The organism is Mesorhizobium temperatum (genome assembly GCF_002284575.1).
In the GTDB taxonomy this organism is placed as follows: Bacteria; Pseudomonadota; Alphaproteobacteria; order Rhizobiales; family Rhizobiaceae; genus Mesorhizobium; species Mesorhizobium temperatum.
This window is the reverse complement of the sequence record NZ_NPKJ01000053.1, coordinates 1-115343: the sequence shown is the minus strand read 5'-3', so window position 1 is coordinate 115343 and position 115343 is coordinate 1. Positions and strand designations below refer to the sequence as shown.

Sequence of the window (115343 nt, the reverse complement as noted above, 5' to 3'; positions counted from 1 at the left end):
GTGAAACGCCCGCCCCAGCCCTGGACATTCGACCGGATGTCACCGCCCGGGCAAACCCCACCCCGGACAGGCATTGGTCGCGGCACCGCGCAAAAAGGTTCAGCGACGGCGAAAAAAATCGCAGCCAAACTTTTTAGGAAGAATACCGGGCGGCGAATTCCGAAATGCGCTGCACCACGGCCTTGGGCGCCGTTATGCCTCGCGCCGCGGCCTTCTCCGCCGCTTCGGCCCGGGCACGGCCGGGCACATGCACGCCGTAGCGACGGCGCAACCGTTCGAGCTGGTCTTTCATGCGCTTCTCGAAATCCGGATCGAGCAGCTTGGGCTCGACGGCCAGCACGAAGAGGCCGGTTCCGGGACTGTCCGGTCCGCCACTGAACCATGGCGCATCGAGCGACCAGTTGGCGCCAGACAGGCCCGCCGCCAGCACTTCGACCATCAGCGCGATATTGGCGCCGCGTTGGCCGCCGAAGGCAAGCATTGCGCCTTTCATGGCGGCGGCGGGATCGGTGGTCGGGTTGCCGCTCGCGTCCAGTGCCCAGCCTTCTGGAATTTTCTTGCCGTCCTCGGCCGCCTTGCGGATGTTGACGAAGGCAGTGGCGCTCGACGACTGGTCGATCACCAGCGGCGCTCCATCGGCGGCGGGCGCGGCGAAGGACATTGGGTTGGTACAGTAGACCGGCTTGACCGAGCCCGAGCCGGCAAGCACGGCCGGTCCATTGGTCGCGGCGAAGGACACCAGTCCCTGCGCGGCCAGCCGCCCGGTGAAATAGCCGAGCGCGCCGCATGTATAGGCGTTCTTCTGCGAAAAGATGGCAACGCCGAACAGGCGCGCCGCCTTGGCGAGATCGTCGATCGTGCGGTCGAAACCGGTATGCGCCAGACCGCCGCGCGCGTCGGACAGATAGATCGCCAAAGCCGGCCTGGTGATGACCGGTTCGGCGTTGCCGTCGATGCGGCCGGCCTCCAGCGCTTCGAGATAGTCGATGAAATGCGACAGTCCGACCGTCGACAGACCTTCCGCCTCGGCCGCTACGATGGAGGCTGCGAGCGACCGCGCCGCTTCCTCATTGGCGCCGGCGCCGAGCGCCGCCATCCGGCACAGCCCTGTCGCCTGGTCGAGACTGAGTTGCATCTTAGCCGTTCCTGAGTGAGTAGTGAGTAGTCTGTAGTGAGAGTAAGTAGTGAGTAGTCCGTAGTGAATGGGGAGGCAGTGAGCTGCTTACTACTTACTACTCGCCACTCACTACCCGATCTTGTTCGGGATCCGCGCCTCGATCTTGCCAAGGGCGAAGACCAGGATGCCGGTGATCGCCATATAGATCAACGCCAGGAGCAGCAAGGGTTCATAGGTGAGGAAAGTGCTCTGCCTCACCTTGGAAGAGACGGCGAATATGTCGATCACGCTGATGGTCGCCACCAGCGGCGTCGATTTCAGCTGCAGCACGGTTTCGCCGGTCAGCGTCGGCAGCGCCCGGTAGAAGGCTTGCGGCAGCCAGATCCGCCGGAGGATCTTCCAGCGGCTCATGCCGAACGCACGCGCCGCTTCCAACTGCCCTTTCGGCACCCCGGCAAAGGCACCCCGCATCACTTCCCCCTCGTAGCCGGCGAAGGACAGGGTCAGCGCCAGGACGCCGTAGGGCCAGGCTTGCCTGAGATACGGCCACATCCAGGACTCGCGAATCCATGGATACTGCGGAAACAGCGAGCCGAGCCCATAGTAGAGCAGCCAGAGCTGCAGCAGCAGCGGCGTTCCCCTGATGACGGTGCAGAAGGCCTTTGCAGGCGCCGCGAGCCAGAAAGGGCCGGCAGCCTGCGCCAGCCCGAGCGGCACGGCGAGCAGGAAGCCCAGTGTGCAGGTGACGGCGAGGATCCAGAGCGTGCGCCAGATGCCAACAAGCGCCATCTCGTAATATTGCGGCAGCCAGTCCCAGCGCATGAAGAAGGCGGCCGCGAGAACCAGCGCCAGCGCGATCAGGATCAGCACGATGCGGTGCGGCTGCAGCCACAGCGACGCTCGGGCAACATTGATGATGATCGCTTCGCCAGCCATCAACGCGCCTCCTTGAGGGAGGGCATGCCGCGCCGAGCCCGGAGTTCGATGCGGCCGATGATCAGATTGGAGACCAGCGTCAACAGAAGATAGATCACGCCTGCGGCGAGGAAGAATGTAAGATAGGCTTTGGTTACGCCCGCCGCTTGCCGCGTGGCCAATGTCAGCTCGAAGAAGCCGACGACCGCCAGCAGGGCGGTGTCCTTGGTGGCGATCAGCCAGAGATTGGCAAGGCCGGGTATGGCGAAGGGCAGCATCGCCGGCAGCGTGATGCGTCGCAGCAGCAGGCCGGGAGACATGCCATAGGCGCGCGCGGCTTCGATCTGGCCCTGCGGAATGGCAAGGATCGCGCCGCGCATCACCTCGGTCGAGTAGGCGCCCTGGACGAAGCCGAGCACGGCAATGCCGGCCACCAGCCCGCTGATGTCGATGCGCTGATATCCCATTGCCGTCAGCAGCTGGTTGATCAAATCGGTGCCGGCATAATAAAGCAGCAAGATCAGCACCAGCTCCGGCACGGCGCGGACGATCGTTGTATAAACTGCCAGCAGATCGCGCACCACGGGCCCGCCATAGAGCTTGCCATACGCACCGCAAATCCCGATCACGAGGCCGAGACCGAAAGCACCGGCAGCGATCTCGACCGAGTGGAGCAGTCCGACCAGAAGCGTTCCGCCCCAGCCAGGCGGCGTCGGCGAAAGCAGTTCGATGATGCGGGCCACAGAGGCCGGAAGAAATGCGTCGATCAGCGTCGCCCCCGAATTGCTGGCGCCAATACCGCCGGCGATGCCGTCAGCGGAAAGCTCGCATGGGTAGAGTTCGACGAAGCCACACGGCGCGCTGTCTGCGCCGCGTGGTTATTCGCTCAGGGATGCACGCCGTCAGTTCGACTGTGTGTCGTCGCCATAGATGTCGAAATCGAAGTATTTTTTCGAAATCTCGTCATATTTGCCGTTGGCACGGATCGCCTTGATGCCGGCGTTGATCTTCTCCTTCAGCTCGGTGTCTTCCTTGCGGACGCCGGCGCCGACGCCAGGCCCGAGGATTGCCAGATCCGGCGCGACCGTGCCCTTCATATCGCAGCATTGCTTGCCCTGATCCGATTTCAGGAAGGCGTCGAGCGCGATGGAATCGGCCTGCACCGCATCGAGACGGCCGGCGGCAAGATCCTGATTGGCTTCGTCCTGGGTCTGGTATTCCTTGATCTCCGCTGCTTCGGTGAAGTGCTTCTTGACGTAGTCGGCATGCACGGTCGAGACTTGCACGCCGATGATCTTGCCCTTGAGATCTTCCGGGGTGGCGCCGAACTTCTGGTCCTTCGGCCCGATAATGGCGGTCGGGGTGTTGTAATATTTGTCGGAGAAGTCGATCGTCTTCTTGCGCTCGTCGGTGATCGACATGGAGCTGGCGATCACATCGATCTTCTTGGTCGTCAGCGCCGGGATGATGCCGTCCCAGGCAACCGGGGTGATAACGCAATCGAGCTTCTGCTCGGCGCAGACCGCGTCGATGAATTCGATCTCCCAGCCGACCCATTTGCCGGAAGCATCCGGCGAGGTGAACGGCGGATAGGGTTCGGCAGCGACACCGATCTTGACCGGCTCGGCCTTGGCGATGCCCATCGCAGCGACACCGAGCAATAGCGCTGCGGCCAATGTCTTAAGGACGGTGTTCATTTCAATAACTCCCAGTTTGTTGTTGTTCCCGTTTTTCCATCCGCCTCGGCTTAACCGATGTTGCGGATGAATTGCTTCAGCCTTTCGGATTTGGGCGCGCCGAAGATCTGCTCCGGCGGCCCTTCTTCCTCGACCAGTCCGTTGTAGAGGTAGACGACATGCGTCGCGACTTCGCGGGCGAACTTCATCTCGTGGGTCACCAGCACCATGGTGCGGCCCTCGCGCGCCAGATCGCCGATCACCTTCAGCACTTCGCCGATCAGTTCCGGGTCGAGCGCCGAGGTCGGCTCGTCGAACAGCATGACGCGCGGATTGATGGCCAGCGCCCGGGCGATAGCCGCGCGCTGCTGCTGGCCGCCCGACAGATAGGCCGGATAGACATCGCGCTTTTCGGCCAGGCCGACGCGGGCGAGCAGCTTTTCGGCCTCCGCGATGGCCACGTCGCGCTTGACGCCCAGAACATGCACCGGAACCTCGATGACGTTCTCGATCAGCGTCATGTGGCTCCACAAATTGAAATTCTGGAAGACCATGCCGAGCTTGGAACGGATGCGCTCGATCTGCTTGCGGTCGGCGGGAACGGTGTGGCCGTGACTGTCGGCCTTCATCCGGATCTCCTCGCCATTGACGCGGACGATTCCGCTGGTCGGGTTCTCCAGGCAATTGATGCAGCGCAGCAGCGTCGACTTGCCCGAGCCGCTGCCGCCGATGATGGCGATGACCTCACCGTCGCGCGCCGACAGCGAAACGCCTTTCAGCACATGCAGTTCGCCGAATCTTTTATGCAGGTTCTCGACATGGATGGCTTCGGCGGCGTCGTTCTGCGCCGTATACTTCAGGGCGGGAGCCGTGCCTTGGGCTATCACCTTTGGGGTGCCTCACGAAGCGGCTGGACCCGTCGCTGCTGGAATTTATTACCCATTACCATCACTGGACAGACTTCTCATTCTCAAGATGGACCGTTCCGCTTGCCTCCGTCAACCATGCTTTTTGGACCATTGATCACGGCATGCTGAGTGGCTATTGGCTGGATGGGATATTTCAGGAGCACTTGGTGGGTAAAGCATACGGGTCGCAGTCCATGGCAGGGACCCTGCAGCGCGTGCTGATGCGGTCCGCCGCAAGCGCCATGCCCCGCGCCAGAGCATCGGAATGGCACTATGGCCCCGGCTTCGATCCGCAAAAAGCCGCTGCCCAGTATGAGGCGCTGACGACGCTGGTTTTGGCATCCGGCGCCGAGATCGAATGGCTGACCGACGTCGATGACGGGCTTGCCGATTCCGTCTTCACGCACGATCCTTCGTTGATGACCGACCACGGCGCCATCATCCTTGCCATGGGCAAGGCGCTGCGCCGGGCCGAGCCCGGCCTGCACGAGGCGGCCTACAGGCGCATGGGCGTGCCTATCCTCGGCCGCATCGAGCATCCCGGACAGGTCGAGGGCGGCGATTGCGTCTGGGTGGGTTCACGGACGCTGGCCGTCGGCCGCGGCGTGCGCACCAACCAGGACGGCATCCAGCAACTCGCCAACCTGCTCACCCCCAAGGGTATCCAGGTCTATGGCTACGACCTGCCGCTCTGGCATGGCGAGGAGGCCTGCCTGCATCTGATGTCGGTGATCAGTCCGCTCGCCGACGATCTGGCGCTGGTCTATGCACCGCTTTTACCGGCTGCCTTCTACCAGATGCTGCGGGCGCGAGGCATTCGCCTGGTCGAGGGCGACGCCGGGGAGTTCTTCGCCTCCAACGGTCTCAGCCTCAATGTGCTGCCGACCGCGCCGCGCGAGGTGATCGCCGTTGCCGGCTTCCCGAAGACGGCGGCGGCCATGGCGACCGCCGGCTGCAGGGTTTCGACCTTCGAGGCGGACGCGCTGTGCATCGCCTGCGAGGGCGGCCCGACTTGCCTCACACGTCCGGTGCTCAGACAATGACGACAGTCGGCGAAGCGCTCATCACTTTGCTCGAAGCCCATGATGTCGACACGGTCTTCGGCATTCCCGGTGTGCATACGGTCGAACTCTATCGCGGGTTGGCGCGGTCGAAGATCCGCCACGTCACCCCGCGTCATGAGCAGGGCGCCGGCTTCATGGCCGACGGGTATGCGCGCGCCAGCGGCAGGCCGGGCGTCGCCTTCGTCATCACCGGACCGGGGCTGACCAACACCATCACCGCCATGGGCCAGGCCCGTGCCGATTCGGTTCCGATGCTGGTGATCTCGGGCGTCAACGCCACGCCGACGCTGGGCAAGGGCCTTGGCCACCTGCACGAACTGCCCGACCAGCGCGGCATGATGGAGAAGGTCGCGCTGTTCTCGCACCGTGTCAGCGACGCCGACGAACTGCCGGGCGTTCTTGCCCGCGCCTTCGCCCTGTTTTCGTCATCGCGTCCCGGTCCGGTCCATATCGAGATCCCGACCGACGTCATGGTCAAGCCGGCCGACAGCATCGCGGCTTTGCTGACGAATGTCGCGCCGCCCGAACCGGATGCGGCGGCGATAGCAGAGGCGGCAAGGCTTTGCGCGGCTGCCCGCCGCCCGCTGATCCTTGCCGGCGGCGGCGCCAAGAGAGCCGAAGCGCCGTTGCAGCGCCTTGCGCAAAGGCTGGGAGCGCCGGTTGTCCAGACGGCCAATGCCCGCGGCCTGCTGCATCGCCATCCGCTTGCCGTGCCGGCGAGCCCCAGTCTGAAGGCGGTGCGTGCACTGATGGCCGACGCAGATCTGGTAATTGCCGCCGGCACCGAATTCGGCCCGACCGACTATGATGGGTATGGCGACGGCGGCTTTGTCCTGCCGGCCAGTCTGATCCGCATCGACATCGGCGCCGACCAGCTTGCCCGCCGGCCGGCCCGGATTTCGATCCACGCCGATTGCGGCGTAGCACTCGAGGCGCTGCTTGCCGAAATCGGCAAGGGCCAGCCGCCATCGGACGACGGTCCGGCTCGCGCCGCTGCAACAAGGCAAGCGGCCTTCGCCGAAATCAGCCCGAGCCTCCAGGCGCAAACACGCGCCGTCGAGGCGATCCGCGATGCGTTGCCGGGCTCGATCATCGTCGGCGATTCGACCCAGCCGGTCTATGCCGCCAACCTCTATTACGATCACGACCGACCGGGCGGCTGGTTCAACGCCGCCACCGGCTTCGGCGCGCTGGGCTATGGTCCGCCGGCGGCGATCGGTGCGGCCCTTGCCGTGCCTGATGCGCCGGTCGTTTGTCTCACCGGCGACGGTGGTTTCCAGTTCACCCTGCCCGAACTGGGCGCCGCGCTCGACGCTGCGGCGCCGGTGATCTTCGTCGTCTGGAACAATCGCGGCTATCGCGAAATCGAAACCTCGATGCTCGATGTCGGCGTCGAGCCGGTCGGCGTCTCGCCGGCGCCGCCTGATTTCTGCAAGCTGGCCGAAGCCTATGGCATTGCCGCCGAGCGGCTCGCCGGCATCGGTCATCTGGCAGACGCACTCCAGCGCGCGCGGGCGACCGGACTGCCGTATGTCATCGAAATCACTGTCGATTGAGTGCTGTGGCAGCGTCTGCCTGGGGATGCGATCCTCGTCGGATAGCCGCCGGCTCGAGGCGCGCAAACGACGCCGCGTCATCGAGATTTCGGTTGAGTGATCCCGCGAAAGGCGCGACCTTCGGCAGCGGCGAGCAGCGGCATATGAGTGACTGGAGCGGTCGAAGATGACGGATACACTGGACGGCAGGCATGTTGTGGTGACCGGCGGCACCGGGGCGCTCGGTGGCGCGGTTGTCGGCAAACTGCTGGAGCAGGGCGCGGTCTGCCATGTGCCCAATGCCCATGCCGCCGCGCCCGCGCATTTTCCCTTCCCGGCACATGAGCGCGTCATGCTGGCGCACAATGTCGATCTCGCCGACCCCGCCAAGGTCGATGCGTTCTACGCCAGTGTTACGGATTTGTGGGCATCCATCCATCTGGCCGGCGGCTTCACCGCCGCGCCGGTCGAGAAGATCGAGCCCGCGTCCTTTACCGAAATGATGGACACCAACGCCCGCACCACCTTCCTGTGCTGCCGCGCGGCGATCCGCTCGATGCTGGAATCTTCCGTGTCGGGCCGCATCGTCAATGTCACGGCGCGCGCCGGGCTCGACCTGCGGCGCGGTTCCGGCATGGTCGCCTATGCCGCCAGCAAGGCGGCGGTCGCGGCAATGACGGTGGCGATGGCGGAAGAACTCAAGGGCAAAGGCATTCTGGTCAACGCGGTCGCGCCTTCGACCCTCGACACGCCGGCCACCCGGGCTGACATGCCGGCCGCCGATTTCGGCAAATGGGTTAGCCTCGAAGCGGCCGCGGAGGCCATTGCTTACCTCGCTTCGCCGGCCAATCTGGCGATGAGCGGCACGCTGGTGCCGCTTTACGGCAGGGCCTGATTTATCTCTTTGTTTTAGAGCGCGGATTTCCCAAAATCGGTTTGCCACGTTTGGGTTACGATGCTCTGACCATGGTCAAAACAAAAACCCCGCCGGATCGCTCCGGCGGGGTTTTTTTAACAGGCCGCGCGAGGCGCGGCGTTAGTGGACCTAGCTGCCCTGCTTCTTCAGCGCGGCACCCAGGATGTCGCCCAGCGAAGCGCCGGAGTCGGTCGAGCCGTACTGGGCAACCGCTTCCTTCTCCTCGGCGATTTCCAGCGCCTTGATCGAGACCTGCAGCTTGCGGGTCTTCTTGTCGAAGGCGATGACGCGGGCGTCGACCTTCTGGCCGACCGTGAAGCGCTCGGGGCGCTGCTCGTCGCGGTCACGGCTGAGATCGGAGCGCTTGATGAAGGTCTCGATGCCGCTCTCGACCAGCCGCACTTCCAGACCGCCATCCTTGACGCCGGTGACCTCGCAGGTGACGACCGCGTTCTTGCGCAGTTCGCCTGAAGTCGCCGCCTCGCCGGCCGTGTCCTTGGCCAGCTGCTTGATGCCGAGCGAGATGCGCTCCTTGTCGATGTCGACGTCGAGCACCTGCGCCTTGACCATGTCGCCGCGATTGTACTCCTCGATCACCTGCTCGCCCGGACGGGTCCAGTCGAGGTCGGAAAGATGGACCATGCCGTCGACATCGCCTTCGAGGCCGATGAACAGGCCGAACTCGGTCTTGTTCTTGACCTCGCCCTCGACCTGGCTGCCGACCGGATGGCTGCTGGCGAAAGCCTGCCACGGGTTCTCAAGCGTCTGCTTGAGGCCGAGCGAAATGCGGCGCTTGGCCGGATCGACCTCGAGCACCACCACGTCGACTTCCTGCGTCGTCGACAGGATCTTGCCGGGATGCACGTTCTTCTTCGTCCACGACATTTCCGAAACGTGGATGAGGCCCTCGATGCCCGGCTCCAGCTCGACGAACGCGCCGTAGTCGGTGATGTTGGTGACGGTGCCCTTGATCTTCTTGCCGATCGGGAATTTCGTTCCGATCTCGGACCACGGATCGCTCTCGAGCTGCTTCATGCCGAGCGAGATGCGGTGGGTTTCCTGGTTGATGCGGATGATCTGCACCTTGACCGTCTGGCCGATGTTGAGAATTTCGGTCGGATGGTTGACGCGGCGCCATGCCATGTCGGTGACATGCAGCAGGCCGTCGATGCCGCCGAGGTCGACGAACGCACCATAGTCGGTGATGTTCTTGACGACGCCTTCGACCACCTGGCCTTCTTCGAGGTTCTGCACGATTTCCGAACGCTGTTCGGCGCGGCTTTCCTCGAGCACGGTGCGGCGCGACACCACGATGTTGCCGCGGCGGCGATCCATCTTGAGGATCTCGAAAGGCTGCGGATTGTGCATCAGCGGCGAGACGTCGCGTATCGGGCGGATGTCGACCTGGCTGCGCGGCAGGAAGGCCACGGCGCCGTCGAGATCGACGGTGAAGCCGCCCTTGACCTGGTTGAAGATGACGCCTTCGACGCGCTCGCCCTTGGTGAACTTCTCTTCGAGACGGACCCAGCTCTCTTCGCGGCGGGCCTTTTCACGGGAAAGCATCGCTTCGCCAAGCGCGTTCTCGATGCGCTCGACATAGACTTCGACCGTGTCGCCGACCTTGAGCGTCGACTCCTTGCCCTTGACGCCGAATTCCTTCAGCGGCACGCGGCCTTCGACCTTGAGGCCGACATCGATGATGGCCATGTCCTTTTCGATCGCGGTGATCGTGCCCTTGACGACTTGGCCTTCGCCGGAATGACCGGCGGAAAAAGATTCTTCGAGCAGGCTCGCGAAATCATCGCGAGTGGGATTTGCAACTGACATAGTTTCTCCTGGATGCCCCGCATCTCAAGCGGGGCGGGCGCCGTGGGTTAGCGTTGCGTTGGCCTGCCGGCGTTCCGGGCTTCAAAAAAGCCCTTGGCCGCCTAAGCGGCAATTCCGGCGCATGAAAAATGCTGGCAGGCTGGTTCGTGCCCGATATGGGTATCTTTTCGCCGCCGGCAATCGGCAACGGAGGAAAAACCCGGCTCAGGCTTTGTTTCTCTTGGCCAGAACGTCGTCGATGATCGCCTTGGCCGCAAGAAACGCGGCTTCTATAGCCATTTCCGACGTGTCGAGCAAGTGCGCATCGGCGGCAGGCTTCAGCGGCGAGTCGGCGCGACCCATGTCGCGCTCGTCGCGGCGCAGGATATCGGCCAGGATCTCGTTGAAATTGGCGGTGCCGCCGATGCTCTCGATCTCGGCCAGCCGCCGCTCTGCCCGCACTTCGGCGCTGGCCGTCACATAGAGCTTGATGTCGGCGTCGGGACAGACGACGGTGCCGATATCGCGGCCGTCAAGCACCGCGCCGGGCGGCGCCTTGGCGAATTCGCGCTGCTTTTCGACCAATATGCGTCGCACCGACGGGATGACAGCCACTTTCGAAGCCGCCTCGCCGACCGCATGCGCCGACAGCACCGACCGGTCGAGCTTGGCCAGGTCGACCTGCCGCGCCGCGGTTTCGGCGGCCGAGACATTGTCGAGCGGCAGGCCGATCCGAAGCAGCGCATGGGCCACCGCGCGATAGGTGAGGCCGGTGTCGAGCAGGTTCAGCCGGTAGTGGTCGGCCAGCCGCCGTGCAAGGGTACCTTTGCCGGCGCCTGCCGGCCCGTCGATGGCGATGGTGAAGGTCGAAGTCATTCGCCGCCCACCGTAACCGAAAATTGCAATGATCCAGACAGGCGTGGCGATCCTTCGCGCCCCCCTCTGTCCTGCCGGACATCTCCCCCACTTGGGGGGAGATCGGCCGTCATCGCGGCTTTCGCCAATTGTCTAAGTTGCAGGGTTGAGCGGAGCGGCCAAGCCGCCAATCTCCCCCCTTGTGGGGGAGATGTCCGGCAGGACAGAGGGGGGCGCTGTCCCGCCGACGTTCCAATTTGGTCCCACGCTCTAAGGCTATTGATTGCCATCAACTGTTACTCAATCTCCGCCCCCAGCCCCTTCATAAGCCCCATGAACTCCGGAAAGCTGGTCGCAATCATCGCCTGGTCGTCGATGGTCACTGGCTTTTCCGTTGCCAGTCCCATCACCAGAAAGCTCATGGCAATGCGGTGGTCGAGATGAGTCTGGACGATGGTGCTCTGTCCATTAGGGTGTTGACCGAGCCCCTTGCCGCCCGGTTTCCCACGCACCGCCAGCGAGGCCTCGCCTTCGGTGCAGTCGACGCCGTTGACCTTCAGCCCGTTCGCGACTGCCGACAGCCGGTCGGATTCCTTCACCCGCAACTCTTCCAGCCCCTGCATCAGCGTCTCGCCCTCGGCGAAGCTGGCCGCGACAGCAAGCACCGGATACTCGTCGATCATCGTCGGCGCCCGTTCGGGCGGCACGGTGACGCCCTTCAACTCGGAATAGCGTACGCGCAGATCGGCGACATCCTCGCCGCCTTCATTGCGCGGGTCGACTATGTCGATCCGGGCGCCCATTTCCTGCAGCGTCAAAAGCAGACCGGTGCGGGTCGGGTTCATCAGCACGTTTTCAATTGTAATGTCCGAGCCCGGCACGATGAGTGCGGCCACCAGCGGGAAGCCGGCTGAGGATGGGTCGCCCGGCACAGCGATCGTCTGGCCGGTGAGCTTGCCCTGGCCCTCGATGAAGATGTGGCGCACGCCGCGCTCGTCGGTCTCGACCGACAGATTGGCACCGAATCCCTTCAGCATCTTTTCGGTGTGGTCGCGCGTCATCACCGGCTCGATGACGGTGGTGACGCCGGGCGTGTTCAGCCCGGCGAGCAGCACCGCCGACTTCACCTGCGCAGAGGCCATCGGCACGCGGTAGGTGATGGGTGCTGCGTGCTTGGGCCCGTGCAGTGTGATCGGCATGCGGTCGCCGGGCGTCGCCTTCAGCACCTGCACGCCCATCTGGCGCAGCGGCTCGAGCACGCGGCCCATCGGCCGGCCGGACAGCGAAGCGTCGCCGATGAAGGTCGTCTCCATGTCGTAGGTGCCGACCAGGCCCATGGTGAGGCGCGAACCGGTGCCGGCATTGCCGAAATCGAGCGGGCCTTCCGGCTGCAGCAGCGCGCCGTTGCCGGTGCCGCGGATCACCCACTCGGCGCCGCGCTTCTCTATATTTGCGCCCATCGCCTTCATCGCGGCGCCCGTGCGCATCACGTCCTCGCCTTCCAGCAGGCCGGTGATGCGGGTTTCGCCGGAGGCGAGGCCGCCGAACATGAACGAGCGGTGCGAGATCGACTTGTCGCCGGGTACCCGCGCCGCGCCGGAAAGCGCTGGCGATTTGCGGGCGGTGGCCGGTTTCGGGACGGCAGTATGCGACATGGCTTTTCCCTGGCTGAAAACGCCGGTGGCCGGCCTTTTTCTTTTGGTTTGGGCGGTCTCGTATCACGGCGGACGGAAATGGTCATCCCCTTGCAAGAGGTCGCTCAACGCGGCGATTTATGAGGCTGGCTTTAGGCTTTGACAGCGCCGCAAACTGTGGTTATGGGGACCAAACTTTCATCGACGAGGCTTGCTGTGGCAAAACCCGAACTTGGCACCAAACGCATCGACCCCGAAACGGGTCAAAAATTCTACGACCTGAACAAGGATCCGATCGTCTCGCCCTATACTGGCAAGAGCTATCCACGTTCCTATTTCGAGGAAGGCAAGATCGCCGCCCTTGAGGAGGAAGAGGAAGTTGCCGAGAAGGAAGTGGACGCCGAGGAGGGAGAGGGCGTCGAGGTCGTCTCGCTCGAAGAGGCGGACGAGGATGCGAAACCCGACGATCTTCCCGATCTCGGCGATGACGAGGACGATGTGGACCTCGGCGATGACGACGACGATACTTTCCTCGCCGACGAAGAGGAAGAAGACGACGACGTCGCCGACATGATCGGCGTCGGCGACGACGACGACGAAGTCTGATCCGGCCTCTGGCGCAAGCGCCTGCCGACTTTCGCGGCGTCTTAATAAAAAGCGGCTCTTGAAGGCTTGATATTGACGGAAGGCGGGGTTAGAAGCCGCTGCACTAACGGCGCGGTCTCAACCCGCGCCGGATCTCTTCGCCGGCAACGGCGCCGGTAGACTGCCGGAAGTGGGGCCATAGCTCAGTTGGGAGAGCGCTTGAATGGCATTCAAGAGGTCGTCGGTTCGATTCCGATTGGCTCCACCAGTTTTCCCCTAGGAAATCAGTCTCTTTAGACCTGCCTATCACTGGCAGGCCCGACAAAACCGGGCGGGTCCCCTGAAATAATTTCGCTGTATTCGGCGAGTCTGAAGCGAAAACCCCGGCAACCACCGGGGTTTTCAGCACACTAGCTGCTAATAATACCAATCCCAGACCCAAACACGCCTGCGACGGCACCGGACGCGCCGATAGCCATTTCGCCAGTAACGACGGCAGATCCTTCTCCAAGCGCGCCGCCTGCGCCGCCGCCTGCGGTGCCAGCGCCAATGGCGGACCGGCTCCGCTTGAGTATCTTCATCCTCGAAGGCTTCCGTATCCGGCGCGTCGAGTTCATCGAGAATGCCGCTTCTGGCGCCCGGTACGCCGGCGACCGCGTTGATTGGCCGAACTGCGCTCGCAAGGACTGCTGCCCCAGCAATGCCAAACATTCCTGTCAAAAATGATCGCCGATCCATGGAAACCTCCAATCTTCTAGCCAGCGAGACAAGGTTCGCAAACTGAAAAATAGCGCAGGCGATACAAAAGCAAAGTAGACCCTATAAATGGTATTTAAAGAAGCTTAGCGGGTCAGCTCTGCGAACATGTGGCAGTCCCCGAAGCGATAACTGCGTCAATTCTCACCATGCCGCATTGCACAATCGCGCGGCGTGCGCAAAATGCGGCATGATCCGGAAATCCCTCACCGTCCTGGTGATCGACGAAAACCACATCCGCGCCTCCATCATTGAGGCGGGATTGCGGGAGGCCGGGCATGAGCAGGTCACGGTCGTTCACGATGTCGCCGGAATAGCGCGGCGGATCGCCGAGATCGAACCGGACGTAATCGTCATCGACCTCGAAAACCCCAACCGCGACATGCTTGAAAATATGTTCCAGCTTTCGCGCGTCGTGAAGCGGCCGATCGCCATGTTCGTCGATCGGTCGGATCAGGCTTCGATCGAAGCTGCGGTGGAAGCAGGGGTCTCCGCCTATGTCGTCGACGGGCTGCGCCAGGAGCGCGTCAAGCCGATTCTCGACATGGCGATCAGCCGCTTCAACGCATTCTCGCGAATGGCGCGCGAACTGGAAGAAGCCCGCAGTGAATTGGAGGACCGCAAGGTCATCGACCGTGCCAAGGGCATCCTGATGAGGTCGCGCGGCCTGTCGGAGGACGCCGCCTATACGCTTTTGCGCAAGACCGCCATGAACCAGAACCGCAAGATCAGCGAGATCGCGCAGAGCCTGGTGACGGCGGCAGGCCTTCTGGATCCCGGAGAGAGTTGAGCATGGCGGCCGAACACCAGATCAATGCCGGTTTCATACCGCTCTTCGACAGTGCCGTTCTTGTCGCAGCGAGGGAGATCGGCTTTGCCGCGCGCGAAGGCGTCGACCTGACGCTCAGTCGCGAAACGTCCTGGGCCAACATACGCGATCGTATTGCGATCGGGCATTTCGACCTGGCGCATATGCTGGGACCGATGCCGATCGCCTGTAATCTGGGGCTCACCCCGCTCGCCTCCGACACGATCGTGCCGTTCTCGCTGGGACTGGGCGGCAACTGCGTAACGGTTTCGAACACGCTCTGGACGGGCATGGCCGCGCACGGCGCCTTGCCCGACCTCGATCCGGCGCGAGCCGGCAAGGCCCTGGGAGTGCTGATCCGTGAACGGGCAAATGCCGGTCGCGAGCCGATGCGCTTTGCGGTCGTGCATCCGCACTCGGGGCATAATTACGAACTGCGCTACTGGCTCGCGGCCTGCGGCATCGATCCGTCGCGCGAAATAGAAATCGTCATCGTGCCGCCGCCCTTCATGGCCGACGCACTCGCCGCCGGCAGGATCGACGGCTACTGCGTCGGCGAACCCTGGAACAGCGCCTCGGTCGTCGCCGGCACCGGCCATATCGCCACGGTGAAGGCCGCTATCTGGAAGACCAGCCCCGAGAAAGTCGTCGGCGTGCGCAAGGCCTGGGCCGAAAAACACCCGGAGGCCCTTTCGGCCCTGCTGCGTGCGCTGCATCATTCTGCGCGCTGGTGCCAGGATCCAGCAAACCGCGGTGAACTGGCCGCCCTGATGGCGCAGCCTTCCTTCCTCGGCGTTTCGCCGGCGCTGCTGATGCCGATCCTGACCGGACATCTTGCGCTGGGCGGGGTCGCGGAATTGAGCGTCGAGGACTTCTTTCTTCCTTTCGGCAAGGCGGCGAATTTTCCGTGGAAGAGCCATGCGCTGTGGTTCTACACGCAGATGGTCCGTTGGGGGCAGGTCAAGCACAGCGCTGCCCACATGGCGCTCGCGCGCGACACCTACCGACCCGACCTCTATCGCGCAGCGCTGAAGCCGCTCGGCGTCGCTCTGCCGGGAGCCAATGCCAAGGTCGAGGGGGCCCTGACCGCTGCCACGCCGGTCGGCTCGGCGGGCGCCAGCCTCGTCCTTGGTCCGGATGGTTTCTTCGACGGCCGCATCTTCGATCCGGACAGGATCGACGACTATCTCGCCATCCGCGACTGGGCGATGCCGACGGGTTGAGCATTCCTTGCGCACTATCGTGCACTGCACAATTTTTGTGCCGCTGCACAATGAACGTGACTGTCGCATGAGCATCGACAATCCGGCGCTCCAGCCGTTACGCCCGCTCTCTCGATTGTTTTCATTGCTGAATCTACCGTTTCTTCAAACTGGCACGGTTCCTGCATAGTAATCCATAGGCCTTTAGGGCCATTGAATACGGCGTCCAATGGCGGGCGCCACAGGCAAAGCTGCCGCTCAGGTCAACACGCGATCCGGATCAACGGATGCGGCGGCCTGGCCGGCGGCTTTTTTGTTTTGGTCGAACACGCAATCGACGGCGCAGATCCCAAGCCGCGCCCAACGGAGATGACGATGACGAAACGCATCAAAACCCAATCCGCCCTCACGGGCGTAACGCGCCGCGATTTCCTGATGATGAGCGCGGCCACCGCGGCAACGCTGGCGGCGGCACGCGCGCTGCTGCCGTCCGGTGCCTATGCGGCGCCGGCAGCGCCTGAAGTCACCGGCGCCAAGCTCGGCTTCATCGCGCTGACCGATGCAGCGCCGCTGATGATCGCCAAGGAGAAGGGCCTGTTCGAAAAATTCGGCATGCCCGATGTCGAGGTGCTCAAGCAGGCCTCCTGGGGCGCGACACGCGACAATCTGATGCTCGGCGGCGAAGCCAACGGCATCGACGGCGCCCATATTCTGACGCCGATGCCTTACCTGATGCACACCGGCAAGGTGACGCAGAACAACCAGCCGATGCCGATGGCGCTCGTGGCGCGCCTCAACTACGACTGCCAGGCAATTTCCGTCGCGCAGGAATATGCCGGTACCGGCGTCGGCCTCGATGCTTCCAAGCTGAAGGACGCCTTCGCGGCCAAGAAGGCCGAAGGCAAGGAGGTGAAGGCCGCCATGACCTTCCCGGGCGGCACCCATGATCTCTGGTTGCGCTACTGGCTGGCTGCCGGCGGCATCGATCCCGACAAGGATGTCTCGACCATCGTCGTGCCGCCGCCGCAGATGGTCGCCAACATGAAGGTCGGCAATATGGACGTGTTCTGCGTCGGCGAGCCGTGGAACGAGCAACTCGTCCGCCAGGGCGTCGGCTTCACCGCCGCCACCACAGGCGAACTCTGGAAAGGCCATCCGGAAAAGGCGCTCGGCCTGCGCGCCGCCTTCATCGACAAATACCCGAACGCCACCAAGGCGATCCTGATGGCCGTCATGGAAGCCCAGCAATGGTGCGAAGCCTTGGAAAACAAGGACGAGATGGCCGCCATCATTGGTAAGCGGCAATGGATGAACGTGCCGACCGCTGACATCATCGGCCGCCTCAAGGGCGACATCAACTACGGCAATGGCCGCGTTGCCACCGGTACCGATCTCTACATGAAGTTCTGGAAGGGCGGCGTGTCCTACCCTTTCAAGAGCCACGACAGCTGGTTCCTCGCCGAGAACATCCGCTGGGGCAAATTCGCACCGACCACCGAAATCAAGGCGCTGGTCGATCAGGTCAACCGCGAAGATCTGTGGCGCGAGGCGGCGAAGGATCTTGGCGTCGCTGCGGCCGATATCCCGGCGTCTTCATCGCGCGGCGTCGAGACCTTCTTCGACGGCAAGATTTTCGATCCGGCCAACCCGTCCGCCTATCTCGACAGCCTTGAGATCAAGGCGTCGGCCTGACGTCGACGACAAGCGCCGCCGCTTGTCACTGCAAGTACTACTCAAGGAGCTTTTTGCGAACATGTCTGTCCAAGCCATCGAGGACACCAAGGTGAAGGCGTTCCCCGTGCCCGCCAAGCCCGCAGAGGTCATAGCTTTCACCGCCAAGGTGAGGCGCCGCTTCGACCCCGCCGCGATCGCCGGCAAGCTGGCGAGCACGCTGGTGCCGCCCACCATCGTCATCGTCGTCATGCTCGTCGTCTGGCAGATCGCCTGCTCTTCGCCCAATGCCAGCTTGCCGCCACCTAGCCAGGTGTGGAACGAGGCCTACGATCTGATCGCGCATCCGTTCTTCGACTATGGTCCGCAGGATATTGGACTGGCCTGGCGGGTGCTGATCTCGCTGCAGCGCGTCGCCATCGGCTTTGGCCTGGCTGCAATCGTCGGCGTCGCGCTCGGCGCGCTGGTCGGCCAGTCGATCTGGGCGATGCGCGGGCTCGACCCTGTGTTCCAGATCCTGCGCACCGTGCCGCCGCTCGCCTGGCTGCCGCTGTCGCTGGCCGCTTTCCGCGATTCCAGCCCATCGGCGATCTTCGTCATCTTCATCACCTCGATCTGGCCGGTGATCATCAACACCGCTGTCGGCGTTCGCAACATTCCAGAGGACTACCGCAACGTCTCCCGCATCCTCAGGCTGAACCAGCTCGAGTTCTTCGTGAAGATCATGGTACCGGCCGCGGCACCTTACATCTTCACCGGCCTGCGTATCGGCATCGGCCTGTCCTGGCTTGCCATCGTCGCCGCCGAAATGCTGACCGGTGGCGTCGGAATCGGCTTCTTCATTTGGGATGCCTGGAACTCGTCGCGGCTGCCCGACATCATCGTTGCGCTCGCCTATATCGGCGTCACCGGCTTTTGCCTCGATCGCCTGGTCGCGGCGATCGGCGCCTTCGTCACCCGCGGCACAACGGCAAAGTGAGGAGGGGGCGATGACGGCCTATCTGAAACTCGATCATATCGACAAATCCTTCGCCCGCGGCGGCCAGGTCAGCGAGGTGCTGAAGGACATCCGGCTGACCATCGACAAGGGCGAGTTCGTCTCGATCATCGGCCATTCCGGCTGCGGCAAGTCAACCCTGCTCAACCTGATCGCCGGGCTGACGAGAGTGTCCGCCGGCGCCGTTTTGCTCGAAGACAAGGAGGTCGACAGCCCCGGTCCTGAACGCGCCGTGGTGTTCCAGAACCACAGCCTTTTGCCATGGCTCACCGTCTTCGAAAACATCAACCTGGCGGTGTCGAAAGTCTTCGGCCGTACCAGGAGCCGGGCCGAGCGGCATGACTGGATCATGCGCAATCTCGATCTTGTGCAGATGGCGCATGCCAGGGACAAGCGTCCGGCCGAGATTTCGGGCGGCATGAAGCAGCGCGTCGGCATCGCCCGGGCGTTGGCCATGGAGCCCAAGATCCTGCTGCTCGACGAGCCGTTCGGCGCGCTCGACGCGCTGACGCGCGCCCATCTGCAGGATGCGGTGATGGATATCCATTCGAGGCTTGGCTCGACGACGATCATGATCACCCACGACGTCGATGAGGCGGTGCTGTTGTCCGACCGCATTGTGATGATGACCAACGGCCCGGCGGCAACCATCGGCGAGGTGCTTCCCGTGCCGTTGGCCCGGCCGCGCCGGCGCATCGAGCTTTCCTCCGACCGGACCTTCCTGCGCTGCCGCGAGGCGGTGCTGAAGTTCCTCTACGAACGCCACCGCTTCGTCGAAGCCGCGGAGTAAGGCCATGACCGAAAAACGCGTCATCTTCGACAATTGGCAATCTGCATCGGCAATGGGCAATCTACCGCATTGCACAAATATTATGCTGCTGTGCAAGGCATTCTGACTAATCTTTGATCCGCTGCCGGGCTTGGTCAAAAATCGCGCGGCTGCGGTTCACATTGATTTCATTCGATAATCTAGAGCGCTGTCGAATTGGCACGCTTCCTGCTTTTCAGAATGTAGGTCCGCAAGGGCCAAGTGACACGGCGTCCAATGGCGGGCGCCACAGGCAAAGCTGCCGCTCAGGTCAATACGCGATCCCGGATGGACGGACGCGCGAAGACCTGGCCGGCGGCTTTTTTGTTTTTACGCGATCGACGGCGCTGGTCCCAAGCGGCGCCCAACCGGAGACGACGATGACGAAACGGATCGGAACTGGCGCGTCCCTCGCGGACTTCACGCGCCGCGATTTTCTGGCCAGCAAGGACCTGACCGTGGCGAGCCCGGTCTCGTTGCACGCACCGATGCCGCGCCGCTGATCATTCACCCCCAAACATCCGCGGTGCCTCCCACGCTGCAAACCGGAGCCAGACATTGACCGCAAATCTCCCAGCCGAGCCCAGCCAGGACAGTGCTCCCCGGCAGGCGCTTGTGATGTCCACCATCGCCTTCACCGTCTGCTTCGCGGTGTGGACGATCTTTTCAATCATCGGCGTGCGCATAAAGCAGGACCTTGGGCTGAACGAGACGGAGTTCGGCCTGCTGGTCGGCACGCCGATCCTCACCGGTTCGCTCGTGCGCATGGTGCTCGGTGTCTGGACCGACCGTTTTGGCGGACGGCTGGTATACACCGCGACCATGCTTGCGGCGGCGGTCGCGACCTTCCTGCTCGCTTTTGCGCACACCTACGGACAGATGCTGGTCGCCGCGCTAGGCGTTGGGTTCGCCGGCGGTTCCTTCGCCGTCGGTGTCGCCTATGTCTCGCGCTTCTTCCCGGCCGGCAAGCAGGGCACGGCGCTTGGCATTTTCGGTGTCGGCAATGTCGGCGCCGCGGTCACCAAGTTCCTGGCACCGTTCGTGCTTCTCTCCTGGGGCTGGCAGTCGGTCGCGCTGATCTGGGCGGCAGCACTCGTCGTCATGGCCGCCGTCTTCTGGTTCACGACCGGCGACGATCCGGTCATCCGCGAGCGCCGCGCCGGCAAGGCAGCGCCCGCGAGAAGCTTCTTGCAGGAATTCGCGCCGCTCAAGAACCTGCAGGTCTGGCGCTTCGCCTTCTATTATTTCTTCGCCTTCGGTGCATTCGTGGCGCTGTCGCTGTGGCTGCCCCGCTACCTGGTCGGCGTCTACGGCTTCGGGCTTGCGACCGCCGGCATGATCGGCGCGGCCTATTCAATTCCGGCAAGTATTTTCCGCGCCTATGGCGGCGTGCTTTCCGACCGGATCGGCGCCCGCACCGTGCTCTACTGGACCTTCGCTGTCAGTGCCGTCGCCACTCTCGTTCTGTCTCTCCCCTCGGCAGACTACATCGTGCGCGGCATCAGCGGGCCGATCGCCTTCCATTTCGAGATCGGCCCGCTCGCCTTCATAGCCGTTGCCTGCGTGCTCGGCTTCTTCATGAGCCTTGGCAAGGCCGCCGTCTACAAGCACATCCCGGCTTACTACCCGCAGAGTGTCGGCGCGGTCGGCGGCGTTGTCGGCATGATTGGCGGGCTCGGCGGCTTTATCCTGCCAATCGCCTTCGGCGCACTCAACGACCTCACCGGCGTCTGGTCGAGCTGCTTCATGCTGCTCTTCGGCATCGTCGCCACCTGCTTTGCCTGGATGCATTTTTCCATCCGGCGGATGGAGCGCACGGCGTCTGCCGAAGCTTCAGGCCTTTCCTACGCGGCTGAGTGAGACCGGAGTGGATCAGGACATGACCGAGAAACTCGTCATCATCGGCAACGGCATGGCCCCCGGGCGCATGCTGGAGCATCTCCTGGAAAAGGCGCCTGGGCGCTACCAGGTCACCATCTTCAACGCCGAGCCGCGCGTGAACTACGACCGCATCATGCTGTCGCCGGTTCTGTCGGGCGAAAAGGCCTATGAGGAGATCATCATCCATGGCGACGGCTGGTACATCAAGCACGGCATCACCCTCTACAAGGGCCACAAGATCGTCGCCATCGACCGGACGGCAAAGACCGTCACCTCTGATCATGGCGTAACCGAGCCCTACGACAAGCTGGTCATCGCCACCGGCTCGGTGCCGTTCATCATCCCGGTGCCCGGCCACAACCTGCCGGGCGTGCTCACCTATCGCGATCTGGACGACGTCCGGGCCATGATGCTTGCCGCCCAGTCGCGGGCCAAGGCTGTGGTCATTGGCGGCGGCCTGCTCGGGCTGGAGGCAGCGGCCGGCCTCAACGCGCAAGGCATGGACGTCACCGTGCTGCATGTCATGCCGACGTTGATGGAGCGCCAGCTCGATCCCGCCGCCGGCTATCTCCTGCAGCGCGCGGTTGAAGAACGCGGCATCAAGGTCATCACCAAGGCCAACACCCAGGCGATCACGGGCAACGGCAAGGTCGAGCAGGTGGAACTTGCCGACGGAACCATCATTCCGGCGACGCTGGTGGTCATGGCGGTGGGCATCCGGCCGAACGCCGCAATCGCCAAGGAGGCCGGCATTGCCGTCAATCGCGGCATCGTCGTCGATGCCGGCATGCGTAGCAACGATCCCGACATCTATGCGCTCGGTGAGTGCGCCGAGGTCAGTGGCCAGGTCTATGGCCTGGTCGCGCCGCTCTATGAGATGGCGCGCGTCACTGCCAGCCAACTGGCCGGCGACGAGGCTGCTGCCTTCGTCCATTCGGACACGCCGACCAAGCTCAAGGTCACCGGCATCGAGCTGTTCTCGCTCGGCGATTTCGCCGATGGCGACGACCGCCAGGAAATCGTGCTGCGCGATGCTTCGGCCGGTGTCTACAAGCGGCTTGTGCTGAAGGACGACCGCATCATTGGCACCGTACTCTATGGCGAGACGGCCGACGGCGCCTGGTTCAACGACCTTAAAAAGAAGCAGACCGACATATCGGAGATGCGCGACACGCTTATCTTCGGCCAGTCATACCAGGGGGGTGCCCCCCTGGACCCTATGGCGGCCGTTGCAGCCTTGCCGGATGATGCGGAAATCTGCGGCTGTAACGGCGTTTGCAAGGGAAAGATCACTGGCGCGATTACGGGGAAGGGCCTGACGTCGCTGGACGATGTGCGCGCCCACACCAAGGCGTCCGCCTCCTGTGGCTCCTGCACCGGGCTGGTCGAGAAGCTGATGGTGCTGACCCTCGGCGACACGTACAACCCCGCCGCCGTGCAGCCGATGTGCTCCTGCACCACCCTCGGCCATGACGAGGTGCGTCGGCTGATCAAGGCCAAGGGCCTGAAGACCATTCCCGCCGTCATGCAGGAGCTGGAATGGAAGACCTCCTGCGGCTGCGCCAAATGCCGGCCGGCGCTGAACTATTATCTCGTCTGCGACTGGCCGGACGAGTATGCCGACGACTACCAGTCGCGCTTCATCAACGAGCGCGTCCACGCCAACATCCAGAAGGACGGCACCTATTCGGTGGTGCCGCGCATGTGGGGTGGCGTCACCAATGCCGCCGAACTGCGCGCCATTGCCGACGTCGTCGACAAGTTCGAGATCCCGATGGTCAAGGTCACCGGCGGGCAGCGCATCGACATGCTGGGGATCCGCAAGGAAGACCTGCCGGCGGTGTGGGCCGATCTTGGTCAGGCCGGCTTCGTCTCCGGCCATGCCTATGCCAAGGGGCTGCGCACGGTGAAGACCTGCGTTGGGTCGGACTGGTGCCGCTTCGGTACACAGGATTCGACGGGATTCGGCGTCCGCATCGAGAAATTCATGTGGGGGTCGTGGACGCCCGCCAAGGTCAAGATGGCGGTATCGGGCTGCCCAAGAAACTGTGCGGAAGCAACCTGCAAGGATGTCGGCGTGATCTGCGTCGATTCTGGCTACGAGATCCATTTCGCCGGGGCCGCCGGCCTCGACATCAAGGGCACCGAGGTGCTCGGCTTGGTCAAGACAGAAGACGAGGCGCTGGAGCATATCGTGGCGCTGACGCAGATGTATCGCGAACAGGGCCGCTATCTCGAGCGCATCTATAAATGGGCCAAGCGCATCGGCATCGCCGAAATCAAGCGCCAGATCATGGACGATGGCGAGAAGCGCAAGGCCTATTTCGACCGCTTCGTCTTTTCGCAGAAATTCGCGCAGGTCGATCCGTGGTCGGAACGCGTTTCCGGCAAGGACAAGCACGAATTCCGGCCGATGGCTTCGGTCGGCTTCGCGCAGGCGGCGGAGTAATCATGATGAACTGGGTATCAATCGGCTCGATATCAGACATTCCGCGCCGCGGCGCGCGCTGCGTCGCCACGCCCCAAGGCAAGATCGCCGTCTTCCGCACGGCGGAGGACCAGGTTTTCGCCATCGAAGACCATTGCCCGCATAAGGGCGGACCGCTCAGCCAGGGGATCGTCCATGGCGCGGCCGTAACCTGTCCCCTGCACAACTGGGTGATCTCGCTGGAGACCGGCAAGGCGCTCGGCGCCGACGAAGGTTCGGTGCGCACCATTCCGGTGCGGATCGAGGGCGAGCGTCTGTTCATTGCGCTGGAAGCGCTGGCCAGTCGCGCGGCCTGAGCATGAAGATCGACGAAGCGCGCGAGGTGAGGACCACCTGCCCCTATTGCGGGGTGGGCTGCGGCGTGCTGGCGAAGGTCGCCGCGAACGGGGAGGTAACCGTTCGCGGCGACCCTGACCATCCGGCGAATTTCGGCCGGCTCTGTTCCAAGGGCTCGGCGCTGGCCGAGACGATCGACCTCGACGGCAGGTTGCTCTATCCGGAGATCCACGGTCACCGCACCGACTGGGACGAAGCGCTCGACCTCGTCGCCTCGACCTTCTCGAGAACCATCGCCGAGCACGGCCCCGACGCGGTGGCCTTCTACGTCTCCGGCCAGTTGCTGTCCGAGGACTATTACGTCGCCAACAAGTTGATGAAAGGCTTCATCGGCTCGGCCAACATCGACACCAATTCGCGCCTGTGCATGGCCTCATCGGTTGCCGGACACCGCCGTGCCTTCGGCTCCGACACGGTGCCGGGCGGCTACGAGGATCTGGAGCTTGCCGACCTGATCGTGCTGGTCGGCTCCAATCTCGCCTGGTGCCATCCGGTGCTTTACCAGCGCATTGCAGGTGCCCGGGAAAAGCGGCCGGAGATGAAGGTGGTGCTGATCGATCCGCGCCGCACCATGACTGCAGACATCGCCGACATGCATCTGGCGATCGCGCCGGATGGTGACGTTGCGCTGTTCACAGGGCTGCTCGCCTATCTCGGCCAGCACAACGCGCTAGACCGCACCTATGTCACGGCGCACACGACCGGCTTCGGGCAAGCTCTTTTTGCCGCCTCCGCGCTCGACCTTGCCGGCGTTGCCGCAGCCACGGGCCTCGGCGAGGACGAGCTTGTCAGCTTCTATAGCCTGTTCGCCGCGACGGCGAAGACGGTGACCGTCTACAGCCAGGGCGTGAACCAGTCGTCCTCGGGCACCGACAAGGTCAACGCCATCATTAACTGTCATCTCGCCACCGGCCGCATCGGCAAGCCCGGCGCCGGGCCGTTTTCGGTGACCGGCCAGCCCAACGCCATGGGCGGCCGTGAGGTCGGCGGCCTTGCCAACATGCTGGCCGCCCATATGGAAATCGAAAACCCCGAGCACCGCGACCGCGTGCAGCGTTTCTGGAGTGCGCCGACCGTCGCCGAAAAGCCCGGCCTGAAGGCGGTCGAGATGTTTCAGGCGGTAGCCGACGGGCGCATCAAGGCGCTGTGGATCATGGCGACCAACCCGGTCGATTCGATGCCGGATGCCGATGTCGTCGAGGCGGCGATCAAGGCCTGCCCGTTTGTCGTGGTGTCGGACGTGCTGGCCAAGACCGACACGATCCGCCACGCCCATGTCCGGTTGCCGGCTGCCGCATGGGGCGAGAAGGACGGCACCGTCACCAATTCGGAACGCCGCATCTCGCGCCAGCGCGCCTTTTTGCCGGTGCCCGGCGAGGCAAGAGCCGACTGGTGGATCATCGCCGAAGTGGCCAAGCGGATGGGTTTTGGCGAAGCGTTTTCGCATCCGTCGCCGTCGGAGATTTTTGCTGAACATGCCGCGCTGTCGGCATTCGAGAATGACGGCGCCCGCGACTTCGACATTGGCGCATATGGCGATATCGATGCAGAGACCTATGAGGAGTTGCCGCCATTCCAATGGCCGGCGCCGAGCCAAGGCACCCCCCTCTGGCCTGCCGGCCATCTCCCCCTCAGGGGGGGAGATCAGTCGTCATCGTGGCCTTCGCTAGTTGTCAAAGTCGCAGAAAGAGCGCCGTCGGTGGAACTGCCAATCTCCCCCCTTGAGGGGGAGATTGCCGGCAGGCCAGAGGGGGGCGGCACGATCGGACGCCAGCCCGTTCGCTTCTTCGCGAACGGCGGCTATTACACCCCCGACCGCAAGGCACGCTTCATCTCCGTCCGCCCAACGGCACAAACCCGCACCAGCCCGGACTATCCGCTGATCCTCAACACCGGGCGGGTTCGCGACCACTGGCACACCATGACGCGGACCGGCAAGAGCCCGCGGCTGTCGCAGCACCTGGCCGAGCCCTTCGCCGAAATCCACCCGTCGGATGCGCAGCACTTCGGCATCGGCGACGCCGACATCGCGCGCGTCTCGACCGCGCATGGTGAGGTGCTGGTTCGCGCGCTGGTGACAGCGCGGCAGCGCCCGGGATCGGTCTTCGTGCCGATGCACTGGACGGACCAGTTCTCCGCGCGCGCCCGCGTCGATGCGCTGGTGGCGCCCATAACCGATGCGATTTCAGGCCAGCCGGCCTCGAAGAACGTTGCCGCCCGCGTAGAGCGCTTCGCTGCTGTCGCCTTTGGCTTCGCGGTGCTTGCCGAACGGCCGGCCGCGATCGACGCCGACTATTGGAGTCTCGCCCGCTGCGCCGCTGGCTGGCGCCTCGAGTTTGCGTTGAAGGCAGACCGGGACTGGCCGGTTTTCGCGACTTCACTTCTCGGGGCGGACGTGCAAGGTGAGACGCTCGCCTATCATGATGTCGCCGGCGGGCACTATCGCTTCGCCCGCTTCGCCGGCAGCCGGCTGGCTGGCGCGCTCTATCTTGCGCCAAAGCCGGTCGCGGTGTCGCGCAGCTGGGCGGTGGAGCAGTTGCGTGCGGATCACGCCGATCGGCGCGGGCGGCTGGCGATCGTGGCTGGGCGGCCCGGCGGCAATCGCGTCGACCGTGGTGCCATCGTATGCTCCTGCTTCGGGGTTGGCGCCAATCAGATCGCGGAAGCGGTGCGCGGCGGCTGCACCAGCGTCGAAGCGATCGGCGCGGCTTTGCATGCCGGCACCAATTGCGGCTCCTGCCGCGCCGAGATCAGGACCATCATCGAGGCACGAAAACTTCAAGCGGCAGAGTGAATGGGTCGAGAAACTCTGTCACGCCGGGCCTCGACGCTTACCAGCAATTTACAAACCATGGGCTACCAACGTCCTCATTCGATTCGTTCCGAACAGGACCCTTATGAGCAAAGCCCTCACTTCATTCGCATTGGTCGCCATTTTGACGGCTCTGCTGATGGCTCTCAGCCTGGCGGTGGCCAGGCATGGCTATCCCTATGGTGCGATCGGCGCAAAACGCCTGGACGACGTCGCCGATGCCGGGACGTTCATCCCGCTTGCTTCAGTGTATTTCTTCAGCGCGCTGCTGATGATGATCCTGCCGATTCGGGCCGCCGGCGTCGTCCTGACGAACGCAGCGGATGCGATCTTCTGGACAGTCATCGTGTTGTTCGCGGCTATCATTGGCGGCCTCGCCGCCAGATGGGCTTTCGATCGAAGCAATATCTTGCCGGCACTGCTGAATTGGCGCTTCCTGTTTGTCGCCGCCGTCGTCGGATGCCATCTCTTCATGAATGAGCTGCGCCGCAATATCCTGCTGAGAAGCCTGTTCTTTGTCGTCTTCGCTGCTGCGACTCTGGCCTGCGTGTTGTGGTCGTTCACCATCTGAGAACCCGCGCAGGCGCTGGCTTTAACGGCTTAATTCTTGTGGACAGGCTTCGAACGCATGCGCGAAACGGTTTCGCGTTCGGCCCGCTTCGAACGCATCGGCGGCAGGCCGCGGTCGATCAGGTCCATGTCTTCCAGCACCATGTCGCCCATGCGCTTGAAGGCGACGTCGAGCGCGCCGGCCCGATGGGCGGAGCGCAGGAAGCCGGGCAAGGTGCGCACGGGATGGTCCTGCGCCAGCGGCTCTTCCGGAAACACGTCGCTGGCGGCGACGATGTGGCCGCTGCGAACGGCGTCCATCAGCGCCGGAAAATCGACCACGCCGGCGCGGCTGAGCAAGATGAACGCGGCTCCTTTGCGCATCCTGGCAAAGGTCTCAGCGCCGAGAAAACCCTGGTTTTCGCTCGTCACCGAAGCGACGACGAAGACGAAATCGCTGGTCGACAAAACCGTGTCGAGCGTAGCGGGCTCGACGCCGTTCTCGATAAGGATCGACGGCGGCAGCCACGGATCGAAGACCTTGGTCCGCGTGCGGAAGCCCGATAGCAGCCGGTTGAGCGCGCGGCCGAGATCGCCGAAGCCGATGATACCGACATCCGCGCCGGAGAGAAGTCGCGCCGTCCGGTTGCCGTCGCCGCCCCACAGCTCCTTGCCCTGCCGGAAGGCGAGATCGGCGTCGACGATGTCGCGGGCGAGGTTGAGCGCCATGGCAAGGCCGAGCTCAGCCACCGGCTCGGCGAAGACCAGGCCGGTGGTGACGACATGAATGCCGCGCGAAAACAGTGTCTCATACGGCATGTTGTTGATGAGGTTGCTCTCGACATTGAAGACGCAGCGCAGCGCCGTCATCCCTTCGAGCGTCTCCGGCGCGATCGGCGGCTGGCCGACAATGTAGCGCGCCTCGGCGAGCACGTCGGCCGGCAGAGCCGCGACGCCTTCGGGCGACGTTTCGACGATACGGTATTTGGCGCGGAATCTCGCCAGTGCCTCGGGCGTGAAAATCAGGTCGAGCGTGCGTGGCTCGGGCGCGCTGATCACCAGCGGCAACGCGCTGTCGGACATGGCAGTTTCCTCCTGGTGCGATCCGCGTCGCACCATACTAGAATCATGGTTTACCACATCGACACCTAAGCAGGCTTGCGGGGCTTCGCCTGCATAGGTTTGTCGCAGGTTTCTATCGGAAAACCGTGGGACACTTTTCCGAAACCTGCTTATCACATGCCTGTCGAAGAGGAGAACTTTGCCGCCCGCGGCCTTGCGGTGTGGCGGCCGGTGGTCCAGATAGACGGCAATCGAACGACGACAAGGAAGACAGCGATATGATCCCGTTTCGAAAGAATCTCATCGATGGCGAGTGGGTGGGCGATGCCGGCTCCCGCAACATCAACCCGTCCAATCTCGACGACGTGGTCGGCGAATATGCGTCGGGGCGCGCCGAGCAGGCCCGGCAAGCCATCGCGGCGGCGAAAGCGGCATTTCCGGCATGGTCCCGATCGGGCCTGCTGGCACGCCATGCGGTGTTGAGGAAGGCGTCGGACGAGATCACAGCGCGGAAAGATGAAATCGGCCGGGCGTTGGCGCGCGAGGAAGGCAAGACGCTGGTCGAGGGCATCGGCGAGACCGTGCGGGCCGCCCAGATCTTCGATTTCTTCGCTGGTGAGACGCTTCGCCTGTCTGGCGAGCTGGTTCCGAGTGTGCGGCCCGGCGTCGGTGTCGAGATCACGCGGGAGGCGGTCGGCGTCGTCGGCATCATAACGCCGTGGAATTTCCCGATCGCCATCCCGGCGTGGAAAATCGCTCCCGCCCTGGCCTATGGCAATACCATTGTCTTCAAACCGGCCGAGCTGGTTCCGGAGAGCGCCTGGACCATTGTCGATATATTGCACCGCGCCGGTCTGCCTAAGGGTGTGCTCAATCTCGTGATGGGCAAGGGTTCTGTGGTCGGCCAGGCCATGCTCGACAGCCCTGATCTCAACGCCATCACCTTCACAGGCTCGGTCGGCACTGGCAAGCGCGTCGCTGCTGCCAGCGTCGAGCACATGCGCAAGTTCCAGCTCGAAATGGGTGGCAAGAACCCGCTAGTCGTGCTCGACGATGCAGATCTTGGCGTCGCCGTCGACTGCGCGATCAATGGCGCATACTTCTCGACCGGCCAGCGCTGCACGGCATCGTCCCGCCTGGTGGTGACGGATGGCATCCATGATCGCTTCGTCGACGCGATGAAGGATCGCCTGGGCAAGCTGGTCGTCGGCGACGCTCTCGATGCCAAAACCCAGATCGGACCGGTGGTCGACCAGAGCCAGTTGAAGCAGGACGAGGACTATATCGCCATCGGTCGCCAGGAAGGCGCCGATCTCGCATTCGGTGGCGAGCGGCTCGATCGCGACACCCGCGGCTTTTACCTGCAGCCGGCGCTGTTTACGCAAGCCACCAACGCCATGCGCATTTCACGCGAGGAGATTTTCGGACCGGTCGCCAACGTCATCCGCGTCAAGGACTATGACGAGGCGTTGGCGGTGGCCAACGACACGCCGTTCGGGCTGACGTCGGGCATCTGCACAGCGAGCCTCAAGCACGCCACGCATTTCAAGCGCAACTCCGAGGCCGGCATGGTGATGGTCAATCTGCCGACGGCGGGCGTCGACTTCCATGTGCCTTTCGGCGGCCGCAAAGGATCGAGCTACGGCCCGCGCGAGCAGGGCCGCTACGCAGCGGAATTCTACACCACGGTGAAGACCGCCTACACGTTCGCCGGCTAAGTAAATCAAGGCAGACGAAAACGTCCCTCCCAGCAAGCGCGAGTTGCTGGGAAGGCGAACGTCTTCGTGCCCGGCACGACAGCAACAGCTGGGCGGTAGCCGTCATTCAGCAGGGGTCCTTGGGGGGAGGGCTCGTCGGCTGCGACAGCCAGCCGCCGCTGAACCCGGCCTTGCACAGGCCGCGACGGATATGCGGGCTCGACCGCATCAGGTCCCAGATCAGGCGCGAGCGGTGGTTTTCGATCATCAGCACGACGATGCCCTGATCCAATCCGTAATGCGCATCCGATATCCAGCCGCTCGGCCCGAACTTCCGCCGGTTCGCCAGCGTCGGGTTGAAGCCGCTCGGCATCCTGAAACCGTCGACCACCTCAGGGTGGCGTTCTCTGAGATGGCGCAGCGCCGGCAGGCAGATTTCCGGCGCGAAGGGCAGCGATGCGAGATACGACCACGGCGCTATCGTTCCATCGTCGGGGCCGAACGGTGCGCCGCGCGCCGCATAGCCGGAAAATTTGCGCGGCCGCCGCTCGATCCGCGCGCGGAAGTTGCCGGGTCCGTCACCCGCCGAAAGGCCCCAAAGTCCGTCGCCGTAGCCGCCGTAGCCAGAGGGGTTGTGCCGCGCATAGTCCCGGTGAAGGTAGGTCGCGCGGCGGCTGTTTTCGAAATAGTCCGAGTTCTTCTCCCGCATGAACGCATCCCGGATGCCGTCGAAGTCAATCCAGGCATGCGAGAACTGGTGCATGAACAGCGGGCCGCCGTAGAGCACGTCGTAGCCGTAGATGTTTTCCCACTGATATGTCGCCGTCCAGCCGGCATAGCTGTCGTTCGAGGCTGGCTTGTCGGGGGCGGCCATTGCCAGAACGTAGAGCATCGTCGCTTCGTTATAGCCTTCCCAGCCATAACGCAGAAAGCCACTCTTGGGCTTCCAGCCCTGCCGCAAGGTCGAATTGCTGCCTTGCGCCCATCGCCAGTCGACGCGCCGGTAGAGCACTTCCGCCAGGTCGCGGATTTCGGTTTCTTCGTCATTGTCGCCTGTGAAATAGGCGCCAGCCACGAGCACGCCGGCCATCAAAAGCGCAGTGTCCACCATCGACAATTCGCATCGCCAGGCGCGCAGGCCGGTCCGCATGTCGAGGAAATGGTAATAGAAACCCTTGTGGCCGCTGACGTCGTCGCCATTGCCTTGCCGGCTGTTCCAGAAGAAGCGCAGTGCGGCAAGCGTCAGCTTCACGGCCGCGTCTCGCGTCATCCAGCCGCGCTCGACCCCGACCGGATAGCAGGACAGGGCGAAGCCGACGACCGCGATGCTTGCCGGCCAATTTGGCCGCGAGGTGTCGGCGACCAGCCCGTTCTCCGGATTCACGCTTTCCAGAAAGTAGCCGAAGGCGGCGCGCTGGAAGCGGTCGAGCAGATCTTCGTCGGACAGTGGGGGTTCGACCCTAAGCAAGCGACGTTAACTCCAGTCTGGATCGCGCCCCAGTTGCTTCAATAGGTCGCCCGGCCGCCGGAAACGTCGAAAACGGCAGCCGTCGTGAAAGAGCATTCCTCGGAAGCGATCCACGAGATCAGCGCCGCCACCTCCTCGACCTCGCCAAACCGCGCCATCGGTATCTTCGACAGCATGAAATCGATGTGCTGCTGGCTCATCTGCTGGAAGATCGCGGTGCGCACGGCCGCCGGCGTGACGCAGTTCACCGTCACCTTGGTCTTGGCCAGTTCCTTGCCCAGCGACTTGGTCAGGCCGATCACCGCCGCCTTCGAGGTGCTGTAGGCAGAGGCATTCGGGTTTCCCTCCTTGCCGGCGATCGAAGCGATGTTGACGATCCTGCCGTAATTGCGTTCGAGCATGTGCGGAACCAGCGCCTTGTTGCAGTAGAAGACGCCGTTGATGTTGATGTCGATGACCCGGCGCCAATCCTCCACCGAATAGTCCCAGGTCGTCATGTTCGGTCCGGTGATGGCCGCACTGGTGACCAGGATATCGACCGCGCCAAGGGCATCGATCGTCTGCCGGGCGGCCTGTTCGACCGCCACGGGATCGGCGACGTCGACAGTCACGCCGTGCAGGTCGGCAATGACAGCCTTGGCCTGCTCGATCTGGGTGGAGTCGCGATCCCAGACGCAAACGCGTCCGCCCTCTTCAACGATTCTTTGCGCGACAGCCAGGCCGATGCCTGAGGCGCCACCGGTGATCACGGCCGAACGTCCGGCAAACCGTCCCGCAAAACTCATCGTCATGTGCTCGTCCTCCCAATCGGCGGCGAATGTGAAGTCAACGACAGAGAAGTTCAAGCCGGAGCCTGGGACGAACAGCTTCGTGGTGGGCCAGTAGCAGGCGGTTGAGAAGCCCTTCCTGGCTGCTAACCTCTCCATATGATACTGGGACCGCGGTCGCGGCGGCAGGGCCGTCCGAGCGACTCCCATGGGCGCAGTTCAGACGCTCTTGATCGACTTCCAATGGCTCAGCCGCTCCGCGATCAACTCCACGCGCCGCTGATTGTCGCGTCCGTCCAGGATGCTTAAGTCCTCCGGATCGGCGCGCAGGTAGACCCCGGACGTGCGCGCATTCACCTCGGGGTTCGTGTCCGCGCGCGTCGTGAAATACCCGGACGCGCGATCGGCGGACTCCAGCCGGATCTCTCCCGTCCCGTACAACTGCGACGCGTTCGCATCCAAGGGCCGTTCTCCATTCCAAAAATAGAAGATGCCGGCAGGCTCCTTTCTCTCCTTTACCGCCTCGCTCCAGTATCTGGCTGACAGACTGCCATTCTCTTGCCATGAGCGGCCGGCCAACTCCAGCGCACCATCGCGGCCTCGCGAGATACGCAAGAGGCTCACGGCGGACGGCTCCCTCGCGGAGCGCTCCGTCAGGGAAAACTGCCACCAGGAGCCCTCTATGCGGGCGACGCGACTTTCATTCTCGATCGCATTCCGAAGCTTTTGGTTGATCGCCCTCATCTCCGCGCCGGTCGTCGCCTCGCCATACCTTACGGAGGTGAGGCCGAGGAGATCGCTTGGAAGCTTGGAGCCATTGGCATGGAGGATGAACGTCCGGCGCATTCCAAGGACTCCGCCGAAAAGGCCGGCCTCGAAAACCACATTGTCTCGTGGAGAAGCTTGAGCGGATGCCGCCGCAGACGATGCCGGCTGGCTCACACTGGTCCAATCGTCCTGAGCGAACACGAAAGCGGCGAAGTCGACTTCACGCGTAAGTTCGAGCAGGCGCCCCAGGGTGGTTGTCCCCGGATTGAAGGACGTCGTCCAGGGTTCCACATGCGCGATGTCTTCAAGACCGCGTGTCAGCGCCTGCAGCAGTTTTTTCTGCTTCCCCGATGAGCCCAGGAAGATTCGAGGTTTGTCCATCCGTTTTGCTCCAACCCAGCAGATCGGGGGACCAGCGTCTGCCAATTGTTCGTGTGGCCATCGTCTGGTTGTCCCCGAGATAGCGTACGCGGAGGGCCTTATTCATTGCAACGGATGCAACGAAAGCCGGCTGCTATTTTTCGGTCCGGTGCTGAAAGAACTGCAAAAACAGTTCCGCGCGGTGGTGATGCCGAGTCTCTCATAAATGCGGCGGCGATGGTTTTTGACGGCGCCGACAGCGATCCCAGCCGTGCGCCGGGATGCTCGGGTTCTTGCCGCACGGCCTGTCGTGGTCTTTTACCGCCGTCCCGGGGGCGCCTTATGGCTGTTTTTGCCTCATTTGGGTGACAGGTTGCGGGGGATGGGTTATATTGCGCTGCACAATGAAAGCATTCGCGCATGGAGGCGCGGCGGCGAATCGGCATTGAACTGCATGGACGGGAATTCGCTACCGAGATGAAGATTCCAAAATCTCTGTTGGTCGACCCGGAGAAGAGCACGGTCTACGGCACATTTGCTGTTGCCATCTCCGTTTGGGCGTTCTCCTACTCCTCCGTTTTCGGCCAGATCCTGATCCTGGCCTACTATGCGGTCTGGCTTCCCCTGATCCTGGTAGACTACCGGCGGCTGTTGCGACATGCCTCCAGCGCGTGGCTCCCGCTGGCGTTTGCATTCTACGTCTGCCTCTCGGTGTTCTGGTCGGATGCCCCCGGCATCACGTTGAGGACGGCAATCCAGTATTGCTCCCATATCGCCTGCGCCTACATTGCAGCGCGCACCGTCAGCGTCCGAACGTTGACGATTGGCTCACTGATTGGGATTTTTGTCGTTCTACTTTATTCGCTCAAGGTCGGGAGTTATTCCTATGATATGCTCGACGGGACGTACAATTTCGTCGGCGCATTCAGCTCCAAAAACCAGATCGGCTTTGTCGCATCGCTCGGCATCTATTTTTGCATTGTCTTCCTGGTCTTCCTCAGACGCGGCCGGACAAGCCTCTTCCTGACGGCGCCGGTCCTCGTCCTGTCGGCCTATCTGCTGGTCATGGCGCATTCCGCCACCTCGACGGCTTCGATACCGGCAGCTCTCGCTCTGGTGGCTCTGCTTGCCATGGCCAAGAAGCTTTCGCTCCGCTACCGACGGGTGATTTTCCTGGTCGGTGCATTTGGGCTGGTCGCGGTCACCGTGGTTGCCTTTGCGGGACTTCTGGATTTCGTCCTTGGCACCTTCGGAAAGGATTCCACGCTCACCGGACGGACCTATCTCTGGGAGCAGGGCTGGGATGCGGCGCAGCAAGCGCCGATCCTCGGCGTCGGCTACGCGGCCTATTGGGTACAGGGTTTCGCCGAAGCTGAGCGGCTTTGGAACGAATTCTACATCACGACCCGAAGCGGCTTCCACTTCCACAACACCTATATCGAAGCGCTCGTCGAGCTTGGTTATGTCGGGGCAACGCTGATGTCGCTGATCATCGTGCGCCCACTGTGGGGCCATATATCGGCGTTGATATTCAGGACATGGCAAGCCGAGTCCGTGATTCTTGCCGGCGTGATGGTGCTTCTGTTCATCCGGTCCTTCGTCGAGATCGATACCTTCAACCCCTATATCATGGGCTCTTTCCTCCTATACTACAGCTACTTCAAGCTGGTGAGGGTGCCTGTCGCCCGTCCCCGGTGGGCCGCAGCCAACCTCGCGGAACCAGAAACCGCAAGGGGCTAAGCAAAGCGCCAAATATCGTCTTGATGTTCGTTTGCTAAGATTAGTATCAAAACGAATGTAACCCTGGGACGCCACAAATTCGCGGATTATTCGGGCAGGGATTTCCCGCAGCCACGCTTCGTGGGGCGCGACCACGGACCCAGATCCAATTACGCGATGATCCTCGATTTCGACCCTAGGCAGGATTATTGTATTGAATTGAATTTCGGACGAAGACGCCGCCTAACAGCGCTCAGGCCAAACAATCATCACCCAGGCAGCTTCTGAAGCGGTGGTGAGAGGCACTTGCTCCTTCCACTCTCGCCAGAGTTGGGTTTGCACCTATTGATCAGGCCCTAAGGGTTAGGAGCGCATACCATGCGAACCGCTTCACGAAGGGAAGCGTCAGAACTACCGAATCGACAGCTTTGCCAACTGTGTAGACAGTTTCCGAGATGCTTTGCGGCATCAGCGCGCTTCCTACGGAGCACAGGCCGAAATAGTCCACCTGGACATTGCTGAAATAGCGGCGGGCCAACGCGAAGTCCGAAATTAACAAGGGATGTTCATCAGCGGTGCGGATAAGGGGTGTCCGCCTTCTGAAGGCATTCAGGAGAGGATTGTGTCCCATCGGCTCGTAGAAGGACGCCACGCCGTTCGGCTTCAAGACACGGACCACATCGGAAAAGCACCGGTCCAGGTCCAGGTGATGGATGATCCCGCGTCCATACACCAGGTCGAACTTGTTGTCCTCGAAGGACATGGCTTCCGCATTCATCGCCAGGAATGTAGCGGTCGTGCTTCCAAGCGCGCTCGCCCGTTCGTTCGCCTTGTTTACTGCTACATCCGAAATATCGATCCCCGTCAGAGATCGGCAAAGGTCGGGCAGGTGCAGGGAATGCAGGGACCACCCCCCATCGGAGCAACCGTACTCGAGCACGTCTGCGTTTTTCGAAAGCCGTTTTATTTGCTCGTCTTGACGTTCAGCGCCGTGACGAATTGTCCGATACCACTTGTCCAGACTTCCTCTTGGATCCTCCTCCTGACTGAATCTGAGATTGTGAAATTCTCTTTCTCGACTGACGATTTCGTCCCTTTCACTGTGCACGACAAAGTCCTCCTCGGATTTAAGTTGCAACTAAAGCACAACATCTCCTTGCGCTGCAATTACTCACGTCCCGAGGTTGGCGGTAGGCCGGCTTGTCGGGGCGGCGAGCACAGTGTTGGCGAGTTCAAGGTCGAACTTGTCCGAGTCGAACTCTTCGCCGATCCAGTCGATCTGTTCGGCGTGATCGGATCGGCCGATCGCTCGAAGGCCTATTGGCTAGCCATCGGCACCAGCTTCACCTTGATTACGTCCCCGGGCAGTACGGGCGTGTCTTCGCTGGCGGTGATTTCGCTGGTCTTGCCGTCGACCATCCGAACCAAGCTAAACGTCATTGCTGGCTCTTCGCCGTCGCGATAGCGTTGCAGTGCCGGGTTCCCCGACATGGCTTCGGCCATCAGGCCTGTTTGCATGTTCATCTTGAGCATCGTTGCACTGAGGTCGGCTTCTACCTGTTGCCGGTCGGCGGCGAGGCCCGCATTCTGGGTGTTTTCCAGGTCGATGGCATCTTGGGTGGCTTTGCTGATCGCCTGCCTGGCGGTGAGGATGGCCGTGTCGTAATCCAGGATCTGGCCTTCCAGGTCGGCGATCGTCTGTTGCGAATTCAGAACGCGCGTGTTGACGACAAGGCCTTTCTGCGCCAGCGAACCGATGCCGCTGAGCTGTTCTTTTGCTAGGTCGACCTGCCGCTGCTGGTTGACGATCTTTTTCTGCAACGAGTCGATCTCGCTCTGCAGCAGCTTCTTCAAGTCGTCGAGCGCCTGAAGGCGCAGTTTGAGCTTCTTTTGGTCGGCTGTCAGGATCGCCATCTCGTCGGCAACGATGCTTGCCAGCTTCGGATCGTCGGCCAACTCCTTCGGCACGTCGAATGTCGGCTTGTCCGCGATCTCCGCTTCGATGCGGGCGCGCCTGACGATCAGTCGGACCCGTTGGTCTTGGAGAACGTCAAAATCGCCCTTGGCGTTGATCATGTCGCGGTCGTACCGCTGTCCTTCTGGGCTCCGCCGGACACCGCCGGCGATGCTCATCGCCCTCAGGACGGTCAGGTCCGGCACGTAAGGATACTGGCCCGGCGTCTGGACCTCCCCGGAAATGTAGAACGGCCTGTACTGCGCCATTTCGACGGAGGCTTCCGGCCGGTCCGCCAGAGCGAGCTTGCGCTGGAGCGCCTGGCCGATCGCTGCCGCGATCTCCGATGTCGTCTTGCCGGATGCCGGCATTTCGCCGACGAACGGCACTGACAATGTTCCGGAAGGCCCAATTGTGTACTCTCCGTTGACGGCCGTCCAGTCGCGGAACGTGCCTTCAACAGTTTGCCATTCGGCCACACGGATGGTCAGCTTGTCTTGTGATCCAAGGCGGTACTCGTCGGCGGCGGCGAGTTGGGGAACGGCGAGCGCCAGCGCGAGGCAAGTGGTCATAAGCCGCATCCGTCGCATGCGATTGCTGACGGTGCCGGCGCAGGAGATTTCGAAGATGTCTGTTTTCAACTGAACGTTTTCCGATCCGCTTTTGCCCCGCCCGATGAAGCTTGCTGCAGAATGCCTGGCGTCAGGACAGTCGCTCCTGCACAGAGACCGGGTCCCGGCCGGTCAGTAGCAGCCCCGCGACATCCAGACGGCAGGCACGGTCTTGATGATGATGCGAATGTCCTCAAACAGTGACCAGTTCTCGACATAGTGGCGATCGAATGCGACGCGGCTGTCATAGGAAACGTCGTTGCGGCCGCTGACCTGCCAGAGTCCGGTGAGGCCGGGGCGCGATTTCAGGTAATAAACAGCCGAACTGCCGTAGATTTCGAGCTCGTCGCGCACGACGGGGCGAGGACCGACAAGGCTCATGTCGCCCTGAAGGATGTTGATGATCTGCGGCAATTCGTCGAGGCTGAGCTTCCTCAGCACGGCCCCGACGCGCGTGACGCGCGGATCGTTCTTGAGCTTGCGGGTCGCTATCCATTCGGCGTTGGCATCCGGGTTGGCGGCAAGATATGCAGCCAGCACCTGTTCGCCATTCTGTACCATAGTCCGAAACTTGAGGCACGGGAAAATCCGTCCTCCCCGACCGATCCGGCTGTGACCGTAGAAAATCGGCCCGCCGTCAGAAAATTTGACAAGCAGCGCGACCATCACAAACAGCGGACTGAGAGCAACCAGGCCAATCAGTGAACCGGCAATATCGAAGCTGCGTTTGAGCAGGCCGCCGATTGGTTGAAAATCGATACCGGCCTGCGAAAATTCCGCGTCGGCCGGCTTGGCTACGTCCCTCATGCGTAAACTCCATACGTTGAACGGATGGTTCGCCGCACGATATCAAAAAAATGCTGCATCGCAACACACAATTTCTTGAGCGCCTGAAATAATCACGTCATGAATTGACTAAATAATAAACCGATCCTGCACAAAGTTTGAACTTTATGACGAGTTTGTGACAAATTATGGGCAGCCGTGAAAAATCTAGTGCCTTTTTGAGGCTGATTTTGGGCGAATCGCTCTTTGTGTCGCATCCTCGAGTGTTATCGTGCTTCAGTTTTGTAAAGTATAGGGAGCGTTTAAAGTAAAATACTGGTTAATATTTCGGCTTTTACTGAAGTGAGTCCATACCGGGTGATTGGCCGTGATGCCGACGTGTGCATCGCAACATGGCAGACTCGATCCCGCGAACTTATCCAAAATAATTTGCGGTTGGCCTTGCCCGCTATTGCACACCTTAATAGAGTTGCAAATTGTTTCTGTCAGAGTATGGACAGCGTGGGAAGGCCGGAAGCAACCGGCCAAAAAGCGAGCGGCCTCAACAGCTCGCATGGCGAAGGGAGGCTCGGGGTGGGTCAATCATCGATTTTTGCCCGAGCAGGTTGACGGGCTGTCGGGTATGTCGCTACCAAAATTCATTGTCGGCATGATTTTCGCCCTGGCGATCGTGGCCGCCTGGTCTTATCTCGACGGCGCTTCGCTAGGCACAACGCTGTTTCGCACTATAGCCTGCGCCATTGTTATCCAGCTGGGCTACTTTCTGTTGGTTTTCGTCATGGTTGTCAGAAATCCCCCGACGTCGGCTGATAAGATTCGCGATGCCGATCGAAAGCTGAGTTCGGCCGAAACGGCCGATGGCGAGAAGTTCAGTGCCAGGAGAAGCCTCCACTGACCTGACGACAGGCAGCGTCAGTCGGATTCCTGGCGGACTGCTCGCCTGACAACATCCTGGACAACCGGCTTCCGGATTTTTCCTTCAGCCTGATCCTCTGGTTCAGCCCCTAGCTAATACTGCCTCAACTCTGTCGATCGACCTGATGATCAGCGATTCGAGTGCGCTGACGGCTCCATCCATCCAGAATGAGCAGGGACGGTGTGCGAAGCGGCCCGTCTATCCGCTGGCATTTCATCGCCCATAGATTTGCGCCGAGGCGACACCGAAAGGAAAGACTGGACGGGGCGAATGATTTTGACGATGCTTTGCTTCGCACCTGCAGCATAAGCGCCGGCTGACGCTTTTTCAAACAGCCGGCAGTCGTTGAGAATGAGGGCTGCATTGGACATTCAACGGGGAAGGGCGAGGAATCGGAGCTACCGTGCAGTCGAGAGGCGAATTGATGACAGAACCCCAGGTCTGCGTGATCATCGCTGCCCGCAACGCGGCGCGGACAATCCCGGTTGCCATCGCATCGGCATTGCGCGAGCCGGAGGTGGCGGAAGTCGTCGTCGTCGACGACGCCTCTACCGACGATACCGCGAAAGTCGCTCGGGCGGCCGACGATGGCAGCGGCAGGCTTTCCGTAATCCGGCTTGACGTCAACGGCGGCCCCTCCTTCGCCCGCAACGCCGCGATCGCCAGTTCCAAATCGCCGTTCATCAGCATTCTGGACGCCGACGATTTTTTTCTTGCGGGCAGATTTCGCGAATTGTTCGCCAGCGCCGATTGGGATTTCGCTGCGGACAATATCATGATGATCAGGGACGACGCGGCAACTGATGTCTCGAAAATCACCGCTCCGCGGTTCTCGCCCGATCCGGAGTTCCTCGATTTCGAGCGTTTCATCGAAGGCAACATCTCCAGTCGCCGTGTGCAGAGAGGTGAGTTGGGTTTCCTCAAGCCGGTGATCAGCCGTGCTTTTCTCGACCGGCATGGGCTGCACTATGACGAAAACCTGCGGCTGGGCGAAGACTATGAACTCTACGCGCGCGCGGTGGCTTGCGGGGCGCGCTTCAAGGTCATCAGGTCCTGCGGCTATGGCGCGATCGTCCGCGCGGATTCCCTGAGCGGCCGGCACAAGACGCAGGATCTCAAGCGTCTGGCCGACGCGGATCTGGCGCTGCTGGCGATCGACAGTTTGCCGGAAGGTTCTAAGGCCGTGCTCAGAAGGCACGAACGGCAGGTACGCGACAAATACCGGTTGCGAAACTTCCTCGACGTGAAGAATGAGCAGGGGCTGACATCGGCTGCGGCCTACGCCCTGGCCAGCCAATCCAACCTTTTCCCCATCGTTCGCGGCGTGGCCGCCGACAAGCTGGATGCGCTGTTTCGCCGCGCCGGCTTTGGCTCAAAGCAGCCTGTGCCGCCGTTGCGCTTTCTCATGGCCGCAACCAGCCCGGCCGGCGAGACTTAAGCTTGTCCGCAGCCCGTGCCATGCCGATCCTGTCAACAGGCCCTTACCCCGCCCCAATGTGATGCGAATTTCCGATTCGCCACACTAGGTGGTTGCCTACTCGCCTTGGGGATGGCATGTATGTTGCGGTGCAGCAATTTTGGTTGGCTGTTTGAATCGGCCCCTGTCAGAGGAGCTGGACGATGCGACAAGGTTTTGTTGGCCCGGATGGGCGCGGGGGTGGCCTCAGGCCGACCATGAGCGCCAGGCCGACCATGACAGGAAACTAAGCGGATGGCCTCGATATTCGGCTTTAGATCAAGGGATCCGGCCCGAGACAGGCAGACCGACATCTCGCGCCTTGACCGCCTGGCAAAGCTGCTTGATCAGATCGCAGCCGAGGTCGAGGCGGAGAAAAACGGCCTTGAGAATCGCTATCGGACGAAGGCCACCAACGCGGCCTTCCTGGTCGAGGCGATGGAGAATGGGGCGGCCTCCTCCAGTAGATCCGCCGAGGTCAGCGAACTGACGAAGTCGATCCTGAATTGCGAGCGGCGCATCGCGGCGCTCGCGCGCCAGAACGAATTAATGAAGGATCTCCGTCATTCGCTGGATGCAATCTTCGACGAAAGCGTCGAGCGTAGCTCGACCACCAAGGCTGATTTCGCCAAGCCGGCTGCCGGCACGGGGTGAACTTCGGGGATCCTGGGTGGCGCCACAGGCAAGAGGTTTGGTGCCACAGCAAAAAGCTGCACTGGACAAAAAAACAGGCAACACAAGGAAGGTATTGGCAGGCGGTCAAGATCATCTCGTTTCGTCATGGTTTGAACGTCGACTTTGGGTTGGGGGCGCACAGCACAAAGGTGAGTTTGGTATGAATGCGGATCCGAAAAGCACGTCCACCCCAGCAACCGGCGACAGGCCGTTCACGCGCACGATCGGGCAAGGGAACCTGAGGCAGCTATGTTCGGGCGGCGCGTTTCTGCTGGTCGCAATCGGCAGCCTGATTGCAGGCCCGACCCCTTCCCGTTCGCAGGACATCCCGACTGCGCCATCGTTCGTCGATGATTTCACCAGCTTCGACCGTGCGCGTTGGTACATTGCCGACGGCTGGGCGAACGGCAAGTATCAGAACTGCATCTGGTCCAAACGCCAAGTCAAGCTTTCCGAAGGCGTGCTGACGCTTAGTTTCGAAAAGCAGAAGGTGAAGGATCGCGACTTTGCCTGCGGCGAGATCCAGACCAAGAAGCGCTTCGGCTATGGCACCTATGAGGCGCGGATGAAAACCGATTCGGGCTCCGGCATCAACGCCTCCTTCTTCACATATATCGGCCCCACCGATAAGCAGCCGTGGGATGAAATCGACTTCGAGGTGCTGACCAAGGACACGTCCAAGGTGCAGGTCAACGCCTACATATCAGGCAAGGGCAACAACGAGAAAGTGGTGGATGTAGCTGGCGGCACCGACAAGGCTTTCAACGACTACGCCTTCGTCTGGGAGAAGGACCGGCTGCGCTGGTACGTCAATGGCCAACTGGTGAACACGATCACCGATCCGGCAAAGCTGCCCAGCCATGCGCAAAAGATATTCTTCAGCCTCTGGGGCAGCGACACGATGACGGAATGGCTGGGACCGTTTTCGGATCCGGGCCGCAAGCTCACCTTGCAAGTGGATCGCGTCGCATTCACAGCACTCGGCCAGCCATGCCAGTTTCCGGAGTCGCTGGCATGCAGCATAAAGTAAAGTAAAGGCTAATCTGAACCGGCCGGCTAAAAAAACGGTCCGAAGCATTGAACAGGAATAAACCCGAATGAATTTGACGGTCTTTGGAATTGGCTATGTCGGTCTCGTGCAGGCGGCTGTGCTTGCCGAATTCGGACACCAGGTGGTGTGCGTCGACATCGACGTGAAAAAGGTGGAGCGGCTCAACCAGGGCCTCATCCCGATTTTCGAGCCCGGGCTCGAAAATCTCGTCAAGGAGAACCACGCGGCCGGCCGCATCAAGTTCACCACTGATGCCGCAGTGGCGGTCAGGCATGGCGAGATCCAGATGATCGCTGTCGGCACCCCTCCGGGAGAGGATGGTTCGGCCGACCTAAAATATGTGCTGGCCGTCGCCGAGGCCATCGGCCGGGAGATGGACACACCCAAGATCGTCGTTGGCAAATCGACCGTGCCGGTCGGCACCTGTGAAAAAATAAAGGCGAGGATCGCCGCGACGCTGAAGGCGCGGGGTCGCGAGGATCTGACTTTCGACGTGGCCTCCAATCCGGAATTCCTCAAGGAAGGCTCCGCGGTGGCCGACTGCACAAAGCCCGACCGCATCATCGTCGGCACCAGCAGCGAAAGCACCGAGGCGGTGATGCGTGAACTTTACGCCCCGTTCAGCCGCAACCACGAGAAGATGATCGTGATGGATGTGCGCAGCGCCGAACTCACCAAATACGCGGCCAATTGCATGCTGGCGACCAAGATCAGCTTCATGAACGAAATGGCCAATCTGGCCGAGGAGCTGGGCGCCGACATCGAGGAGGTCCGCAGGGGCATCGGCAGCGATCCGCGCATCGGCTACCACTTCATCTATCCAGGCCTCGGCTATGGCGGCTCGTGCTTTCCCAAGGATGTGCGGGCCCTGATCAAGACGGCGGAAGGCGTCAAATTCGATGCCAAGTTGCTGCGCGCTGTCGAGGAGCGCAACAACGAGCAGAAGTCGGTCCTGTTCGACAAGGTGAACCGCCGTTTCGAAGGAAATCTGAACCGCAGGACCTTTGCGCTGTGGGGCTTGGCCTTCAAGCCCGATACGGACGACATGCGCGAGGCGCCGGCGCGAGTCTTGATGGAAGCGCTGTGGAAGGCCGGTGCCAAAATACAGGCCTACGATCCCGAGGCGATGCAGGAATGCCAGGCCATCTACGGGCAGCGAGAAGATCTGCTCTTGTGCGGGACCAAGGAGGCAGCGCTGCGCGGTGCCGATGCGCTCCTGATTGCCACTGAGTGGAAGAGCTTCCGGGCGCCTTCTTTCGACGCGATGAGGGATGCGCTGTCCACGCCCATCATCTTCGATGGCCGAAACCTCTACGATCCGAAGGTCATTGCGCGCCATGGCATCGAATACCACAGCATCGGCAGGATGGCGGCGTGAGACCATGCGGGAAAGGCCGGTGGCAAGACCGGCTCGGACATCAAGGACGGTCACGAGGGCCTCGATGAACACGCTCCTATCAACAGGGGGGCTTATCTGATGGTGCTGGGCATCAGGCCCGAACAGATCGCTGACGAACATTTCGATCTTGTCGTCATCGGTTCCGGTTTCGGTTCGGCCTTCTTCCTGCATGAGTTCGCCAAGCGGCGAAAGGCACGCGTTCTGGTTCTGGAGTGGGGCCGGCACAACACGCATGAATGGCAGCTCGACCAGGACGCCAACACCGACATCGACGAAGAAACGACCTACAAGACAAACTCCGACAAGCCGTGGAACTACACCATCGGATTGGGTGGCGGAACGAATTGCTGGTTCGCGCAGACGCCGCGCTTTCATCCAAACGATTTCAGGCTGAAGAGCCTCTACGGCGTCGGCAACGACTGGCCGATCAGCTATGACGAGCTCGAGCCGTTCTACTGCGATGCAGAGGACGTCATGTCGATTTCAGGTGACCCCGACATGGCGGCGATGATGCCGCGTTCCAGGCCGTTTCCACAGCCACCGCATCGCATGTCGACGCCGGACCGGATGATGAAAGCGGCGCAGCCGGACCAGCATTTTGTCGTGCCGACGGCAAGGGCGCGGGTGCCGACCGCGCAGCGGTCTTCGTGCTGCGCCAATTTGCGATGCGGGTTATGCCCGGTCGACGCGAAGTTCACCGCCAACAACGGCCTGATGCACGTCTTCGAGCACCCCGACGTTTCGGTCTGCCTTGGTGCTGAAGTGCGTCGGCTCGACCACGTCGGCGGATCCGTGCGGTCGGTCACTTTCGTGCATGACGGCAAGGAATATTCGGTCAGCGGCGACCTTTTCATTCTGGGCGCCAATGCCATACAGAGCCCGGCGATCATGCTGCGGTCCGGCCTGTCGGGCGAATTCGTCGGCCGCGGCCTACACGAATCCTACGGATGGAATTTCGAGGCCTATCTCGACGGTGTCGACAATTTCGACGGAAGCACCATCACCACCGGCCTGAATTTCGGCCTTTATGACGGCTCCCACAGGTCACAGCATGCGGCGGCATTGGTTTATTTCGAAAACCGCTGGCAGCATGGGATGCGCCCGGAAAAGGGACGTGTCCGTCAGACGCTTCCCCTCATCATTGTCACAGAAAACCTGCTTGAACCGGAAAATCTCGTGATCCTTGACGAGGATGAAAACGCCTTCATCAGTTTCAAGGGGGCATCCGACTACGCCGTCAAGGGCATGGCGCGGGCAAAGGAGAAATTGCCGGCGCTTCTGGCTCCGCTGCCGGTCGAAGAGATTTTCGATCGCGGCATCCGGCGGACCGAGTCGCACGTCCAGGGCACGTTGAGGATGGGCGTGAGCCCGGCGGATTCGGTTGTCGACCGCGACATGATCCACCATCGGCTCAGGAACCTTGTTGTCGTCGGCTCGAGCACATTTCCAAGCTGCTCCTGTGCGAACCCGAGCCTGACCGCGGCAGCCCTCTCCTTGCGGGCGGCGAGCCGGATAGCGGGAAAGGAAATGGCCGGATGATCAAGGTTTCGCGACGCGCGGCACTGGCCATCATGGCTGGCGGAGTTGCTTCGACCGGCATCGCCTACGCCGCCGTTTCCTCGCTTTCGGACGAGGACCTGGTGCGCGTCACGCTCGAAAGATATTTCGGCAGGCTGAACATGCGCATCGAGCATATGCAGCAGTTCGTTTTGGAGTTCCAGAAGCGGAATCCCTGGATATTTCCAAACGAAAAGCTGGGCGATGCCGTCACTCTGCTTGAGGCGCTGAAATTGGGCGCCGCCCGCCGGTTGCTGCCCGAACGGAAAAAGGAGGATCTGGGGCATTTCGACCGCTGGGTGATTGCCGAGTTCCATATGCTGACCGACTACGCCCGGCGCAGTTCGCCAACCGACCCGATCCGATTCACCGGATGGCAGCCATGCACCAATCCGTTCGCCAATCTAGAGATGCAGCAGGGTGCCTGAAGGCGGGTTGCAGTCATCCGTAAACAAGCGATCCGTCATCGTCCGTAAACTTGAGAATGCGACAGGAGCCGAAACCATGAAAGTGCTTTTTGCAGGCGGCAACGGTTACACGCCCCAGTTCAGCGGCGGTGTCCAGTCCAGCACTCATCATCTTGCCGAGCAACTGCTCGAGCGCGGACATGAGGCGTCGGTGCTCGCCGCGCTGTTCGGCCAGGGCGTCTTCGGCTACAAGGCGCGCGCCAAGATGAAGCTTCTGAGGCAGCGCGCGGTCATCGACAGCTATCCGGGCTATCCGGTCGTGCGGGCTTGGTTTCCCTGGGAGGCGGCGGGTTTTGCCGTCGAAAAGCTGAGGCCGGACGTCGCCGTGGTCCAGTGCCACAAGTCGGTTCCGATCGGCAAGGCGCTGCAGGCCGAAGGCGTACCGCTGGTCGTGTATCTGAGGAATGTCGAGTTTCATGAATTGGGCGGCGATCTGCGCGAGCTGCATTCGGCGCTTTACATCGCCAATTCCGAGTTCACGGCGCGCTCCTACAAGGCAAAATTCGATATCGATTCGACGGTTATACCGCCGACCATCAATCCCGCACTCTACAGCACGCCGACGACGGGTGCGTTTGTCACGCTGATCAACCCCTATGAGGAAAAAGGTTTCGAGCTTGCGGTGCGCATCGCCGCCGCCTGCTCCGAAATCCCATTCCTGTTCGTCGAAAGCTGGAAGCTCGATGACGATCATCGGGCCCGGATCGAGCAGACGATCGCGCCGCTCGGCAACGTCACGCTGGAGAGCCGGACCAGCGATATGAAGACGGTCTATGGCCGCACGAAAATCCTGCTCGCACCCAGCAAATGGGAAGAGGCCTGGGGCCGGGTGGCGTCGGAAGCGCATTGCAGCGGCATTCCCGTCGTCGGCTCGCGTCGTGGTGGCCTGCCCGAAGCGGTCGGCTCCGGTGGCGTGGTGCTGGACTACGACGCCCCACTCGCCGACTGGGTGGCAGTGGTCAGGCGTCTGTGGACCGACAGCCAGGAATATCGGCGGCTTTCCGCGGCGGCGCGTGCATTCTCCGAGCGCCCGGAACTCGATCCGGCGGGTCAGTTCGCGACCTTCTTCTCGATGCTAGAGAGGGCGACACGACAGCCTTCGCGGCAAGCCGCCTAATGCATGTCGCCCAAAAATGCGTAGCGGTTTTGCGACAACGACTGCATAAAACAAACCTTAACGCGCGTCACGTGACGCGCTTTAAGTCCCGAAGCCAGGTTCAGGCCGGTCGTTTGACCCGGCTCTTGAGCGTCTCGTAGCCGCGTTCGCCAAGCAGCGTGCGCGCGACGGTCTTGATCGCCGTCTTGCGCCCGTCGGGCGAACTGATCTCCTGCAATCTGTCCGGAAGGTTGCGTGCCGCCTGTCGAAGTGCCGGAAGCGACAACGTATCGGGATAATTTATCACATGCGTTTCCACGCACAGCACCGGTTTGCCGGAAAGCTTGGCGATTTTTAGCGCCTGCTGGTGCTCGCTTTCGATGAACAGGATGGCATCGGATTTGCGGTAGAAATCGGCCTTGAAACTGCCATGCACGCCAAGCCGTTGCCGTTCCGCCTTGCTCGGCAGGTCAAGCATGATCAGCTTGTCGTATTCGATGCCGTGCTTTGCGAGCCATGCTTCGGTAAGCGCGCGGTATCTCTCGAGCCGGCTGGTAACGAGCCAGCCGATCTTGCGGGTCGGGCCAAAGAGAGGCAGTGCTTCGCTCAGGAATTTTTCATAGGCCGGGCCGTCGTCGTTTTCCGCTTCGGTCGGATCCAGGCAGAGCACGCCGTCGATGTCGACGCAGCATTGCGCGAGGAATTTGTGGTGCATGAAATTCCACTGGAACATCCTTGGATGCGGCACGACTTCCAAGACGATGTCGGTTTCCACGTGCTGTGGCAGCAGGCCGAACACCGCGGCGAAGGTGAAGTCCGCCTTGATGCCGGCGGCCTCTACGCGGCTGCGTGCCTCGCGCATGGCGGCGCCGCCGCTGACGCTGTCGTCGATCACCAGAACCTTGCGCATGTCGGAAGCCTGCCGGTCGAGCGCGGCCCGGCGTTTGGTGACCCCCGAAGTATAGATCTTTCCGGCAAGGAAACTGTCCAGATCGGTCATCGGGATGTTCGCCGTCAGGCTGAGCAGCGTGGCGGCGAGAATGCCGCTTCGGGGAACGCCGACCACCAGGTCGATATCGCGCGGCAACCGGTGAAGGTTCCTGACAATGGCATCGTTCATGTCGGAGATCGATCGGTAGTGCATGGGATCAGGCCTGGTCCTCGTATGGATGTCCGTGCAAGTTACTTCGCCTCGCTTGGTGCCGCCGTGGGCGCCCGTGCCGGCAGGAGCTTCAGTGCCTCCCGCAACGCCTCGCGGCCGGAAGCAAACGCTAGGGCGACCACGATGGTGATCATGTAGGATAGCACCACCGCGCTCGCCATGGCGAGGATGTGCTGTTGCGGCAGCAGCGGCTTGGCGAACCAGATGGCGGCAAGCGCCAGATGTGCACCAAGCACGAAGGGCGTTGCCGCGCGAAGAATATGGCTTGCCCGCAGCGGCCCGGTCTTGCCGATATAGAGCCACAGGAAAGGCGTTCTGAGATACTCGCTGACTGCATAGGCGATCGCCACGCCCAGCGCGCCATAGGGCAGGCCGACGACGAAGGCCAGCACCGAGGTCAAGGCTGTTACGATGCCCCAGCGCATAAAATCGCCCGAGCGGCCCTGGCTGATGAAAAGCCATCCCGCCGGGTTGTTGAGCGGCTGCAGCAGCCCGGCAAAACCGAGCGCCAGGAAGATGCTGGAACTCTGCCGCCACTGCTCGCCGAGCACGAACGGTATCAGCACGTCGGCCATGGCGGTGGCGAAGGCGACACTTGGAAGTGCAACCAGCAAGATCAGCGGCATGACGCGAAGATAGGCGCTGCGGTAGCGGTCCGGCTCGTCCTTCAGCCTGGAAAGTGCCGGCACCATGACTTTCGACAGCGGGTTGGTGATCTGGCTCAGCGGAAACAGAAGCAGCTTGTAGGCGCGGTCATAGAGCCCAAGCTGCGCTTCGCCCCAGTATTTTCCGATCAGCACATTGTCGAGATTTCGGGCAAAGAAGTTGGCGAAGTTGAATCCGGTGATGCCGGCGCCGAAATTGATCAGCTCGCTGATACCGCCAACCTTGCGCGGCAGGCTGGGGCGCCATCGCGAGCTTGCCCAGAAGCAAATCGTGGGCAGCACGGCTGCTGTCAGCGTGCCAGCAAAAAGCGCCCAGTAGGAACGGTCGACGAAAGTCCAGGCGATCGACACGACGAGGCCGGCGATCGCACTTGCGACGTCGATGATGGCCAGGCGGGCGAACTGCATGCGGCGTGTCAGCAGCGCCAGATGCTGGGCGCCGAGCCCATAGGCTATGATCTGCAACCCGAGCGCGGCCACCAGATCTGCCACCCGCGGCTCGCCGTAGAAGGCGGCGACCAGAGGCGCCGCGCCGGCGAGTACGCAAGCGAGTAACACGCTGACCGCGACATTGATCCAGAAGAGGTAATTGATCTCTTCATGCTTGATTCCGCTTTTCTGGATCGTCGCCTGGGTTAGGCCGAAGTCCTGGAACAGCGCGATGAAGGCAAGCACCGGCGCACACATTGCCACCACACCGAAGTCGTGCGGCGACAGCAGGCGCGACAGCACGATGACGGAGGCGACCTGCGTCGCAACCCGCACCGATTGCGCCAAAGCCGTGACGATAGCGCCGCGTCCGACCGATCTGCGGAGAGAGCCCTCTGGCGGATCGAATGCATTGGCTTGCAAATTCAGGATCCCTGATTTTTGTGCCGGTCCCAATATCCGACCCATGCCCGATGCCATCATCAAACTACGGCATTAATTTTGCAGCGCAACAAAAAACATGGATTCCTGCCTCGCTGCACCAAAAATGTTGCGATGCAGCAAAAGCTGTACTAGGGTTTTTACGGGCGGGCCAACAGCGGTCGAGTTTTCATGCTGCATGTCTTGTACTTGGTACACGACGTCTCCGATCCGGCAGTGCGCCGGCGGATCATAATGCTCAAGGCAGGCGGCGCCCAGGTCACACTGGCGGGCTTCCGTCGGACTGTAAGCCCGATCGCCGATGTCGAGGGCTTGCGGCCGATCGATCTTGGCGCGACGCGCGACGGCCGATTCGGCCAGCGTCTGGCAGCAGTCACAAAGGCGGCGGTCTCGATCGGTTCGAAACTAGGTTCGATGCCAAGACCCGACCTCATCGTCGCACGCAATCTGGAAATGCTGGCGCTTGCCCGGCGTGCCAGATCGGCGTTCCAGGCAACGGTGCCGATCGTCTATGAGTGTCTCGACATCCATCGTCTGATGCTTCGCGACGATTTTCTGGGCAGGGCCATGCGCGGCGCGGAACGCTATCTGGCCAGGGATGTAAAGCTGCTGGTCACCAGTTCGCCGGCCTTCATCGCCAACTATTTCAAGCCATTCGGGCAGCTTGCTGCGCCGGTCGAACTGCTCGAAAACAAATATTTCGAGCTTGCCGCGGTTTCGCTGGATGATCGCACAGCGGTGGAGGCCCCCATCCCTCCGCCTTGGCGGATCGGCTGGTTCGGCGCACTCCGATGCCGCCGCTCCCTGGAGCTTCTGGCCGAATTTTCCCGGCGGCTCGAGGGCCGCTTCGAAATCATCCTCAGAGGCCGTCCGGCGCTTTCCGAATTTCCGGATTTTCACGGTTTCGTTGAATCCGAGCCCTGGCTCTCGTTCGGTGGGCCCTATCGTAATCCCGAGGATATGGCTACGATCTACCGTGAGGTTCATTTTTCCTGGGCCATCGATTTTTTCGAGCAGGGGCTGAATTCCGAATGGCTGCTGCCCAACCGCCTCTACGAGGGCTGCCGCTTCGGCGCCGTGCCGATCTCGATGGGCAACACCGAAACTGGCCGGTTCCTCGACCGGCAGGGGATCGGCGTTCTTTTGCCTCAAGCCACTCCCGAGGCACTCGAAGCCGCCCTGGGCGAACTGGAGGAGCATCGTTTCGGGAAATTGCGGGCGCGTGTTCTTGCCCGCAATCCGCGAACCTGGAGCCACGACCGCAGCGATTGCCGGGCGCTCGTCGAGAAGCTTCGCGGGTTGACGGCCGTGCCCGATTCATATGCTGCCAAGGCACTGGCTTAGGATGGCGTTGGATGGACATGGGCCGATGATGCAGACCAAAATTCTTCCGTCCGGCCTGATCGTGATTCCGTGCCTGAACGAAGCGGCTCACATCGGCGCGCTTGTTCATGAGCTTCGCCCGGCGGCCGAGAGGCTCGGTGCCCGGATCATCGTTGCCGATGGCGGCAGCACGGACGGCACAAGGGCGATCGTCGAGGAGATCGCCGGGAAGGATCCGCGGATCATCCTTCTTCACAACGAAAAGCGCCTCCAGAGTGCGGCGATCAATCTCGCCGTGGCCAGTTATGGCGAAGGGGCTGAATATGTCATTCGCATCGACGCGCATGGCGGCTATCCCCCGGATTATTGCGATCGGCTGGTCGAGGAGGCGCGGATCACCGGCGCGGATTCGGTCGTCGTCTCCATGCTGACCAGCGGCAGCGGAATGGTGCAGAAAGCGGTGGCGGCTGCACAGAATTCCAAGCTCGGCACTGGCGGCTCCAAGCACCGGCATCTCTCAGTGGGAGAGTGGGTCGATCACGGCCACCATGCGCTGATGCGAATATCGGCCTTCAAGGCGGTGGGCGGCTATGACGAGACGTTCAGCCACAACGAGGATGCGGAACTCGACTACCGGCTGCGCAAGGCCGGTTACCGGATCTGGATGAGCGGCAAGACGCAAATGATCTATTACCCGCGCTCGTCGCTCGCCGACCTCTATTTCCAGTATCTCGGCTATGGCCGCGGCCGGGCAAAGAACATTCTCAAGCACCGCATGATACCGAAAGTCCGGCAGATGGTACCGCTTCTGGTGTTCCCAGTCGTCCTTCTCGCGGCTTTTTCCTTCGTCCATTGGCTGGCGATCACGCCGCTGCTGGTGTGGGCGTCGGTCTGCCTCGGCTATGGCGCGTGGACCGCGATCAGCCAGCGCACTCCGGACAGTGCGCTTGCCGGGATTTCGGCGATGGTCATGCATTTCGGCTGGTCCGTCGGCTTCTGGCTGCAACTGCTTGGACCCCGATCACAGCGTAGGGCGGCGTGATGGGTGTGGCCGAAAAAAACCGCAGCATCGACATCTGCGTCTGCACCTTTCGGCGGCCGGAGCTTGCTGACACGCTTCGCTCGATAGCCGCCCTTGACGTGCCTTCGGGATACGACATCCGCGTCATCGTGGCCGATAATGATGACGGCCCGACGGCAGAGCTGTTGGTGGCGACGTTGGCGGAGACGTTGGAGTTGCCGATCAGCTACCATCATTGCCCGGCGCGCAACATCTCGATCGCCCGCAACGCCTGCCTCGATGCCAGCACGTCAGATCTCGTCGCCTTCCTCGACGACGACGAAACGGCATCGTCCAGATGGCTCGCCGAACTGGTGGCGACGGCGGAGGTGAGTGGCGCCGCCGCCGTGCTCGGGCCGGTGCGGGCGCGCTATCGGCCGGACGCGCCCGACTGGATGCGCCGCGGCGATTTTCACTCGACCCTGCCCGTCTGGGTGCGCGGCGAGATCCGCACCGGCTATACTTGCAATGTCCTGCTCAGGATGGGCGCCGACTGCCTCCGCGGCCGACGGTTCAGCCTGGCGCGTGGCCAGACCGGCGGCGAGGACACCGAATTCTTCGATCACATGGTCAAGGCCGGCGGCCGCATCGCCTTTTCGCCGCAGGCCTGGGTCGACGAAGTGGTGCCGCGCGCCAGGGCCGCATTCGACTGGCTCAGCCGCCGCCGGTTCCGCGCCGGGCAAACGCATGGGCACCTTCTGGGGCGCGACGCGAATGGGCTCGCGCTGGTGAGGCAAGTTGGTCTTGCCTCGGCAAAGGCGGTCTTTTGTTTCGCATCGGCAATCCCGGTCGCCATCAATCCCGTGCGCAGGAACCGCAGCGTGCTTCGCGGCGTCATGCATGTCGGCGTCGTGAGCGGTCTCGTCGGTGTGCGTGAAATCCGCCAGTACGGCCTGCCCTCGCCGCAGGAAGGGGGCAAGCATGCAGCCTGACGTCACCTTTGTCATTGCCGCCTACAATGCGGAGCTGACCATCGAGCGGGCGATCGCCAGCGCCATCGCCCAGCGCGATGTCAGCGTCGAAATCATCGTCGTCGACGACCAGTCACGCGACCGGACGCTCGATCTGGCGCGATCCTACCCCGAAGACATCGTACGCGTTGTCGCACTTGAGCAAAACCGTGGTCCCGGCGGCGCCAGGAATGCCGGCCTTGAGCTTGCCCGCGGCAGGTGGGTCGCGGTCCTCGATTCCGACGACGCCGTCTATCCCGGGCGAATCTGCACCATGATTGACCGTGCGGAGAAAGCGGGCGCCGAGATCGCGGTCGACAATCTCCAGGTCGTTCGCGAGGACGGCGTTGCCGAAGAGACGATGTTCCCGGCCGACTACCTGGAGGGGCTCGGTGAAATCTCGCTGGCGGACTATATCGCCGGCAACGTGGTCTTCGAATCCAGGTTCAATCTCGGCTATCTCAAACCGATCTTCCAGCGACGCTTCCTGAGCGAAAACGGGCTTCGCTATGACGAAGGCCTGATCATCGGCGAAGATTACATCCTGCTGGCCAGTGCTCTGGCCAAGGGCGGCAAATGCGTGGTCGAGCCGACGACCGGCTATGTCTACCATATCCGGACCGGCTCCATTTCCCGCGTGCTTGAACTCCATCACGTCGAGGCGATGCGCAAGGCCGACCTCGTTTTCGCCAGGACCCATTCGATGGACGCAGCCGCCGAGGCCGCTTTCGCGAGGCGCACGCGCAGCCTGCGCAAGGCGGCGTCTTTCCTTTCGTTGGTCCAGCATATCAAGGCCCGATCCCCCCTCAAGGCGGTGTGGACGGTGCTCAGCGATCCGGCGGCGGTTCGGCATATGGGCATGCCGATCGCCGTTCGGCTGCGAAGGGTGGCGGCGCAATTTGCCGCGGGTGCGGGGGAGGTGAAGGGTGCAGGCAGCTGAAAACAGTTTGGCGGCCTGCGACAGGTTGAAGTGATCTCCTCAGAAGGAATATGCAATGAAGAAAGTCAGGAAGGCAGTCATACCGGTAGCGGGGCTCGGAACGCGATTCCTGCCGGCGACCAAATCGATGCCGAAGGAAATGCTGCCGGTCGTCGACAGGCCTGTCGTGCAATACGCGGTGGACGAGGCGTTCGAAGCCGGCATCGAGCACATTGTCTTCGTGACGGGCCGCAACAAGGCGGTCATTGAGGATTATTTCGATCTGCATCCCGAACTGATCGGGACCTTGGAGCAGACCGGCAAGACGGCGCAGCTTCAGGCGCTCGAAAGCCTGCTTCCCGTGGCTGGTGCGACGAGCTTCATCCGGCAGCAGTCGCCGCAAGGTCTCGGCCATGCGGTATGGTGCGCCCGGGAGGTCATCGGCGATGAGCCTTTTGCATTGCTGTTGCCGGACATGGTGTCCTTCGGCGGGCGCGGATGTCTCGCCGAAATTACCGACCTCTATGCGCAGACCGGTGGAAACGTTATCGCCGTCGAGCGCTGCGACCCGACCGAGACCAGCAAATATGGCATTGTCGGCTGCGGCGCGGATGTCGGCTCGGGTTTCGAGGTCACCGCCATGGTCGAAAAGCCGGCTCCGGCCAATGCGCCGTCGAACTACTACATCAACGGCCGCTACATCCTGCAGCCCGAGATCTTCGCGCTGCTCGGCAATCAGCAGCGCGGCGCCGGCAACGAGATTCAGCTGACCGACGCCATGGTCCGCCTTGCGCAGAGCCAGGCTTTCTTCGCCCAGCCCTTCAACGGTCGAATGTTCGACTGCGGCTCGAAGGAGGGGTTCATCCAGGCCAATGTCGCATTCGCGCTGGCGCGTGACGACATGAAGGGGTCGATCTTCGAGATGCTTCAGGAGTTCGTCCGGTCGCATGAGCGCCGGGTGGAAGCCGCATAAAGCCCATTATTTGGGAGCATTAGCAAATGGATGATGACGCAAGACACGCCGATATGTTTTGCTGCTCAGGTCTCGCGGTGTCTGGCATGAAGCTTGCGTCGTATATATGCTGATGCTCTCGATTTTGCTCTAGCGTCTGCAACTTGAGCATCGGACCCAAAGTGGAGACCGGTTTTGGGAAAATCCGATGTTCGACAAAAACAGAGCGGCGGCACAGTTCGACTTGAGAGACCGCCGCTCTAGGTACAAACTAGAATTGGACTGAAGATGAATTATGCCAATTTTCCTCTCGACAAGAGGAAGCCATTGCCGAGTTCGGACGCAGTCAGCGCCGAAGACTTTATCGATGTCGAGCGCTTGCTCGGCATGGCAGCAAGGCAGGCAAAGGTTGTTGCGGCATGCGCCGCCATCGGACTTTTTCTGGGCGTGCTCTATTTGCAGACCACGCCTCCCACCTACATGGCAATGAGCCGCGTGCTGATCGATGAAGGCTTGAACAAGGTCGTTGACGAGGTCTCGGCGGCGTCGGTGAGCATGCAGACCGACTCCGCCATTCTCAGCCAGATTGAAATTCTCCACTCGGCGAGGCTGGCGGCGGTGGTCGTCGACAAGCAGAAGCTCGATCAGAACGACGCTTTCATGGACCCTCCGACGTCGGCCGTGTCGAAAGCTGCCGATTTTGTGCGCGGCGTGGTCCGGTATTTCCGTCCCAGTCCCGCCGTGGGTACTACCGACGTTACTCAGCTTGATCCGGCGACGCGTGACGCGATGATTGCGTCGTCACGCCGCGACTACGCTATCCTCAAACTGCAAAACGAGGTGCAAGCCGAGCGCATTGGTCGAAGCTATGTGATCTCCATCGCCTACCAGGCGACGGACCCCTCACTTGCGACCGCGGTCACCAAAGCCTATGCCGACGCCTATCTCGCGGATCAACTCGATGCGAGCTTCGATGCGACCGAGCGGGCGGCGGTCTGGCTGCAGGGCCGGCTGACGGAGCTTCGCGAAAGTTCCCAGACAGCGGCGCTCGCCGTCGAGAAGTTCAGGGCCGAACATGGGCTGGCCGTCGATGACGGCCAGTTGATCAGTGACAAGCAACTGTCGGACCTCAATGGCCAGCTCATTGAGGCGCAGGCCGATACCGCCCGCGCCAGCGCCCGCTACCAGCAATACAAGTCGATCGTCGAAAGCGGTTCGGACAACGCATTCAGGGACGCCGCCATATCCGCCGACCAGCCGAGCAACTCGGTCATTTCAACGCTCAAGACCCGCTATCTCACCGTCGCCAAGCGGCAGCAGGATATCGAAGCCAATTTCGGGGCTGAGCATCCCCAGGCGGTCGCACTTGCCAAGGAAAAGGCCGACATTTCGGCGCAGATTTTCGGCGAGCTGAAGCAATTGACCGAAAGCTACCGCAACGAATACGAAGTCGCTCTCGCACGCGAGACGGCGCTCCGCGCAAATGTCGCGTTAGCGGCTGGCAAGAGTTCCATCGACAACCAGTCGCAGGTCAAGCTGCGCGAATTGGAGCAGAAGGCAACCGCGCTGTCGACGCTCTATCAGACGTTCCTTGGCCGCTACGAGGAAGCGTCCCAGCAGCAATCCTTCCCGGTCGGCAAGATCCGCGTCATCTCCGACGCGACGCTGCCGAAGTCCGCGGCAACCCCGCGCATGTCCATAGTGCTGGGACTTTCGCTTGTTCTTGGCGTGATGATGGGAGCCGGGGTTGGCGGCCTGAATGAATTCAGGGAACGGTTCTTCAGGACCGGCGAAGACGTTCGCGATCGCGTCGGCCTCAAATTCCTCGGCTATCTGCCGATCATCGGCAGCAAGGTCGTCAAGGACGACAGGCGCGATGACGGTCAGGCGGACGTCAAAACCGCTCAATCACCGTCGACCGCTGAAAGGCGCGCGCGCATGCGGGTGAGCATCGACGCTCCAGCATCGATGTTTTCCGAAACGCTCCGCAGCGCCAAGATTGCCTTCGACGTCGTGATGGAAGGGCAAGGCAGCCGGGTCATTGGCGTCGTCTCGGTCCTTCCCGGCGAGGGCAAGTCGACCGTGGCGGCGAACCTAGCCGGATTGCTTGCCGCCAACGGGTCGAAAACCCTGCTGGTGGACGGCGACCTGCGCAACCCCGGCCTCAGCCGCAGCCTTGGCATGGAGGCCGAGCAAGGCCTTATGGAAGCGGTGGTGAGTGGGCAGACCTGGCAGTCCGTCGGCAAGATCGACCGGCAGACGAAGCTGGCGATCGTCCCGGCCGTCCCGCGCGGTCATTTCTCGCACACTAGCGAGCTTCTGTCGTCGGCCGGAATGCGGCGTTTCATCGACAACGCCAAGGAAACCTTCGAATACATCATCGTCGACCTGCCGCCGCTCGGACCGGTGGTCGACGCCAAGGCCTTTGCCCCGCTTGCCGACGGCTTCGTGCTCGTGACCGAGTGGGGGCGCACGCCGCGTGCGATGGTGCAATCCATACTGAGCTCGGAATCCTATATCGCCAACAAGATCGTCGGCGTCGTCTTGAACAAAGTCGATTTGAAGAAGCTGGCGAAGTATGGATCGATCGGCGGCTCGGAAAAATTCTTCGACAGATATTCGAGCTACTATCTGGAAAAATCGGAAGCGCGGACGAAGGCAAACACCTGAGGCGATATACAAGAACGAATGTTGAGCACAGCGCCGTCGTCCTGCGCGGCGAGACCGATACCGAGCCTGATGCTGGCGCATGAATGCCCTCGAACAGACCATGATCGGCAGCCTTGCGCATGAAGCTGACATGGTCGGCGGGAATGTCGCTTCTGGTGCTGGTCGATCTCCTCGCTTGACCCGAGAGGTCGCCGAACCGCGCCGGGTCGACACGGTTGGAAAGAGGGCTCACCACTGCAGAAGATGATCCACGATAGAAAATAATTCCCGCTTGGGAAGTCGCGTCGTCATGCCGCGCAAAAAGCCTGGGCACCAATTTTCGCGCTGCACGTTCACAGCAGGACTTTGCAGCCAGGAACCTGCGTGACACGCCGGCGCGGTTACGCAGCCTTGAGACGATAGCGGAAGATGGTGTGGTCGAGCAGAAGCCGGATTCGCGGTTCGGCCTCGATCGCAATCAGCCAGCTCGCGGCGATCATGGTCGCGCCGACGATGACCACCGAAAGCAGGTATGGCACTCCCGCGCGCATCAAGGCCCCGAGAATAGCCGCGCCGACGACATTATGGATCAGATAGAGAGGGTAGGTCATCAGCCCGATCCGACGCCAGCCGCGCCAGGACAGGTCGAGCCGTAACGACCATGCCATCAGCGCCATGGCAGCGAGAAACAGGACGATCGGCGGCGCGTAGGGCATCGCGGCTTCGACCTTGATGCTGCGGACGTCGACAGCACTGATGATCTGCAGCACGCCGCCGGCCAGGAACAAGGCGCAGAAGACAAGGCGGGCGGGCGTCACTGCCTTGAAACGCATCAGCCAGAGCAGCACACCTGTCGCGAAAAAACATCCGTGATGCACCAGGAGCAGGTCGAGCCAGCGCGCCTCGGCAAGGTCCGACCAGTCGAATGGATAATACAGGCACCAGAAAAGCGTGCTGATCGCGCCGAGCGCAACTGCCACCGCTTCCATCAAATCGAAGCGGCCGAGCCGCAGCAGGATCCAGACTACGGCATAAAAGGCGATCTCGATGCCGAGCGTCCAGTAGACGCTGTCGACCCAGGGGTTGAACGGAACGAACAAGGCGGTGCGCATGAGCCTGGCGACAGCGTCCGTCGGCCAACTGAGATCGACGAAAAGCAGCACCATCACGGTGACTGGCGCGCAGATCCAGACGGCCGGCGCCAATCGTTTCACCCTTGCCTCGAAAAACCGCAGCGGTGTCGAATGCTCGGCGCTGAAGGCGATGACGAAGCCGCTGATGACGAAGAATATCTGGACGCCGACCCATCCGAATTGGACCAGCCCGCCTATTTCCGGATGCGGCGGGATGCCGCCCGTCGCGCGCGCCGAAACGCCCTCCGGGAACGCCCACACCCAGAAGCCGTAGTGGTAGAACATCACGAGGACGGCGGCGAGAAAACGCAGGATGTCGATGCCGCCGAATGTGGTTTTTTGCTGAGCCATGCCGTGCCTTCGGAATGGCCCCCCACGCAAAGTTTAAGGGCTATTGCTGCATTGCACAACAGACGATTGCAGTGCAAGATGAATTCGTGAATTCGTCCGACGCCGCGATCCGCCTGCCGCGCTCCGAAAGCAACTAAAACCCGATGCCGCGCCCTTTGAGCGCCGCAGTGATCTCGTCGAGAATGGCCGGGTCGTCGATGGTCGCCGGCATCGTCCATTCCTCTTTGTCGGCAATCTTCTGCATGGTGCCGCGCAGGATCTTGCCGGAGCGCGTCTTCGGCAGGCGTTTGATCGTCACCACCGTCTTGAGGGCGGCGACCGGGCCGATCCGCTCGCGCACCAGGGTGACCACCTCGGTTTCGATGGCGCCGCTGTCACGCGCGACACCCGCATTCAGCACCACGAAGCCGAGCGGAACCTGGCCCTTCATCGCATCGGCGATGCCGATGACGGCGCATTCGGCGACGTCGGGATGCGCGGCCAGCACCTCCTCCATGGCGCCGGTCGACAGCCGGTGGCCGGCGACATTGATGATGTCGTCGGTCCGGGCCATGACGAACAAATAACCGTCCTCGTCCATCATGCCGGCATCCGCCGTTTTGTAGAAGCCGGGGAATTCGTCGAGATAGGCTTGGCGAAACCGGTCATCGGCATTCCACAGCGTCGGCAGGCAGCCGGCCGGCAGCGGCAGCTTGACGACGACATTGCCCAACGTGCCGCGCGGGACTTCGTGCCCGGCATCGTCGAGCACGCGAATGTCGTAGCCGGGCATCGGCACGCCGGGCGAGCCATATTTCACCGGCAGCAGGCCCAATCCGGCTGGGTTGATCGTCATCGGCGAGCCGGTCTCGGTCTGCCACCAATGGTCGATCACCGGCACGTTCAGTTTCTGCTCCGCCCATTTGATGGTTTCCGGATCGGCGCGCTCGCCGGCGAGGAACAGCGTGCGGAACTTCGACAGGTCGTATTTCGGAACGAATTCGCCCTTGGGGTCCTGTCCCTTGATGGCGCGGAAGGCGGTCGGCGCGGTGAACAGCGCGACGACTCCGTGCTCGGCGATCACCCGCCAGTAGGTGCCGGCGTCGGGCGTGCCGACCGGCTTGCCCTCGAACAGGACGGTTGTGCAGCCATGCAGCAGCGGGCCGTAGACGATGTAGGAATGGCCGACCACCCAGCCGACGTCGGAAGCCGCCCAGAACACCTCGCCCGGCTTGACGCCGAACTCGTTCTCCATCGACCATTTCAGCGCAACCATGTGGCCGCCATTGTCGCGCACGATGCCCTTGGGCTGGCCGGTCGTTCCGGACGTGTAGATGATGTAGAGCGGATCGGTGGCGAGCACCGGAACGCAGTCGACATTGGCGCCCGCGGCCCGCTCGCGGGCGACGGCGTCGGCATAGTCGATGTCATGGTTTTCCCTGAGCTCGCAGCGCAGTTGGTCGCGCTGCAGGATGAGGCAGGCCTCGGGTTTGTGCCGCGACATCTCGATCGCCGTGTCGAGCAGCGGCTTGTAGGCAACGACGCGCCCGGGCTCCAGGCCGCAAGAGGCGGAAATGATCAGCTTCGGCCTGGCGTCGTCGATGCGCGTGGCGAGCTCGTGCGAGGCAAAGCCGCCGAAAACGACCGAATGCACGGCGCCGATCCGGGCGCAGGCAAGCATGGCGAAGGCCGCTTCCGGCACCATCGGCATGTAGATGATGACTCGATCGCCTTTTTGGACGCCGCGGTTCTTCAGCACCGACGTCAGCGCGATCACCTCGCGTTTCAGTTCGGCATAGGTGAATTTCCTGATCGTGCCTGAAATCGCGCTGTCATGGATCAGCGCGGTCTGATCGGCGCGGCCACCCGCCACATGGCGGTCGACGGCGTTGAAGCAGGTGTTGCAGGAGGCGCCGCCAAACCAGCGCCCATAGACGCCGGCATTCGGATCGAAGACCGTGTCGAACGGTGAGAACCAGTCGATGGCTTTGGCCGCATCCGCCCAGAATTTTTCCGGGTCGCGTTTCCAGCCGTCATAGACCTCGTGGTAGCGTGACGCCATCCAGCTTACTCCCCAGGAATGTTTGCTGCCTTTGAAATAGCGTATGCTGTTTTTGCAAGCATGTGCAATTTCGTCGTTTGGCGTTCTCGCCTTGGTCGCAAATGCCCGGCCCCATGGTCTCGGGTCATAATTGCAGTCTGGGTCATAATTGGGGGCAAGTCGCAATGAAGTTGCGGTGCAAGGTTGGATCTGCCGTTTTGGCGGCGATGCTGTTGGTGGTCGCTTCCGCCGTTCAGGCCGGCGATGCGGCGGCACGGCGCATTATCGGCTTTTCGCCGGACGGTAGCTACTTCGCCTTCGAACAATACGGCACGCTCGATGCCGGCGCTTCGGATTCGGGCTGGTCGGAGATCGACATCATCGACACACGCACCGATGAATTCGTCGGTGGTAAGCCGATCCGCATCGTCGACGAAACCGAGGAGGCGACGCTCACTGTCGATCAGGCGAGGGCACAGGCTGCCGCGCAGGCGGCGCCGATCCTCGCCCGATATGCCATCGCGCCGCGCGGCGAGCGGACGGCTGTGGACAGGTTCACCTTTCCCGACGACATGGTCGCTTACCAAGACATTGCGCGCCTCGAGCAGGTTTCGCAGAAATCGCTTTCGCCGAGCTATGACGAGCTTGGCATCTCTAGCATCCAGTTAGACCAGATCCTGGCCGACAACACGACGGATTGCTCGTCAAGCTTCGACGAGACGCAGCAAGGCGCCGCGACCGGCAAGGGGCTCGGTTTCCGCCTGACGCTGCAGGGACAGGATGGCAAGCCGTTCAAACTGCTGCATGAGGACAAGGCCGTACCCGGCTCGAGGAATTGTCCGACTTCCTACAGCCTGTCGGAATCCTATGCATTCACCCCGGACGGCAAACCGGCTGTGCTTGCCGTGCTCGTGCAACGCTTCAGTCAGGGATTTGAAGGACGGGACCGCCGCTTTATCGCCGTGACCGGCCAGGTGCGTTGAAAAGCGCCTGCTTGCGCTCAAATGCGGTTCTAAAGCGGCAGCGCCGCGAGCATGAAGCCGACACCGCCGGCGATCAGCAAAGCGGCGGCCAGCGCCTTTCTGTGACGTTCGAAACCGGTCGGCGCCCGATCCCAATTGTAACGCATGTTCTGCCTCCAAAAACCCGCCGGATTTTCTTACCTTACCAAAGGTAAAGCAAAAGCAACATTGTGCCTAACTCCACCACACTGGCCTGACAATGCTCGGCATAGCGCATGACAGTGTTGTCACCGACTGTCTTTGGGTTTCCTTGCAAAGGCCGCTTCGCAGACCGAAGCGGGCTTTGCTTGACGGCCCCTTCTTGTCGTAAGCCGCAGCGCGGCCTTGGCCGTGCTACATCCCCCGGCGTAGCGCAGCCGTATGTACCGGCGCGTCCCACAATGCGATCGTCTCGTCGTCGAGCATGGTCAGCGTGATCGAACAGCCGGCCATGTCGAGCGATGTCACATAGGACCCGACCAGTGAGCGAGTGACCGTCACGCCGTTTTTCTCGAAGATTTTCCGGGCACTGTTGTACATCAGGTAGAGCTCCATCAGCGGCGTGCCGCCAAAGCCGTTGACGAAAAGCAGCGCCGGGCCTTTTGCCCTGTCACCGAGATCGCCTGATATCGCCGCGCAGATCTCCTCGGCGATGGCGTCGGCGCTCTTCAACGCGTCGCGGCGGCGGCCGGGTTCGCCATGGATGCCGACGCCGAATTCCATCTCGCCGTCGCCGATATCGAAGGTCGGCTTGCCGGCGGCCGGTACGGTGCAACTGGTCAGCGCAACGCCCATAGAGCGCGTTGCGCCATTGACGCGCTCGCCGAGCGCCTTCAACGGCTTCAGTGCCATGCCTTGCTCGGCCGCGGCACCGAGGATCTTCTCGACCACCAGCGTGCCGGCAACGCCGCGCCGGCCAGTGGTGTAGGAGGAGTTCTCGACCGCGACGTCGTCATTGGTCACCACTTGCATCACGCCCTCCGACATTTCGGCGGCCATCTCGAAATTCATTACATCGCCCTCGTAGTTCTTGACGATGAACAGGCAGCCGGCACCGGTGTTGACCGCTTCCGCGGCCGCCAGCATCTGGTCCGGCGTCGGCGAGGTGAACACCTGGCCGGGGCAGGCGGCATCCAGCATGCCATGCCCGACCAGCCCGCCATGCAGCGGTTCGTGGCCAGAGCCGCCGCCGGAGATCAGCGCCACCTTGCCGGGCTTGAGTGTCCTGCGGCGCACGAATTTATGCTCGTCGCCAAGCGCCAGTATGTCGGCATGGGCGGCAACGAAGCCATCGAGGCTTTCGGTCAGCACCGTGTCCACAGAATTTAGAAACTTCTTCATGGCCGTCTCCTCCCGAAATAGCTGAACTTGGCGCGACTATGTCCCGCCCTTGCCGGCGATGCTGGTGATCTTCTGGATGAAATCGTTGACCGCCCGATCGAGCGCCGCATTCTGCTTGTCGTCGCCGAAATCGGGAACGATCAGCGAGACATGCCGCGTCTTGCGCATGCCTGATGCCACCGACATTTTCCCGGGATGCGCCTGATGGTAGGCGGCTAGAAAATGGTCGCGTTCGGCCGGGCTGAAATGGCAGACGGAGAAAATAGCCGGCAAATGTTTTGACGGGATCGGGATCGAATAGGCCGGGCTGGAAATCTGGGTGACGAAGCTGCGATGCTTGCCCAACGCGTCGGCGAGGCGCTGGCGCATCCCGGACGGGCGCTGGTCGAGGACCTGCGACAGGATCGTCTTATAGGCGCGGATCGCCTCTTCGGAGCCGGCTTCAGGTGTCTTGTCGGCCATGCCGGTGCCTAGATCGAAACGTCCGCAATGGCCGCCTTGGCCATTGCGAGCTGGGCGGGAACCACGGAAAGGTCGCGCAGGCCGGTCTCAATCAGCGCCGGGATTGCCGCCGGATCGCCGCCGGCGTCGCCGCATAGGCTGACCGGAATCCTTTGCACGCGGCCGAACGCCGCAACCGAGGCGATCAGCCGAAGCACGGCCGGATGCCTGATCGAATTGAGATGCGCAACCAACGCGTTGTCGCGCGCCGCCGCCATCACATACTGCGTCAGGTCGTTCGAGCCGATCGAAAAGAAGGCGACCTCGGTAAAAGCCTCAGGAGCGATCGCCACCGACGGCACCTCGACCATGATGCCAAGCGGCGGCATTTTTTGCGCGACGCCGCACGTGGAAAGCGCGGCCTGCTCTTCCGCGAAGAGCGCGGCGGCACGTTCATATTCGTCCCTAACGGAGACCATCGGGAACATCACCTTCAGATTGCCATGCACGGCGGCGCGCAGCAGCGCCCTGATCTGCAGCCGAAAAACCTCCGGTCTTGCCAGCGACAGCCTGATGCCGCGCAGGCCAAGGAAGGGATTAGTTTCCGCCACGGTGAAGCCTGGCACCGGCTTGTCGCCGCCGGCGTCGACGGTGCGAATGGTCACCGGTCTGCCTTCAGCCCATTCGAGCACCTTGCGGTAGGTGCGATACTGGGTTTCCTCGTCCGGCAGCGTTTTGCCGAACAGGAACTCGGTTCGCATCAGCCCGACGCCGTCGCAGGTCGAGACATCGATGTTGTCGACATCGGACGGATCGGCGATGTTGACCTGCACCCGCACCGCCGTGCCGGCTTTCGTCACCGCCGGCCGGGCCAAAAAAGTTTCCGCCCTGTCGCGACGCGCCGCGAAAGACGACGACGATCGCCGGAACGCCTCGAACTCTGCCCTTGATGGCGCCAAGACGATGCCGCCATGCTCGGCATCGAGCAGGGCGACGCCGGCAAGATGAGCCGGCGAAGCACCGAGCCCGACTGCCCCAAGTCCCACGATCATCGGCACGCCGCGCGAACGCGCCAGCATGGCGACGTGGCTGGCGGCACTGCCCGCTTTCAGCGCAATGCCGCCGCCGGAACTCCAGTCGGTTTCGAGAAAGCGCGTCGGCGCGATGTCCTCGCCGTAGAAGATAGCTCCTGCCGGCGCGGCAGCCTCGCTGTCCGCGGTCAACGCGCGCAGCACCTGATCACGTATGTCGCGCATGTCGGCGGCGCGCGCCCGGAAATAGTCCTGGTCTGACGTTTCGTAGCCCACAATTTCGGCGTCGAGCGCCTGCCGCCATGCCACATCGGCCGGCTGGCCGGCGGCAATCGCGGCAAAGGCCGGGCCGGTCAGCGCATCGTCCTCCAGCATGGCGAGCTGGAATTCGAGAATGTCGGCGGCGTCGCCTTTGGTCGCTTCGATCAGCTTAGCGAGCCGGCCTGTCGCTGCCTTGATTGCCGTTTCGAGCGCCAGCCTCTCGTCCGCGGCGGTCGCCTTACGGCCATAGCGCGCGACAACCGGATCGAGGTTGAACAGCGGCCCTTCGGCATAGCCGGCCGAAGCCGAAATCCCCTGCAGCCTAAGCGGTTCGGGCATGGTCCACGCCCTCGTCGAAATCGCGCCGCACCAGCTCGACCAGCGCGCCGACCGCCTCGCCGGCGCCGTCACCCCTCGCTCGGATATGCAGCACCGTGCCTTTCGGCGCCTTGGCCGCCATCACCTTGACGATGCTCTTGGCGTCGAGCCACGGCCCGTTGGCGGCGAGCGCCACTTCGACCTCAGCCGAAAATCTCTTGGCGAGCTTGGTGAACTTCACCGAAGGGCGCGCATGCAGGCCGACCTCATGGGTGATCAGAACGGTGGCTTCGGCGGATGCGGACATTGAGTCAAAATTCCTGTTCATTCACGATGGCGACAATTCGTGTGCCGTCGCCACCACTTCCCTTAGCGAGGCGCCGCCGGACGCCTCCGTCGCCGCCATCACCGCGCCCTCGACGATCGGCGCATTGCAGACGATGATCTTGTGCGCGCGCGGCTCGCCGATCATCTCGACCGCCATCTCGCTGTTGGTCTCGGCGCCGCCGAGATCGACAAGTATGGCGACACCTGCCTCCGACCAGGCCTTGTCGATCGCGCCTATGATCGCCTCGACATTGGTTCCCAGCCCGCCATGGCCGTTTCCGCCGCACCATGCAAGCGGCACTTCGTCGCCGACCATCTGGCGCACCATGTCGGCCGTGCCCTCGGCGACCAGCGGTGAATGCGATACGATGACGATGCCGACATTGCTCATGCGTGCCCCTCGATGCTTTCGACGACAGCTCGCACCAGAAGCGCGACCGAGCGCCCGCCGGCATCCATATGGCCGATCGAGCGGTCGCCAAGGAACGAAGCGCGTCCGCGCAATGCCTTCATCGGCACGGTGGCATCGGCTGCACGGTCCACGACATCGGCGATTTCCGCTGCCGTCTTTCCCTGCAACAGCGCCTCATGCACTGGCTGCAGCACGTCGAGCATGGTCTTTTGCCCGACCTGCGACTTGCCCCTGGCTGCCACCGCCTCGATTGCCTTGCCGAAAGCCATAGCCAGATTGGCGCGATCCGGCTCTGCGGAAATCTCCTTGCCGAGCGCCATGAACAGCGTCCCGAACAGCGGTCCCGATGCCCCGCCCACCGTCATCACCAGCTTGGTGCCGATCGCCTTCAGCGCCTCCGGCAATGGCTTTGCAGCAAACCCCTCGGCCTCCGCCCGCACTGCCTCGAAGCCGCGCTTCATGTTCAGCCCATGGTCGCCGTCGCCGATCGCCTGGTCGAGCGCGGTCAGCTCGTCCGCGTGGGCGGCAATCGTGTCGGCGGTGACGGATATCAGCGTCTTCAGGTCAACCTTGACCATCGTCCCAGTCTTGACCATCGTCTCAGCGCTCATCGGTTTGCAATCCTATTGCCGGCCTGGTCGAAGAACAGCGGCGCCCGGTAGCGGATAATCACCCGGTCGCCCTTTTCCAATTGGATGTCGGGGTCGGTCAGCGTCACCAGCTTTCTGCTCCCCACCGTCACATGCAGGTGTTTCTGGTCGCCCAAATGTTCGACCCAGTTAACAACGCCGTCGGCGGGGCCATTGGATGCCTTGCCGATCGACAGATGTTCTGTACGCGCGCCGATCGTTTTGGTTCCCGCCGGCATATCGCCATCCGGCAGCAGGCCGGTCGGCAACAGATTGATCGCCGGCTGGCCGAGCCTTGCGGCGACATGAAGGTTTGCCGGCTCCGAGTAGATGGTGCGTGGCGTGCCGATCTGCACCAGCACGCCGTCGGCGAGAATGCCGATGCGATCGGCCATCGTCATCGCTTCGATCTGGTCGTGCGTGACATAAAGCATGGTGGCGCCGAGCTCGGCCTGGATGCGCTTGAGCTCGAGCCGGAGGTCGGCGCGCAGCTTGGCATCGAGCGACGACAGCGGCTCGTCCATCAGATAGATCGAGGGCTTGCGTACCAGGGCGCGCCCGATGGCGACGCGCTGCATCTCGCCGCCGGAAAGCTTGGTGGAGCGGTTGTTCAGCTTGTGGTGGATACGCACCATCTTGGCCACCTCCTCGACGCGGCGGCGCACCGCGTCCTCGCCCAGCCGCCGCGCTGGCGAGCGCAGCGGAAAGGCCAGGTTGTCGTAGACCGACAGATGCGGATAGAGCGAATATTGCTGGAAGACGAAGGCCGTGTCGCGCTCGGCCGGCGACAACATTGTCGCATCGCGGCCGCCGATATGGATCGAGCCCATATCCGGCCGTTCCAATCCGGCGATCAGCCGCAGCGTGGTCGTCTTGCCGGCGCCGGTCGGGCCGAGCAGCACGACGAATTCGCCATCGGCGACGTGCAGATCGAGAGTGTCAACGGCGACATGTTCGCCGAAGCTCTTGGTCACGCCTTTGATCTGCACGTCAGCCATGATGCGCTCTTCCCTGGGAAGCCCCGTCATGGATTGCGGTTCGCACCGCGCGGCCAGAGCCCTTCTCGAACAGCGACAGCCGTGCGCTGCTCAGCGCCAGGCCGACATGGTCGCCCGCATTGAGCCGGATTTCGGCCGGCACCCGCGCCTTGATGATGCCGCCGGATGTCTCCACCGCAACGATCTGCGTGGTGCCGAGATATTCGGTGCCATAGATGGCGCCGCGCAGCTTCGACGCGTCGTCGAAGCGGATGTGTTCCGGTCGGATGCCGAGCGCCATGTCGGCCGGCGCGATGTCCTCGCGCACCTCCGGCACCGCCACTTTGGCACCTTGCACCACGATCTCCCTGGCACCCTTTGAAAGCCCGCCGCCGAAGCCGAGAAAGTTCATCGGCGGCGAGCCGATGAAATCGGCGACGAACATGGTCGCCGGCCGGTCGTAGATTTCGCGCGGCGTGCCGAACTGTTCGATGACGCCGTGGTTCATAACCGCGATCTTGTCGGCCATCGACATCGCTTCCATCTGGTCATGCGTGACGTAGACGGTGGTGGCATGGATGCGGTTGTGCAGTTCGCGCAGCTCATGGACCATGAGATCGCGGAATTCGGTGTCGAGCGTGCCGAGCGGCTCGTCCATCAGGAAGCATTTTGGCCGCCGCACGATGGCGCGGCCGAGCGCCACGCGCTGGCGATCGCCGCCGGCAAGGCCGGAGACCGATTTGTTGAGCAGATGGTCGATGCGCAACAGCTTCGCCGTCTCTTCGACGCGCTGGCGGATTTCGATGCCGGGCATGCCTTGCGCCAACAGCGGGAAACCGATGTTCTTGCGCACGTTCATGTGCGGATAGAGCGCGAACAGCTGGAAGACGAAGGCGATGTCGCGCTCGCGGGCACGCCGCATGGTGACGTCCTCGCCACCGAGCAGGATCTTGCCGCCGGTCGGCAGTTCGAGCCCGGCAATCATGCGCAACGTCGTCGTCTTGCCGCAACCCGACGGCCCCAGCATGACGAAGAACTCGCCATCCCCGACGACGAAGTTGGAATCCTGCACGGCGACGAAATCGCCGAATGCCTTTCTCAGATGCTCGACCCTGATCTCCGCCATCGTCTACTCCGGAAATTTCGAGACGATGATGAACATCGCCGTGCCGGCGAGCATGGTGATGAACGAATAAGTGTAGAGCGACAGCGCGAAGGGCTGGAACAGCATCAGGAAGCCAATGGCGATGATCGCGGTAGCGATATTCTCCATCAGTCCGCGACGGAGGGCGCGCGGCCAGGGCGAGCGTTTGGTATGGGTACGACGGGTCATGATGACAAACTCCGCGACCCCTTCTCCCCGTCACTACACGGGGAGAAGGTGGCCCGAAGGGCCGGAAGAGGGGCGGCGCCAAAATCTGGAAAGCTTGCGCTGCCCCTCATCTGCCTGCCGGCATCTTCTCCCCGTTTACGGGGAGAAGGGGCGCTGCCGCGGCGCCGCTTCCATATCTGCTGCTGAGTCGCCGTGTTGCTCATTTGCGCACCGCGCCGAAGGTGATGCCGCGCAGCAACTGCTTGCGAAGCAGGATGGTGAACACCAGGATCGGCACCAGGAAGATCGTCGTTCCAGCGGCGACCGCCGGCCAGTCCTGGCCGCCTTCGCCGATGATGGTCGGGATGAAGGGCGGTGCGGTCTGCGCCGTGCCCGAGGTCAAAAGGGCGGCGAACGCATATTCGTTCCAGGCAAAGATCAGGCAGAAGATTGCCGTCGCGGCAATGCCGGTGGTCGCCTGCGGCAGCACGGTGCGCCAGAAGGCCTGCAGCCGCGTATAGCCGTCGATCATCGCCGCTTCCTCGTATTCGCGCGGGATCTCGTCGATGAAGCCCTTCAGCAGCCACACCGCAAGCGACACATTGACCGCCGTGTAGAGCAGGATCATTCCGAGCGCGGTGTCCGACAGGCCAAGCTCGCGGTACATCAGGTAGATGGGAATAGCGACCGCGATCGGCGGCATCATCCGTGTCGACAGGATGAAGAACAGGAGGTCGTCGGCCAGCGGCACCTTGAAGCGCGAGAAGCCATAGGCCGACAACGTGCCGAGGAACACCGCGCAGAAGGTCGAGCCGAAGGCGATGATCAGCGAATTGATGAAGCGCGGCATGAAGTTGGACGGGCCGGCGATCACCATGTTGCGCTTGCGCACTGTCTCATCGCAGACGCCCGTCGCCGGTCCCAGCGAGTTGATGTATTCCGGCGTCTGCCGGGTGCGGGTCGAGAACAAATTGCAGTAGCCCTCGAGGCTCGGCTGGAACAGGATCTTGGGCGGATAGGCGATCGAGTCCGGCGGTGTCTTGAAGCTGGTGGCGAAGATCCACAGCAGCGGCACGATCGAGATCAGTGCGTAAAGCACGATGATCGTGCCGGCGACGCGCTTCGACGTGGCCGAGGGTGCGACGACCGAATGGGCTGACGTCAGGCTCATCTCTGCTTCACCTTGTTGAGCGCCTTGACGTAGATGTTGGCCAGCCCAAATACCGCAACGAACAGGATGATGGCGAAGGCTGAGGAATAGCCCGTTCGCCAGCTTTCGAAGGCCTGCCGCTTCAGCGTGATCGAGGCGACCTCGGTGGTCGATCCCGGTCCGCCGCCGGTGAGCAGGTTGACCATGTCGAACATCTTGAAGTTCTCGATACCGCGAAACAGCACCGCCAGCATGATGAAGGGCAGCGCCATCGGCAGCGTGATCGACCAGAACTGCCGCCAGTTGGAGGCACGGTCGACCTCGGCTGCCTCGTAGATGTATTCGGGGATCGAGCGCAGGCCGGCGAGACAAATCAGCATCACGTAAGGGGTCCACATCCAGGTATCGACGATGACGATCGACCACGGCGCCAGCGACACGTTGGAGAGCATGCCGATCTGCGTTGCCGGAATGCCGGTGACGAACGAGATGGCATAGGCGAACAGACCGATCTGCGGCTCGTAGAGGAAGCGCCAGAAATTGCCGACGACTGCCGGCGACAGCATCATCGGCACGAGAATGATGGTCGTCCAGAAGGCGTGGCCGCGAAACTTCCGGTCGATCAGCCAGGCGAGGGTAAAACCGATCAGCGTCTGCAGCAGAATGGTCCAGAACACGAAATGCGCCGTCGTCTGCATGGCGATCCAGATATCCTGGTCGCCGAGGATGCGCTTGTAGTTGGCAAGGCCGACATTCCTGACCACCTCGTTGGGGCGATTGGCGCGGTAGTTGGTGAAGGACAGATAGATCGCCCAGAACAGCGGGAAGATATTGATGGCGAGCAGCAACAGGATCGTCGGCGAGATGAACAGCCAGGCGAGGCCCTTGTCGCTGATGCCCCGGACCTTGCGGGCCAACGGCTCAGGCGTAGCCCGGGCAACGCTGTCCGCAGTCCGATTGAGCATGGTCAGTCCCGCTTCGGTCACGTGGGTCGTCTCGACAATGGAATTTATCTGAACTGTGTCCCGTGCCAAGGGTGGCACGGGACACGCGGTCGTGGCTCGGGAGGAGCCGGTTAGGTCTTGCCCCAATTACATCTTGCCATCGTCCTGGAAGACCTCGGTCCAGTCCTTGACCAGGCCATCGAGCGCGTCCTTGGCCGACCCCTGACCGGCGACGACGTAATCATGGAAGCGCTTCTGCGACGCCTGCAGCAGCGGCGCATAGCTGGGCTCTGCCCAAAAATCCTTCACGATGGCCATGGAGTCGAGGAAGGTCTGCGCGTAAGGCTGGCTGGCCGGGAAGCCTGGATCTTTGACGACTGCGTTGAGGCAGGAAAAGCCGCCGAGCGACCACCATTTGGCCTGCACGTCCTTGTTGGCGAACCACTTGATGTATTTGAGCGCGGCCTCCTGCTTGTCCGAGTAAGAGACCACCGAGATGCCCTGGCCGCCAAGCTGGGCGAATTGATCGCCGTCGGGGCCCTTGGGATTGGCGAAATAACCAATCTTGTCGCCGCCGACATTTTCGTCCTTCTGCAGGCCTGGCCAGGTAAAGGCGAAGTTCATGTGCATCGCCACCTGGCCGGATTTGAACGCGTCGACGCCTTCGCCCATGTAGCTGTTCGAGGCTCCGGGAGGCGTGCAGCAGTCATAGAGCGCCTTGTAGAACTCCAGACCCTTCACCGATTTCTCGGAGTTGACGAAGCCGTCCATCTCGTAGGGCTTGTCGGGATTCTCATATTTGAAACCGAAGCTGTAGAGCCCGTCCATGGCGCCCATGGTGATGCCTTCGGAGCCGCGCTCGGTATAGATCGATGCGCCATAGACCGTCTTGCCGTCGATCTCGCGCTTCTGGAAAAACTCGGCGATCTGCTTCAGCTGGTCGAAGGTCGTCGGCGCTGCGAGATCCCAGCCGTACTTTTCCTTGAATTCCTTCTGCAGTTCCGGCTTGGAGAACCAGTCTTTGCGATAGGTCCAGCCGACGACGTCGCCCATGGCCGGCAGCGCCCAGTAATTCGGCGAGTTCTTCGGCCATTCGGAGTAGCCGACGACGGTCGCCGGCACGAAGTCGTCCATGCTGATCTTCTCCTTGTCGAAGAAGTCGTTCAGCTTGACGTAGTGGCCGTTCTCGGCCGAGCCGCCGATCCACTGGCTGTCGCCGATGATCAGGTCGCACAGCTTGCCCTTGGAATTCAGTTCGTTGAGGAAGCGATCGGCATAGTTGGTCCACGGCACGAATTCGAATTTCATGCCGATGCCGGTTTCCTTGGTGAAATCCTTTGACAATTCGACAAGCGCGTTGGCCGGGTCCCAGGCTGCCCAGCAAAGCGTCAGATCTTCAGCCTGCGCGACATTCGAAACGGCGGTCGACGCAAACATCGCCGATGTCAGTCCCAACGTCAGTTTCAAGGTCGATTTCATGCCTTCCTCCCATTTGCGAAACGCGCCCGGATGACGGTTTCAAAAACCTCAACCCCCTCCTCAGGGGTCTAAACATAACGACGCGGTTGAACGGCCGATGTTTAGTAATTTGTTTAGTGATGCAATTTTTACTAAACAAGGCAAGCGAATTCGTCGCTGCGCTGCAGCATAGCGCATCGGTCGCTGGTTCAGGAAAGGCGCGTGTCAGATCGTTCGGCGCGCGGGTGCCGGCTCATTTGACCGTTTTGGTGCTCACCGTCACCGGCCGGATCACTGGGGCGGGCGGCAGCAGGGCGCGGATATCGGCGAAGGGGAAGATCGGTTCGAAGCGGAAGGCCTCAGCGAAGGAACCGGCCGCGCCGTTGCACTGGCCGGCGCGAAACGCGTTCTGCGTGCGCGCCGCGTCGACGAAACGTTCGGGGTCCTGCGACTGATGCGCCCGGATCGCCATCGCCTTGAGCTCGAAATGCCCGGAGATATCGACATAGTGCGTCGGCGAAAAACCGGTGCCGCCGAGCGTATCGGCATGCAGCACCGGGACAGCGAAGGACGCCGCGATGCGCACGCCGTCCGACAGCGCACGGTGGTCGCCATGATAGTCGTTCGGCGCATGGGTGATCGCCAGATCCGGCCTGATATCCCCGATCAGCGTCTTCAGCGCCGCGATCAGCGCGGCATCGGCAACCAGCGCGCCGTCCGGAAAATCGAGGAAGTGCGGTGTTGCGCCAAGCAGGTCCGCCGCCACAGCCGCTTCCTCGCGGCGGGCGCGGGCGAGTGATCCCGGATCGCCCTTCCCGCCCTTGGCGCCATCCGTGGCTATCGCAAAAGCCAATTCTGCGCCTTGTGCGGCATAGGCCGCCATCGTACCGAACATGAAGATCTCGACATCGTCCGGATGCGCACCGAGTGCCAGTATCTTCACTCTGCTCTCTCCCTGGAACTGGAATAACGGGACGAACGGAATTCTGCTCGCTCTGCTCGCCTATGCAAGCCGTTCATGCAACGATGCCGTTGTCAAAAGCCTGAGCGGATCGCGCCAACGCATTATTCGCAGATCCTCGGGGCGGTGATCCTGGGCGCGTTCTCCAGGAATATCCGGACCTTCTGTCGCCAGATCTTCTGTCGCCAGATCTTCTGTCGCTTGTCGGCCTCGCCGTCATTGGCGGCTCGGGCCTTGTGACGATGGTGCGCGAGGAGGTGAGGCTCGGCACGGTGCGCTGGAACCCGTTCTCGCGGACCCGGCTTTGAGTTGGCCCGTTGCCGGTTGCGCGGCGACCGCCACCGCTGATATGCGGGCGCTGCGGATCCGCCGCAATTGGATGGATGCATCCTTGGAACAATGACCAGAAAACCCTTGCCCGAGCTTCCGGTCTCCGCCGTGCTGCCGGCGCTCAGCGAAGCGCTCGGTCATGGCAACAGCGCCGTGCTGGTGGCGCCGCCCGGCGCCGGCAAGACGACGCTGGTGCCGCTGGCGCTGCTCGAAGCAGCATGGCTCGGCACGGGAAAGATCATTCTGCTCGAACCGCGCCGGCTCGCTGCCCGCGCCGCTGCCCGCCGCATGGCCGAACTGCTCGGCGAGGAGCCGGGCGAAACGGTCGGCTATGCCATGCGCATGGAAAATCGCACTTCTGCGAGGACGAAAATCCTCGTCGTCACCGAAGGCGTGCTGTCGCGGATGATCCTCGACGATCCGGAGCTGCCCGGTGTCTTGGCGGTATTCTTCGACGAGTTCCACGAGCGCTCGCTCGACGGCGATTTTGGTCTGGCGCTGGCACTCGACGTGCAAGGTGCGCTGAGGCCCGATCTGCGATTGCTGGTCATGTCGGCGACGCTCGACGGGGCGTGCGTCGCGCGGCTGCTTTCCGGCGCCACGGTGATCGAGAGCGAGGGCCGCGCCTTTCCCGTCGACATCCGCTACGACGACCGGCCGGCCGGCGTCGCCATCGAGGACGCCATGGCCAAGGCGATCCGCGCCGCCCTTGCCGATGAGAGCGGCAGCGTGCTCGCCTTCCTGCCCGGCCAGCGCGAGATCGAGCGCACCGCCGAGCGGCTGCAAGGCCGTGTCAGTGCCGACACCGACATCGTGCCGCTCTACGGCATGCTCGACGGCAAGGCGCAGGACGCCGCGATCAAGCCGGCGCCGTCCGGCCGCCGCAAGGTGGTGCTGGCGACGTCGATCGCCGAGACCTCGATCACCATCGACGGTGTGCGCGTCGTCATCGATTCCGGCCTGTCGCGTCTGCCGCGCTACGAGCCGGCCAGCGGCCTGACGCGGCTGGAGACGGTGCGTGTCAGCAAAGCCTCCGCCGACCAGCGCGCCGGCCGCGCCGGCCGCACGCAGCCGGGCGTCGCCATCCGGCTGTGGCGGGCCGAGCAGACGGCGGCACTTCCCGCCTTCACCCCGCCGGAAATCCTTGAGGCGGACCTTTCGGGGTTGATGCTCGATTGCGCCGCTTTCGGCGTTGCCGATCCAACGCGCCTTTCTTTCCTCGACCCACCGCCGGCCCCGGCGCTCAACGAGGCAAGGGCGCTGCTGCGTGCGCTCGACGCCGTCGACGAGGCAGGGCGCCTGACGGAATCGGGTGCTGCGATGCGCAGGCTGGCACTGCCGGTGCGGCTCGCTCACATGGTCGCCGAGGCGGCAAAGACCGGCCAGGCGTTCGAGGCGGCCATGCTCGCCGTGCTGCTCACCGAGCGTGGCCTTGGCGGCGACGGCGCCGACCTCGAACGGCGGCTGATGCGGTTCCGATCCGAAAGATCGCCGCGCGCCACCACCGCACGGCAGCTCGCCGAGCGGCTGGCGAAACAGGCCTCACCCTCCCCCTCGCGGGGAGGGTCGGCGAGCGAGCCGAGCGCAGCGAAGCGAGGGAGACGGGGTGGGGTCGCCGATGGCGTGCCCGACCCGACCCGACCCCGCTCCGCTTCGCGGATCGACGTGCCGGGGCGAGCCACGGGTCTCGCCCGTCCTTCGGACCCCCTCGAGGGGGAGGGTAGGGCCGGCGCCCTCCTCATCCATGCCTGGCCGGACCGCGTCGCCAAGGCGCGCGGCGAGCGCGGCCGTTTCGTGCTGGCCAACGGTTCGGGCGCCATGCTCGACGCCGCCGATCCGCTGGCGGGCGAAACCTGGCTCGTCGTCGCCGATCTGCAGGGCAAGGCGCAGAATGCCCGCATCACGGCAGCAGCGGCGATAGACGAGGCCGACATTCGCAATTCGCTTGCCGACAAGATCGAGACCAGCCGCGAAACCGGTTTCGACCGCGACAGGCGCGCGGTGCGTGTGCGTGAAACCGTTCGCCTCGGCGCCATCACTCTGTCCGAACGCATGCTGCCGGCGCCGGCCGGCGTCGACGCGGATCGCGCCATCCTTGACGCCTTGCGCGAACACGGCCTGTCGCTTTTGCCGTGGGGCAAGGAGGCCGAAACGTTGCGCCAACGGCTCGGCTGGCTGCATCGCGGCCTCGGCGCGCCCTGGCCCGACGTTTCCGACGCGGCGCTCATCGACCGCCTCGACGATTGGCTGCTGCCGTACCTCTCCGGCGCAGCGTTCTTTGCCGCGATCGATCCGGGCGTGCTCTCGGCCGGCCTCATGGCATTGGTGCCGCACGATCTCCAGCGCAGGATCGAGGCACTGGCGCCGACCCATTTCGACGCTCCGTCCGGCAGCCGCGTGCCGATCCGCTATGACGGTGAATGGCCGGTGCTGGCGATCCGCGTGCAGGAGCTGTTCGGTCTCGACCGGCATCCCGCGATCGCCAACGGCACCGTGCCGCTGACGCTCGAGCTTTTGTCGCCGGCGCACCGGCCGATCCAGACGACCCGCGACCTGCCCGGCTTCTGGCGCGGCTCGTGGGCCGATGTGCGGGCCGACATGCGTGGCCGCTACCCAAAGCATGTCTGGCCGGAGAACCCGCTTCTCGCCACCGCCACCAGCCGCGCCAAACCGCGGGGGACCTAGCCTTTATCCTTTTCCGGCTATAATCCTTGACCATGATAAACATCCTGCGGGCACCCGACTTCCAGCAAAGCCAGCGGCTGCGCCTCAACACGCTGATCAGGCTGCGCTGGCTTGCCATCGTCGGCCAGAGCCTGGCGGTTATCGTCGTTGCCTATGGGCTGAAGTTCCCGCTGCCCGTCAGTTCCTGCTTCGCGCTGATCGCCTGTTCGGCCTGGATGAACCTGTTGCTGACCTTCCGTTATCCGGCGGCGCATCGGCTGACCCCGCTGCCGGCTTTTGCCATCCTGACCATCGACAGCCTGCAGCTTGCCGGCCTGCTCTATCTGACCGGCGGCCTCACCAATCCGTTTTCAGTGCTGGTGACCGTGCCCGTGGTCATCTCGGCGACGTCGCTGCCGCTGCGCCTGACCGCCATCCTCGGCGCGCTGGTGATGGTGGCGGCGAGCCTGCTGGTCTTCTTCCATCTGCCGCTGCCCTGGTACGAGGGCACGCCGCTGGAGATGCCGTTCATCTATGTCGCCGGCATCTGGATGGCGGTGTTTTCCTCGATCGCCTTCACCGCAATCTATGCCTTCCGCGTGGCCGAGGAAGCCCGGCTGCTCGCCAACGCGCTTGCCGCCACCGAGCTGGTGCTGCAGCGCGAGCAGCATTTGTCGGCGCTGGACGGCCTTGCCGCCGCCGCCGCGCATGAACTCGGCACGCCGCTTGCCACCATCACGCTCGTCGCCAAGGAGATGGAGAAGGCGCTCCGCAACGATCCGAAATACAGCGAGGACGTGACGCTGCTGCGCTCGCAGAGTGAGCGTTGCCGCGAAATCCTCAAGCGCCTGACTAGCCTGTCTTCCGAGGGCGAGGCGCATCTCTCCCGCATGCCGCTAACTTCACTGGTCGAGGAGATGACGGCCCCGCACCGCGATTTCGGCATCTCGATCAAGCTTCGCCCCGGCGAGCGCATCGGCCCCGAACCGGTAGGGCGGCGCAATCCCGGCGTCATCTACGGCCTCGGCAATCTGGTCGAAAATGCCGTCGATTTTGCCCGCAAGACCGTCACCGTGCGCTGGAGCTGGAACGAGGCCACTGTTACCTTCTCGATCATCGACGACGGGCCGGGTTTCCCTCCCGAAATCATCGACCGCATCGGCGAGCCTTACATGTCGACGCGTCAGGGCACCGAGGCCGGGGGCGGCCTGGGACTGGGGCTTTTCATAGCCAAGACCTTGCTTGAACGCTCTGGCGCCACACTCGATTTCCGCAATTCAAACGAACCGGGCGAGGGGGCCGTCGTGCAGATATCGTGGCCGCGCAGCGTCTTCCTCAATCCTGAATCGGCTTCGGCCACCATGTTTGACACGGCTTGAATTGGACAATAGCGCTCCAAAACTATATTTGCGTAAAAATCAGGCAGCAGGAACTTCAAGACGATGAACGGCGACGAACCGATTGGCGCAATGGTTGAAGGCGAGGACACCTCGCTGTTGATCGTCGACGACGACAAGCCGTTCCTCACGCGCCTTGCCCGCGCCATGGAAGCCAGGGGCTTCGTGGTCGAGACGGCCGAGAGCGTCGAGGAGGCGGTGGCCAAGGCGCGCGCCAATCCGCCCGCCTACGCCGTGGTCGACATGCGGCTCGCCGACGGCAACGGCCTCGACGTCGTCGCCGCCATCCGCGAGAAGCGCGACGACGCCCGCGCCATCATCCTCACCGGCTACGGCAACATCGCCACCGCGGTGACGGCGGTGAAGCTGGGAGCCATCGACTATCTGTCGAAACCAGCCGATGCCGACGACGTTTTCGCGGCTCTTACCCGCACGGCGGGTGAACGCGCCGCACCGCCCGAAAATCCGATGTCGGCCGACCGCGTGCGCTGGGAGCACATCCAGCGCGTCTACGAAATGTGCGACCGCAACGTCTCCGAGACCGCGCGTCGCCTCAACATGCATCGCCGTACGCTGCAGCGGATACTCGCCAAGCGCGCGCCGCGCTGACGCCTGACCGAGCCGAAGGTTCGTGCAGCAAAAACCGGAATCGGTTTTCGCTGGGGATCATGAGCAAAATCAAAGTGCTACAGCATCCTTTGCGCGCCCCAAAGGTTGCGCGGCGCTGTAGAGACTTGCCCTGCCATCGGCGGTTGCGCATCATCGCACGAGGCGACACCGGCCCCTGCCGGCCGATAGGACGGAGACGACATGCAGGACCAGAAGCCGCGGCCGATCTCCATTTTTCGCGAATTCCTAGCCAGCGAGGCGGCAGGCGGCATCGTCCTGATGGCAGCCGCGGCATTGGCGCTGGTAGTCGCCAATTCGCCGCTGGCCGAAACCTATTTCGATGTCCTTCACGCCTATCTGGGACCACTCAGCGTATCGCACTGGATCAATGACGGCCTGATGGCCGTGTTCTTCCTGCTCGTCGGCCTGGAGATCAAGCGCGAGATGCTGGACGGCCAGCTCTCGACTTGGCCGCGGCGCGCCCTGCCCGGCATCGCCGCTGCCGGCGGCATGCTGGTGCCGGCACTTGTCTATGTCGCCATCAACCGCGACAATCCAGCCGCTCTGTCCGGCTGGGCGATCCCGACCGCCACCGACATCGCGTTTGCGCTTGGCGTGCTGTCGCTGCTCGGCAGCCGCGTGCCGGGGTCGCTGAAGGTATTCCTCACCGCGCTCGCCATCATCGACGACCTTGGCGCGGTGATCATCATCGCGATGTTCTACACGAGCGGCCTGTCGCTCGCCTATCTCGGCGCTGCCTTCGCCGTCATCGCTCTGCTCGTCGTTCTCAACCGCATGAAGGTGCTGACGCTGCTGCCCTATCTGTTGCTTGGTGTCGTCCTGTGGGTGCTGGTGCTGAAATCGGGCGTCCACGCCACGCTCGCCGGCGTGGCGCTGGCCCTGACCATACCTTTGAAAATCACCCCCGGCATCAGCCAAGATTCAGACCATTCGCCGCTGCATCGGCTCGAGCACGGTCTGCACAGAATAGTGCCCTTCGTCGTCGTCCCGATCTTCGGCTTCGCCAATGCCGGCGTTTCGCTCGCCGGCCTGAGCCCAGCCACCCTGATCGAGCCGCTGACGCTGGGCGTCGCCGCCGGCCTCGTCGCCGGCAAACTAGTCGGCGTGTTCGGTTCTTCCGCGCTTGCCATCCGGCTCGGCTTTGCCGACCTGCCGGTCAATGCCGGCTGGCTGCACATGATCGGCATTTCGCTGCTCTGCGGTATCGGCTTCACCATGAGCCTGTTCATCGGCCTGCTCGCCTTCGCCAGCAATGTCGAGCTGCAGGACGCGGTCAAGGTCGGCATCCTTGCCGGATCTTTCATCGCCGCGATCCTCGGCGCCGCCGTGCTGCTGATGGCGCCGGCTGCGAATGGGGCGGACGAGGACGAAGAGTAGAGCTGGTCGATTAGCACCGTTTGGAGGCAGCCGACAAACGTCGCGCCGCCCCTCATTGCCCTGCCGGGCATTTCTCCCCGTTTAGTGACGGGGAGAAAGACGCTTCGCAAAGGATTTCGCCAATCTCCAGCGTTGCGGAAAGTCTGCCGAGGTTACGGCCAGCCCCTTCTCCCCGTCACTATACGGGGAGAAGATGCCGGCAGGCAGATGAGGGGCGGCGCAAACGTCGAAGGTTACAAGGAGATCCAAAACACCTCTACTCGCTCTCGCCTTCCAGCGCTGGCACCGCCACACCGGCGAGTTCCGCCGCGAGCAGCCGCGATGCACCGGTCCGCGCGATCCTCAGCATCAGCGCCTTGCGCGTCGCCGCCGCCATGCGGTGCTCGGGCGCATCGCGCAGGATTTCGGCGCCGTAGCCGTCGGAAAGGATAAAACCGCATTCCTGCGGAAAGATCTCCGAGGGCACGCCGGGATGCGTGGCGAAGAAGAATCGGTCGGAATGCAGCCGGTAGTCCGGCCATTTGCGGTCGACCCTGAAATCCTCGATCGAGGATTTGATCTCGATGATCCAGATGTCGCCCTGCCGGGTCAGCGCGACGAGGTCGGCGCGGCGCCCGGTCGCCAGCGACAGTTCGGGCAGTACATGCGCGCCCATTTCCTTGAGCAGCCGCTGCACGCCGCGCCTGACCAGCATGGCGCGTTCCGACTGGCGACCGTCGTTCAGGGGATTGAGGGGTAAAGGCGAGATGATTGGCATGGCCGCACCATGCCAGATTTTGTTCACGGTTTGAACCCAGCTTTTTTTGATGCACATCGGTATGGATTTTTACGGGCAATCTCGGTTGGTTCCCAAACGGACGTTCCCACACATTAGGAATATGAGATACTGTGCGAATGCGGGTGGCTCTAAGGAGTGTGGATGATGAATGCGGACGAGATGCAGACGATTGCCGACACCCTGATGCGGGTCGTGACGCCTGACATGGCACCCAAGCAATTGATCAAAGCGGCCAGGAAGGAACACCCGAACGCGTCAAAGAAGGACATCGCCCGTGCGGCGTTCTTCTCGATTATCGCCAACGCCGAAGAAGACCACGGCAAGGCAAGGAACCTACAGGCATTCGCCATTGCCGAGCGGGTCGACGGCTCCTCTTGATCGGCACTGTAGCTTCATCAGCCGTTGACCCTGCCTTGCATAGCTGACCAACCCCAACCTGGAAAACGGCTAGCATTCCCGGTCTCGCCACGGCATATCGGTTCAATGATTGAGCGTCGTGGCCTTGGTGCATTTGCAGTTGGAACTGGTGTTGGTTCGCTTGGCGGCTTGATCGGCCTTGGCGGTGCAGAGTTTCGTCTGCCGTTCCTGATCGGTTTGTTTCGATTTGCCGCCCTTGAAGCCGTGATTTTGAATAAGGCCGCCAGCTTGGTTGTCGTCGCTACAGCGCTGCCATTCCGGGCCACCACGGTGCCGCTAGACTCGGTAGCCGCACAATGGCCGATCATAGTCAATCTCTTGGCTGGTAGTCTTCTAGGCGCTTGGTTTGGGGCAGGATGGGCAACGCGCCTCAACTCCGCAACGCTTCACAAGGTGATAGCCGCGTTGCTGATCCTTGTCGCGATTGTCCTGGTTTTCGGCCGTGATCCTGATGCTGCAGGATTGCAATCGGTCACTGGAGCCGCATTGATCGTTGCCGGGATCATTGCAGGATTTGCCATCGGCGTCGTGGCATCCCTGCTCGGCGTGGCAGGCGGTGAACTGCTCATCCCGACACTTGTCCTTGTGTACGGTGCCGACATCAAGCTGGCGGGCTCTCTGTCGCTGGCGGTAAGCCTGCCGACGATGCTGGTCGGCTTCACGCGCTACAGCCGCGACCAAAGCTTTTCGGTCATCGGCAGGAACAAGGCGTTCTTGCTGGCCATGGCTGCCGGTTCGATTGTCGGGACATATATCGGTGGGCGGTTGCTTGGAGTCATCCCCGAGCGAATCCTGCTCCCGCTGCTGGCGGCAATTCTGGTGATCTCAGCCTACAAGATATGGCGGCACGAACAGCCCCACCGGAGCTAGCGCTTGGTCCCTTCGCGCTGACGGCGTAGTCTGTCTGCGGCGATTACCCTTTGAAAGGTCAGGCCCTTCCGTCCGCGTCCGCCATCTCGATCGCAACCGGCACGCCTTGGCGCAGCGCCGCGCAACCTTCACATCTGTGCGGAACCGACTTTATCACCTGGCAGTGCAGCCCCCGCAATATCATCCAAAATCGGGCAGTCCGGCCTGTCATCGCCGTGGCAGGCATGGATCAGCTTCTGCAAGGTCGAACGCATCGACTGCAGCTCGCGCACCTTCTCCTCGATTGCCGTTACATGCGCGGCGGCGATCTCGCGCACGTCGTGGCTGGCGCGGCTGTGGTCGTGGTAGAGCGCCATCAGCTGGCGGCAGTCGTCGATCGAAAAGCCGAGATTGCGCGCGCGGCGCAAAAACGTCAGCCGGTGGATGTCGTCGCCCGAATAGTCGCGGTAGCCGTTGCCGGCGCGTGCGGGACGGATCAGGCCGATCTCCTCATAGTAGCGAATGGTCTTGGCCGGCAGGCCGGAACGGTGGGCGGCATCTCCGACATTCATGATGAGTTCCTCGACTTCTGGCGGGCTGGCGGACCGCCCCATTGAATTTCCTACATAATCTTATGAAGGCCGTTGCCGAAAAGCCACAGTTGCGGACTTACCGGCATGTAAGCCTGCGCATATAGGCATCGCGCGCTTGGCAAGCAAAGCAAATGCCAGCATGAATGATGGCGACAAAGCGGCCGTCTCGTGCCGCTATCTTTTGGGCGGGGCATCGGACCTTTTCATGCGCATGAAGTCATTCGCAATCGTCGCGGCACTTGCGCTGTCGACGGCTATTGCTGGTTGCAGCACCATCGGCTCGCAGATCTTCACCAACAACTATGGCCCGATGACCGATGCGGGCTATCAACTGCCGCGCATTCCGATCGAAAAGGTGCCGTTCAAGTACCGCCGGCAGGTCGTTAGCTACGACACCGATGAAAAGCCGGGCACCATCGTCGTCGATACGCAGAACAAGTTTCTCTATTACGTCATGGGCGGCGGCGAGGCGATGCGTTACGGCATCGGCGTCGGTCGCGAGGGTTTTGAATGGCGCGGCACCGCCCGTATCGCGGTGAAGCGCGAATGGCCGACCTGGACGCCGCCTTCGGCGATGATCAAGCGCCAGCCGGAACTCGCAAAATTTGCCGGCGGCATGGATCCCGGATTGACGAACCCACTCGGCGCGCGCGCCCTGTATCTGTTCAACAAGGGCGGCGATTCGGGCTACCGCCTGCATGGCAGCCCGGAGTGGAACTCGATCGGCAAGGCGATGTCGTCGGGCTGCATCCGCCTGATGAACCAGGATATCATCGACCTTTACGACCGCACCTCCGTCGGCGCCAAAGTCATCGTCTTATAAAAACTTTCATACGCGGACCGTCTAGGCAACAAATGGACGTCGCAGACAGAAAACCGGGCACTTTGGCCCGGTTTTTTGTTATCGCGAAAGGCGAATTGACGTTTTTTGGCGCTTTAAGAGACCTGTTCGACCTGCTGCACCTCGGGCACAAAATGCCGGAGCAGGTTCTGGATGCCGTGCTTCAGCGTCGCCGTCGATGACGGGCAGCCGGCGCAGGCGCCCTTCATGTGCAGGAACACGGTGCCGTTCTCGAAGCCGCGGAAGGTGATGTCGCCACCGTCCTGGGCGACGGCCGGGCGCACCCGAGTGTCGAGCAGTTCCTTGATGGTGATGACCAGTTCCTCGTCGGCCTTGTCGTAGAATTCGCCGGTCTGGCTGGTCTCGGCGGCGGGGCCGGCCTTGGCCATCACCGGCGCGCCGGACATGAAGTGTTCCATGATGGCGCCGAGGATCGCCGGCTTCAGATGCTGCCAGTCGGGGCCGTCCTTGGTCACGGTGACGAAATCATAGCCGAAGAAGACGCCGGTGACGCCGGGGATCTCGAACAGCCGGCCGGCCAGCGGCGAAGCCGTAGCGGCGCTGTCGGCATCGCGGAAATCGGCGGTGCCTTCGACAAGCACTTCCTTGCCGGGCAGGAACTTCAATGTCGCCGGATTTGGCGTCGATTCGGTCTGGATGAACATAGATGTCTCCGTGCCCATTCGGGCAGATAGTTTGGAATAATTCTAAATAGGCCTTATCGGCAGGACATTCAAGCGAAAGCTATCGCCGGAACGGCTGGCTGGGAGAATGTTTTTGCGGTCTTCTGCAACATACTTTGAGGTGTGTTGAGATTCAGGTCAGGCCGCGCCGAAAATGACGGTTTCCGAGAACCGGAGCGGAGCATACTTTTGGGTACGTGAGCACCGGAAGCGCAGGAAACCGCAGTTCGCAGGCCGGCATCACCTGAATATCAACTTACCTTAGGCCAGGCTGTCGATTTCTTCGTCGGACAGGTTCTGCGGCACCACCGTCACCGGGATCGGGAAGGCGGCGCCCTTGCCGGCGACCGCGCCGACCAGCGGACCCGGCCCCTCCTTGCCGGCGCCAGCCGCCAGCACGAGGATGGCAATATCCTGGTCTTCCTCGATCAATTTGTGGATCTCTTCGGTCGGCTTGCCTTCGCGCACCACCAGTTCCGGCTCGATTCCGAGTTTCTGGCGCACCTTGTTCGCGTACGCATCAAGCGCCGCCCGCGCGGTGGCGGTGGCCTCCTCGCGCATGATCTTCTCGACACCCAGCCAATGCTGGAAATCGTCGGGCTCGATCACATAGAGCAGCACCAGCACGCCGTTGGTGCTCTGCGCGCGTTTCGAGGCGTAGACGACGGCCCGCTCGCATTCGGGCGTGTCGTCGATGATCGCCAGGAACTTGCGGCGATGGCCGGCTTCTCGGCTGAGGCGTTTGGAGACCATATTCACCCTGTTCGATGGTTTCGGTCGCAATCTGCCACCGCCACAGCCCGGCCGCAAGCGACCGGCGGATGTAGCGATGTCGGGTGCGTTGGAACGTCCTTGCGCGTCCAAATGGACGCGCGGCGCTTTAAGGTTCAGCTTTGCAGCAGGCCGATGATGTCGCGCACGGTCTTCATCGTCGCCTCGGCCAAGGCGCCGGCCCGCTCGCCGCCATCCCTGAGCACCGCGTCGACAAAGGCGCGGTCATCGGAAATGCGGCGCATTTCAATGGCGACCGGCGCCAGCTTTTCCACGGCAAGGTCGGCCAGCGCCGGCTTGAACACCGAAAATTGCTGGCCACCGAACTCTTTCAGCACCGCCTCCTTCGATATCTCGGCAAGACCTGCATAGATGCCGACGAGGTTTTCGGCTTCCGGCCGGCCGGCCAGGCCGTCCAATTCCCCGGGCAGCGCCTCGGGGTCGGTCTTGGCCTTGCGGATCTTCTTCGAGATGGTGTCGGCATCGTCGGTCAGGTTGATGCGCGACAGGTCCGACGGGTCCGACTTCGACATCTTCTTCGAGCCGTCGCGCAGCGACATGATGCGCGCCGCCGGTCCGCCGATGATCGGTTCGGTCAGCGGGAAATAGCCGTTGACCGTCTCCTCGCCGACCTTCATCTCGACGCCGACGCCAAGGCCGGCGATGCGGTCCGAAAAGTCGTTGTTGAATTTTTGCGCGATGTCGCGTGTCAGCTCCAGATGCTGCTTCTGGTCATCGCCGACCGGCACATGGGTGGCGCGATAGACGAGAATATCGGCCGCCATCAGGCTCGGATAGGCAAGCAGCCCAAGCGAGGCGTTCTCGCGATCCTTGCCGGCCTTGTCCTTGAACTGCGTCATCCGGTTCATCCAGCCGATGCGGGCGACGCAGTTGAAGATCCAGGCGAGCTCGGCGTGCTGCATGACCCGCGACTGGTTGAAGACGATGTGCTTCTTCGGGTCGATGCCGGAGGCGAGAAACGCTGCGGTGATCGAGCGCGTCTGGTCCCTGAGATCGTCATGGACGAGCTGCGCGGTCAGCGAATGCAGGTCGACGACGCAATAGATGCAATCGGAGGTGTCCTGCAGGGCGACGAATTTCTTGATGGCGCCGAGATAATTGCCGAGATGCAGATTGCCGGTCGGCTGGACGCCGGAAAAGACGAGTGGCTTGAAGGCAGGCTGATTGAAGGCAGGCTGATTGAAGACGGGCTGATTGGAGTCAGTCATGGGATTTCCCTGGCTTGTGGAGGGCCGTTTCGCGCGCGGCGAAAGTCTTTCGACGGCGCGCTTATGAACGAGAGCGGGGAGCGGATCAAGAGGCTGTAGGATGGGCGGCGCAGCGCCTGGCCTCGGCTGAGTAAGGCGCCGCAAGAGGGAGGATAGCGCCGACCAGAAACAAAAGCCCGCCTTGCGGCGGGTCGTCGGCGCAAATCAGCACCGTGACGAGGTTGATAGCATAACTGCCGGCACAAAGCGAGAACAAAATTGACTTAGCGCCGAGGCATCCGTTTCGCCCGACGTTGACGAGGCAATGTAGATAGCTACATAATGTCACCTACACCAATGAGGCAAAACCGATGACGATCAATATCAACAACAAGGAGGCGGACAATCTGACGCGTGCTTTCGCCAAGCTCGAGGGCGTCGGCATCACCGAGGCGATTGTGATCGCCATGCGTGAAGCTCTGGAGCGCCGGCGCAACCGCGAGACGCCTCGCCAAACTGCCGCCCGTCTTCGCGCGGAAATCGGCATCAAGCTGAACGACAAGGCGCGCAGGCCTCTCCCTCGCTCGGTCTTCGATGAAATGTCCGGGGAGAGCTGATGTTCATCGATGCGGCCGCGATAATCGCCATCCTGAGCGATGAGAACGAAGCTGAACGCTGCTCCGACGCCGTGGTTACAGCTGCAGAACGGTTCACGTCCGCGATAGCCGTATGGGAAGCGGCGGTGGCTCTTGCGCGCCCGGACAAGTTCGCGATTTCCCTCGACGACAGCAGGCGTCTGGTCATCGCATTCCTGGAGCAACGAGATATCGCGGTTCGTGACCTGCCCGATCCGTCAGCCGCAGTCTCGCTGTCGTTGGATGCAGCCATGCGATTTCGATCCGGGCCAAATCGCCTCAACCTTGCGGATTGCTTTCACTACGCTTGCGCGCGCCACTACGCCGTTCCGATGCTTTCGACGGCGGACGAGTTCCGGTTTACGGATCTGGAGACTATTCCCTAATCGAAGGGGAGCCCTTCCGCCTGATATTGCGCCGGATCATGCCGAAATCGGCGCCGCCGGTGGCGAAGGCGGTGATGAAATAAAGCAACGCCCCGCCGGCTACCAGCGCGAGAAGCGTCGTAGCCTTGATTGCCAGCGGCGAGCCCGAGGCAAGTTGGACGGCAAACCAGTGCTCGGCAACATAGAGCGCCGCCCCCATCACCGCCGCCGACAGCACCAGCCGTGGGATGCGTCTCATGAGCGGCACGTCACGGCCCCAATGGCCGCGCCGGATCAGCACGCCGAGCAGCATCAGCGCATTGGCCCAGCCGGCGACAGCCGAGGCGACGGCGATGCCCGGCGCGCCCATCGACGGAAACAGCGTCAGCGCGGTGGTGATGTTCACAGCCACCGAGATGGCGGCGAAGATCATCGGCGTGCGCGTGTCCTCGCGGGCGAAATAGCCGGGGGTGAACGCCTTGATCAGCACGAAGGCCGGCAAACCCAAGCCGAAGATCGCCAGGATTGCCGCCACGATCGGCGTCGAGTTGTTGGCGGCAAATGCCCCGCGTTCATAGACCAGCCCCACGATCGGCTCCGACATGACCAGCAGTGCCGCCGCCGCCGGCAAGGTCAGGAACAGCGTGAACTCCACCGACCGGTTCTGCAGACTGGCCGCCTCGATCAGATTGCCTGACTTCAGCGCCCGCGACAGTTCGGGCAGAAGCACGATGGCGACGGCGACGCCGACGACACCGAGCGGCAGCTGGTAGATGCGGTCGGCATAGGCGAGCGACGACACCGCACTGTCCTGCGCCGAGGCGATCGCCGTGCCGATCAGCTGGTTGATCTGGGTAATGCCGCCGGTGATTGCCGCCGGCAGCGCCAGGATCAGCAGCCGCTTGACGCTGGGCGTCATCTTTGGCCGGCGAAAGCCGATCGAGATGCCGGCGTGGCGCACCGCCACCCAGACGATCGCCAACTGCACCAGCCCCGCCGCCAGCACGCCCCAGGCCAGCGTGAAGCCGACGGTGCGTGCGTCCGATCCCTTGTGCCAGGCATAGGCGAGCACGCCGATCAGGATGATGTTGAGGAACACTGGCGCCACCGCGGCGGCGAAATAGCGGCGCAGCGAATTCAGCATGCCGGCCATCATGGCGCCGAGCGACATGCAGATCAGGTAGGGAAACATGATGGTCGCAAGCCGGACCGTCATTTCGAACTTTCCCGGCGTGTCGGCAAAGCCCGGCGCCACCAGATAGCGCACGATCAGCGGCATCGCCAGTTCCATGGCGATGGTCAGCGCCAGCAGCGCCGTGAACAGCACCCCGAACACCTCTTCCGAAAAGCGCTTGGCGCCGTCGGTGCCGTGGGTCTCGATCTCCTTGGCGAACAGCGGCACGAAGGCGGCATTGAACGCGCCTTCGGCAAACAGCCGGCGGAAGGTGTTGGGGAACTGAAAGGCGGCGTTGAAGGCGTCGGCGATCGGCCCGGTGCCGAGTGCGGCCGCCATCAGCATCTCACGGCCGAAGCCGAGCGCACGGCTCATCAGCGTGCCCGAAGCGACCGTCGCGAACTTTTTGACAAGGCTCATGCGTCTGGAGACTGCCTGCAGGATTGGGACAAATAAATGGTGGTTGTCACTCGGCCGCGGCCTTGGCCTTGCCGCCGCGCTCGGGCACGGTGCCTTCGAGGACCGCGATCAGCCTGTTTTGGATGGCCGCCATGCGCGTCGGACTGTCGACCTTCTGGCCGGTCAAGTCGGTGACATAGAAGGTGTCGATGACCTTTTCGCCGAAGGTGGTGATGTGTGCCGACGCGATGTCGAGCGACAGGTCGGACAACGCCCCGGTGATCTCTGACAGCAGGCCCGGCCGGTCCAGCCCCTCGACCTCGATCACCGAGAACCGGTTCGACAGCGTGTTGCGGATTTCGGCGCGCGGCGGGATGCGGAAGACCTTCGCGCCGCGCCGCGGCTTGGTCCGCTTTTCGATCATCTCCGGCAGCCAGCTCTTGCCCGACAGCACATCCTCGATCAGGCGGCCGACGCGCTCGGCGCGGCGGCGCTCGTCCTCGTCGCGGTCGAACTCCCTCGAGATCAGGATGGTGTCCAGCGCGCGGCCATCGGCGGTGGTGAAGATCTGCGCATCGACGATGTTGCCGCCGGCCGCCACACAAGCGCCGGCAATGACCGACAGCAGGCGCGGATGGTCCTGCGCCAGCACGGTGATCTCGGTCACCGCCTCGAACTGATGGGTCTTGATCATCGTGGCGAGCTTCTTGCCCGCCGCATCCGCCTCGCGGATGAATTCGGCGTGGCGAAGCTGGTCGGCGAGATCGACCGTCAGCAGATAGTTCTCGTAATGCAGGCTGACATAGCGCTTGCGGGCTTTTTCGGGCCAATCGGCAAGCGCCTCGGCCAGCCGCTCGCGTGCCGCAGCCGTTCGCTTGGCACGCGACACTTCCGAAAACCCGCCGGTCAACAGCAATTCGGTCTCGTAGTAGAGCGTGCGCAGCAACTGCCCCTTCCAGCCATTCCAGACGCCAGGCCCGACGCCCCTGATGTCGCAGATGGTGAGGACGAGCAGTAGCTTCAGCCGTTCGACCGACTGCACGATCGCGGCGAAATCCTCGATCGTCTTGCGATCGTTGAGATCGCGGGTCTGCGCCGTCATCGACATGACGAGATGGTTCTCGACCAGCCAAGCAACCGTTTCGGTGTCGGCCGCCGACAGGCCCATATGCGGGCAGATCCGCCGCGCGATCCGGGCACCCGCTTCGGAATGATCGTCGGCCCGTCCCTTGGCGATGTCGTGCAAAAGCACCGCGACGTAGAGCGCCTCGCGGCTTTTCTTCAGCCCCGGCATCAGCGTGTGGGCAAGCGGGTGGATCTTTTCACCGTCGCCACGCTCGATCTCGGCCAGCACGCCGATGCAGCGGATCAGGTGCTCGTCCACCGTATAGTGGTGATACATCGAGAACTGCATCATGGCGACGATCTTGCCGAAATCCGGGATCAGCTTTGCCAGCAGTCCCGCCTCGTTCATGCGCCTGAGATTGAGTTCGGCATTGCGGTCCGCCGTCAATATGTCGAGGAACAGCCGGTTGGCTTCCTCGTCGCGCCTGAGCGCCTTGCCGACGAGGCCGAGCGAACGGGTCAGCAGCTTCAGCGCATCGGGGTGAAATTCCAGCCCGTGCTTGTCGGCGAACCAGAACAGCCTCAAGAGATTGACCGGATCGCGCTCGAACACCAGGTCGTCGGCGATGTTGATGCGATGGTTGTCGATAATGAAATCGGACGTTCCGGCAAGCTTGCGCTTGCGGCGCGAGAAGGTGAGGAAGATACGGTTGAAGCCCGGCACATGCTTGGCCTGCTCTTCCTCGAGCGCAGCGCAGAAGATGCGGGTCAGATCTCCGACATCCTTGGCGACGAGGAAGTAATGCTTCATGAAGCGCTCGACCGCCGACAGGCCCGGATGTGTGGTGTAGCCCAGCCGCTCGGCGATCTCGCGCTGGATGTCGAAATGCAGCCGTTCCTCGGCCTTGCCGGTGAGGAAATGCATGTGGCAGCGCACCGCCCACAGGAAATCCTCGGCCTTCTGGAACTCCCGGTATTCGGTGCCGGTGAAGACGCCCTTGTCGACCAGCTCTTCGCCGGTGCGCACCCGGTAGAAATACTTGCCGATCCAGAACAAGGTCTGCAGGTCGCGCAGGCCGCCCTTGCCGTCCTTGACGTTGGGTTCGACCAGATAGCGGCTTTCGCCTGCCTTGGCATGGCGTTCGTCGCGTTCGGAAAGCTTGGCCTGCACATATTCGGGCCCGGTCGTGCGCACCACCTCGCGGTCGAAACGCTGCAAGAGCTCGTCATAGAGCTTCTGCTCGCCCCACAGGAAACGCGCCTCCAGGATCGAGGTGCGGATGGTGATGTCAGTGCGCGACAGCCGCAGGCATTCGTCGATGTTGCGCGTGGCGTGGCCGACCTTCAGCCCCAGATCCCACAGCATGTAGAGCATGTATTCGACGATCTGCTCGCCCCATGGCGTCTGCTTGTAGGGCAGCAGGAAGAGGAGATCGATGTCGGACCCCGGCGCCAGCGTGCCGCGGCCATAGCCGCCGACCGCGACAACGGCCATGCGTTCGGCCGATGACGGGTTTTTGACGCGATAGACATGGGTGGCGGCGAAATCGTAGAGCGCGCGGATGATCTCGTCCATGAGATGCGACAGCCGGGCGGCGCAGGCGGTGCCGCTGCCATCGTCCATCAGCATGCCTTCGGCGATCCTGCGGCCAGCGGCTAGCCTGCCCTTGAGAAGCTGGAGAACACCGGTGCGCACAGCCTTGTCGGAGCCGTCGCCTGCCGCGGCCGCGGTCAACTCGGTCATCTCGCGGCGCAAGGCTTCGCCGTCGATCAGTTCATCGAGCTTTAGAGAGATTTTTGCCATAAGTGCCGTTCGGCCTCGCCGTTTCGGCGGCGTCTATAGCGCGTTTTCGCGGCGCTGGGTATGGGGCGGACGGACACGCTCTCCACGGTAGTCCAACGCGATGATCGCCTCCTGCCGCCGCCGGCAGATGCCGTCTTCTTGTGCCTTTTGACCATGCCGATTGCAACCCACCGGTCGCTCCGCTCCGAGTTGAGCAGGCTTGGCAATCCGATCGCCTTGCCGCCCAGGAACTGATCCTGGACGCACAGCGCCGGAACAGGCTGATAGATGGTCTTGCTGGACGATGTTGCCAAGCCCAAAAGTGGCAGCGCCCGTAGCATGGGGTGCGGTTTGGATGCGGATTTTTCCGCCCAGGCCGTCCAGTCGAAATTGGCCCTTGACCTTCCAGTCACTGGAAGCACTACCTCCGTTTCAAGATCGAGACAGAGAGGCCTTTCCGCATGACCCATTCTGACCACGACCATCACGCGCATGGCGGCTGCTGCTCGGCGAAAGCTGCTCCGTCCGTCGCGGACGCCGTTACTCGCGACCCGGTCTGCGGCATGACCGTCGATCCGGCCGCCGGCAAGCCCACAGCCGAGCATGGCGGCCATATCTATCACTTCTGCAGCGAGCGCTGCCGTTCGAAATTCACGGCCGGGCCTGGAAACTACCTTACCGCCACCGACCCGGTCTGCGGCATGCGTGTCGACCGTGCCACCGCGAAGCACTTTGCCCGGCATGAAGGCCAGGGCTTCTATTTCTGCTCGGCCGGCTGCAAGGTGAAATTCGAGGCAGAGCCGGCAAAGTATCTTGGCGACAGGTCGGAGCCGCAGCCGATGCCGAAAGGCACGCAATACACCTGCCCGATGCATCCGGAAATCGTCCGCGACAAGCCAGGCGCCTGCCCAATCTGCGGCATGGCCCTGGAACCAATGGGCGTGCCGACCGGCGATGAGGGGCCGAACCCGGAACTGGTCGATTTCACCAGGCGCTTCTGGGTGAGTGCCGTATTGTCCGTGCCATTGCTGATATTCGCGATGGCGCCGATGCTTGGCATGACGGTCAGCGCCTTCATCGAGGATTCGGCGAAGATCTGGGTGGAATTGGCGCTGGCGAGCCCGGTTGTATTGTGGGCCGCTTTTCCCTTCTTCCACCGCGGCTGGGATTCGGTTCTCAACCGCAGCCCAAACATGTGGACGTTGATTTCGCTTGGTGTTGGTGCGGCCTATCTCTACAGCGTCGTCGCCACGCTGTTCCCGGATATATTCCCGCACCAGTTCCGCGGTCATGAGGGCACGGTGCCGGTCTATTTCGAGGCGGCCGCCGTCATCGTTGCGCTGGTTTTCCTCGGCCAGGTGCTGGAATTGCGCGCCCGTGAAAAAACCGGCTCGGCGATCCGCGCGCTGCTCGACCTCGCGCCGAAGACGGCGCGGCTGGTTGGTCAGGACGGTTCCGAAAACGACGTGCCGCTCGACACCGTCAAGGCCGGCGATCGCCTGCGCATCCGTCCCGGCGACGCCGTGCCGGTCGATGGCATCGTGCTGGAAGGCCGCTCTTCCATCGACGAATCGATGCTATCAGGCGAGCCGCTGCCGGTCGAAAAGACTGAAGGCGACCCGCTCACCGGCGGCACGCTCAACAAGAACGGTTCGCTGATCATGCGCGCCGAGAGGATCGGCGCCGAAACCACGCTGGCGCGGATCGTCGAGCTCGTCGCCAAGGCGCAGCGTTCGCGCGCACCGATCCAGGGCCTGGCCGACCGCGTCTCGTTCTATTTCGTCCCGGCCGTCGTCGTGGTTGCGATCGTTGCGTTCATCGCCTGGGCGATCGTCGGGCCGCAACCCAGCCTGGTCTTTGCCATCGTCTCGGCGGTCTCGGTGCTGATCATCGCCTGTCCTTGTGCGCTGGGTCTTGCCACGCCGATGTCGATCATGACCGCCACAGGGCGCGGCGCGCATGCCGGCGTGCTGATCAAGGACGCCGAGGCGCTCGAACGCTTTGCCTCGGTCGACACGCTGATCGTCGACAAGACCGGCACCTTGACCGAAGGCCGGCCGAGAGTGACCGACGTCGTTGCAGCCGAGGGCATGACGCAAGATGATCTGCTGGCCCTTGCCGCGGGCCTGGAAAAAGGCTCGGAGCATCCGCTGGCCGAGGCGATCGTCGAAGGTGCCAGTGAGCGCGGGGTGAAAATTCCCGACGCCGGCGGTTTCGAGGCGGTCACCGGCAAGGGCGTTTCCGGCACGGTGTCGGGAAAGAAGGTCGCGCTCGGCAACGCGGCGATGATGGCCGATCTCGGCATCGATATCGCATCCATCTCGACCAGCGCCGAGGCGCTGCAGGCCGACGGCAAGACCGCGATGTTCGTCGCCGTCGGCAACAAATTGGCCGGCATCGTCGCCGTCGCCGACCCCATAAAGGCGACGACATCAGAGGCGATCAAGGCGCTGCACGACCGCGGCCTGAAGATCATCATGGCGACCGGCGATAACGAACGCACGGCGAAAGCCATCGCAAGCAAACTCGGCATCGACGAGGTGCGTGCCGGCCTGCTGCCGGAACAGAAAAGCGCGCTGGTCGATGAGTTGCGCGCCAGGGGCGCGGGCGTCGCCATGGCCGGCGACGGCGTCAACGACGCGCCGGCGCTGGCCGCCGCCGATGTCGGCATCGCCATGGGAACCGGCGCCGATGTCGCGGTCGAAAGCGCCGGGATCACGCTGGTCAAGGGCGACCTCAACGGCATCGTCCGGGCCCGCACGCTCGCCCAGGCGACGATCCGCAACGTCCGCCAGAACCTGTTCTTCGCCTTCCTCTACAACGTGCTCGGCGTGCCGGTCGCCGCCGGCGTGCTCTATCCGCTCACCGGCGCGCTGTTGTCGCCGATGCTGGCGGCGGCGGCGATGAGCCTGTCCTCGGTTTCGGTCATCACCAACGCGTTGCGGCTCAGGACGTTGAAACTATGAGCCAAGCCCCCAGATAGAATTTCGTTCAAAAAGGAGACAATGAATTGACCTTGGCCAAGAAGATCGTGCTGCTGCTGATGGCAGCGGGGATGCTGCTTGCCGTTTTCCTCGAAAGCATTCCGTCGCAAGCCCAGGAGACGAAACATGACATGGGGGCGCACGACATGGGCGCGATGGGCGCGCAAAGTCCCTCGACCGATGGCTACAAGGCGGCGATGGACAAGATGCACACCGACATGATGGCGATAGAATATTCTGGCAATGCCGATGTCGATTTCGCCCGCGGCATGATCCCGCATCACCAGGCCGCCATCGACATGGCCAAGATCGAGCTTGCCAATGGCAAGGATCCGGAAATGCGCAAAATGGCCGAAGCGGTGATCGCCGCGCAGGAAACCGAGATCAAGCAGATGCAGGATTGGCTGGCCGCCCATCCGGTGAAGTAGCATCAGGCAGTCTGCGGGAAATCCAGGGCAGGACATTCGCCTGGATTTCTCCCGAAAGGTGTGGTGCCATCCGGCTCGACTGGAGCGCGCCATGCCGTCAACGATAAGAACCACCACATTGCCCTCGGGCGAAGCCGTTCCGGTGCTCGGTCAGGGCACCTGGAAGATGGGTGAGGACGTCCGCCGCCGCGCCGATGAGATCAACGCGCTGAAGCTCGGGCTCGATCTCGGCATGATGCTGATCGACACCGCCGAAATGTATGCCAGTGGCGGGGCCGAGGAGGTGGTGGCGGATGCCATTGCCGGGCTGCGCGACGAGGTGTTCCTGGTCTCCAAGGTGCTGCCGTCCAACGCCTCGCGCACCGGCGTGCCGGCGGCCTGCGACAGAAGCCTTAGGCATCTGCGCACCGACCGGATCGATCTCTATCTGCTGCACTGGCCCGGCAGCGTGCCTCTGGCGGAAACGGTCGAGGCCTTCGAGGCGTTGAAAAAGGCCGGCAAGATCCGCCACTGGGGCGTCAGCAATTTCGACACCCATGAGATGCAGGAACTGATCAGCCTGCCGGCCGGCGGCAGCGTCCAGACCAACCAGATCCTCTACAATTTGTCCCAGCGCGGCCCCGAATTCGACCTTGCGCCTTGGAGCCGGCAGCGCGGCATTCCGCTGATGGCCTATTCGCCGGTCGATCAGGGCGTACTGGCGCGCAACGCCAGGCTCGAAGCCATCGCCGCCCGCCACAATGCGACGGCGGCTCAGCTGGCGCTGGCCTGGGTGATGGCACAGGACGGCCTCATCGCCATTCCAAAGGCCGGCAGGCAAGAGCATGTCCGCCAGAATGTCGCTGCGTTGGACATCGAGCTCACCTCGGAAGATTTCGCCGACATCGACCGTGCCTTCCCGCCACCGACCCGCAAGCGCGGGTTGCAGATGATTTGAGGGTTTGGCGCAGGACCTAAGGTCGCGTTCCCTGCGCTATCGGACGAAGCCAGCTACTTCCCCGCCATCCCCTTCAGCCGATACAACGCCTCCAGCGCTTCCCGTGGCGTCATCTCGTCGGGATTGATCTCCCCTAGCGCCGCGCTCAGCCCATCGCTCTTTGCCGGCTTTTGCGCTTCCCGTTTCAGCGCCACCGAAAACAGCGGCAGATCGTCGACCAGCCGGTTGGCCTTGCCCGAAACCTCGCCCGCTTCCAGCTGGTGCAGCACTTCCCTGGCCCGCCCGACCACCGCTTCCGGCAGGCCGGCCAGACGCGCCACCTGCACGCCATAGGAGCGGTCGGCGGCACCCTTGCCGACCTCGTGCAGGAAGACCACGTCGCCCTCCCATTCCTTGACCCGCATGGTGACATTGTGCAGTCGAGCGAGTTTGCTGGCCAGCGCCGTCATCTCGTGGAAATGGGTGGCGAAAATCGCCCGGCAGCGGTTTTTCTCGTGCAGATACTCGACCGCTGCCCAGGCGATCGACAGGCCGTCGAAGGTGGCGGTGCCGCGGCCGATCTCGTCGAGGATCACCAGCGCGCGTTCGCCGGCCTGGTTGAGGATCGCCGCCGTTTCGACCATCTCGACCATGAAGGTCGAGCGGCCGCGTGCCAGATCGTCCGAGGCACCGACACGTGAAAACAGCCGGTCGACCACGCCGATATGCGCTGATGTCGCCGGCACGAAGGAGCCGGTCTGGGCGAGGATGGCGATCAGCGCGTTCTGCCTGAGGAAGGTCGATTTGCCGCCCATATTGGGGCCGGTCAGCAGCCAGATCGCGCCGTTTTTAGTATTGCCTTCCGGCGATAAATCGCAATCATTGGCGACGAACGGTCCTTCGCCCGAACGCCGCAGCGACTGTTCCACCACCGGATGCCGCCCGCCCGAAATGGCAAAGGCGAGGCTCGCGTCCACGATGGGCCGGCACCAGGCCTCGCTTTCGGAAAGCAAGGCAAGTGCAGACGACACGTCGAGCACGGCGAGCGCATCGGCGCCGGCGCGGATCTTGTCCGACTGGCTGACCGCTTCCGCCGTCAGCCTGTCGAAAGCGGCAAGCTCGATCGCCAGCGCCCGGTCGGCGGCATTGGCGATCTTGGATTCCAGCTCGGCCAGCTCGGTCGTGGTGAAGCGCATGGCATTAGCCATGGTCTGGCGATGGATGAAGCGCGCCTTCGCCCCATCGCTGCTCGTCATGATCGCATGGTGGTTGGCGGTGACTTCGATGTAGTAGCCAAGCACATTGTTGTGCCGGATTTTCAGCGAGCGGATGCCGGTTTCGTCGATCAGCGAGCGCTCCAGCCCGGCGATGACCTTGCGCGATTCGTCGCGCAGCGCTCGCATCTCATCGAGTTCAACATTGTAGCTGGAACGGACAAAGCCGCCATCGCGTTTAAGCAGCGGCAGCTCGTCACTGAGCGCCTGCGTCAGATGCTCGGCCAGCGGGCGTGGCAGCGCCTCGATCGCCGCCAGCGCCGCCGCCAGTTCTTGCGGCAGGGTGGTCGCCCCAAACAGTTCGGCAATAGTGCCGGCTGCCTCGAACCCGGCACGCAGCGCGCCGAGATCGCGCGGACCGCCGCGGTTGAGCGCCAGCCGCGATAGGGCGCGGGGCATGTCGGCAACGCTCTTCAGGCTCGTCCGCACCGCTTGGCACAGTCGTGTCTCGGACCGGAAGAACGATACCGAATCCAGCCTTGCGCCAATTGCTGCCGGGTCGGTCAGCGGCGCCATCAGCCGGTCGGCGAGCAGTCGCGCGCCGCCGCCGGTCACAGTGCGGTCGATCGCCTTGAACAGCGAACCCTCGCGGCTGCCGGACAGGGTGCGCAACAGTTCCAGATTGGCGCGTGTCGCCGGATCGATGAACAGCGTCGAACCCTGCTCCTCGCGCTCGGGCCGCGACAGCGGCGGCCGCTCGGCCTTCTGCGTTTTTTCGACATAGGCGATGGCGCCTGAGATCGCCGACAGTTCGGCGCGGGAAAACGTGCCGAAACTGTCCGGCGTCGCGACCTCGAAGAAACGGGCGATGCGCCCGGCTGCCGACGCCGAGTCGAACAGGCTCGGCGGTTGCGGATTGGCGACCCGGCCGAGCACATCGAACACAGGTTTCAGCTCGGCGTCGTAAAACACCGGCTCGGCGACGATCAGTTCGCGCGGGTCGACGCGAAAGACATCGGCGAGCAGCCGGTCGGCGGTGGTCTCGGCAACGCGGAAGGCGCCGGTCGAGATCTCGATCCAGGCCAGCGCAAAACTTCCTTGGCTCCCTGTCGCGCTGCCGCGCTCCCCGCCTCTTGGTTCCGCTCCGCCTTTGACCCGGCCAAGTGCCATCAAGAAACTCGATTCCGACGGCGCCAGCAACTTGTCCTCGGTGATGGTGCCGGGCGTCACCAGCCGCACCACGTCGCGGCGCACCACCGACTTGCCGCCGCGTTTCTTCGCCTCGGCGGGATCCTCGATCTGCTCGCAGACGGCGACACGGAACCCCTGTCCGATCAGCTTCTGCAGATAGTCGTCGGCGGCATGCACCGGCACGCCGCACATCGGGATGTCGAGGCCCTGGTGCTTGCCGCGCTTGGTCAGGACGATGCCGAGCGCCCGGCTCGCCTTCTCGGCGTCGTCGAAGAACAGCTCGTAGAAATCGCCCATGCGGTAGAACAGCAGCGAGTCCGGGTTTGCCGCCTTGATCTCGATATACTGCTCCATCATCGGCGTCGCCGGCGCAAAGGCCGGCGTAGCGCTATCGCTGCGAATGGGCGTTTCGTCGTTCAAGAAGCTGCTTCCAAAATATCCCGAGCCATCTGCTTGGCGGTTTACAGCGGCGAAGTGTAGCCTTAATCCCGAACGTTCCACAAAAGAAAGCATTGCACCCGTCTCAACGAGTTGCCGCACGGGCGAGGAAATCGAAAGCATCATGGCCAGGAAAACCGAAAACCCCGGACCCTCCGTCAGTGCGCAGGAGGCGCTGGAATTCCACGCCATGGGCCGCCCCGGCAAGCTGGAGATCGTCGCCACCAAGCCGATGGCCACCCAGCGCGATCTCAGCCTCGCCTATTCGCCGGGCGTCGCGGTTCCGGTGCTTGCCATCGCCGAGGATCCCAGCCGCGCCTTCGACTACACGGCGCGCGGCAACATGGTCGCCGTCATTTCCAACGGCACCGCCATCCTCGGCCTCGGCAATCTCGGCGCACTGGCCGCCAAGCCGGTGATGGAAGGCAAGGCGGTGCTGTTCAAGCGCTTCGCCGATGTCGATTCCATCGATCTCGAGGTCGACACCGAGGATGCCGAAGAGTTCATCAATTGCGTGCGTTTCCTCGGCCCCTCCTTCGGCGGCATCAACCTCGAAGACATCAAGGCGCCGGAATGTTTCATCATCGAGCAGCGGCTGCGCGAACTGATGGACATACCGGTCTTCCATGACGACCAGCACGGCACCGCCATCATTTCGGCCGCCGGCCTGATCAACGCGCTCGAAATCACGGGCCGCGACATGAAGACCACGAAAATGGTCTGCAATGGCGCGGGCGCGGCCGGCGTCGCCTGCATCGAACTGATGAAGGCGATGGGCTTTGCGCCCGAAAACATCATCCTGTGCGACACCAAGGGCGTCGTCTTCCAGGGCCGCACCGAAGGCATGAACCAGTGGAAGTCGGCGCATGCCGTCAAGACCGACGCGCGCTCGCTGGCCGAGGCGCTGGACGGTGCCGACGTGTTCCTCGGCCTGTCCGCCAAGGGCGCGCTGACCACCAAGATGGTGAAGTCGATGGCCGAGAAGCCGATCATCTTTGCCATGGCCAATCCCGATCCCGAGATCACGCCGGAGGAAGTCGCCGAAATCCGCACCGATGCCATCATGGCCACAGGGCGTTCGGACTATCCGAACCAGGTCAACAACGTGCTCGGCTTCCCCTACATCTTCCGTGGCGCACTGGACGTGCGGGCCACCACCATCAATGACGACATGAAGATCGCCGCGGCGCGTGCGCTCGCCGAACTGGCGCGCCAGGACGTGCCCGACGACGTCGCCGCCGCCTACCAGGGCATGCGGCCGAAATTCGGCCCCAACTACATCATCCCGGTGCCGTTCGATCCGCGCCTGATCTCGGCCATTCCGATCGCGGTCGCCAAGGCAGCGATGGAGTCCGGCGTCGCGCGCAAGCCGATCCTCGACCTCGACCGCTACGCGCAGGAGCTTTCCGCCCGCCGCGATCCGATCGCCTCGACGCTGCAGCGCATCTACGACCGCGTGCGCCGCCAGCCCAAGCGCATCGTCTTCGCCGAGGGCGAGGAGGAGCAGGTGATGCGCGCCGCCGTCTCCTATGTGAACCAGCGGCTCGGCACCGCCATCCTGCTCGGCCGCGACGACATCATCAAGGAGAACGCCAGGAACGCCGGCATCGAGCTGAACAAGCAAGGCATCGAGATCATCAATGCGCGGCTGTCGCGCCGCAACGGCGTCTACACCGACTATCTCTACGAGCGCATGCAGCGCAAGGGCTTCCTGTTCCGCGATTGCCAGCGCCTGATCAACAACGACCGCAACCATTTCGCCGCCTGCATGGTGGCGCTGGGCGACGCCGACGGCATCGTCACCGGCGTCACCCGCAACTATTCCACGGCGCTCGACGACATCCGCCGTGTCATCGACGCCAAGCCCGGCCACCGCGTCATCGGCGCCTCGATCGTGCTGGCGCGGGGCCGAACGGTGATCGTCGCCGACACCGCCGTGCACGATATGCCGAATGCCGAACAGATCGCCGACATCGCTGAGGAAGCCGCCGGCTTTGCCCGCCGCATGGGCTATGAGCCAAGGCTCGCCATGCTTGCCTATTCCACCTTCGGCCATCCGCAGGGTGAGCGCTCCGAGCGCGTCCAGGAAGCGGTGCGCATCCTCGACAAGCGGCGCGTCGATTTCGAGTATGACGGCGAGATGGCCGCCGATGTGGCGCTCAACGCGCGTGCCATGGCGCAATACCCGTTCATTCGGCTCACCGGTCCGGCGAATGTGCTGATCATGCCGGCTTTCCACTCGGCCTCGATCTCGACCAAAATGCTGCAGGAACTCGGCGGCTCGACCGTCATCGGCCCGCTGCTGGTCGGCTTGGACAAGCCGGTTCAGATCGTCTCGCTCAACGCCAAGGACAGCGATATCGTCAACATGGCGGCCATCGCCGCGTACACGGCGGGGGCGTGAGGAGCGGGGCAGCAGCGAGCGCCTCTTCCTTCTCCCCTTGTGGGAGAAGGTGGCCGAGCGAAGCTCGGTCGGATGAGGGGTGTTCCAGGGAACGCCGACGCCTCATTTCTTCCAACACCCCTCAACCGTCTCGGCGCTGCGCGCCGATCCACCTTCTCCCACAAGGGGAGAAGGAAGAGGTGCCGCCTCCCTACAGCAGCCCTGCCTGCTCAGCCTCGTGGCGCAAATTCTGCCGAGGCCTTGGCCCGATCTGCTGGATGACCAGCCCGGCCGCCAGCGAGCCGAGGTCGCCGCAATGCTTCAGGCTGCGCCCTTGCGTGTAGCCGTAGAGGAAGCCGGCGGCATAGAGGTCGCCGGCGCCGGTGGTGTCGACCAGCTCCCGGATTTTGGTCGCGTCGACGGTGACGGTCTCGTCGCCGCGCACGATGACCGAGCCCATTTCCGACCGGGTGACGGCGGCGATCTTGCAGTCCTTGCGGATCTGGGCCAGCGCCTCGTCGAACGAGGCGGTCTGGTAGAGCGCCTTGATCTCGTGGCTGTTGGCAAAGACGATGTCGACGGTGCCCGAGCGCATTAGGTCCAGAAACTCCTCGCGGTAGCGGTCGACGCAGAACGAATCCGACAATGTCATCGACACTTCGCGCCCGGCGGCATGGGCGAGCTTCGCCGTCTGCCGGAACGCTTCCTTGGCGCGCGGCGGGTCCCATAGATAGCCCTCGAAATAGGTGATGGCGGCGCCCGACGCCTTGTCGGCCTCGACATCTTCCGGCCCGAGCTCGACGCAGGCGCCGAGATAGGTGTTCATCGAGCGCTCGCCGTCGGGCGTGACGAAGATCATCGAGCGCGCAGTCGGCGGTTCGCCATTGAGCGGCCTGGTGTCGAAGGCGACGCCCTGCGCATGCATGTCATGCGCGTAGATTTCGCCGAGCGTGTCGTTCGAGACCTTGCCGAAGAAGGCGGCGCGTCCGCCGAAGCTGGCGACACCCGCCGCCGTGTTGCCGGCGCTGCCGCCGGAGGCTTCGATCGCCGGGCCCATGCGGCTGTAGAGCAACTCGGCGCGCCTCGTGTCGATCAGGTTCATCGCGCCCTTGATGATGCCATTCGTCTCCAGGAATGCCTCGTCGCACTGCGCGATGATGTCGACGATGGCATTACCGATACAAAGCACGTCATAGTTCGGCATCAATGATGTCTCCGCGAAAAACCACCGGCCTTCTGGCACGCCGGCCGCGGGCGGGTCTAGCGATTTGATGCGGCTTTGCCTAGGGTCGGGATCTATTAATCTGGTCGAACGGCAGATGCACTGCATCGCGCTGTGCGTGCTTTGTCCTGTCTCCGCCTGCCTCGAAGATACCAGCCCTGGAATTGGAAACGCCGTGATCTCCAACGCCGCCCGCGCCGCCGCCAGCCGGTTGTTCTCGCCCGAATTCCGCTCGGTGTTCGTGAAAACGCTGGGCCTGACCTTGCTGGCGCTCGCCGCGCTGTGGTTCGCCATCGAGGGCCTGTTCGAATGGCTGGCCTGGCCATGGATTGACGCATGGCTGCCCGGCCTGCCGTCCTGGGCCGGATGGCTGGGCGTCATCGTCGCCGGGATCGGTCTTGCGCTGGGTCTGGCGCTGCTGATCGCGCCGGTGACGGCGATCATCGCCGGCCTGTTTCTCGACGACGTCGCCGAAGTGGTCGAGCGCACCGACTATCCCAATGACCCGCCCGGCCGCGCCATGCCGGCACTGCGCTCGATGGTGCTGGCGATAAGATTCTTCGGCGTCGTCATCCTCGGCAACATCGTGGCCTTGCTGCTTCTGCTGGTGCCGGGCATCAACATCGCCGCCTTCTTCATCGTCAACGGCTATCTGCTGGGACGCGAATTTTTCGAATTCGCCGCCATGCGCTTTCGCCCGGAGGCCGAGGCACGGGCGTTGCGCAAAAAACATGCCGTCACGGTGTTCCTCGCCGGGCTGGTTGTTGCTGCCTTCCTCGCCGTGCCGCTGCTCAACCTTCTGACGCCGCTGTTCGCCGCCGCCATGATGGTGCATTTGCACAAGGCGATCTCAGCGCGGGAAGCGGCTTAGGAGTGCTGATGCTCAGGTGATGCCGGCGTGCGAATGGCGGTGTCCGGTGCGTAGCCAAACGTTACGCTCCGTTCCGTTTTTTGGGCCGGCGCTAGCGTAAGAGAAAACCGCGTCCCAGCTCGTCGTCGGGTTCGACGATGAATTCGGCCCGGCCGCAGTAGAAGGCGCGGCCACCGACGCGGGCGATGATGGCGTCATGCGGCCCAGCTTTCGCGGTCCTCGCCACGCTGCCGGAAAAGCGCGAGCCGGCGATACTCTCGAACAGCCGCGTCTGGCCGGCGATTTCGCCCTTGGCATGCATTGCCGCCAGCCGCGCTGTGACGCCGGATCCGGTCGGCGAGCGGTCGACCTGGGCCTCGGCGAAGACACAGATGTTCTTGGTCGGGCTATCGGAGAATACGTCCTGTCCGTCGGTCAGGATGGTGCCGTAGAGAAAGGCAAGGTCGGCATGGTCGGGATGCGACAGCGGGAACTCGGCCTTCAGTTTCCCGGTCAGCGCCGTCGCCGCATCGACGAAATCGCGCACGCGGTTTTTGCCGAATTCCAGCCCGAACTGGCTGCAATCGGCGAGCGCATAGAAGGCGCCGCCATAGGCGATGTCGAAGCCGATCGCCCCGAAGCCCGGTAATTCGATCTCCTGGTCGCGGGCGAACAAAAAGGCAGGCACGCTTTCGAACGACACAGCACCTGCCTTGCCGTCCTGCACCTCGACCGAGGCGACGACCAGCCCGCACGGCGCTTCGATGTTGACTGTCGTCACCGGCTCCTGCCGCGCCACCAGCCCCTCGTCGACGGCATAGCGGCCGAGCGCGACGATGGCGTGGCCGCACATAGTCGAATAGCCCTCATTGTGCATGAACAGCACGGCGAGGTCGGCGCCGGGCAGGTCGGGTTCCACCAGCAGCGCGCCATACATGTCGTAATGGCCGCGCGGCTCGAACATCAGGATCCTCCTGAGATGGTCGAGGTGATCGCGCACATAGGCGCGTTTTTCGAGAATGGTGCCTGCAGGGATCTTGGGATAACCGCCGGTGACGATCCGCAGCGGCTCGCCACCGGTGTGCATGTCGACGACGGCGAGCGTCATGCGTTGGGTTCGGCAAACAACGCCTGCAGCTTGCCGAACGGCATGGCGGTCCGGGTGAAGCCGAAGGTGCCGTCCTGCTGGATCTCGCGCGCCGCCGTCTCCAGCATGCCGAAGGCGTAATTGGTCAGCCAGGGCCCGAGCGAAATGCGCTTGACCCCTGCCAGGGCAAGATCGGCGATGGTGAAGCCGGGCCTCACCATGACGTTGACCGGCTTGGTCAGCGCCGAGCAGACGGTTCGCACCGTCTCGATGTCGCCGATGCCCGGCGCATAGAGCACGTCGGCGCCGGCCTTCTCGAAGGCCTGCAACCGCTTGATGGTGTCGTCAATGTCGGGCTTGCCCCACAGAAAATTCTCGGCCCGCGCGGTGAAGACGAAATCGCGCTTCAGAGCCCGTGCCGCTTCCGCTGCAGCGGCGACGCGCTCGACTGCATGCGAAAAATCATAGATCGGCTTGTCGGGCTCGCCGGTGTGGTCCTCGATCGAGCAGCCGGCGAGGCCCGCCGCTTCGGCCGCGAAGACAGTCTCGGCGGCACTTGTCGCGCTGTCGCCCTTGCCCTTCTCGAGATCGGCCGAGATCGGCAGGCCGGTCGCCGCCGCCACGTCGCGGCAGTGGTGGATCATCGCCTCGAAGGTCACGGCGCCGTCAGGCAGGCCGCGCGAAAAGGCAAAGCCGGCGCTGGTCGTCGCCAACGCCTTGAAACCGAAGGAGGCCAGCAGTTTCGTCGTGCCGACGTCCCAGGGGTTGGGCATGACGAAGATCGAGCTGTGCAGATCGCGAAAGATTTTGCCCTTGTCCATGGATGCTCCCCAGAGTGCGAAGCGCATTTTATCCCGCCGCTGCCCGCCGGGCAAACGAATGCGATTGGTTCAGAAGCGATTGGCGTTCTCTCCTGCCAATTTGTCCAGTGCGTCGGACCCCTTGACGTATGCGGTCCCGTCCCAATGATAGGTGACGCAGATGTCGCGCGAGGAAGCCTCGGGCGCCGGATCGTCGCAGCTTTCGCCATTCGGCACGGTGGCATCGGTCACCGTCGCCTTGATGGCCGCATAGGGCTGGCCGTCCGCAACGGTCTGAAACGCCAACTCCTGCGTGCGCCTGTAGGCGCACAGGGACTCGTCGAACGTATAGATCATGTCGATCAACTCCAACCTGTCGTCGCGGACCAGGATCAGCGGCGTGCTCACATAGCCCTGGCTCGAATTGAAATGCGTGCTCAGGGTGATGATAGCGTCATCGCTGGGCCCTATCTGCAGTTTGCCCGGATCGCGGAAATAGGTGCTCCGGTCGACGGCGACATTGACAGCGTCGAGCAGTCTCGGCTTGCCGGCAAGATCGTAGAGCGCCAGCACCGCAAAACCCTCGGCGCTGTCGGAGGAGCTGCCGAGGTCGAAAAGCATGGCCAGCCGATCCTTGCCGCTGGCCTTGAAGTTGAGCACGCCAGCATCGGAAAAGCCCGACGTTTCGGGCGGCGAGCCTCCGCTATCCGGGCCCTCGATGTGGCGCATCTGGATTGGCATGGAGCCCCGGCAGAAGCCGTCCTTGTCCGCCGCCAGATCGGGAATGACCATCCTGGCGAGGTCGAGATAGGTCGTGTCCTTGTGGCCGGGAACGGCGCTGCCAAGGTCCGGGAAGCTGACGCCTTGTGCGCCGGCCGCAGTCGACAGGCACGGCAGCAGCAAACAGGCGAGGACGAAGCGAAGCAGGATGGGATTCATGCGTTGGGCGCCTCGCACTGTCGAGCGTTTTGCAAGCTAGCACGGACGACCGAGGCGTACAGCCGGAATAACAAGCTCGAATATCAGATCAGTGGATCGGCACCAGCCCGGCAAGTTCGCGCATGTCCTCGAACAGGATGCCGCCGGCCTCGGTCAGGCCGTCGCGGTCGGAATGCGGGTCGCCGTGATAGGAATAAACGCGCATGCCGGCGGCAATGCCGGCTAATGTCCCGGCGACGCTGTCCTCGATGACGATGCAGTCGGCGGGCGCGAAGCCCATCGTGCTTGCCGCATGCAGGAACAGGTCGGGAAACGGCTTGCCGCGCGAGACCATGGTCGAGCTGAACAGCGCATGCTCGAACAGCGGCAGCAGCCCGGTCTGGCCGAGCGTGATGTGCATTTTCGACACCCGTGCCGATGAAGCGACGCAAGTTGCGATGCCGGCCGCGTGCACGGCTTCGATGAACTGCCTGACATAGGGGACGGCTTCGACGCCATGCGCGAACAGGTCCGGCAGGCCGGCATTCCAACGCTCGACGAAATCGGCACCGAGGCTGACGCCGGTCGCCTCGACTTCCTTCTGCACCGAGACCATGGAGCGGCCGGAGAAATTCTTACGGCAATGTTCGAAACTTGCCGGGTAGCCGGCGGCGCTGAGCCATTCGGCAAGGCGCCGATTGGCCAGGTTCTCGGTGTCGACCAGAACCCCGTCGCAATCGAAGATGACGAGTTTGGGTAGGAACATCAGGCCGTGCCGGTCGATCCGAAGCCGCCGGAGCCGCGCGTCGTTCCGCCGGCCAAGGTGCGCTCCTCGACCGTCGCCCGCGTCACCGGGGCGAAGACGATCTGGGCGATCCGCATGCCGCGCGTCACCGCGAAATCCTCGTCGCCGAGATTGATCAACAGCACCTTGACCTCGCCGCGATAGTCGCTGTCGATGGTGCCCGGTGTGTTGAGACAGGTGAGGCCGTGCTTGAAGGCGAGGCCTGAACGCGGCCGGACTTGGCCCTCTACGCCCTCCGGGATCTCCAGGATCAGCCCGGTCGGCACCAGCGCGCGTTTTCCCGGGAGGATCAGCAGCGGCCGGTCGTCCGGCACCGCGGCGCGCAGATCCATGCCGGCGGCGCCCGAGCTTTCATAGGCGGGAAGCGGCAGGCCTTCGCCATGCGGCAGCCTGACGAAGCCGACGGCCGGACCGATGACGGAGGAAGTGTAGAGGGCTGCGCGCATGAGGCTGATCCTATCGCTGTCAACGCCGATTCGGTCAACTCGGCGGCTACGCTATCAACGGCTTTCTTTCAGCGCAGTTCCGCTTCAGCGCAGTTCGATGGGAACGACCGTCGTCTCCTTGATCTCCTCCATGACGAAGGAGGCCGAAACGTCTGACAGCGCCACCTTGGCGATCAGCCGCTGATAGAGCCGGTCATAAGCCTTCACGTCGGCGACGCGGGCACGCAAGACATAATCGAGGTCGCCGGACATGCGGTAGACGCCGGTGATCTCGGGAAAACCGGTCACAGCCGCCCGGAATTTTTGCAGCCAGTCCGGATCGTGGTTGGAGGTCCGGACCAGGATGAACACCGAGAGGCCGAGTCCAAGTTTGTCGGCATCGACCAGCGCCACCCGGCCGGTGATGACGCCGTCTTCTTCCAGCCGCTTCACCCGGCGCCAGCAGGCGTTGCGCGACAGCGACACTCTTTCCGACAATTGGTCGACCGACAATGTGCCGTCGCGTTGCAGCTCGGCCAGCAATCTTCGGTCGATCTCATCGATTTCCAGCGGCATGTGGGATGTTTGTCCCAATAATTGGCCAAACACAAGGATGATTTGGGACCAATGAACCAAAAGCTCGTGCCAGAATACTCAGCATCGGGGGCTTATCCCGGTAGGAGGCATTACCATGACGACACGGCTTGCAAGGCTCTTTACCTCTCACCCGGCCAAGGTCGGCGAGACCTATTTCAGCCATATGGCCTTCGCGGCGTGGTTCTGCTCGCGCCTGTTCATGGCAGCGTTCGCCGCGCTCATTCACGCTTTCTTGCCGTTTCTGTTTGAGACTACGGCCAGCCGAATCGTTCGCGAGCTCTATGAGCGCACGCACAACAGAGGCACACACGCAATCAAGGAGCCTGCGGCTCTCATGGATCGCGCCTGAGGGAAGATTAAGCGATGTGCCGGTGGGCGGCCTACCTTGGCGAAGCGGTCTTTCTCGAAGACATCGTCACGGCACCCTGCCATTCGCTGATCGCCCAGAGCCATTGCGCCCAGGAAGCCAAGTCGCCGACCAATGGCGATGGCTTTGGTCTCGCCTGGTACGGCGACCGGCCCGAACCGGGTCTCTATCGCGACATCCTGCCGGCCTGGTCCGATCCCAATCTGAAGAGCCTGTGCCGCCAGATCAGGTCCAGCCTGTTCCTTGCCCATGTGCGCGCCTCGACCGGCGGCGCCACCAGCCGCATGAACTGTCATCCCTTCATATCAGGCCGCTGGTCGTTCATGCACAACGGCCAGATCGGCGGCTTCGAAAAAATCCGCCGCGCGCTGGAAAACGCGCTCTCCGACGATGTCTTCGATCGGCGCGAGGGCACCACCGATTCTGAACTTTTCTTTCTCCTGATGATCGACGAGGGTCTGGCGGGCGATCCGCAAGGCGCGGTGTCGCGCGCTACGGCGCGGGTGATCGACGCCTCGCGGCGCGCCGGCTTCGAACCGGCGCTGAGACTTACCGCCGCCTTGTCGGACGGCGAATCGCTCCATGCGGTGCGCTATGCGACCGATGCCCACGCGCCGACGCTCTACACCTCCGTCTTCCGCAATGGCGGCGGGCGATGCCTTATGTCGGAGCCTTTCGACCGTGATGGCGGCGACTGGCAGCCGATCCCGCCCTCTAGCTTCGTCACCATTACCAGAGACGGCATCAGCATTCGTCCGTTTGCGCCGGAACCGGTAAGACTGGCGCTGGCCGTGTAGATTCCTCGCTATTGCGGCAACATCGCGGGACAGCGCCCCCTCAGCAGACCCTCGCAGCGCAATTCCGATCAAGCACCACCTGTCCTCGAATGCTCAACTCGGCTTGAAGACGCGCCGTAGCCCGCCATTTGGTGAGGCTGGCGCCGCTAGCAAGCCGGAGCATTGGTCATGGACCTCGTCGTTTCCTCGACTATCGAACTCGCCGCCGCGATCCGCGACCGCAAGATTTCCGCCGTGGAAGCGCTGGACGCGCATTTGGCTGAGATCGACAGGCAAAATGAGGCGGTCAACGCCGTCGTCACGCTCGACAGGGAAGGGGCTCGCGCTCGAGCGAAGAAAGCCGACGAAGCGCAGGCGCGCGGCGACGCTCTCGGGCCGCTGCACGGCGTGCCGTTCACGCTGAAAGACACGCACGAAACACTGGGGATGAAGACCACGGTCGGCTTCCCGCCCTTTGCCGACTATGTGGCGAGAAAGGACAGCCCGGTCGTTCTCAGGTTGAAGGCGGCCGGCGGCGTGCTGGTCGGCAAGACAAACGTCGCAACGATGCTGGCCGACTGGCAGTCGAACAATCCGCTGTTCGGCCGCACCAGTAATCCATGGGATCTCTCGCGCACCGCAGGCGGTTCAAGCGGCGGTGCCGCGGCGGCGATCTGTACGGGCATGACACCATTCGAGATCGGCACCGACATGCAGGATTCGATCCGGCTGCCTGCAGCCTTCTGCGGCGTCTACGGCCTCAAGCCGACCGAGCACCGCGTCTCCTTAGCCGGCGCCTTTCCCGATCCCGCCGGTACGCCGCGCAGCGTGCGGCTGATGTCCTGCATCGGTCCGCTGACCCGCAACGTCGAAGATCTGACGCTGATCCTGGGGATTATTGCAGGACCGGATGGCAGCGACACCGATCTTGCGCCGGTGCCCATCGAAGATATGCCGGAGGTTGATCTCAAGACCCTGCGCATCGCTTTCGCGCCGGCCTTTCCGGGTTTTCCGGTGGCCGGCGAGATCAGGGCCGCGGTCGAAAGTCTGGCCGAGCAACTCAAATCTGCAGGCGCGACCGTCGAGGAAGCAAGACTGCCGACGCTCGACCTGCATGACGATCTGACGCAAGGCGGTGCGCTGATCGGCATGATGCTGGAGGCTGCGCAGCCAGAGCCGCCAGAAGAACCGACACCGGTCTCGCGCTGGTTCGAGGCGCTCGCCCGCCGCGACCAGTCAATCCTTGCCTGGGACCGGTTTTTCGAAGGTTGCGATGCCTTGCTGTGCCCCGTTGCTATGACCACGGCCTTTCCGCATTGCGAGCCGGGAACACCGATCAAGGTCGATGACAAGGAGCAGAGCTACTGGATGCTGCCGGCCTATGGCGCGGTGTTCAACTATAGCGGCCACCCGGCACTGTCGCTGCCCTGCGGGCAGGACCGCGACGGCCTGCCCATTGGCCTGCAGTTGGTTGGCAAACGCTGGTCGGAGTCACGGCTGCTTGGCATCGCAGCGGCCATGGCGCCACTCACCGGCGGCTTCCGCCGCCCGCCGGGCTATTGAGCGAAGCGGCCAAGCGTAGGACGCAAGCAGTGGGTCGCGCCGTGCCAGCGCCGACCTCGATCGACCTCGGCGGCGCAATTCCAATTAAGCGCACCTAGTTCGTAATTTCGAACGTTACATTGTCGAAATTGCCGTTCGCCAAGTCATCGCGACTGATGAATAGGACGATGGAATACATGTCGCCCCAGATCCATCCAACCATATCGCTTGTCCGAAGCTCCAACAAAACCGCATTCGGTGTCGCCGGCCCGTGAGGCGTGTAGACATGGCCAACCGGGGCATGCCCCATAGCGCCCCGTTCGTGCAGGGCATCGAATTGCCAGGTCATTTCCATGCGAGAGCGCAATTCGGGATGAAGCGTCTCGGGAGCGTGTGTGTAAGCGCAGACGGCATGCCGATAAAGCTGGTCAGCATAGGTGTACCACCATTGCCCGACCGGCTTCTCGCACAGTCTCAAGGTCGAAGAACTGAAAAAGGCATAGCCATCTTCGTCATCTTTCAAATAGCGTACATAGCAGAAAGGTATGTCCGCGATCTGCGCCAGCAAGTCTTGGATCGGTGCGCGCTGGAAGTCCTTTGTGAAGGGTATGAGCAAATCCCTGATGTGAAAACCGCCCCATCGACCGGGACGCTTCTAGCTGTATGCTCTCCAGTTCCGTTCTATCCCCGTCGCGGTGTTTCCTTTTGAGCAGGCCGTCTATGTGTGTCCTCCCTAAGCTGAACTGGTCCTCAATGACATTGAGAAGCGCCGCGAGCGTCGCTTCGTTGAACGGATGAAAGGCCGCGTGGGATAGGTCCGGAAACTGAGCATGGCGGGGATCGGGAAAGCCGGGCGCCTTACCCTTGCGCCATCCCGTGGGCGGAGGAGGTTGGCCAACGTGCCCGGTGATCATGATTGGCCACTTCGGCGAATGGGCTTGCACCGGCGGTATGCCTTTGGATGATCGCCGCCGGAACCAGACCGCATCCGCCTGCCCAGGTCCGTCGCGCCATCTCAGTTCTCCATCGACGTGGAGCACCTTGGGAGCCGTTTCTTTGGCATGAGCCGTTTCTTCGGCATGAAGGAAAACAGCAAGCCAGCCTTTCCTGGGACCGAGGCCAGACCAGATATTCTGGGGCAAGGCGGACAGGTCTATCTGACATACGAAACGAAGAGGTTCGCCCTCGATCTCTGGCCAAGCAACGTCGTCGGGCAAGCAAGGCATGCCGCCAAACCATCCGGCGCTTTGCTGTGCCGGGAGCGGTACGACGGGAGTGAGCAACACATAGGGTTCCTTGCTGTTTCTCGCCTCAGCCAGCATCTCGAAGGTTGCGACTTCGTTCTCCACGATGCCACGTACTAGCCCGGCAGCGAATTCGCGCGACGCCTGGTCTGCCTTGCGCTTGCCAAAGATTTTTCTAAGTACCCGGATGATCATCTGCTACCTAGTTGCCTGCCAGCCACGTGGAAAAATGCCAGTTACAAAGTAAACATCCTGATAAAGTCAATAGGAACTAGTGAAGCAGAAGCGACGCAAATCTCATTCGATTTCAGCTTCAGATCATTCACGAATTGAATTCGAACCAGCAGCCGATCGCTAGCTATCGCTACGCCCCATCCGGCCGCTTCGCAGCCTCTTCTCCCGTTGGAGAGAAGAAGCTTACGCCGGCGCTGGCGAACTCCTCTCCCCTCGGGGGCCGAAGGACGGGGGAGAGACGTGGCTCGCCCCGGAATGGTCGGCCGAGCAAAGTGGAGGCTGGGTGAGGGTGCCCGATGCGATTTGCCTACTCGGGCTGCTGAGAAAACCGTCCCAGCCCATAGGGCTCAAGCAGCGGATCGCGCTCCCCGTCGAGGATTTCCCGGCCGGCGAACAGGCCGACGGCAGGCGCCAGCGTGATGCCGGAATGCATGACCGCGACATAGAGGCCGCTCACGCCTTGAGCCCGTCCGATGATCGGAAAGCCGTCGATCGGCGTCGGCCGATAGCCGACGGTGTGAAAATCCAGTTCCAGCCGGTCGGCACCGCGCAGCATGGTTTTCATCGACGCATACAGCTCGCGGGCTGTGGCTTCGGCATCCATGCCCGGATCGGCGCCGCCGAAATCCGAACCGGCGATGATGCGGCCCTCGGCAGTCTGGCGCATGTGCAGCCGGTCGCCGATCACCAGGCCGTTGAGCAGCTTTTCGTACGGGCATGAATGGACGATCAGGCCGGGCGGCGTCTCGATCGGCAGTTTTAACCCGGCCGTCGCCGCAATTGCCGGAGAGCCGGCGCCGGCTGCGATCACCACCTCGTCGGCGGCAATCCGTCCGCCTGACGTATCCACGCCGGTAATCCTGCCATTGGTCTGTATCAGCGCGGTGACTGTCGTGCCGGTCATCACCCGCGCGCCGCGTCGCTCGGCGTCGGCCAGCAGCGTCTGCGTGGCCGGGACCGGCTCGGCCACGCCCTCCTCTGCGACATGAAGGGCGAAATCGGGAAGCTCGGTCAAATTGGGCTCTATACGTGCGGCTCCCACGCGGTCGACGCGCTCGATGCCGTAGCCCCAGGCAGAATGCTCGACGGCATAGGCCTCCAACTTGGCCGGCGGCAGGTCCCAGCACAGGCCGCCGCACCATTCCAACGGAATGCCGGGCACGTCATGCGCAAGCCGCGTCCATTCGGCCATCGAACGGGTGCGCAGCCGGAAATACGCTTCTGGATTGCCCCAACTGGCATTGATCCAGGCAAAGGAATTCGGCGTCGCGACGCCGCCGGCGCCGCTGTCGGCAATGACCGTCACCTTCGCGCCAGCCTTCGCCAGATACCAGGCGATGGACGCGCCGATGATGCCGGCGCCGACGACGATGACTTGCTTGGCTGCGCTCATCGATGGTCCTTTGTCGAATCGGGTCTTCTGATGTCGTTGCGGCAACCCTATCTCAAGACCGGCAACTGCCCAAAACTGTTCGACAGGGTACAAAAGCGCTGCTAGAAGCCCGCGCACCACATGGGATTCCATAAATTGGCTGAAGACATCACGAACGCGGTGGCGCGCCGCCGCACTTTCGCGATCATCGCGCATCCGGACGCCGGCAAGACGACGCTGACCGAAAAGCTGCTGCTGTTCGGCGGCGCCATCCAGCTTGCCGGCGAGGTCAAGGCCAAGAAGGATCGCATCCAGACCCGGTCGGACTGGATGAAGATCGAGCGCGAGCGCGGCATTTCGGTCGTCACCTCGGTGATGACATTCGAGTATGAGGACAACGTCTTCAATTTGCTCGACACGCCCGGCCACGAGGATTTCGCCGACGATACCTATCGCACGCTGTCGGCGGTCGACGCGGCGGTCATGGTCATCGACGCCGCCAAGGGCATCGAGCCGCGCACGCTAAAACTGTTCGAGGTCTGCCGGCTGCGCGATATCCCGATCATCACCTTCGTCAACAAGATGGACCGCGAAAGCCGCGATCCGTTCGAGATCCTCGACGAGATCGAGCAGAAGCTGGCGCTGGACACCGCGCCGATCACCTGGCCGATCGGCCGCGGCAAAACCTTTTCAGGCACCTACCACCTGGCGCTGAACGCCGTGCGAAAGGGCGACGCGGAGAAGGAACGCACGCCTGTCAACGGTCCGGATTCCAACCGCGTTGCCGGCCTGTTGCCGGAGAACGAGCGCGAAGCCTTCATCGAGGAGCTGGAACTGGCGCGCGAGGCCTGCCGTCCGCTCGACATCGACGCGTTTCGCGAGGGCCATCTGACGCCGGTCTACTTCGGTTCGGCGCTGCGCAATTATGGCGTGCGCGACCTGATCGAGGCGCTTGGCGCCTACGGGCCGCCGCCGCGCGCGCAGGAGGCCGACACCCGCAAGGTCGAGGCGACCGAGGACAAGATGACCTCGTTCGTCTTCAAGATCCAGGCCAACATGGATCCCAACCACCGCGACCGCATCGCCTTCGTCCGTGTCTGCTCGGGCAAGCTCGAGCGCGGCATGAAGGCCAAGCTGGTGCGCACGGGAAAACCGATGAGCCTGTCGGCGCCACAATTCTTCTTCGCCCGCACCCGCGTCACCGCCGACGAGGCTTTTGCCGGCGACGTCGTCGGCATCCCCAACCATGGCACGCTGCGCATCGGCGACACGCTGACCGAGGGCGAGGAGATACTGTTCCGCGGGGTGCCGAATTTCGCACCGGAAATCCTGCGCCGCGTCCGTCTCGGCGACGCGATGAAGGCCAAAAAGCTGAAGGAAGCGCTGCACCAGATGGCCGAGGAAGGCGTCGTGCAATTGTTCTCGCCGGAGGACGGTTCACCGGCAATCGTCGGTGTCGTCGGTGCGCTGCAGCTCGACGTGCTGAAGGAGCGGCTGAACTTCGAATACACACTGCCCGTCGATTTCGAGATGTCGCGCTTTGCCGTCTGCCGCTGGATATCGGCCGACGACAAGACCGAGGCGCATCGCTTCATCGAGGCGCATCGCGGCGACATTGCCCGCGACCTCGACAACGACCCTGTGTTCCTGGCCCAGCACGCCTTTTCGCTCAACTACGAGGCCGAGCGCTGGAAGGCGATCCGCTTCGCCGCGGTCAAGGATTACCAGGTCCGCGACAAGGCGGCTTGAGCACTCTTCTCCTTCTCCCTTGTGGGCTAGCGTGCGCACACATTTGCGTCTTGGGGATGTCAAGCGGGAAGGTCGGCGGCTGCGAAAGGGGCTTGAA

The 115343-nt window shown here is 62.8% G+C and carries 100 protein-coding genes, 1 tRNA gene and 1 pseudogene; 52 read left to right on the top strand and 50 right to left on the bottom strand.

Annotated features, from left to right (window positions below; genetic code table 11):
* Positions 1–133: 133 nt before the first annotated feature.
* The 5 genes from CIT26_RS18415 to CIT26_RS18395 form a co-directional block, all read right to left on the bottom strand.
* Positions 134–1135 (bottom strand): Ldh family oxidoreductase, encoded by a 1002-nt coding sequence (locus CIT26_RS18415; RefSeq protein WP_095493887.1) that lies wholly within the window; start codon positions 1133–1135, stop codon positions 134–136.
* A 111-nt stretch (positions 1136–1246) separates the two neighbouring features.
* A complete protein-coding gene (locus tag CIT26_RS18410; RefSeq protein ID WP_095493886.1) occupies positions 1247–2053 on the bottom strand; it encodes an ABC transporter permease in 807 nt (268 codons plus the stop codon).
* Positions 2053–2718 carry an ABC transporter permease gene (locus CIT26_RS18405; RefSeq protein WP_095494135.1) on the bottom strand — a complete coding sequence of 222 codons (666 nt, stop codon included), beginning with the start codon at positions 2716–2718 and terminating at the stop codon, positions 2053–2055. The genes CIT26_RS18410 and CIT26_RS18405 overlap by 1 nt, the downstream gene beginning before the upstream one ends.
* A gap of 216 nt (positions 2719–2934) precedes the next feature.
* Entirely contained in the window at positions 2935–3729 is a 795-nt protein-coding gene (locus CIT26_RS18400; protein ID WP_095493885.1) for a transporter substrate-binding domain-containing protein, read from the bottom strand.
* 50 nt (positions 3730–3779) lie between these two features.
* A complete protein-coding gene (locus CIT26_RS18395) occupies positions 3780–4592 on the bottom strand; it encodes an ABC transporter ATP-binding protein (protein WP_036261459.1) in 813 nt (270 codons plus the stop codon).
* Between the two features lie 218 nt (positions 4593–4810).
* On the opposite strand from CIT26_RS18395, the gene CIT26_RS18390 reads away from it, so the two are divergent.
* The 3 genes from CIT26_RS18390 (at position 4811) to CIT26_RS18380 (ending at position 8110) form a co-directional block, all read left to right on the top strand.
* A complete protein-coding gene (locus tag CIT26_RS18390; protein ID WP_095493884.1) occupies positions 4811–5659 on the top strand; it encodes a dimethylarginine dimethylaminohydrolase family protein in 849 nt (282 codons plus the stop codon).
* Positions 5656–7236 (top strand): 5-guanidino-2-oxopentanoate decarboxylase, encoded by a 1581-nt coding sequence (locus tag CIT26_RS18385; protein ID WP_095493883.1) that lies wholly within the window; start codon positions 5656–5658, stop codon positions 7234–7236. The genes CIT26_RS18390 and CIT26_RS18385 overlap by 4 nt, the downstream gene beginning before the upstream one ends.
* A 166-nt stretch (positions 7237–7402) precedes the next feature.
* Positions 7403–8110 carry an SDR family NAD(P)-dependent oxidoreductase gene (locus CIT26_RS18380; RefSeq protein ID WP_095493882.1) on the top strand — a complete coding sequence of 236 codons (708 nt, stop codon included), beginning with the start codon at positions 7403–7405 and terminating at the stop codon, positions 8108–8110.
* 150 nt (positions 8111–8260) lie between these two features.
* On the opposite strand, the gene rpsA is transcribed toward CIT26_RS18380, so the two are convergent.
* The 3 genes from rpsA to aroA form a co-directional block, all read right to left on the bottom strand.
* The gene (gene rpsA, locus CIT26_RS18375) at positions 8261–9958 is read right to left on the bottom strand and encodes a 30S ribosomal protein S1 (RefSeq protein ID WP_095493881.1); all 1698 of its coding nucleotides are present in this window, start codon (positions 9956–9958) and stop codon (positions 8261–8263) included.
* A gap of 204 nt (positions 9959–10162) precedes the next feature.
* Positions 10163–10813 (bottom strand): (d)CMP kinase, encoded by a 651-nt coding sequence (cmk, locus tag CIT26_RS18370; protein ID WP_095493880.1) that lies wholly within the window; start codon positions 10811–10813, stop codon positions 10163–10165.
* A 275-nt stretch (positions 10814–11088) separates the two neighbouring features.
* Entirely contained in the window at positions 11089–12447 is a 1359-nt protein-coding gene (gene aroA / locus CIT26_RS18360; RefSeq protein WP_095493879.1) for a 3-phosphoshikimate 1-carboxyvinyltransferase, read from the bottom strand.
* A gap of 195 nt (positions 12448–12642) precedes the next feature.
* On the opposite strand from aroA, the gene CIT26_RS18355 reads away from it, so the two are divergent.
* From CIT26_RS18355 to CIT26_RS18295, 13 genes are all read left to right on the top strand, one after another.
* On the top strand, positions 12643–13032 hold the full coding sequence (locus CIT26_RS18355; RefSeq protein ID WP_095494134.1) for a TIGR02300 family protein: 390 nt from the start codon (positions 12643–12645) through the stop codon (positions 13030–13032).
* A 171-nt stretch (positions 13033–13203) separates the two neighbouring features.
* Positions 13204–13279, top strand: a tRNA-Ala gene (locus CIT26_RS18350).
* Between the two features lie 678 nt (positions 13280–13957).
* The gene (locus tag CIT26_RS18340) at positions 13958–14557 is read left to right on the top strand and encodes an ANTAR domain-containing response regulator (protein ID WP_023796771.1); all 600 of its coding nucleotides are present in this window, start codon (positions 13958–13960) and stop codon (positions 14555–14557) included.
* A gap of 2 nt (positions 14558–14559) precedes the next feature.
* Entirely contained in the window at positions 14560–15798 is a 1239-nt protein-coding gene (locus CIT26_RS18335; RefSeq protein WP_167391445.1) for a CmpA/NrtA family ABC transporter substrate-binding protein, read from the top strand.
* A 354-nt stretch (positions 15799–16152) separates the two neighbouring features.
* Entirely contained in the window at positions 16153–17469 is a 1317-nt protein-coding gene (locus CIT26_RS18330) for a CmpA/NrtA family ABC transporter substrate-binding protein (RefSeq protein WP_095494133.1), read from the top strand.
* A gap of 61 nt (positions 17470–17530) precedes the next feature.
* Positions 17531–18427: a nitrate ABC transporter permease gene (ntrB, locus tag CIT26_RS18325; protein WP_095493876.1), complete on the top strand. Its 897-nt coding sequence runs from the start codon at positions 17531–17533 to the stop codon at positions 18425–18427.
* Between the two features lie 10 nt (positions 18428–18437).
* The gene (locus CIT26_RS18320) at positions 18438–19235 is read left to right on the top strand and encodes an ABC transporter ATP-binding protein (protein WP_095493875.1); all 798 of its coding nucleotides are present in this window, start codon (positions 18438–18440) and stop codon (positions 19233–19235) included.
* A 398-nt stretch (positions 19236–19633) separates the two neighbouring features.
* A complete protein-coding gene (locus CIT26_RS38300) occupies positions 19634–19756 on the top strand; it encodes a hypothetical protein (protein ID WP_280951116.1) in 123 nt (40 codons plus the stop codon).
* A gap of 55 nt (positions 19757–19811) precedes the next feature.
* Positions 19812–21113 (top strand): MFS transporter, encoded by a 1302-nt coding sequence (locus tag CIT26_RS18315; protein WP_095493874.1) that lies wholly within the window; start codon positions 19812–19814, stop codon positions 21111–21113.
* 19 nt (positions 21114–21132) lie between these two features.
* Positions 21133–23583: a nitrite reductase large subunit NirB gene (gene nirB, locus CIT26_RS18310; RefSeq protein ID WP_095494132.1), complete on the top strand. Its 2451-nt coding sequence runs from the start codon at positions 21133–21135 to the stop codon at positions 23581–23583.
* Entirely contained in the window at positions 23583–23918 is a 336-nt protein-coding gene (nirD, locus tag CIT26_RS18305; RefSeq protein ID WP_206072784.1) for a nitrite reductase small subunit NirD, read from the top strand. The genes nirB and nirD overlap by 1 nt, the downstream gene beginning before the upstream one ends.
* Positions 23919–23920: 2 nt before the next feature.
* Complete coding sequence (locus CIT26_RS18300; protein ID WP_095493873.1) at positions 23921–26752, top strand: nitrate reductase; 2832 nt, start codon at positions 23921–23923, stop codon at positions 26750–26752.
* Positions 26753–26855: 103 nt separating this feature from the next.
* The gene (locus CIT26_RS18295) at positions 26856–27341 is read left to right on the top strand and encodes a hypothetical protein (protein ID WP_095493872.1); all 486 of its coding nucleotides are present in this window, start codon (positions 26856–26858) and stop codon (positions 27339–27341) included.
* 29 nt (positions 27342–27370) lie between these two features.
* On the opposite strand, the gene CIT26_RS18290 is transcribed toward CIT26_RS18295, so the two are convergent.
* Positions 27371–28402 (bottom strand): hydroxyacid dehydrogenase, encoded by a 1032-nt coding sequence (locus CIT26_RS18290; protein WP_095493871.1) that lies wholly within the window; start codon positions 28400–28402, stop codon positions 27371–27373.
* 260 nt (positions 28403–28662) lie between these two features.
* Between CIT26_RS18290 and CIT26_RS18285 the strand changes: the two genes are divergently transcribed.
* The gene (locus CIT26_RS18285) at positions 28663–30099 is read left to right on the top strand and encodes an aldehyde dehydrogenase family protein (RefSeq protein WP_206072783.1); all 1437 of its coding nucleotides are present in this window, start codon (positions 28663–28665) and stop codon (positions 30097–30099) included.
* Positions 30100–30205: 106 nt separating this feature from the next.
* Here CIT26_RS18285 and CIT26_RS18280 read toward each other — a convergent pair whose 3' ends face one another.
* The 3 genes from CIT26_RS18280 to CIT26_RS18270 form a co-directional block, all read right to left on the bottom strand.
* A complete protein-coding gene (locus CIT26_RS18280) occupies positions 30206–31546 on the bottom strand; it encodes a glucoamylase family protein (protein WP_095493869.1) in 1341 nt (446 codons plus the stop codon).
* Between the two features lie 38 nt (positions 31547–31584).
* On the bottom strand, positions 31585–32337 hold the full coding sequence (locus tag CIT26_RS18275; RefSeq protein ID WP_095493868.1) for an SDR family NAD(P)-dependent oxidoreductase: 753 nt from the start codon (positions 32335–32337) through the stop codon (positions 31585–31587).
* Between the two features lie 195 nt (positions 32338–32532).
* Positions 32533–33462 (bottom strand): TIR domain-containing protein, encoded by a 930-nt coding sequence (locus CIT26_RS18270; RefSeq protein ID WP_095493867.1) that lies wholly within the window; start codon positions 33460–33462, stop codon positions 32533–32535.
* A gap of 456 nt (positions 33463–33918) precedes the next feature.
* On the opposite strand from CIT26_RS18270, the gene CIT26_RS18260 reads away from it, so the two are divergent.
* Positions 33919–35181, top strand: coding sequence for an O-antigen ligase family protein (locus tag CIT26_RS18260; RefSeq protein WP_095494130.1), 1263 nt, complete (start codon positions 33919–33921; stop codon positions 35179–35181).
* Between the two features lie 328 nt (positions 35182–35509).
* Here CIT26_RS18260 and CIT26_RS18255 read toward each other — a convergent pair whose 3' ends face one another.
* From CIT26_RS18255 to CIT26_RS18245, 3 genes are all read right to left on the bottom strand, one after another.
* On the bottom strand, positions 35510–36298 hold the full coding sequence (locus CIT26_RS18255; protein ID WP_245319472.1) for a class I SAM-dependent methyltransferase: 789 nt from the start codon (positions 36296–36298) through the stop codon (positions 35510–35512).
* Positions 36299–36477: 179 nt separating this feature from the next.
* The gene (locus tag CIT26_RS18250) at positions 36478–37686 is read right to left on the bottom strand and encodes a polysaccharide biosynthesis/export family protein (RefSeq protein WP_095494128.1); all 1209 of its coding nucleotides are present in this window, start codon (positions 37684–37686) and stop codon (positions 36478–36480) included.
* A gap of 171 nt (positions 37687–37857) precedes the next feature.
* Entirely contained in the window at positions 37858–38532 is a 675-nt protein-coding gene (locus tag CIT26_RS18245; RefSeq protein ID WP_095493866.1) for a sugar transferase, read from the bottom strand.
* A gap of 532 nt (positions 38533–39064) precedes the next feature.
* Here CIT26_RS18245 and CIT26_RS18240 point away from each other — a divergent pair.
* From CIT26_RS18240 to CIT26_RS18205, 8 genes are all read left to right on the top strand, one after another.
* Positions 39065–39406 (top strand): exopolysaccharide production repressor protein, encoded by a 342-nt coding sequence (locus CIT26_RS18240; RefSeq protein ID WP_245319471.1) that lies wholly within the window; start codon positions 39065–39067, stop codon positions 39404–39406.
* 445 nt (positions 39407–39851) lie between these two features.
* The gene (locus CIT26_RS18235) at positions 39852–40865 is read left to right on the top strand and encodes a glycosyltransferase family 2 protein (protein WP_095493865.1); all 1014 of its coding nucleotides are present in this window, start codon (positions 39852–39854) and stop codon (positions 40863–40865) included.
* 273 nt (positions 40866–41138) lie between these two features.
* Complete coding sequence (locus tag CIT26_RS18230) at positions 41139–41537, top strand: single stranded DNA-binding domain-containing protein (RefSeq protein WP_095493864.1); 399 nt, start codon at positions 41139–41141, stop codon at positions 41535–41537.
* 181 nt (positions 41538–41718) lie between these two features.
* Positions 41719–42588, top strand: a complete 870-nt coding sequence (gene exoK, locus CIT26_RS18225; RefSeq protein ID WP_095493863.1) for an endo-1,3-1,4-beta-glycanase ExoK — start codon at positions 41719–41721, stop codon at positions 42586–42588.
* Between the two features lie 67 nt (positions 42589–42655).
* Entirely contained in the window at positions 42656–43987 is a 1332-nt protein-coding gene (locus CIT26_RS18220) for a UDP-glucose dehydrogenase family protein (protein WP_095493862.1), read from the top strand.
* Positions 43988–44086: 99 nt separating this feature from the next.
* The gene (locus tag CIT26_RS18215; protein ID WP_095493861.1) at positions 44087–45547 is read left to right on the top strand and encodes a GMC oxidoreductase; all 1461 of its coding nucleotides are present in this window, start codon (positions 44087–44089) and stop codon (positions 45545–45547) included.
* Positions 45544–45993, top strand: coding sequence for a hypothetical protein (locus tag CIT26_RS18210; protein WP_095493860.1), 450 nt, complete (start codon positions 45544–45546; stop codon positions 45991–45993). Before CIT26_RS18215 ends, CIT26_RS18210 begins: the two co-directional genes overlap by 4 nt.
* 76 nt (positions 45994–46069) lie before the next feature.
* Positions 46070–47149, top strand: coding sequence for a glycosyltransferase (locus CIT26_RS18205; RefSeq protein ID WP_095493859.1), 1080 nt, complete (start codon positions 46070–46072; stop codon positions 47147–47149).
* A gap of 100 nt (positions 47150–47249) precedes the next feature.
* Here the strand turns inward: CIT26_RS18205 and CIT26_RS18200 are convergent, their stop codons facing one another.
* A complete protein-coding gene (locus CIT26_RS18200; RefSeq protein ID WP_095493858.1) occupies positions 47250–48272 on the bottom strand; it encodes a phosphoribosyltransferase in 1023 nt (340 codons plus the stop codon).
* Between the two features lie 38 nt (positions 48273–48310).
* Entirely contained in the window at positions 48311–49807 is a 1497-nt protein-coding gene (locus CIT26_RS18195; RefSeq protein WP_095494126.1) for a lipopolysaccharide biosynthesis protein, read from the bottom strand.
* Positions 49808–49996: 189 nt separating this feature from the next.
* Here CIT26_RS18195 and CIT26_RS36650 point away from each other — a divergent pair, with 189 nt between their 5' ends.
* The 6 genes from CIT26_RS36650 to CIT26_RS18170 all read left to right on the top strand — a co-directional run bounded on the left by CIT26_RS36650 (position 49997) and on the right by CIT26_RS18170 (position 57699).
* Complete coding sequence (locus CIT26_RS36650) at positions 49997–51169, top strand: glycosyltransferase family protein (RefSeq protein ID WP_167391444.1); 1173 nt, start codon at positions 49997–49999, stop codon at positions 51167–51169.
* A gap of 25 nt (positions 51170–51194) precedes the next feature.
* Positions 51195–52190: a glycosyltransferase family 2 protein gene (locus tag CIT26_RS36645; RefSeq protein WP_167391443.1), complete on the top strand. Its 996-nt coding sequence runs from the start codon at positions 51195–51197 to the stop codon at positions 52188–52190.
* On the top strand, positions 52190–53140 hold the full coding sequence (locus tag CIT26_RS18185) for a glycosyltransferase family 2 protein (RefSeq protein ID WP_095493857.1): 951 nt from the start codon (positions 52190–52192) through the stop codon (positions 53138–53140). Before CIT26_RS36645 ends, CIT26_RS18185 begins: the two co-directional genes overlap by 1 nt.
* The gene (locus tag CIT26_RS18180; protein WP_095493856.1) at positions 53130–54098 is read left to right on the top strand and encodes a glycosyltransferase family 2 protein; all 969 of its coding nucleotides are present in this window, start codon (positions 53130–53132) and stop codon (positions 54096–54098) included. The genes CIT26_RS18185 and CIT26_RS18180 overlap by 11 nt, the downstream gene beginning before the upstream one ends.
* A gap of 55 nt (positions 54099–54153) precedes the next feature.
* Positions 54154–55050 (top strand): UTP--glucose-1-phosphate uridylyltransferase, encoded by an 897-nt coding sequence (locus CIT26_RS18175; RefSeq protein WP_095493855.1) that lies wholly within the window; start codon positions 54154–54156, stop codon positions 55048–55050.
* 267 nt (positions 55051–55317) lie between these two features.
* Entirely contained in the window at positions 55318–57699 is a 2382-nt protein-coding gene (locus tag CIT26_RS18170; RefSeq protein ID WP_095493854.1) for a polysaccharide biosynthesis tyrosine autokinase, read from the top strand.
* A gap of 380 nt (positions 57700–58079) precedes the next feature.
* Here the strand turns inward: CIT26_RS18170 and CIT26_RS18165 are convergent, their stop codons facing one another.
* On the bottom strand, positions 58080–59162 hold the full coding sequence (locus tag CIT26_RS18165) for an acyltransferase family protein (protein WP_095493853.1): 1083 nt from the start codon (positions 59160–59162) through the stop codon (positions 58080–58082).
* A gap of 133 nt (positions 59163–59295) precedes the next feature.
* Positions 59296–61203 (bottom strand): propionyl-CoA synthetase, encoded by a 1908-nt coding sequence (locus CIT26_RS18160; protein WP_095493852.1) that lies wholly within the window; start codon positions 61201–61203, stop codon positions 59296–59298.
* 164 nt (positions 61204–61367) lie between these two features.
* On the opposite strand from CIT26_RS18160, the gene CIT26_RS18155 reads away from it, so the two are divergent.
* On the top strand, positions 61368–62165 hold the full coding sequence (locus tag CIT26_RS18155; protein WP_245319470.1) for a DUF2259 domain-containing protein: 798 nt from the start codon (positions 61368–61370) through the stop codon (positions 62163–62165).
* A 372-nt stretch (positions 62166–62537) separates the two neighbouring features.
* Here CIT26_RS18155 and dhaK read toward each other — a convergent pair whose 3' ends face one another.
* The 13 genes from dhaK to CIT26_RS18090 form a co-directional block, all read right to left on the bottom strand.
* Complete coding sequence (gene dhaK, locus CIT26_RS18150; protein WP_095493851.1) at positions 62538–63524, bottom strand: dihydroxyacetone kinase subunit DhaK; 987 nt, start codon at positions 63522–63524, stop codon at positions 62538–62540.
* A gap of 36 nt (positions 63525–63560) precedes the next feature.
* Positions 63561–63986, bottom strand: a complete 426-nt coding sequence (locus tag CIT26_RS18145; RefSeq protein WP_095493850.1) for a hypothetical protein — start codon at positions 63984–63986, stop codon at positions 63561–63563.
* An 8-nt stretch (positions 63987–63994) separates the two neighbouring features.
* Positions 63995–65596, bottom strand: a complete 1602-nt coding sequence (ptsP, locus tag CIT26_RS18140) for a phosphoenolpyruvate--protein phosphotransferase (protein ID WP_095493849.1) — start codon at positions 65594–65596, stop codon at positions 63995–63997.
* Positions 65580–65882: an HPr family phosphocarrier protein gene (locus CIT26_RS18135; protein ID WP_095494124.1), complete on the bottom strand. Its 303-nt coding sequence runs from the start codon at positions 65880–65882 to the stop codon at positions 65580–65582. The genes ptsP and CIT26_RS18135 overlap by 17 nt, the downstream gene beginning before the upstream one ends.
* Positions 65883–65903: 21 nt before the next feature.
* Complete coding sequence (dhaM, locus tag CIT26_RS18130) at positions 65904–66293, bottom strand: dihydroxyacetone kinase phosphoryl donor subunit DhaM (protein WP_095493848.1); 390 nt, start codon at positions 66291–66293, stop codon at positions 65904–65906.
* Positions 66290–66892 (bottom strand): dihydroxyacetone kinase subunit DhaL, encoded by a 603-nt coding sequence (gene dhaL / locus CIT26_RS18125; protein ID WP_095494123.1) that lies wholly within the window; start codon positions 66890–66892, stop codon positions 66290–66292. Before dhaL ends, dhaM begins: the two co-directional genes overlap by 4 nt.
* A 29-nt stretch (positions 66893–66921) precedes the next feature.
* The gene (locus CIT26_RS18120; RefSeq protein WP_095493847.1) at positions 66922–67941 is read right to left on the bottom strand and encodes an ABC transporter ATP-binding protein; all 1020 of its coding nucleotides are present in this window, start codon (positions 67939–67941) and stop codon (positions 66922–66924) included.
* The gene (locus CIT26_RS18115) at positions 67934–69046 is read right to left on the bottom strand and encodes an ABC transporter ATP-binding protein (RefSeq protein WP_095493846.1); all 1113 of its coding nucleotides are present in this window, start codon (positions 69044–69046) and stop codon (positions 67934–67936) included. Before CIT26_RS18115 ends, CIT26_RS18120 begins: the two co-directional genes overlap by 8 nt.
* A gap of 3 nt (positions 69047–69049) precedes the next feature.
* A complete protein-coding gene (locus CIT26_RS18110; RefSeq protein WP_095493845.1) occupies positions 69050–69253 on the bottom strand; it encodes a hypothetical protein in 204 nt (67 codons plus the stop codon).
* Positions 69254–69452: 199 nt separating this feature from the next.
* The gene (locus tag CIT26_RS18105; protein WP_095493844.1) at positions 69453–70403 is read right to left on the bottom strand and encodes a carbohydrate ABC transporter permease; all 951 of its coding nucleotides are present in this window, start codon (positions 70401–70403) and stop codon (positions 69453–69455) included.
* Positions 70400–71347: a carbohydrate ABC transporter permease gene (locus tag CIT26_RS18100; RefSeq protein ID WP_077377482.1), complete on the bottom strand. Its 948-nt coding sequence runs from the start codon at positions 71345–71347 to the stop codon at positions 70400–70402. The genes CIT26_RS18105 and CIT26_RS18100 overlap by 4 nt, the downstream gene beginning before the upstream one ends.
* A gap of 126 nt (positions 71348–71473) precedes the next feature.
* Positions 71474–72805 (bottom strand): ABC transporter substrate-binding protein, encoded by a 1332-nt coding sequence (locus CIT26_RS18095; protein ID WP_023796720.1) that lies wholly within the window; start codon positions 72803–72805, stop codon positions 71474–71476.
* Positions 72806–73037: 232 nt separating this feature from the next.
* Positions 73038–73727 (bottom strand): PIG-L deacetylase family protein, encoded by a 690-nt coding sequence (locus CIT26_RS18090; RefSeq protein WP_095493843.1) that lies wholly within the window; start codon positions 73725–73727, stop codon positions 73038–73040.
* A 105-nt stretch (positions 73728–73832) separates the two neighbouring features.
* Between CIT26_RS18090 and CIT26_RS38520 the strand changes: the two are divergent.
* From CIT26_RS38520 to nhaA, 5 genes and pseudogenes are all read left to right on the top strand, one after another.
* Positions 73833–74053, top strand: a pseudogene (locus CIT26_RS38520) (hypothetical protein); the annotation flags it as partial.
* A gap of 91 nt (positions 74054–74144) precedes the next feature.
* On the top strand, positions 74145–76760 hold the full coding sequence (gene hrpB / locus CIT26_RS18080; RefSeq protein ID WP_095493842.1) for an ATP-dependent helicase HrpB: 2616 nt from the start codon (positions 74145–74147) through the stop codon (positions 76758–76760).
* Positions 76761–76792: 32 nt separating this feature from the next.
* On the top strand, positions 76793–78118 hold the full coding sequence (locus tag CIT26_RS18075) for an ActS/PrrB/RegB family redox-sensitive histidine kinase (RefSeq protein WP_167391460.1): 1326 nt from the start codon (positions 76793–76795) through the stop codon (positions 78116–78118).
* Between the two features lie 63 nt (positions 78119–78181).
* On the top strand, positions 78182–78745 hold the full coding sequence (locus CIT26_RS18070; protein ID WP_095493840.1) for an ActR/PrrA/RegA family redox response regulator transcription factor: 564 nt from the start codon (positions 78182–78184) through the stop codon (positions 78743–78745).
* 201 nt (positions 78746–78946) lie between these two features.
* On the top strand, positions 78947–80143 hold the full coding sequence (gene nhaA, locus CIT26_RS18065) for a Na+/H+ antiporter NhaA (RefSeq protein WP_095493839.1): 1197 nt from the start codon (positions 78947–78949) through the stop codon (positions 80141–80143).
* Between the two features lie 256 nt (positions 80144–80399).
* Here nhaA and CIT26_RS18060 read toward each other — a convergent pair whose 3' ends face one another.
* Complete coding sequence (locus CIT26_RS18060; RefSeq protein ID WP_095494122.1) at positions 80400–80900, bottom strand: MmcB family DNA repair protein; 501 nt, start codon at positions 80898–80900, stop codon at positions 80400–80402.
* Between the two features lie 165 nt (positions 80901–81065).
* On the opposite strand from CIT26_RS18060, the gene CIT26_RS18055 reads away from it, so the two are divergent.
* Positions 81066–81299, top strand: a complete 234-nt coding sequence (locus CIT26_RS18055) for a hypothetical protein (RefSeq protein WP_095494121.1) — start codon at positions 81066–81068, stop codon at positions 81297–81299.
* A 105-nt stretch (positions 81300–81404) separates the two neighbouring features.
* Complete coding sequence (locus CIT26_RS18050; protein WP_095493838.1) at positions 81405–82208, top strand: sulfite exporter TauE/SafE family protein; 804 nt, start codon at positions 81405–81407, stop codon at positions 82206–82208.
* A gap of 128 nt (positions 82209–82336) precedes the next feature.
* Here the strand turns inward: CIT26_RS18050 and cueR are convergent, their stop codons facing one another.
* Positions 82337–82759 carry a Cu(I)-responsive transcriptional regulator gene (gene cueR / locus CIT26_RS18045; protein WP_095494120.1) on the bottom strand — a complete coding sequence of 141 codons (423 nt, stop codon included), beginning with the start codon at positions 82757–82759 and terminating at the stop codon, positions 82337–82339.
* Positions 82760–82985: 226 nt separating this feature from the next.
* Between cueR and CIT26_RS18040 the strand changes: the two genes are divergently transcribed.
* On the top strand, positions 82986–83603 hold the full coding sequence (locus CIT26_RS18040) for a L,D-transpeptidase (RefSeq protein WP_095494119.1): 618 nt from the start codon (positions 82986–82988) through the stop codon (positions 83601–83603).
* Positions 83604–83716: 113 nt separating this feature from the next.
* Here CIT26_RS18040 and CIT26_RS18035 read toward each other — a convergent pair whose 3' ends face one another.
* The 3 genes from CIT26_RS18035 to trpS form a co-directional block, all read right to left on the bottom strand.
* The gene (locus tag CIT26_RS18035; protein ID WP_095493837.1) at positions 83717–84286 is read right to left on the bottom strand and encodes a NifU family protein; all 570 of its coding nucleotides are present in this window, start codon (positions 84284–84286) and stop codon (positions 83717–83719) included.
* A 279-nt stretch (positions 84287–84565) separates the two neighbouring features.
* Positions 84566–85057, bottom strand: coding sequence for a universal stress protein (locus CIT26_RS18030; protein WP_095493836.1), 492 nt, complete (start codon positions 85055–85057; stop codon positions 84566–84568).
* 134 nt (positions 85058–85191) lie between these two features.
* Complete coding sequence (gene trpS, locus CIT26_RS18025; RefSeq protein WP_095493835.1) at positions 85192–86304, bottom strand: tryptophan--tRNA ligase; 1113 nt, start codon at positions 86302–86304, stop codon at positions 85192–85194.
* A gap of 350 nt (positions 86305–86654) precedes the next feature.
* Here trpS and CIT26_RS18020 point away from each other — a divergent pair, with 350 nt between their 5' ends.
* Both CIT26_RS18020 and CIT26_RS18015 read left to right on the top strand, forming a co-directional pair.
* Entirely contained in the window at positions 86655–86900 is a 246-nt protein-coding gene (locus CIT26_RS18020) for a type II toxin-antitoxin system VapB family antitoxin (RefSeq protein ID WP_095493834.1), read from the top strand.
* Positions 86900–87304, top strand: coding sequence for a type II toxin-antitoxin system VapC family toxin (locus CIT26_RS18015; RefSeq protein WP_095493833.1), 405 nt, complete (start codon positions 86900–86902; stop codon positions 87302–87304). The genes CIT26_RS18020 and CIT26_RS18015 overlap by 1 nt, the downstream gene beginning before the upstream one ends.
* On the opposite strand, the gene murJ is transcribed toward CIT26_RS18015, so the two are convergent.
* Together murJ and CIT26_RS18005 are read right to left on the bottom strand one after the other, a co-directional pair.
* Positions 87294–88877, bottom strand: a complete 1584-nt coding sequence (gene murJ, locus CIT26_RS18010; protein WP_095493832.1) for a murein biosynthesis integral membrane protein MurJ — start codon at positions 88875–88877, stop codon at positions 87294–87296. The genes CIT26_RS18015 and murJ overlap by 11 nt on opposite strands.
* A gap of 46 nt (positions 88878–88923) precedes the next feature.
* Positions 88924–91725, bottom strand: coding sequence for a [protein-PII] uridylyltransferase (locus tag CIT26_RS18005; RefSeq protein WP_095493831.1), 2802 nt, complete (start codon positions 91723–91725; stop codon positions 88924–88926).
* 440 nt (positions 91726–92165) lie between these two features.
* Here CIT26_RS18005 and CIT26_RS17995 point away from each other — a divergent pair, with 440 nt between their 5' ends.
* The 3 genes from CIT26_RS17995 (at position 92166) to CIT26_RS17985 (ending at position 96053) form a co-directional block, all read left to right on the top strand.
* Positions 92166–94670, top strand: coding sequence for a heavy metal translocating P-type ATPase (locus tag CIT26_RS17995; RefSeq protein ID WP_095493830.1), 2505 nt, complete (start codon positions 92166–92168; stop codon positions 94668–94670).
* A 44-nt stretch (positions 94671–94714) separates the two neighbouring features.
* Positions 94715–95116, top strand: coding sequence for a CopM family metallochaperone (copM, locus tag CIT26_RS17990; RefSeq protein WP_095493829.1), 402 nt, complete (start codon positions 94715–94717; stop codon positions 95114–95116).
* Between the two features lie 91 nt (positions 95117–95207).
* Complete coding sequence (locus CIT26_RS17985; RefSeq protein WP_095493828.1) at positions 95208–96053, top strand: aldo/keto reductase; 846 nt, start codon at positions 95208–95210, stop codon at positions 96051–96053.
* Between the two features lie 53 nt (positions 96054–96106).
* Here the strand turns inward: CIT26_RS17985 and mutS are convergent, their stop codons facing one another.
* Positions 96107–98857 carry a DNA mismatch repair protein MutS gene (gene mutS, locus CIT26_RS17980; protein ID WP_095493827.1) on the bottom strand — a complete coding sequence of 917 codons (2751 nt, stop codon included), beginning with the start codon at positions 98855–98857 and terminating at the stop codon, positions 96107–96109.
* A gap of 142 nt (positions 98858–98999) precedes the next feature.
* On the opposite strand from mutS, the gene CIT26_RS17975 reads away from it, so the two are divergent.
* Entirely contained in the window at positions 99000–101279 is a 2280-nt protein-coding gene (locus CIT26_RS17975; protein WP_095493826.1) for an NADP-dependent malic enzyme, read from the top strand.
* Positions 101280–101469: 190 nt separating this feature from the next.
* Here CIT26_RS17975 and CIT26_RS17970 read toward each other — a convergent pair whose 3' ends face one another.
* Complete coding sequence (locus CIT26_RS17970; protein ID WP_095493825.1) at positions 101470–102462, bottom strand: adenosine kinase; 993 nt, start codon at positions 102460–102462, stop codon at positions 101470–101472.
* A gap of 193 nt (positions 102463–102655) precedes the next feature.
* Here CIT26_RS17970 and CIT26_RS17965 point away from each other — a divergent pair, with 193 nt between their 5' ends.
* Positions 102656–103351 carry a sulfate transporter family protein gene (locus CIT26_RS17965; protein ID WP_095493824.1) on the top strand — a complete coding sequence of 232 codons (696 nt, stop codon included), beginning with the start codon at positions 102656–102658 and terminating at the stop codon, positions 103349–103351.
* Between the two features lie 91 nt (positions 103352–103442).
* Here CIT26_RS17965 and CIT26_RS17960 read toward each other — a convergent pair whose 3' ends face one another.
* The 6 genes from CIT26_RS17960 to CIT26_RS17935 all read right to left on the bottom strand — a co-directional run bounded on the left by CIT26_RS17960 (position 103443) and on the right by CIT26_RS17935 (position 107941).
* Positions 103443–104438 (bottom strand): proline racemase family protein, encoded by a 996-nt coding sequence (locus CIT26_RS17960; protein WP_095493823.1) that lies wholly within the window; start codon positions 104436–104438, stop codon positions 103443–103445.
* On the bottom strand, positions 104435–105238 hold the full coding sequence (locus CIT26_RS17955) for an isocitrate lyase/PEP mutase family protein (RefSeq protein WP_095493822.1): 804 nt from the start codon (positions 105236–105238) through the stop codon (positions 104435–104437). Before CIT26_RS17955 ends, CIT26_RS17960 begins: the two co-directional genes overlap by 4 nt.
* Before the next feature lie 69 nt (positions 105239–105307).
* Positions 105308–106156: a hypothetical protein gene (locus CIT26_RS17950; protein WP_095493821.1), complete on the bottom strand. Its 849-nt coding sequence runs from the start codon at positions 106154–106156 to the stop codon at positions 105308–105310.
* Positions 106157–106244: 88 nt separating this feature from the next.
* Positions 106245–106901 (bottom strand): HAD family hydrolase, encoded by a 657-nt coding sequence (locus CIT26_RS17945; RefSeq protein WP_167391442.1) that lies wholly within the window; start codon positions 106899–106901, stop codon positions 106245–106247.
* Positions 106901–107386, bottom strand: coding sequence for a dUTP diphosphatase (dut, locus tag CIT26_RS17940; RefSeq protein ID WP_095493819.1), 486 nt, complete (start codon positions 107384–107386; stop codon positions 106901–106903). Before dut ends, CIT26_RS17945 begins: the two co-directional genes overlap by 1 nt.
* 84 nt (positions 107387–107470) lie before the next feature.
* Positions 107471–107941 carry an Lrp/AsnC family transcriptional regulator gene (locus CIT26_RS17935; protein ID WP_095493818.1) on the bottom strand — a complete coding sequence of 157 codons (471 nt, stop codon included), beginning with the start codon at positions 107939–107941 and terminating at the stop codon, positions 107471–107473.
* 115 nt (positions 107942–108056) lie between these two features.
* Between CIT26_RS17935 and CIT26_RS17930 the strand changes: the two genes are divergently transcribed.
* The 3 genes from CIT26_RS17930 to CIT26_RS17920 all read left to right on the top strand — a co-directional run bounded on the left by CIT26_RS17930 (position 108057) and on the right by CIT26_RS17920 (position 110668).
* On the top strand, positions 108057–108311 hold the full coding sequence (locus tag CIT26_RS17930; RefSeq protein ID WP_091592874.1) for a DUF6356 family protein: 255 nt from the start codon (positions 108057–108059) through the stop codon (positions 108309–108311).
* A 14-nt stretch (positions 108312–108325) separates the two neighbouring features.
* Positions 108326–109126 (top strand): class II glutamine amidotransferase, encoded by an 801-nt coding sequence (locus CIT26_RS17925; protein ID WP_095493817.1) that lies wholly within the window; start codon positions 108326–108328, stop codon positions 109124–109126.
* A 168-nt stretch (positions 109127–109294) separates the two neighbouring features.
* Entirely contained in the window at positions 109295–110668 is a 1374-nt protein-coding gene (locus tag CIT26_RS17920; protein WP_095493816.1) for an amidase, read from the top strand.
* A 94-nt stretch (positions 110669–110762) separates the two neighbouring features.
* Here the strand turns inward: CIT26_RS17920 and CIT26_RS17915 are convergent, their stop codons facing one another.
* The 3 genes from CIT26_RS17915 to CIT26_RS17905 form a co-directional block, all read right to left on the bottom strand.
* Entirely contained in the window at positions 110763–111170 is a 408-nt protein-coding gene (locus tag CIT26_RS17915; RefSeq protein WP_095493815.1) for a DUF1963 domain-containing protein, read from the bottom strand.
* On the bottom strand, positions 111160–112086 hold the full coding sequence (locus tag CIT26_RS17910; protein WP_095493814.1) for a DUF1963 domain-containing protein: 927 nt from the start codon (positions 112084–112086) through the stop codon (positions 111160–111162). Before CIT26_RS17910 ends, CIT26_RS17915 begins: the two co-directional genes overlap by 11 nt.
* 346 nt (positions 112087–112432) lie before the next feature.
* A complete protein-coding gene (locus tag CIT26_RS17905) occupies positions 112433–113518 on the bottom strand; it encodes an NAD(P)/FAD-dependent oxidoreductase (protein ID WP_095493813.1) in 1086 nt (361 codons plus the stop codon).
* 135 nt (positions 113519–113653) lie between these two features.
* Between CIT26_RS17905 and CIT26_RS17900 the strand changes: the two genes are divergently transcribed.
* Positions 113654–115246 (top strand): peptide chain release factor 3, encoded by a 1593-nt coding sequence (locus CIT26_RS17900; protein WP_167391441.1) that lies wholly within the window; start codon positions 113654–113656, stop codon positions 115244–115246.
* The last annotated feature ends 97 nt before the right edge of the window (positions 115247–115343 follow it).

What these genes read in the sequence shown, in the direction of transcription:
- CIT26_RS18005 (WP_095493831.1), bottom strand. Translation starts at nt 91,725, where the DNA reads ATGGCAAAAATCTCTCTAAAGCTCGATGAACTGATCGACGGCGAAGCC.
- CIT26_RS18220 (WP_095493862.1), top strand. Translation starts at nt 42,656, where the DNA reads ATGAATTTGACGGTCTTTGGAATTGGCTATGTCGGTCTCGTGCAGGCG.
- CIT26_RS17925 (WP_095493817.1), top strand. Translation starts at nt 108,326, where the DNA reads ATGTGCCGGTGGGCGGCCTACCTTGGCGAAGCGGTCTTTCTCGAAGAC.
- CIT26_RS36645 (WP_167391443.1), top strand. Translation starts at nt 51,195, where the DNA reads ATGATGCAGACCAAAATTCTTCCGTCCGGCCTGATCGTGATTCCGTGC.
- CIT26_RS18340 (WP_023796771.1), top strand. Translation starts at nt 13,958, where the DNA reads ATGATCCGGAAATCCCTCACCGTCCTGGTGATCGACGAAAACCACATC.
- CIT26_RS18055 (WP_095494121.1), top strand. Translation starts at nt 81,066, where the DNA reads ATGAATGCGGACGAGATGCAGACGATTGCCGACACCCTGATGCGGGTC.
- CIT26_RS18400 (WP_095493885.1), bottom strand. Translation starts at nt 3,729, where the DNA reads ATGAACACCGTCCTTAAGACATTGGCCGCAGCGCTATTGCTCGGTGTC.
- ptsP (WP_095493849.1), bottom strand. Translation starts at nt 65,596, where the DNA reads ATGCCCGAACCGCTTAGGCTGCAGGGGATTTCGGCTTCGGCCGGCTAT.
- aroA (WP_095493879.1), bottom strand. Translation starts at nt 12,447, where the DNA reads ATGTCGCATACTGCCGTCCCGAAACCGGCCACCGCCCGCAAATCGCCA.
- CIT26_RS18290 (WP_095493871.1), bottom strand. Translation starts at nt 28,402, where the DNA reads ATGTCCGACAGCGCGTTGCCGCTGGTGATCAGCGCGCCCGAGCCACGC.
- CIT26_RS18200 (WP_095493858.1), bottom strand. Translation starts at nt 48,272, where the DNA reads ATGCACTACCGATCGATCTCCGACATGAACGATGCCATTGTCAGGAAC.
- CIT26_RS18410 (WP_095493886.1), bottom strand. Translation starts at nt 2,053, where the DNA reads ATGGCTGGCGAAGCGATCATCATCAATGTTGCCCGAGCGTCGCTGTGG.
- CIT26_RS18320 (WP_095493875.1), top strand. Translation starts at nt 18,438, where the DNA reads ATGACGGCCTATCTGAAACTCGATCATATCGACAAATCCTTCGCCCGC.
- CIT26_RS17910 (WP_095493814.1), bottom strand. Translation starts at nt 112,086, where the DNA reads ATGATCATCCGGGTACTTAGAAAAATCTTTGGCAAGCGCAAGGCAGAC.
- CIT26_RS17995 (WP_095493830.1), top strand. Translation starts at nt 92,166, where the DNA reads ATGACCCATTCTGACCACGACCATCACGCGCATGGCGGCTGCTGCTCG.
- CIT26_RS18040 (WP_095494119.1), top strand. Translation starts at nt 82,986, where the DNA reads ATGCGCATGAAGTCATTCGCAATCGTCGCGGCACTTGCGCTGTCGACG.
- CIT26_RS18245 (WP_095493866.1), bottom strand. Translation starts at nt 38,532, where the DNA reads ATGAGGGACGTAGCCAAGCCGGCCGACGCGGAATTTTCGCAGGCCGGT.
- dut (WP_095493819.1), bottom strand. Translation starts at nt 107,386, where the DNA reads ATGCGCGCAGCCCTCTACACTTCCTCCGTCATCGGTCCGGCCGTCGGC.
- CIT26_RS18295 (WP_095493872.1), top strand. Translation starts at nt 26,856, where the DNA reads ATGAGCAAAGCCCTCACTTCATTCGCATTGGTCGCCATTTTGACGGCT.
- CIT26_RS18015 (WP_095493833.1), top strand. Translation starts at nt 86,900, where the DNA reads ATGTTCATCGATGCGGCCGCGATAATCGCCATCCTGAGCGATGAGAAC.
- CIT26_RS18260 (WP_095494130.1), top strand. Translation starts at nt 33,919, where the DNA reads ATGAAGATTCCAAAATCTCTGTTGGTCGACCCGGAGAAGAGCACGGTC.
- hrpB (WP_095493842.1), top strand. Translation starts at nt 74,145, where the DNA reads ATGACCAGAAAACCCTTGCCCGAGCTTCCGGTCTCCGCCGTGCTGCCG.
- CIT26_RS18110 (WP_095493845.1), bottom strand. Translation starts at nt 69,253, where the DNA reads ATGACCCGTCGTACCCATACCAAACGCTCGCCCTGGCCGCGCGCCCTC.
- CIT26_RS17985 (WP_095493828.1), top strand. Translation starts at nt 95,208, where the DNA reads ATGCCGTCAACGATAAGAACCACCACATTGCCCTCGGGCGAAGCCGTT.
- CIT26_RS18100 (WP_077377482.1), bottom strand. Translation starts at nt 71,347, where the DNA reads ATGCTCAATCGGACTGCGGACAGCGTTGCCCGGGCTACGCCTGAGCCG.
- CIT26_RS18185 (WP_095493857.1), top strand. Translation starts at nt 52,190, where the DNA reads ATGGGTGTGGCCGAAAAAAACCGCAGCATCGACATCTGCGTCTGCACC.
- CIT26_RS18275 (WP_095493868.1), bottom strand. Translation starts at nt 32,337, where the DNA reads ATGACGATGAGTTTTGCGGGACGGTTTGCCGGACGTTCGGCCGTGATC.
- CIT26_RS18210 (WP_095493860.1), top strand. Translation starts at nt 45,544, where the DNA reads ATGATCAAGGTTTCGCGACGCGCGGCACTGGCCATCATGGCTGGCGGA.
- dhaK (WP_095493851.1), bottom strand. Translation starts at nt 63,524, where the DNA reads ATGAAGAAGTTTCTAAATTCTGTGGACACGGTGCTGACCGAAAGCCTC.
- murJ (WP_095493832.1), bottom strand. Translation starts at nt 88,877, where the DNA reads ATGAGCCTTGTCAAAAAGTTCGCGACGGTCGCTTCGGGCACGCTGATG.
- CIT26_RS18250 (WP_095494128.1), bottom strand. Translation starts at nt 37,686, where the DNA reads ATGACCACTTGCCTCGCGCTGGCGCTCGCCGTTCCCCAACTCGCCGCC.
- CIT26_RS18115 (WP_095493846.1), bottom strand. Translation starts at nt 69,046, where the DNA reads ATGGCGGAGATCAGGGTCGAGCATCTGAGAAAGGCATTCGGCGATTTC.
- dhaL (WP_095494123.1), bottom strand. Translation starts at nt 66,892, where the DNA reads ATGGTCAAGGTTGACCTGAAGACGCTGATATCCGTCACCGCCGACACG.
- exoK (WP_095493863.1), top strand. Translation starts at nt 41,719, where the DNA reads ATGAATGCGGATCCGAAAAGCACGTCCACCCCAGCAACCGGCGACAGG.
- CIT26_RS18035 (WP_095493837.1), bottom strand. Translation starts at nt 84,286, where the DNA reads ATGTTCATCCAGACCGAATCGACGCCAAATCCGGCGACATTGAAGTTC.
- CIT26_RS17970 (WP_095493825.1), bottom strand. Translation starts at nt 102,462, where the DNA reads ATGCCGAACTATGACGTGCTTTGTATCGGTAATGCCATCGTCGACATC.
- CIT26_RS18155 (WP_245319470.1), top strand. Translation starts at nt 61,368, where the DNA reads ATGAAGTTGCGGTGCAAGGTTGGATCTGCCGTTTTGGCGGCGATGCTG.
- CIT26_RS18160 (WP_095493852.1), bottom strand. Translation starts at nt 61,203, where the DNA reads ATGGCGTCACGCTACCACGAGGTCTATGACGGCTGGAAACGCGACCCG.
- CIT26_RS17955 (WP_095493822.1), bottom strand. Translation starts at nt 105,238, where the DNA reads ATGGACAAGGGCAAAATCTTTCGCGATCTGCACAGCTCGATCTTCGTC.
- CIT26_RS18215 (WP_095493861.1), top strand. Translation starts at nt 44,087, where the DNA reads ATGGTGCTGGGCATCAGGCCCGAACAGATCGCTGACGAACATTTCGAT.
- nhaA (WP_095493839.1), top strand. Translation starts at nt 78,947, where the DNA reads ATGCAGGACCAGAAGCCGCGGCCGATCTCCATTTTTCGCGAATTCCTA.
- CIT26_RS17945 (WP_167391442.1), bottom strand. Translation starts at nt 106,901, where the DNA reads ATGTTCCTACCCAAACTCGTCATCTTCGATTGCGACGGGGTTCTGGTC.
- CIT26_RS17905 (WP_095493813.1), bottom strand. Translation starts at nt 113,518, where the DNA reads ATGAGCGCAGCCAAGCAAGTCATCGTCGTCGGCGCCGGCATCATCGGC.
- CIT26_RS17950 (WP_095493821.1), bottom strand. Translation starts at nt 106,156, where the DNA reads ATGAATCCCATCCTGCTTCGCTTCGTCCTCGCCTGTTTGCTGCTGCCG.
- CIT26_RS18230 (WP_095493864.1), top strand. Translation starts at nt 41,139, where the DNA reads ATGGCCTCGATATTCGGCTTTAGATCAAGGGATCCGGCCCGAGACAGG.
- cueR (WP_095494120.1), bottom strand. Translation starts at nt 82,759, where the DNA reads ATGAATGTCGGAGATGCCGCCCACCGTTCCGGCCTGCCGGCCAAGACC.
- CIT26_RS18380 (WP_095493882.1), top strand. Translation starts at nt 7,403, where the DNA reads ATGACGGATACACTGGACGGCAGGCATGTTGTGGTGACCGGCGGCACC.
- CIT26_RS18300 (WP_095493873.1), top strand. Translation starts at nt 23,921, where the DNA reads ATGAAGATCGACGAAGCGCGCGAGGTGAGGACCACCTGCCCCTATTGC.
- rpsA (WP_095493881.1), bottom strand. Translation starts at nt 9,958, where the DNA reads ATGTCAGTTGCAAATCCCACTCGCGATGATTTCGCGAGCCTGCTCGAA.
- CIT26_RS18180 (WP_095493856.1), top strand. Translation starts at nt 53,130, where the DNA reads ATGCAGCCTGACGTCACCTTTGTCATTGCCGCCTACAATGCGGAGCTG.
- CIT26_RS18175 (WP_095493855.1), top strand. Translation starts at nt 54,154, where the DNA reads ATGAAGAAAGTCAGGAAGGCAGTCATACCGGTAGCGGGGCTCGGAACG.
- nirB (WP_095494132.1), top strand. Translation starts at nt 21,133, where the DNA reads ATGACCGAGAAACTCGTCATCATCGGCAACGGCATGGCCCCCGGGCGC.
- CIT26_RS18415 (WP_095493887.1), bottom strand. Translation starts at nt 1,135, where the DNA reads ATGCAACTCAGTCTCGACCAGGCGACAGGGCTGTGCCGGATGGCGGCG.
- CIT26_RS18335 (WP_167391445.1), top strand. Translation starts at nt 14,560, where the DNA reads ATGGCGGCCGAACACCAGATCAATGCCGGTTTCATACCGCTCTTCGAC.
- cmk (WP_095493880.1), bottom strand. Translation starts at nt 10,813, where the DNA reads ATGACTTCGACCTTCACCATCGCCATCGACGGGCCGGCAGGCGCCGGC.
- CIT26_RS18095 (WP_023796720.1), bottom strand. Translation starts at nt 72,805, where the DNA reads ATGAAATCGACCTTGAAACTGACGTTGGGACTGACATCGGCGATGTTT.
- CIT26_RS17930 (WP_091592874.1), top strand. Translation starts at nt 108,057, where the DNA reads ATGACGACACGGCTTGCAAGGCTCTTTACCTCTCACCCGGCCAAGGTC.
- CIT26_RS18240 (WP_245319471.1), top strand. Translation starts at nt 39,065, where the DNA reads ATGGCGAAGGGAGGCTCGGGGTGGGTCAATCATCGATTTTTGCCCGAG.
- CIT26_RS18075 (WP_167391460.1), top strand. Translation starts at nt 76,793, where the DNA reads ATGATAAACATCCTGCGGGCACCCGACTTCCAGCAAAGCCAGCGGCTG.
- CIT26_RS18170 (WP_095493854.1), top strand. Translation starts at nt 55,318, where the DNA reads ATGAATTATGCCAATTTTCCTCTCGACAAGAGGAAGCCATTGCCGAGT.
- CIT26_RS18070 (WP_095493840.1), top strand. Translation starts at nt 78,182, where the DNA reads ATGAACGGCGACGAACCGATTGGCGCAATGGTTGAAGGCGAGGACACC.
- CIT26_RS18135 (WP_095494124.1), bottom strand. Translation starts at nt 65,882, where the DNA reads ATGTCCGCATCCGCCGAAGCCACCGTTCTGATCACCCATGAGGTCGGC.
- CIT26_RS18030 (WP_095493836.1), bottom strand. Translation starts at nt 85,057, where the DNA reads ATGGTCTCCAAACGCCTCAGCCGAGAAGCCGGCCATCGCCGCAAGTTC.
- CIT26_RS18205 (WP_095493859.1), top strand. Translation starts at nt 46,070, where the DNA reads ATGAAAGTGCTTTTTGCAGGCGGCAACGGTTACACGCCCCAGTTCAGC.
- CIT26_RS18060 (WP_095494122.1), bottom strand. Translation starts at nt 80,900, where the DNA reads ATGCCAATCATCTCGCCTTTACCCCTCAATCCCCTGAACGACGGTCGC.
- CIT26_RS18165 (WP_095493853.1), bottom strand. Translation starts at nt 59,162, where the DNA reads ATGGCTCAGCAAAAAACCACATTCGGCGGCATCGACATCCTGCGTTTT.
- CIT26_RS18330 (WP_095494133.1), top strand. Translation starts at nt 16,153, where the DNA reads ATGACGAAACGCATCAAAACCCAATCCGCCCTCACGGGCGTAACGCGC.
- ntrB (WP_095493876.1), top strand. Translation starts at nt 17,531, where the DNA reads ATGTCTGTCCAAGCCATCGAGGACACCAAGGTGAAGGCGTTCCCCGTG.
- CIT26_RS18105 (WP_095493844.1), bottom strand. Translation starts at nt 70,403, where the DNA reads ATGAGCCTGACGTCAGCCCATTCGGTCGTCGCACCCTCGGCCACGTCG.
- CIT26_RS18235 (WP_095493865.1), top strand. Translation starts at nt 39,852, where the DNA reads ATGACAGAACCCCAGGTCTGCGTGATCATCGCTGCCCGCAACGCGGCG.
- CIT26_RS17960 (WP_095493823.1), bottom strand. Translation starts at nt 104,438, where the DNA reads ATGACGCTCGCCGTCGTCGACATGCACACCGGTGGCGAGCCGCTGCGG.
- dhaM (WP_095493848.1), bottom strand. Translation starts at nt 66,293, where the DNA reads ATGAGCAATGTCGGCATCGTCATCGTATCGCATTCACCGCTGGTCGCC.
- CIT26_RS18270 (WP_095493867.1), bottom strand. Translation starts at nt 33,462, where the DNA reads ATGGACAAACCTCGAATCTTCCTGGGCTCATCGGGGAAGCAGAAAAAA.
- CIT26_RS18385 (WP_095493883.1), top strand. Translation starts at nt 5,656, where the DNA reads ATGACGACAGTCGGCGAAGCGCTCATCACTTTGCTCGAAGCCCATGAT.
- CIT26_RS17935 (WP_095493818.1), bottom strand. Translation starts at nt 107,941, where the DNA reads ATGCCGCTGGAAATCGATGAGATCGACCGAAGATTGCTGGCCGAGCTG.
- CIT26_RS36650 (WP_167391444.1), top strand. Translation starts at nt 49,997, where the DNA reads ATGCTGCATGTCTTGTACTTGGTACACGACGTCTCCGATCCGGCAGTG.
- CIT26_RS38300 (WP_280951116.1), top strand. Translation starts at nt 19,634, where the DNA reads ATGACGAAACGGATCGGAACTGGCGCGTCCCTCGCGGACTTCACGCGC.
- CIT26_RS17920 (WP_095493816.1), top strand. Translation starts at nt 109,295, where the DNA reads ATGGACCTCGTCGTTTCCTCGACTATCGAACTCGCCGCCGCGATCCGC.
- CIT26_RS18120 (WP_095493847.1), bottom strand. Translation starts at nt 67,941, where the DNA reads ATGGCTGACGTGCAGATCAAAGGCGTGACCAAGAGCTTCGGCGAACAT.
- CIT26_RS18020 (WP_095493834.1), top strand. Translation starts at nt 86,655, where the DNA reads ATGACGATCAATATCAACAACAAGGAGGCGGACAATCTGACGCGTGCT.
- CIT26_RS17975 (WP_095493826.1), top strand. Translation starts at nt 99,000, where the DNA reads ATGGCCAGGAAAACCGAAAACCCCGGACCCTCCGTCAGTGCGCAGGAG.
- trpS (WP_095493835.1), bottom strand. Translation starts at nt 86,304, where the DNA reads ATGACTGACTCCAATCAGCCCGTCTTCAATCAGCCTGCCTTCAATCAG.
- CIT26_RS18390 (WP_095493884.1), top strand. Translation starts at nt 4,811, where the DNA reads ATGGCAGGGACCCTGCAGCGCGTGCTGATGCGGTCCGCCGCAAGCGCC.
- CIT26_RS18050 (WP_095493838.1), top strand. Translation starts at nt 81,405, where the DNA reads ATGATTGAGCGTCGTGGCCTTGGTGCATTTGCAGTTGGAACTGGTGTT.
- CIT26_RS18145 (WP_095493850.1), bottom strand. Translation starts at nt 63,986, where the DNA reads ATGGCCGACAAGACACCTGAAGCCGGCTCCGAAGAGGCGATCCGCGCC.